Origin of the sequence: Micromonospora sp. NPDC047557, assembly GCF_043205095.1 — a bacterium.
Taxonomy (GTDB): domain Bacteria; phylum Actinomycetota; class Actinomycetes; order Mycobacteriales; family Micromonosporaceae; genus Micromonospora.
In genome coordinates this window covers 1-115,343 of record NZ_JBIDDK010000010.1, presented here as the reverse complement: position 1 = coordinate 115,343, position 115,343 = coordinate 1, and the positions used below count along the sequence as shown (strand labels likewise).

Below are 115,343 nucleotides of genomic sequence, written 5' to 3'. Positions count from 1 at the left end.
TACGGCGTCATCGGCGGCATCGGGCTGGGCATCGGCTACATCTCGCCCGTCTCCACGCTGATCAAGTGGTTCCCGGACCGGCCGGGTCTCGCCACCGGTTTGGCGATCATGGGGTTCGGCGGCGGCGCTCTGGTCGCCGGCCCGCTCGCGCGCCAACTGCTGTCGCTCTACGACGCCGGCTACAACCCCGCCAACCCCAAAGCGGTGGCCTCGGGGTCTGCGCTGGTGGGGCTCTTCGTCACGTTCGGCATCGGCTACTTCGTGATCATGATGTTCGGACCGTTCAACGTCCGGGTTCCTCCGCCGGACTGGCGACCCGCTGGGTTCGACCCCGCCCGCGTCGCCACCCGGTCGCTGGTGACGAGGGCGAGCGTGTCCGCGTCCAACGCCGTGCGGACCCGTTCGTTCTGGCTGCTGTGGATCGTGCTGTTCTGCAACGTCACGGCGGGTATCGGCATCCTGGAGCAGGCCAGCCCGATGATCCAGGACTTTTTCCGGGACAACGGTTCCACCGCGGTCTCGGTGTCGGCGGCGGCCGGCTTCGTGGGTGTGCTGTCGCTGTTCAACATGGCGGGCCGGTTCGTCTGGTCGACGACGTCGGACGTGATCGGTCGCAAGCCGATATACCTGGTCTACCTCGGCGTCGGCATGGTGCTCTACGCCCTGCTCGCCGTGGCCGGGCACGCCGCGACGGCGCTCTTCGTGCTGATCGCCGCCCTGATCATCTCCTTCTACGGCGGCGGCTTCGCCACCATGCCCGCGTACCTGCGGGATCTCTTCGGCACCTTCCAGGTCGGCGCCATCCACGGCCGGCTGCTGACGGCCTGGTCGGCGGCGGGCGTCGCCGGCCCGCTGATCGTCAACGGGATCCTCGACAGCCAGGGCAAGCCCGGAACGCTCACCGCGTCGGCGTACCGACCCGCGCTGTTCACCATGGTCGGCGTGCTCGCCATCGGCTTCGTGGCCAACCTGCTGGTCCGCGCCGTGCCCGACCGTTTCCACGAGCCCGACCGGGGTCCGACCTCGCCCGTGGCGAAGGCCAGCGTCACCGAGCCGGTCGCCCTCGGCCCGCAGAGCACGCCACCGGTGCCCGAGCACGTCGGCGGCCAGACCGGGCGGCTCTGGTTGTCCTGGCTGCTCGTCGCGGCGCTGCTCGGCTACGGCATCGTCGAGACCGTCATCACGGCCGCGAAGCTGTTCACCGGCTGAGGGTCGTGGCGGCCGAACGGGCAGTGCCCCCGAGGGCGCTGCCCGTCCGCGATGCGCTCATCGTCGGCCGTCGTCCACCGTCGGTCCGTGCTCGGCGAGGCGCTCCCGCTGGGGTATCACTGTGTACTTCGGATCGCGCGCCGACACCCTGCCCGCCTCGAAGATCCCGAACCGGGTGGCGACCGACGAGGCCACCAGGGCCACGCCGGAGAGCACCGACAGGGCCCGGCTGCGCCGGCTGAGCAGTGCCGCGGCGGTGCCCACGCTGAGCAGCACCCGGCCCGCCTTGACCAGCCGACCGCTGCGGCCGCGCACGTACGGCTCGCTGGTAAGTCCCAGTCGCTCCAGCCGATGACCGCTGATCACCTCGACGGTCGCGGCGGCGAGGGCGAGGCGCCGCAGCGGGGCAGTCTCCGCGGACGGCGCCGCGATCAGGCCGACCCCGGACGCGGCGGCGAGCGCGCTGCCGGCGAAGACGAACGGCAGGAAGGGGTACGCGTCGTGCCAGGCCGGTACGGCGGTGTCGGCGAGCAGGACGCCGGTGTACGTGGCCAGCGCCGGGCCGGTGGCCGCGGCGGCCAGGCCGGCGACGTCGCCGACGGTGGGCGCGAGCCGGCGGGCCAGGCCGAGCACGCCGTGCTGCGGGAGCCGGGGCGCGAGCTCGGCGACCGCCGCCACACCGGCGGCCGGCCCGAAGGCGGTGAGGATCCAGGTGCCCACCGACATCGGCGAGGTCAGCTTGGCGACCCGGAGCATGTGGTGGAAACGGTCCGGCCGACCGAGGTCGTGCACCAGCAGGTACGCGCTGGCGAGGGTGCCGCCAAGGGCCGTCCAGCGGCCCACGCGGCGCAGGGCGGGGCGTCCGGTCAGTTGCGCTCCCGCGCCGATCAGCGCGCCGCCGGCGGCGAGGCCACCGCTGAGCAGGTAGCCGGCGATGTCGTGCTTCCACACCGGCGGTTTGAGGATCGGCCGGCCGTAGTAGGAGCTGAAGTCGGCCGGCGGCACGGTGAGCTGCTCGCCGCCGTGGCCGCGACCCCGGCGCTGCCCGTCGGGCTGGTCGAGGTGGGCCGGGAACTCGCGGAACCGGGCGCCGACCGGCTCGTGCGGTGGCATCGCGTCGGTCATGGCCGCCTGCCCAGGAACGCCAGCGCCGTGGCGGCGGCCATCGTCAGCGCGGCGAGGCCGGCGCGTTTCCACATCGCCGGCAGATCCCGCGTGGTCACCACCGGATCCGGCGGCAACCCATACACCTCCGGCTCATCCAGCAGCAAGAAGAACGCCCCGTCACCACCCACACCGTCGTTCGGATCCTCCCCGTACAACCGCGCCTCGGGCACCCCGCGCTCGTGCAACGTCTGCACCCGCGCCGCCGCCCGCTCCCGCAACTCGTCCAGGGGCCCGTACTGAATCGACTCCGTCGGACACGCCTGCGCGCACGCGGGCGTCATCCCCGCACCCAACCGGTCATAACACAGCGTGCACTTCCACGCCCGACCATCACCCTTACGCTGATCGATCACCCCATACGGACACGCCGAAATGCAGTACCCACACCCATTACAGATGTCCTCCTGCACCACCACCGTCCCGAACTCCGTCCGGAACAACGAACCCGTCGGACACACATCCAAACAAGCCGCATGCGTGCAGTGCTTACACACATCCGACATCATCAACCACCGAAAATCCGACCGACCCTCCACACCAGTGCCCCGCCCCGGCGGCTGCCCACCCGGCATACCGAGGAACTCCGGACCGCCCGACATGCGGGCCGCCGCGACCGGCGAGCCGGTGGGCAGACCCGGGTCCGTGCCGGTGTCGGTGCTGGTCCGCGCGCTCACAGCCGCCGTCGCCGGGCTGACCGCCGGCCCGTCCGGATAGCCCTCGAACGCCGGCGTCTCCCGGCCGAACGGGCGTGGCTGCTCGATGAACGCGACGTGTCGCCACGAGTTCGCGGTCAACGCCCCGGTGTTGTCGTACGACATGCCCAGCAGATCCAGGCCACTTCCCGGAACGCCGTTCCACTCCTTGCAGGCCACCTCGCACGCCTTGCACCCGATACACACGCTCGTGTCGGTGAAGAACCCCATCCGCGGCGGCGCGTCCACATAGCCGGCGTCCGGCGCCGGATCGAGCGGCCCGTACAGGGCGTTGGCGTGGGGCATCGCTCAGTCCTCCTGGTCGCTGCTGCTGTCGGCGACGTCGGTCGTGATCAGCGGCGGGTAGCGGTGGCTCAGGTGCCCCGACCGTCGCCGGTAGTCGAAGACGAGGTTCAGCAGATCCTGGCCCCTCGGACGTCGGCCGGGCCGCACGTCGCACGTGCCGACCTTGCTCTCCTGGATGAGGACGTTGGGGTCGAGGGTGATGCCGAACAGGTCGTTGGCCGAGTCGCCGGTGACCAGACCCTCGTAACCGAAGTGGTACGGCAGCCAGACCTGGTGGATGATCCGGTCGTCCACCCGCAGCGGGGTGATCCGGTCGGTCACCAGGACCTTCGCCTCGACGGCCGCGCGGGCGGTGACCAGGTGCGCCCAGCCCAGGTGCGTCAGGCCGCGTTGGGCGGCCAGTTCCGGAGACACCTCCATGAACATCTCCGGCTGCAACTCGGCGAGCTGCGGCACGGTCCGGCTCATGCCGCCTGCGGTGTGATGCTCGGTGAGCCGGCTGACCGTGAAGATGCACGGGAAGACGTCGCTGTACGGCTCCGGCGGGCTGGGGTTGAGCGTGTTGATCGGATGCGTGTACACCTTGCGTGCCGGGTTGGCCTGCTGGCGGTAGAGCGGGTTGCGCACCGGTGACTCGATCGGCTCGTAGTGGGTGGGCAGCGGCCCGTCCAGGACGCCGGTGGGCGCGTACAGCCAGCCCTTGCCGTCGCCCTGCATGATGAACGGATCGTCGCCGGCGATCCCCGCCGGCCCGGACGCGTCGGCCGGCGGCCGGTACGACGGGGGTTTGGTCTTCTCGAAGTCCGGCACGTCGTAGCCGGTCCACTCGGCCTTCTCCGCGTCCCACCACACGTACTTCTTGCGCTCACTCCACGGCCTGCCCTCCGGGTCGGCCGAGGCGCGGTTGTAGAGGATCCGCCGGTTGGACGGCCACGCCCAACCCCATTCGAGTGCCACCGAGGACTGCTCCGAGCCGGGCTTGCGGCGCGCCGCCTGGTTGACGCCGTCGGCGTACACCCCTGTGTAGATCCAGCAGCCACCGGCGGTGGAGCCGTCGTCCTTCATCTCCGTGGAGCTCGACAGCGGTCGACCGCTGGCCACCTCGTACCCGTTGATCTCGCACAGCACCGACTCGGCGCTCGGTTCGGCGTGCGGACCGTGCGTGGGGTAGTTCCAGGTGAGGTCGAGCAGCGCCCGGTCACGCGGCAGCTTCGAGTCGGCCAGCCGTTCCCTGACGATGCGGCCGAGGTGGTAGAAGAACCACAGCTCGGAGCGGGCGTCGCCCGGCGGCTCGACAGCCTTCTCCCGCCACTGCAACAGGCGCTGCGTCTGGGTGAACGTCCCCTCCTTCTCCACGTGCGAGGCGGCCGGCAGGAAGAACACCTCGGTACGACACTCCCCCGGCACGATCTCGCCCGTCTCGATCTCCGGGGCATGCTGCCAGAACGTGGCGCTCTCGACCATGAACAGGTCCCGCACGACAAGCCAGTCGAGGTTGGCCATGCCGAGGCGCTGCGCCCGGGCGTGCGCCGAGCCGACCGCGGGGTTCTGCCCGAGCAGGAAGTACCCCTTGATCTTCCCGTCGATCATGTTGAGCACCTGCTGGTAGGTGCCGTGATCGCCGGTCATCCGGGGCAGGTAGCCGTAGCAGTAGTCGTTGTCGGCGGTGGCCGCGTCACCCCAGTACGCCTTGAGCAAGTTCACGCCGTAGGCGCGCGCGTCACCCCAGAAGCCCTTCTGGCCGGGGTGCCGGATGCTGTCCACCCACTCGTCGAGGGTCGGGTGGTCGGCGTGGTGCGGCATCGGCAGGTAGCCGGGCAGCAGATTGAACAGCGTCGGAACGTCGGTGGAGCCCTGGATGCTGGCGTGACCCCGCAGCGCCATGACGCCGCCACCGGGCCGGCCCATGTTGCCCAGCAGCAGCTGGATGATCGCCCCGGCGCGGATGTACTGCACGCCCACGCTGTGCTGCGTCCACCCCACCGAGTAGATCAGCATGCCCGTGCGGTCGCGGCCGGAGTTGGCCGTCCACGCCTGGGCCAGCTCGAGGAACTTCTCCTGCGGAATGCCGCAGACCCGCTCCACCATCTCCGGGGTGTAGCGGGAGAAGTGCCGCTTGAGGATCTGGTAGACGCAGCGCGGATGCTGCAACGTCTCGTCCCGCTGGGTGTCGCCGCCCACCGGCGCCCCGTGCGACTCGTGCTCCAGCCCGGCCGCCGTTTCCCGCTGCGTCTCGGTGTCCCGGGGAGGGATGTTCTCCTCGACGCCCTCGTACTGCCAACTGGTCTGGTCGTAGCTGGCGTTGTCCTTGGCGAAGCCGGAGAAGAGCCCGTGCAGGTCCTCGGTGTCCCGGTATTCCTCGGTCACGATGGTGGCGGCGTTGGTGTACGCCACGACGTACTCGCGGAAGTCCAGCTCGTTGTCGAGGATGTAGCGGATCACGCCGCCGAGCAGGGCGATGTCGGTGCCCGCCCGGATCGGCAGGTACGCATCCGCCACCGCGCTCGTCCGCGTGAACCGCGGGTCGACATGGAACACCTTCGCCCCACGGCGCTTGGCCTCCATCACCCACTGGAAACCCACCGGGTGCGCCTCGGCCATGTTCGAACCCTGGATGACGATGACGTCAGCGTTGGCGATGTCCTGCTGGAAATCCGTCGCACCGCCACGACCGAAACTGGCCCCCAGACCGGGGACGGTGGCGGAGTGTCAAATACGCGCCTGGTTCTCGATCTGCAACGCCCCCATCGCGGTGAACAACTTCTTGATGAGGTAGTTCTCCTCGTTGTCCAGCGTCGCCCCACCCAGACTGGAGATCCCCAACGTCCGGTTCAGCGGCCGGCCCTCGTCGTCACGGTCTTCCCAGGTCTCGTCCCGGGCAGCCAGGACCCGATCGGCGATCATGTGCATCGCCGTGTCGAGGTCGAGATCCTCCCACTCGGTGCCGTACGGCCGCCGGTAACGGACTGTCGTCTGCCGCAACGGACTGGTCACGAGGCTCTTGCTCGCCGAACCCTTCGGGCAGAGCCGGCCCCGCGAGATCGGACTGTCCGGGTCACCCTCGATCTGTGTGACCTGCCCGTCCTTGACGAACACCCGCTGGCCACAACCCACCGCGCAGTACGGACAGACCGACCGGGCGACCGAGTCGGCGGTGTCGGTACGGGCGGTCAGCGACAGTGACAGGGCCGACTTGGCCGCCGCGCCCCGCCCGAGCGGGTCGGTGCCGGTGAGCTGGCGGTAGAGCGGCCATCTCTCGACCCAGCGGCGCACCCCCATCGCTGCACCTTCCCGACGAAAGCCACTAAATGTGAACAGTCCGACAGTAGATGAGGTGCCGGCCCGGCCGCAGCGGGATCAGCAGAGCGGGCCATTTCGCGCTGGCCGCCGACGGCGCGGTGTAGGAGGGCCGCGATCAGTTCGACGGGTGCTGGACCGCCAGGCGATCACCGAAGGTCCGGTAGCGGTGCAGCTCCCAGAACAGCCAGCCGATGCTGACGATCGCCAGTACGACGAAGACCAGCGAACCCGAGAACGTGTCCCAGAGGGTGTGCAGGACGACGACGCCGAGGAAGGTGCCGAGGAACCCGAACAGCCGGCCGACGCTCGGGCTGGCCAGCAGCGCCCACAGCGCTCCGGCGGTGAGCCCGGTCCACGCGGTGTGCCCGGCGGGCGCGGTCAGACCACGGATGAACAGGGTCTGCTCCACCGCGCCGATGTTGCCCTGCGAGCTCAGCAGCGCGGTGAAGGCGTACCCCATCGTCTCCAACGCGGCGAAACCCATGCCGGCGGCCACACCGATGACCAGGCCGTCGGACGGCAGACGGCGACGGTGCTGCGCCAGGGCCGTGAACAGCAGCACCACGGGGACGATCAGCTTCGCCGACTCCTCGATCAGTGCCACGAACAGCATGGGCAGGGCGCCGAGGCCGCGCAGAGTGTCGTACTCCAGGGTGCCGGCGACCACCGTGCCGATCACCCCGCCGAAGAACGCCGATGTCACCAGCACCGACGCCGGCACCTGCCAACGCCCGGTACGGGCCTGGGCGAACGTGAGGAACGTCAGGGGAGCCAGGGTCGCGCCGAGCAGGATCAGTGCCGGCACGAAGTTCGGGTTCTGGGTGCGGACGAGGGTCCGCAGCACCGCCAGATACAGGATCAGCCCGATGACGAGCACTCCGACCCACGCCCACCGGCGAGAACGATCACCCATACCGGGGAGTCTCGCGGATCCAGGTTACGAAGACCAGCCACGATGCTGGGATCCCCACGACTACCCGGCGGATCTCGCCCGCGCACCGCTGGCCGAACTCGGGCAGCGGCGTTGACGAAGGGTCGTTACGATCTCCGCCCATGCGTCGCCTCGCCCCGTCCCTGGCATTCGTCCTCCTGCTCGGCCTGTCTGCCTGTACCTCGAAGCCCGCGGAGTCCACGACCGTCGCACTGACCGTCATCCTGGACACCGACGTCACGGCGGAACGGAAGAGCGCCGTGGAGCAGCGACTGAGGTCGATGCCCAGCGTCGAGGAGGTGACCTTCGAAACCCGCGAGCAAGCGTACGAGCACCAGAAGGAGACCTTGAAGGACAGTCCCGACCTGTTGGCGAAAGTCAAGCCGGAGTACGTGCCGGAACTGCTCCACGCCACGGTCACCGACGCACCGATCGCCGAGGCGGTCGAGCTGGTGATGGCCGACGTGGACGGCGTCGCGGATGTCGCACTCAAGGTCGCGGACGTCCATCCCATGCCCTCGCGGATCGGGATCGTCGTCCGCCTGAAGTCGGCCGCGACCGGCGAGCAGCGGACAGCCGTGGAGCAGGCCGTCCGGGCACTGCCGACCGCCCAGTCGGTCGACTTCGAGGACCGGGCCGCCGCGTACGAACGCCTGCGCACGCGCTGCCAGGGCAAGGGCGAGCTGGCCACGCAGCTCGAACCACAGATGGGACACGACTCCTGGCGGTTCGAGGTGCCCTTGGACAAGAAGGGCCCGGGGGTGTCCGAGCTGATGGAACTCGACGGGGTCGACGTCGTACGGCTGGTCCCGCTCGCGATGCTGTAGCCGCCACCCGGGCAGCTCAGAGCACGTGCAGCAGCCGGAAGCGCTTGGTCACCACCAGGGTGTCGTCGTCGACCGTGAAGTCGGGGTCACCCAATTCGGCGCGCACCTGCGCGCTGTGCCAGAACGACTCGTGCCCCGCCCGCCACTGCGCCACCGACTCGTCTCCCTCGCCCTCGGCCAGGGCGTGCTCCAGGTCCACGTCGGCGAGCCCGACCACCCGCACCTCGGTCAACTCGATCGCCGCCACCCGCCGCCCCTGCGAGTCCACCACCGCGGATCGCTGACCGACCTCCGGCAGCGGCTCGTTCGCGTGCTCGTAGCCGAGCAGCAGCGCGGACGTGGAGGTCTTCGCGCCGGCCAGGATCGCGGCCACGAGCGTGTCCCGCAGCGGCCCGGGGAACCCGAACTCCACCACCGGAAGATCATCCAAACCCATTCACGGAGGGTACGCTCGACGACCGGCGACGGGGGCCGGCCAGCATGGCATGGTCTCGTGCATGGCCACCTACGACGTCGCCCTCGTCCTTCTCGTCGACGCCTCCGGGTCGGTGCTGATGCAGCATCGCGACGAGCACGCGCCCGTCTCACCCAACCAGTGGAGCCTTCCCGGCGGTCACATCGAGCCCGGCGAGTCGCCCGAGCAGGCGGCCCGCCGCGAGCTGCTGGAGGAGACCGGCCTGACAGCCGGTGAGCTGCGCCTGCTGTGGAGCGGTCCGCGCCCGTACGAGGCGGGCTTCGGGCACACGGTGACGGTGCACGTCTTCCATGGCGTCACCACCGCGCGTCAGGAAGACGTCGTGCTCGGCGAGGGGCAGGCCATGGTGTTCGTCCCGCGCGACGAGGTGTTCGATCGGGAGCTGGCGGCCTCGACCGCGCTGGTCCTGTCCATGATCTAGGGTCCTTGCCCTTCGGCAGCCTCGCCGCCCGGGAGTCCTCGACAGCGGATGCGAAATGGGGTTGTTGGCGTGGCATCGCGGGCCTACCGTCATGGGGCACCTCCCGGTGCGCAGGCAACGGCTACTTCCGCTTCCAATCGGGGAGACGTGGGTTCGAATCCCACCGCCACTTCGGGTGGCGTCGACCAGCGGCCGAGGTCACCTTGGCCCGCGAGGGCCGGTCGCCGTCGCCGCTTCGATCTCGGGAGGTGCTCTCGCCGCACGCCCGGTGCGACGGATACGGTTACTTCCTGGTGAAGGCCCGGCAAGGGCCTGCGGTTCGAACCCGCAAACACCGTGTCCACTTCTGATCTCGGGCGTGCGGTGCGACCACACCGCATTCGATCACAAGATCACAAAACCCGTTGCCCGTCCCGCACCGCTGCCGCTACGGTCGTGACCGCACTTCCCGGTGCGTAGGCGACGGCTACATCTGGAGGGGTTTCGGCCCCGGTGAAGGACATCCGTCGCCAACCTCGATCTCGGGAAGCGCGACCACACGCACACCCGGTGCGCAGGCAACGGTTACTTCCCGGCTCCGCAGATGGGGGTTCGAATCCCCCCCGACCTTCGGGTCGGTGGTTCAACGGACAGAACGGCGGACTAGTCCGTGGCCGACTCTGATCTCGGGTGTGCGCTGTGGTGGCGCCTTCTCGGCCGACTGACGTGGGGGACGTCATGGCCAAGTTCAACGTCAAGCTGCGCACGAGCCGGCATCGGCCAGTGACCGGCGAGGGCGCACCCGGTTTCGTCCGTGAGCCGCGCCTGGAACTGTTCCTGCTCGGTGTCTCGAACATGGTGGGCGAGGCCAGCTTCTACGAGCGCGCCACCGACCGCGACGGCCGCTTCCGGAAGCTGGTCGCCACCGTCGCTGTCGCTGATCCCGACTGGTTCGCGCGCTTCGTACCGTGGCTCCGCACCGGAGCGATGATGCGCTCAGCGTCCGTGGTGGCGGCCCTTGAGGGTGCCCGCGCCCAGGTAGCGGCGGGAATTCCGGGCTCGCGCGCGGTCGTGGATGCGGCCTTGCAGCGTGCGGACGAGCCGGGCGAGGCGCTCGCGTACTGGCTGGCTCGTCATGGCCGGGCACTGCCCAAGCCGGTGAAGCGGGGCATCGCCGACGCGGCGGTCCGGCTCTACACCGAGCGGAGTCTGCTCAAGTACGACTCCATCGCCAGCCAGGTGCGCTTCGGTGACGTCATCGAGCTGACCCACCCCAGCGCCAGGGATGAGCGACAGGGCGACCTGTTCCGGCACGCGCTGGATCGGCGGCACCGGCGGGACAATCCCGTACCCCCGTCCCTGCGGATGCTCAGGGCGCGGGACGCGCTCATGGCGATGCCTGTCGAGCAGCGCAGGGAAATCACCGATCCGGCGACGCTGGGCGCTGCCGGTATGACGTGGGAGGCGCTGGCCGGCTGGCGACAGAGCGCGATGGACGCGGCGGCATGGGAGTCGGTCATCCCGACGATGGGCTACCTGGCGCTGCTGCGTAATCTGCGCAACTTCGACCGGGCCGGGGTCAGCGACACCGTCGCGGAGACCGTGGCGGCCACGCTCTCCGACCCCGCTCAGGTGGGGAGTTCGCGGGTGCTGCCGATGCGCTTCCTGTCGGCGTACAACGCGGCGCCGAGCCTGCGCTGGGCGTACCCGCTGGAGAAGGCGTTGCAGCACGCCCTGGCGAACGTGCCCGCCCTGGACGGGCGGACGCTGATCCTCATCGACACGTCCGGCTCGATGCGGAGCCCGTTCAGCAAGGACGGCACGCTGCTCTGCTGGGACGCCGCCGCGGTGTTCGGTCTCGCGCTGGCCGCCCGCGCGCAGTCGGCCACGGTGGTGTCGTTCTCCCACGACACCCGGGTGTTTCCCGAGGTGGCGGGCGAGTCGGTCCTCGCGGCGGTGCGGCGGTTCAGCGAGGGCGGCTACTTCCTCGGCACGGGAACCGACACCGAGAAGGCGGTCCGCGAGCACTACGACCGACACGACCGGCTGATCATCCTCACCGACGAGCAGGCCCAGTGGCACGGGTCGACGAATGTCGTCGCGGCGGTGCCGGCGGAGGTGCCCGTCTACACCTGGAACCTGGCCGGCTACCGGATCGGGCACACGCCGACCAGCACGAACCGGCACACCTTCGGCGGCCTGTCCGACGCCGCGTTCGCGATGATCCCGCTGATCGAGGCCGGGTCCGACGACCGGTGGCCCTTCTGATCCGCGCGCTGCGGGGCTGCGCCTGCCCCGCAGCGCGCGGATCAGGGTAGGAACTCGCCGGTCAGGGCGATGAGGGCGCGGGCGGCCGCGCCCACCGGTCGGTCCACCGGTGTGGCGAGCGACGCCGTCCAGTCGAGGTCGGCGTCGGTGACCGTCAGCGTGCGCACGCCCTCGGCATCGGCGACGGCGAAGCGGGGCAGCAGCGCGATGCCGAGGCCGTGCCGGACGTGGTCGGCGCCGGTGGCGATGTCGGGGATCTCGATCGTGACGCGCCGGGACAGGCCGGCCGCGGCGAAGGCCCGGTCGGTGACGGCGCGGTTGCCGTACCCGACCGGCGAGTCGATGAAGTTCAGCCCGGCGATTTCCCCGAGCGTCACCGCCTCGCGGGCGGCCAGCGGATGATCGTCCGGCACGACGAGATCGATCACCGAGCGGGCCAACTCCGTGAAGCGGACCTCGGCCGGCGGCGCGCCGGGCAGCGAGACGAACGCGAGGTCGAGCCGGCGCTCCGCGAGCGCGTCGATGAGCCCCTGGGAGCCGGACGGAGCGACGCTGGTGTGCAGCAGCACCCCGGGGTGCCGGCGGTGGAACTCGCCGAGCAGGGCCGGCAGGTGCAGGAGTCTGATCGAGGTCATCGTGCCGATGCGCAGGGTGCCACGGAGGCCGCCGTGCACCTCGGCGACCGCGTCGCGGGCGTCGCGGGCCGCGTCGAGGGCGATGCGGGCGCGGGGCAGCAGCGCGGTGCCGGCGTCGGTGAGGAGTACGCGTTTGGAGTTGCGGTCCAGCAGCGGCGCACCCAGTTCGCGTTCCAGGGTCTTGACCGCCGCCGAGACGGCGGACTGGACGACGTGCAGGCGGGCGGCGGCACGGGTGAAGTTCTGCTCCTCGGCCACGGCGACGAAGTACTCGAGTTGGCGGAGTTCCACGTCGTCAAGTATCACCCATACTGATCGTTGCTAGCGTCAACTTTCGTTGCAGGCGATGATCGGGTGGGGCGACAGTGGGGTCATGTCGTCGACGACCCTGTCATCCCGCCGGCCCGCCGCCACGTCCACCCGCACCGAAGGACCCTCTCGCCGCCATGGCCGGGGCTTCTGGGCGATCGCTCTGGCGTTCCTGACCGCGATGGCATTCGGCACCGTGCCGACCCCGCTGTACCCGCTGTACATGGCCCGGGACGACTTCTCCACGTTCATGGTCACGATCGTGTTCGCGGCGTACGCGGTGGGCGTGGTGATCAGCCTGCTGCTCGCCGGGCACGTCTCGGACTGGGTTGGCCGCAAGAAGATCCTCATTCCGGCGCTGGTGTTGGAGCTGGTCGCCGCCGCGCTGTTCCTGGGCGACGCGTCCCTGCCGGTGCTGCTGGTCGCCCGCCTGGTGAGCGGACTGGGCATCGGCATGATCACCGCGACCGCCACCGCCTACCTGCAGGAACTGCACGCGGCGCACCGGCCCGGCGCGTCGCGCCAGCGCTTCGAGGTGGTCTCCACCGCCGCCAACATCGGTGGCCTCGGCGTGGGCGCGTTGGTCGCGGGCGTCCTCGCCCAGTACGTCCACGCGCCGCTGCGCACTCCGTATCTGGTGTTCGCCGTGCTGCTGACCGCCAGCATCGTGGCGGTCGCGGCGACCCCGGAGACCGTCGAGGTGCGGCTGGTCAAGCCCACGTACCGGCCGCAACGGATCAGCGCCGACCACGGCGACCGGGCCGGGTACGTGGCTGCTGCCGGCGCCGGCTTCGCGTCGTTCGCCGTGTTCGCCCTGTTCACCTCCGTCGCCCCGGGCTTCGTCGCGGGCGCCCTGCACCTGCCGTCGCGAGGGCTGGCCGGCGCTGTCGTGTTCGCCGTGTTCGGCGGCGCCGCCGTGGCGCAGACCGTCACCAACCGGCTTCCCGCCCCGGCGAAGGTGCGGCTCGGGCTGCTGGCACAGGCGGTCGGCGTGCCCGTCGTGCTGGCGGGTATGCACACCGCCAGCCTGACCGCGTTCGTGGTCGGTGGTGTCGTCGCCGGTGTCGGGGCCGGCGTGCTGTTCAAGGCCGCCGTCGGCATGGTCGCGGCGATGGCCACGCCCGCCCGGCGCGGCGAGGCCCTGGCCGGGCTGTTCCTCATCGCCTACCTGGGGATGAGCCTGCCGGCCGTCGGCTTCGGGATCGCCACGCGAGCCGTCAGCACGATCACGGCAATGAACTGGTTCACCGGCCTGCTGCTCGTCATGCTCGCCGGCGTGACGGCGCTCTTCCGTCGCCGCCCCGCAGCCCGCTGAGCCCGCCGACCGGGGTCGGGCCGTGTCCGGCCCGACCCCAGCCCCGTGCGGTCAGCGCGGATCGGACCACCAGGGTTCGAGGACGACCGGGTCGGCGATGTAGGCCCGCACCTGCGTACGCTCCGGCTCGGTCAAGGTCAGCGCGCGGAGCTGGGCACCCCACTCGGGCACCCGATCGGTCTTTCCCAGCGCGATCGACAGCTCGATCAGGCCGGCCAGCGCGGTGGCCTGCTCGACAGTCGGAGCGTCCTCGGCGCGACGGCGCATCCCCGAGTCGAGCGCCCGGTAGGCGGCCCGGTCGTCCATCTTGAACTCGCGCAGGATCCGCGCGTTGTCGAGCACCCGGGCCAGGCCCTCAAGCTCCTTCGACCCGCCGTACTCCAGATCCTGCGGCTCGTCGCGTTGGATGAAGACGATGGTGTTGCCCGACGGGTCGACGACGCTGAAGCGTGACGCGCCGGCACGGTAGCGCGTCAATCGGGGCACGCCCTTGACCAGCACCTTGCCGTGGGCGCGGCGCATCGCGTCGGCGAACGCGGCGTGGTACGGCGCGACCGCGTCGACCATCACCAGGCAGCCGCCGGTCTGTTCCTTCGCCGGGTCGAGGTCCTTCGGCGCGGGCCCGTAGTGCAGGGCGAACCCGCTCCACTGAACGACCAGATACACGTACGGCCTCATCTGCTCGTAGGTCACCTCGAAGCCCAGGGCACGCCAGAAGGCCAGGGTCTCCTCCGGCGCCGGGCAGGGCAGCAGCGGCACTGTTGTCTCGTTCGGCTGGACGCGGTCCTCGTTGGTCGTCATGGTCACTCCCGGTCCGGTCGACAGGTCGGCCATTGTGCCAGCACCGGCGGTGGGCCGCCCGGATCGCGCCTCCTACCCAGGGAGGAGATGCGCTCCGACCCCGGGCCGCAACCGGGGCCCCCGGTCGGACGCGACCGACGGGAACGGCCACGAGCATCTACAGACATGACTACCGTTCTGCGTCGGGCGACACACTGGAACCGCCCCCTCATGCTTCTCGTCGGCGCGATGGCGGTGCTCGCCGTCGTCGCCACGGTCGGCATCCTCGTCGACCCGCGCGTCCTCACCGGGGCGCCGATCTGGCTCAAGCCGTTCAAGTTCGCGGTGTCCTTCGTGCTGTACGGCGCTACCCTCGCGTGGATGCTCTCCCTGCTGCCCCGGCGCAGCCGGATCGCCGAACGAGCGGTAGTCGTCATCGTCACCGTGGCGGTCCTGGAGAACGCGTGGATCGTCGGCCAGGTGATCCGCGGGCAGGCCAGCCACTTCAACGACACCACAGCCCTGAACACCGCGCTGTTCGCGGCGATGGGCGCGGCGATCATGGTGCTGTTCTTCGCGCACCTCGTCATCGGGGTCGTGGTGCTGATCCGGCGGATCCCCGATCGGGTCGCCGCGACCGCCGTCGGGTGGGGGCTCGGCCTGTCCCTGCTCGGCATGCTCGCGGCGGTGCCGATGGCGCTGCCGATGCAGGACCCGGGCATCGAGGGCATCTCCGGGGCGCACAGCGTCGGCGTGGCCGACGGTGGGCCGGGGCTGCCCGTGGTCGGTTGGAGCACCACCGGCGGCGACCTGCGGATCGGGCACTTCGTGGGGCTGCACGCCCTGCAGGCCCTGCCGATCCTGGCGATCCTGCTGACCCGTTTCGCGACCCGGCTCGACGCGCGCACCCGCGTCCGGCTGCTGGTCGTCGCGGGCAGCGCGTACGGCGTACTCACGATGCTGTTGACCTGGCAGGCCCTGCGCGGGCAGCCGCTGCTGCGCCCGGACGCCCTCACCCTGGCCGTCGTCGCGGCCCTGGTGGTCGCGACGGCGACCGCCAGCGGCCTGGTCCTGGCCCGCCGACGCCGCCTGGAACTGGCGCTCGCGGCATGACCGCGACCCTGTTCTCCCTGACGTTCGCGGTGGCCGCTCCGTTCTGGGCGCTGATGATCCTGTTGCCGCGCTGGTCCTGGACCGCCCGGATCATCAGCTCACCGCTGATCGTGCTGCCCGTCGTGGTGATCTACGCGCTGCTGGTGATCCCGGCGTTCGGCGAGGTGCTGCCCGCCGTCGCGTCGCCGACCCTGGCCGGGGTACGCGAACTGCTCGGCACGCCCGACGGCGCGGCGGCGGGCTGGGCGCACCTGATCGCGTTCGACCTGTTCGTGGGCCGCTGGGCGTGGCTGGACAGCCGGGAACGGGGGGTGCCGGCGCTGGTCATGGCTCCGGTGCTGGTGCTGACCATCCTGCTCGGACCACTCGGCCTGGCCGCCTACCTGGGCGTCCACACCCGGTGGCGGCGGTCGCTGCCACCGACCGTGAGCACCTAGGCTGGCGACCGTGGGAGGGCTGGGACGACTGTTCGACACGCGGGACGCGCGCGTGCGGATGATGCTGCTCGACCTCAGCGGGTTGGGCTACCTGCTCTTCGTGCCCCACTCCGGCCCCGCGCCAACGGTGACACAATGGATCCTCGCGGTGGCCGCGTTCGCCGGCGCGCTCGTGACGTATCGCCGGCCGGTGGTCAACCTGGTGCTCCAGACGGCGTTGCTGGCGGTCGCGGTCTGCCTCATCGACGACCTCACCATCAACCAGGTGGGGGCGAGCTGGGCGCTGCTCGAGGTCACCATGCTCTCGGCTCGCGCCCGCACCATCTGGCTGGCCGCCGGGCTGCTGGCCGTGGTCGACCTGACCGACTCGATCGGCGACCCGCCGCGCCGGGTCGCCTCCGGCGTCGTCGGACTGGCCCTGGAGGTCGGTGTCCCGGTGCTGCTCGGCCTGGTCATCCGCACCAACCGGGAGCTGGGTCGGCAGGCCGTGGAGCGGGCCCTGGCGGAGCAGCGGCGCCGCGAGTCGGAGAGCCGCGCGGCGCGCGCCGACGAGCGCAGCGCCATCGCCCGCGAACTGCACGACGTCGTCGCCCACCACGTGGCGTCGATGGTGCTGCGGGTCGGTGTGGCCCGGCACGTGCTGACCGACCTGGACCCGCGGGTGGACGAGGTGTTCGACGACGTGCACGGCACGGGCACCGCGGCGCTGTCGGAGCTGCGCCGGCTGGTCGCGGTGCTGCGCAACCCCGACGGGGTACGCGGTGACGCGGCGCTGACCGCGATCGAGCCCTCGGCGCTCCCCTCGGCGCTCGGCGCCGCCGTCGACCGGGCCCGCCAGGGCGGCATCACCGTGGAGGCCGACATCGACGCGGCGATCGGCTCCCTCGACGCGGTGCGTGGCCTGGCGGTGCTGCGGTTGACCCAGGAGGCGCTGACCAACGTGGCACGCCACGCCGGGCCGGCCGCGCGGGCGCACCTGGTGGTCGCTCTGCACGGCGGGGCCGTGCACTGGGAGGTCACCGACGACGGGGGTGGCGTCGACGGCGACAGCGCGCCGACGGTGCCGGCCGGCGGCGGCCACGGCATCACCGGCATGTCCGAACGCGTCGAGGTCCTCGGCGGCCGGCTGGAGGCGGGACCGACCGGCACGGGCTGGCGCGTGCGGACCGTCCTGCCGAACACGCTCCCCGAGACCGCCGCCGGGCCGGCGCCGCGGGCCCGTGAGGTACCGGCCGCATCAGCCGCCCCGGAGCCGGCGTGATCCGCGTCCTGCTGGTCGACGACCAGCACCTCATCCGCGCGGGCCTGCGCATGCTGTGCGACGCACAACCCGACATCGAGGTCGTCGGCGAGGCGGACAACGGCCGCGAGGCGGTCGTCCTCGCCGCGCGACTCATCCCCGACGTCGTCGTCATGGACCTGCGCATGCCCGGCGTCGACGGAATCACCGCGACGTCGCGGATCCTCGCCGAGCGTCCCGCCACCCGGGTGCTGGTGCTGACCACTTTCGGCGACGACGACCACCTCTACCCCGCGCTGAGCGCTGGGGCATGCGGCTTCCTGCTCAAGGACGCGCCCCCGACCGAGCTGCTGGACGGCATCCGCCGCGCCGCCGCGGGCGACAGCCCGTTCACCCCGGAGGTGCTGCACCGCCTCGTCCAACGAGCGGTGCGCGCCCGCGTCGAGCCGCCCCGATCCGTGCCGGGGCTGACCGCCCGCGAGCAGGACGTGCTGACCCTGGTCGCCGAGGGCCTGTCCAACAGCGAGATCGCCGAACGGCTCCACATCGGCGTCACCACCGTCAAGACCCACATCACGAGCCTCATGACCAAGACCGACAGCCCCAACCGCGTACGCCTGGCCCTGTTCGCGCGCGGCGCCTGAGCGTCAGCGACCGCAGGCGTAGCCCTGCATGCCCCTCGGGTTCGCGCCGGCGGCGAGCACGCCCGTGCCCGGGTCCCGGGTCACGGCGCAGAGCCGGCCCAGACTCCACGCGTCGGCGAGCCGCACCTCGTGCCCGTACGCCCGCAGGGCCCGCACCACGTCGGCGTCGAACCGGTCCTCCACAAGCAGGACGCCGGGCTCCGAGTCGCGGGGATAGAACGACGCCGGCAGGCTGACGGTGTGCCACGCGGGCGCGTCGATGGCCTCCTGCAGGTGCTGACCGCCGACGAGGTGGCGCAGCAGGAAGGGCACCTGCCACTGGTCCTGCTGGTCACCGCCGGGCGTGCCGCACGCCAGGACCGGTTCCCCGTCGCGGTACACCATCGTCGGGCTCAACGTGGTGCGCGGTCGGCGGCCCGGGGCGAGCGACGAGGGCAGCCCCTCCTCCAACCAGAACATCTGCAGCCGGCTGCCCAGCGGAAAGCCGAGTTCCGGGATCGTGGGCGAACTCTGCAACCAGCCACCACTCGGCGTCGCGGAGATCATGTTGCCCCAGCGGTCGACGACGTCCACGTGGCAGGTGTCGCCCCGGGTCACCCCGTCGGACCGCACCGTCGGCTCCCCCGTGGTCGGGTCCGACGCGTCGACGCGGCGGCCGGCGCCGGGTCGGACGTGGGCCGGCAGGCGCGGCTGCGCCCCGTCGGGACTCCCCGGTCGCAGCTCGGTCGACGCGCGGTCACCGATCAGGGCCGCCCGCTCCCGCGCGTACGCCGGGGAGAGCAGCGCCGTGGCGGGCACGTCGGCGCTGTCGCCGTACCACGCCTCGCGGTCGGCGAAGGCGAGCTTGAGGGCCTCGACCTGGGCGTGGATGCCGGCGGCGGTGGCCGTCTCGTACGCGCCGTCGTCGTCGAGCGCGTTGAGGACGGCCAGCGCCTGGAGCAGCACTGGGCCCTGGCCCCAGAAGCCGGTCTTCGCCACCGAGTAGCCCTGCCAGTCGAGGGTGGTCGGGGCCTCCCAGGTCGCCGAGTACGCGGCCAGGTCGTCGCCGGTGACCAGCCCGGCGTGCGCGCGTCCGCTGGAGTCACGGAACGGCTGCCGGCTGAACTCGTCGATCGCCTCGGCCACGAAGCCCGTACCCCAGGCTCGGCGCGCGGCCTCGATCTGCGCCTCCCGGTCGGTGCCGGCCGCCTGCCCGGCCTCGACGAGTCGGCGCAGAGTGCGCGCGTACGCCGGGTTGGCGAACTTCTCCCCCGCCGCCGGTGGCCGGCCGTCGCGCAGCCAGAGCTGGGCGGACGTCGGCCAGTGCTCCTCGAACAGCGACCGCACGGCCGCGACGGTCGCACCGACCCTGCCCAGCAGGGGGTGACCGGCGGCGGCGTAGCCGATCGCCGGCTCCAGCACGTCGGCGATCGAGAACGTGCCGTGCTCGCGCAGCAGCAGGAGCCACGCGTCCACCGCGCCGGGCACGGCGGCCGCGAGCGGGCCGGCCCCTGGGATGAGGTCCATGCCGAGGGACCGGAAGTGGGCGATGGTCGCGGCGGCCGGCGCCGGGCCCTGCCCGCACAGCACCTTCGGGCGTGGATCCTGGGCGGTCGCCACGATGGCCGGCACCTCGCCCCCCGGGCCGTTGAGGTGGGGTTCGACGACGTGCAGGACGAACCCGGCCGTCACCGCGGCGTCGAAGGCGTTGCCGCCGCGTTCCAGGACCCCCATCGCGGACTGGCTGGCGAGCCAGTGCGTCGACGACACCATGCCGAAGGTTCCCTGCAGGGTTGGTCTGGTGGTGAACGTCATGACAACACCTCACTCGGGCCCGATGGCGCTGGGAGGCGGCCCTTGGCGGCCGCCTCCCAGCGCGCAATGCTAGAGCGTGTTGTACGCCTGGGCGGTCACGGTGGCCTGGCGGGCCAGGCCCGACCGGGCCGGCCAGGAGATCCCCACCTGACGCGTCTCCCCCGGCAACAGCCAGAAGTAGTTGTCGTCGTAGCGGGCCGGGAGGATCCGCTCGCCCCTCTGGTCGCGTACGGCGAGCCGGATCATCGCGGCGACCGTACGGCCCTGGTTGCGGACCGTCGTGGTGACGGTGTTCCGGCCGTCCACGACGCGTACGGTGTTCGTCGACGTCGACAGTCGAGGGCTCGCCAGGTCGTTGAGCGCCCGCATCTGCTCGGGCTTGTCGTAGCGCCAGTAGGTGTTCTCCGCGAGCAGCCGGTCACGGCCGTCGCGCAACTCCAACCGGACCAGGTGCAGCCCACCGCCAGCCGGCGCGGCGACGGCGAACACGGGCGTCGTCGACGAGCGTGCCACGTCCGCCCGCTGGCGTTGGGCGGCACCCAGCGACCGGCCGAACAGGTCGTACCGGCGGGCGGTGACCGTCACGCCGGTGAGGGCCGTCGTCGTGTGGTTGACCACCCGTGCCTGCCAGGTGCCCGGGTCGGCCTGGACGTGCACCGGCTCGCACCCCTTGCGGGCGCCGTAGTAGGCGCCGTTGACATCGAGGTCGTAGTCGTAGGTCTGCCAGACCGTGCTGTGCCACGCCGGGTGCGACATCCACAGCAGCAGGCCGGTCGCGTCCTGCCACAGGTTGGCGTTCCACGCCTCGAACATGGCGCGGTGGCTCTCGTAGTTGACGAACTGCGCCCGGGCGGCGAACTCGTCGAGCGAGTCGGACGCACCGAGCCGCGCGTCGATCGCCGCCTGGTACGTGCCGACGCGCTGGTTACCGATGGTCGACCAGTCGTGGTAGTTCCACACCTCGCCGATCGGCCACTCCGGCGCGTCGCCGACCAGATTGCGCATGCTCTCGGCGACCGACACCACCGGCATGCCGATCTCGGTGTGGAAGCCGAACGAGTCGGCCTCGTAGATCGTCGCGTCGGTGTAGGTGGTCGGGTCGACCCAGCCGTACGGCCCGCGGCCGCTCACGATGCCGCTGGCGGAGTTGGGGATGTAGAGGATCTCCGGGTGTTCGGTGGCGACGGCCTGCTTGAGGCCGGCGTCGACGATCGGCGGCGGGTCTCCCTCGTTGGCGCCGCACCAGATGACGATGCTCGGGTGGTGGCGGAAACGCCGGATCGTGTCGGCGGCGATGTCGACGTAGCCGGGCGGGTTGGGCAGGAAGCCTCCGGCCTGCCAGAAGTCGTTCCACACCAGGATGCCCTGCTCGTCGCAGGCCCGGTACAGCTCCTCGCGGTTGCTGCTGCCCAGCCAGTTACGGATCATCGTGAAGTTCATGTCGCGGTGCATCTCGACGGTGTCGGCCAGCCGGTCGGGCAGCACCCGGCGCAGCAGCTCGTCCCAGCCCCAGTTGCCGCCCCGGGCGAACACCGGCACGCCGTTGACGCTGATCTTCAGCTCGGTGATCTTGTTGCTGACCGCCTTGACGTCGGTCCACCGCTGCCCGTCGTCGGACACCTGGATGACGAAGTCGCGGGCGTACGCCTGCTCCCAGACGATCGTCACCTGGTCGAAGGCGACCGGAGCACCGAGGTCGACAGCGATCCACTGGTTGTCCTCGAATGCCGACGACCACCGGGTACGCGGGTTGCCGTCGACGGCCCGCTCCGGGCCGTTGGAGTCGCCGTCGGACGACGACGCGGTGGCCGTCCCGTGCAGGGCCAGGTCGACGCCCGGCTCGGCCTGCCGCTGTACCGAGAGCGCCCACATGGACACGCCCCACGACGTCACCCGCGCGCCGGTCTGGATGCGCAGGTGCCGGGCCGTCCGGCTGTCGAATGTCTCGACCTGGGTGGCGCGGCTGCCCAGCGGGGTGTCGTTGCTGACGGCCTGCACGTCGGTCCACGTGCCGCCGTCTGCCGAGACCTGGACGCGGTAGTCGAGGGCGTACGCCTGCTCCCAGACGATGGTGACCCGGTCGAAGTCGGCGGCCGCGCCGAGGTCGACCTGGATCCACTGGTCGTCCTCGGCCCGCGAGGCCCAGCGGGTCGCGGGGTCACCGTCCACGGCCCTGGCGGGCACGTTGGTGTCGTTCTCCGACGACGACGCGGTCGCGTCGCGTCCCAGGGCGAGGTCCGGGCCGGCGCCGTCGGCCACCGACAGCGCGTACATCGAGATGCCCCAGCCGGTGGCGCGCTGGCCGGCCTGGATGCGCACGTGTCGGGCGTGCTGCCGATCGAAGGTGACGGTCTGCGTGGCGGCGCCGTCGACGAAGTCCAGCGGGGGCCGGCCGGGCGGGGAGATCACGATCGGCTGATGCCAGTCGTAGCCGAACTGGCGGATACCGAAGCGCAGCTCACGCCTGTCGCTGACCGCGCGCTTGACCGTGGCGGTGAGCGTCAGGTCGTACAGGTGGGGCTCGCCGTAGCCGTTCGGCCACCAGAGGCGGGGGCTGGTGAGGCGCAGGGCCCCGAAACGCTCCGGGGTGAAGGAGACCGTCGCGGACCCGTGGGCGGGAATGGTCACGGTGGACTCGACGCGTACCTTGTCGAACTCCGCGCGCACGGTGACGGTGGTCGCGGTGGCCGTGGCGTTGCGCACGGGCACCCGAATGGTGACCTCGGCCGTGCCAGTGTCCGGCAGTTTCGGCAGCGTGGTCTCGACGTGCGGGTCGCCGACGACCACGGCGCCGGTGCTGCGCAGCCGCACGTGGTCCCACAGGCCGGTGACCCGGTCGCGGACGGCGGGCATCCAGTCCCAACCGGACACCGCCAGGTAGGTCGGCGCGTCGAGGTAGTGGTGGGCCGACTGGAGGAAGGTGCGGCCGTCGGGGCCCTTGTCGCCGGGGGTGCCGGCGTGGGGCATCGGGGTGACCCGCACGGCCAGCACGTGGTCGCGGTGGCCCGCGAGAGCGTCGGTGATGTCGAAGGCGGCCCGCGCGAACGGGTGCTTGACGCTGCCGACCTGCACGCCGTTGACCCAGACGGTGGCCTCGTGGTTGATGCCGTCGAACTCCAGCCAGATCCGGCGGCCGGCGGAGGTGTCCAGGCCGCGCGGCAGCCGCAGCGCCCGCCGGTACCACCAGGTGTGCCGCGACAGCGCCTCCGGGATACGCAGGTTGTTGAAGCCGGCGACCGGGTCGGGCAGGTGTCCCTGCTCGACCAGGGTGCCCAGTACGGTGCCGGGCACGCTCGCCGGCAGCCAGGAGCTGACGTCGACCCCGGCGCGGGACAGCTCGGCGCCGTCGGTGGTGCCCGCGAAGTCGTCCATCGTCAGCGACCAGCCGGATTCCAGCGCGACGGTGCCGTCCGGGGCCACCGTGAGCTCGGGGGTCCGGCCGGTGTTGCCTCCCTCCCAGCTCGTCCAGCCCGCGGCCTTGGGGCGGGGGGACAGGGCGACACCGTAGACCTGGAAGCCGTTCAGGCCGACCGGGTTGCTGTTCGACCGCCCGGTGACCGTCATCCGGACCCAGCGCGCGGTGACCGGCTGCGGGAGCTTGATGGCCTGCACACCGCCCTGACCGTCGGTGGTCTCGTACACCGACCGCCAGTCGTGGCCGTCGGTGGAGACGTCGATGCGGTACGCCTTCGCGGCGCTGGAGAGGATCTCGTCACCGTCGGTGTCGGTGTAGTTGCCGTCGAACGGTCCGTCGGCGAGGGTCGCCTCGAAGACCAGGGTGACGGCCTCGACGCGGCACTGCGTCTGAAGGTCCACCGAGATCCACTGCGGATCGCCGTTCGCGGCGCGCCATCCGCTGCCCCGTACGCCGACCTGGGGCAGACCGTCCACGGCGAACGCCGCGGGCGTCGGCGCGTAGTCGGTCGACGAGACCGATACCGGGCGGTACCTGGCGAGATCGGTGGACGACGGGCCGCTGGCCGGCGGCGCGGCGGCGCTGGCGGCCGCGTCCGGCAGGACGGCGCTCACCCCGACCGACGCCAGCAGCGTCGCTCCGGCGGAGAGGAAGGTACGCCGCGAAACGGGCGATGGCTCGGACATTGCGCCTCCAGAGATGGCAACGTTGTCAAATGGTGGGGACGTCGGTGACAACGTTGTCAGATGGTGGCCTGATGTTTCCCGGGAGTCAAGAGCCCGCGGCCTATCCACTGGGGAGCGGGCGGCAGCTCGCCGCCCGCTCCCCGACCGGCATCACTCCGGGTACGACGGTCCCGGCTCGGTCCGCAGCATCCGCTTGAGCATGCGGTTCGCCTCCCGCATGTCGTCGGTGATCAGACGGGTCCGCACCGTTCCCTTACCGGTCAGCTTGCCGCCCACCTCGAACACCGCGCTCTCGCCCGGCAGCGGCACCGCCTGGCAGCCCGTGTACGTCTCGGCGGGCAGTCGGCCGTCCAGCAGGTAGGCGTAGACCGGGTCGTCCACGCACGGGGTGTAGTACGGGAAGACGCCGTGACTGCCCTCGTTGTCGACGCTGATCATCGACGCGCCCGGGAGTTTCTTCGACGCCGCGAGCGCCCCCTCGTACGCGGTCGCCACGTCGAGCTCGTCCTGCAGCATCAGCACCTTCGGGAAGGTCTTCTGGTCGAACTTCGGCATCCGGTTGCTGGTCGGCCAGTACGCGCAGGCCGGCGGGTTCTGCAGGTACGGGGCGACCAGCGGCGCGTCCCGGGTGAGGCGTCGACTGAACGCGTTCCAGTGCGCGATGCTGCCGTTCCACTGCCCGTCCTGGCAGCGGATCACCTCGAAGACGTAGTCGATGTCGTACGTGTACTCGTCCGTGGCCTGAGTCAGCAGGGACCGGTCACCCTGGGTCTTCAGCGCCGCCTGGGCCGTGACCCGCGACTGCTCGATGTACGCCCGGTCCTCGGCGGTGATGCCCGGCGCGGCGAGCAGCTTCGCGGTCGCCGCGGTGAGGATCTGCTCCGGCGTCCAGCCGTTCCACTCCTCGTAGTACTGGATCACGGTGTTCACCGCCGCCGCGGCGGTCGGATAGTTCTGTGTGTCGTAGAGTGCGCCGAGGATGAACCAGCCGAACATGAACGGTCCCATGCCGACACGGGTGCCGCCCGCGCGCTCGAACATCTCCCGGATCTTCATCGGGTCGGTGCCCCGGCCGTACAGGTCGTCGTGGCGTGCCATGTACGGCAGCAACTGCTCCTGGAACGCCCGGTCACGGGTGAACGGTTGCAGGTCCCAGGTCTCCTGGAGGGTCGGCGAGCCGACCGCGGCCACCGAGTCGAGGACGATCCGGCCCGTCCGGCTTCCAAACGTCGCCGCGTACCAGGTGCCCAGCCAGGTGCCGTACGAGTAGCCGAGGTAGTTGAGCTTGCGCTCCCCCAGCAGCACCCGGATGAAGTCCATGTCGTACGTGGTCTGCTCGGTGGTGATGTACTTCGTCAGCTCGGTGCTGCGGCACCCGCGCACATTGGCCTGGGTGATCAGGTCGTTGGTGTTGTCGGTGTCGCGGTAGGTGACCGTACACAGCAGCGGGGTGCTCTGCCCCACCCCGCGCGGGTCGAAGCCGATCACGTCGTACCGCTCGGCGAGGGCGGGCGCCGACCGCGCCACGTACGGCGCCAGCGACAGACCACTGCCGCCGGGGCCTCCCGGGTTGACCAGCAGGATTCCCGCACGGTCGCTGCCGGACGCGGCGGTACGACTGATCCGGACCTGGATCGTCCTGCCGTCGCGGGGGTTGTGCCAGTCGCGCGGCACGGTGACAGTCGCGCAGGACAGCCGAAGCTGCGCCTCGTCCTCCGGGCTGACGTCGGCAAGCCCGCACGACTCCCAGCTGAGCCGTTGGCTGACAAGGGACGCGGCCAGGGCTGCGGTGTCCGGCTCGGCGGCCTGAGCCGCGGCGGCCGGGGCGACGACAGTACCGCTGCTCAGGACCGCCGCGACCAGGGTCCCGGCGAGCAGAGCGGGCAGCCGACGCACGCGGGGTGGGCGGCGCGACCCGATCGGGAGATGAGGCATCGTCCCGTCCTCTCATGGAGCGATGATCGAATGGCCTTCACCCTGGCTCAGGAGTGTTTCGCCGCTGCGGTCCCGCGATGACGAAGACCGGCCATGGCAGGATCCGGCCAGTCACAGCCAGTCACAGCCAGCCGCGGCGAGTGGCCTGCACGCCGAGTTGGAACCGGCTGCGCGCGCCGAGCAACTCCTGCAGACGACTGACCCGGCGGTGCACCGTACGGTTGCTGATGCCGAGGTCACGGGCGATCGCCTCGTCGGTCAGGCCCGCGGTGAGCAGTGCGAGCAGCCGCTGGGTGGCGGCCGTCGGCTCGGCGTCCGGTTCGGCGGTGTCGGCGGTTGCGTGGATCGGGGCGCCGAGCCGCCAGAACACCTCGAACAGCTCGGACAGCCCGTCCAACAGTCGGGAGCGGTGCACCAGCATCGCGTCGGCCTCGTCCCCGCTGGCGCGCGGCAGGACGACCAGGCCACGGTCGGCGTCGACGAGCATCATCTTCAGTGGCAGTTCCGGGAAGACCCGCGCCAGCTCACCGGCGGCGACCGCGGCACGTACGGCAGCCAGCATCGCCTCGTCGTGCAACAGCTCACCCTCGTAGACGCAGCGGTAGCGCAGGCCGCGGCGCAGCGCGTCGTACTGCACCTCCTCCGGGATCCGGGTGGTGTCGCGCAGGTACGGCCCGCGTTCCAGTCCCCGTACCTCGGCGCGGGCACCGGCCTGCAACTGACGAAACAGCTCGCGGACGGCGCCTTTACCCTCGATGACCTCGACGAACGCGGCGCCGGTGCCGTGCACCGCGCTGTAGAGCCCGGACAGCGTCTCCGCCGCGGCGCGCGCACGGGCGGCCTCCATCTCCCGCTGCGCGGCCCAGTTCTCCAGGGCGGTGCGCGGCGGCCGGACGTGCAGCACGCCCGCGTCGTCGCGGTGCACCGCCCCGGTGTTCAGCAGTCCTTCGAGCGCCTGGGTGGCCCGCGGTGACGCGGTGGCCAGGAACTCCCGCTGCGCCACCGGCGCCACCCGCAGGAGAGCCCGGTAGACGTCCACGGCGTCCGCCGCGAGTGGGAGCGATTCCACGTCGAGGGCGGGCGACACGGCGAGGGGACCGGTCCGCATGCCGGCGATCGTAGAGCGCGTCGGTGTCGGGGCTCCACGCAGGCGGGAGCGCATGGATCGCGGTCAGTTCGGCTGGTTGCCCTCGCGCTGGCCACGCTCACGACTGTGGTACTCGGGTTGGAGGCGCACGCTCGCGAACGCCGACTTCACCGCCGCCGAGAGCGCGGTGATGTCGTACGCGCCGTGGTGGCGCCGGCCGTTGATGAAGAAGGTCGGGGTGCCGGTGACGCCGCTGAGGTCGGCCGAGTCGACGTCCTCGGCGATCCGGTCGACGCCCATCCGCTTCGCCATGTGCTCCCGGAACCCGTCGAGGTCCAGGTCAAGCTGCTCGGCATAACCGAGCAGCTCGGCGGGACCGAGCGCGTCCTGGTGCGCGAGAAGCAGATCGTGCATCCCCCAGAACGCGCCCTGCTCGCCCGCCGCCTCGGCGGCCTCGGCGGCGAGCTGCGCGTGCGGGTGGACGTCGGTGAGCGGCAGGTGCCGCCAGACGTACCGGACGTTGGCGAAGTCGGCCAGCAGTTCCCGGACCACCGGCTCGGCCTGCCCGCAGTAGGGGCACTCGAAGTCGCCGTACTCCACGACCGTCACCGGCGCGTCGAGCGAGCCGCGCATGTGGTCGCGCTCCGGATCGACAGGCAGTTTGAGGTCGACGATCCCCTCGGCGACGCCCAGCAGCCCACGCGCGCGCCGTGTCGGCGAGAGCCGGGCGGCAGAGCGGAACACCAGCCAGGTGACAACTGACGCACCCACCGTCGCGACGAGGATGCCGAGCTTCGCCTCATCCAGCGCGGGGCCGCTCAGGGCGTGGGTGGCGATCAGGAGCGCGACGGTGAACCCGATGCCGGACACCGTGCCGACCCCCGCGACGGCGAGCCAGCCGACCGGCGGCCGGAACCGGTTGCCGCTCAGCCGGCCCACCAGCCACGAGGTGGCCATGATCCCGGCCGGCTTGCCAACGACGTACGCGACCACGACCCCGAGCGTGACCGGGGAGGTAACGGCTCTGGTCAGCAGCTCGCCGTCGATCACGATCCCGGCGTTCGCCAGGGCGAAGAGCGGCACGATCACGTAGCTCGCCCACGGGTGGTAGAGCGTCTGCAGCCGCTCGTTCGGCGACAGCGCCGAGGTGAGCCCTGCCTGGGCCATGCGGGCGAGCTGCGGGGTGGGCTGTTCCCGGAAGAGGCGGAACTGGTCGCTCGCCCGCTGCAGGTCGCCGCGGCCGGGCGCGTAGGCGTAGGTCAGCAACCCCATCACCAGGCCCACCGCGACCGGGTCGACACCGGACTCCGAGACGGCGACCCAGGCCGCCACCCCCAGCAGCGCGTAGACCGGCCCGAACCGCACGCCGAAGCCCCGGACGAGCAGGACGACACCGAAGATCGCCGCCGCGACGAGCAGCGCCGTCGGCGAGGGGTGTTTCGGGTACGCGATCGCCAGCACCGCGATCGCCACCACGTCGTCGACGACAGCGACGGTCAGCAGGAAACCCCGCAGCCGATCCGAGAAGCGCGGTCCGAAGACGGCCAGCGCGCCGAGCGCGAGCGCCGTATCGGTGGCCATCACCGTGCCCCAACCCGCTGCGGTGGGGCGCCCGGCGTTGATCGCCAGATAGATCCCGATGGGCAGGAGCATGCCGCCGAACCCGGCCAGCATCGGCAACGCCAGGCGCCGCCGCTCGCGCAGCTCGCCGATGTCGAACTCGCGTCGCAACTCCAGCCCCGCGACCAGGAAGAAGAACGTCATGAGGCCGCTGTTGACCCAGGTACGCAGGTCGTGTGACACAGCCCAGTCGCCAAGTTGCACCGAGAGGGAGGTGCTCCAGAGCGACTCGTACGACGACACATCCAGGTTGGCCCACACCAGCGCCGCCACCACAGCGACGACCACCACCCGCGCACCGCCGGTCTCGGTGCGCAGGAACGCGCGCAGCGGAGCGTTGAACCGCCCCTCCCAGGCGGTCCGGCTGGTCCAACCCCGGAGCGGGTTGTCGCTCGTCACGGGGACAATCTTCGTTGACCGGATCGCAACGTGGTTCGGATTCGGGCACATGGCGATGGTCGGCGCGGCGTCCCTCCCATTCACGGGCATACACGGAGCGCCACCAGTTGATAACGTGCCGGTGATCCCGTCGGCTGCCGTCGGCGGTGGTCCCCTGGGGAGGGTCACCATGTGGGCGGACGAGGCTGCGCTCGACGCGGCCGGACGCCGGCTCGACGAGTGGGAGTCGTCGCTCGCCGAGCGGGCGGAACGGGCGAAGACGCTGTCGGCGAGGATGCAGGAGCTGACCGGCACCGCCCACAACACCGACCGGACCGTCGACGTCACCGTCGACGCGGCTGGCCTGTTGATCGACCTGCGGCTCGACGAACGCATCCGGCAACAGTCCGCGGCGCACACCGCCCGGCAGATCCTGGAGACCACCAGAGCCGCGCGCACCGACCTGCTCCGCCAGGTCCGTGAGGTAACTGTGGAGTTCCTCGGCGACGACGCGAGCGCCCGGGCCATCATCGACTCGTACCGCGCCCGGCTGGCCGGTGACCAGGGTTCGAGCGATGCCGACCGGTGACGGCATCCACGTCGACCCGGACGACCTGACCGCCCACGCCGCCCGCCTCGATCGCTGCGCCGGCAGCCTCGACACCGCCCAACAGGCAGGCCAGCACGTCCGGTTGGGCGCCGACGCGTACGGTCAGCTCTGCGCGCTGATGCCGACACTGCTCGACGGCCTCCAGCGGACCCTGGTCGACGGCATCGGCGCCGCCGCCGCGTCCGTGCGGGACACCGCCGGCAGGCTGCGGGCCGGGGCGGAGCACTACCGAAGCTCCGACGCCCGCGCCCAGCACCTGCTCGACGAGGTGCGGCAGCGCCCGTGACGTCCAACCCGCTCGTCGCCGCCGCAGCGGACACCCCGCCCAGCGCCTGGGCGGGTGTGTGGATCTGCGAGGACATCGAACTCCTCGCGCAGGGCGTCCGCAACGGCAATTGGATCGACGGCAGCCTCGGTGTGGTGAGCGCCGGCCTCGACGCCCTCGCCTTCGTCTCCGACCCGGTCGGCGCCCTGCTGCAATACGGAATCGCCTGGCTCATCGAGCACGTCAAGCCGCTCAGCGAGGCGCTCGACTGGCTCGCCGGCGACCCGGCGCAGATCACCGCTCATGCTCAGACCTGGCGCAACGTCGCCGCCTCGCTCCGCGAGGAAGCAGCCGAGCTGACCCGGGCCGTCCGCGACGACGTCGCCGGCTGGGGCGGCAGCGCCGGCCCCGCCTACCGCGCCTGGGCCGCCGAACAACAGCAGGCGATCACCGGCCTCGCCCAGGGTGCCGACACCATGGCCGCGATCACCGAAGGCGCCGCCGGCCTGGTGGCCGCCGTCCGGCTGCTGGTCCGCGACGCCATCGCCACCTGCGTGTCCCGCCTCATCACGTACGCGGGCGAACTCGTCGTCACCGCCGGCCTCGCCACGCCCCTGGTCGTGGAGCAGGTCACGACGCTGGTGGCGTCGTGGGGGGCGCGGATCGCGCGGCTGCTGCGGGCGCTGCTGGCCAGCCTGCGTCGGTTGATCCCGGAGGTACGCCGGCTCGGCGACCTGATCGAAAAACTCAAGCAGGCACTGGGTCGGCCGCAGCGTGCCGGGGCAGAGCCGGGCGACCTGAGTCGGGTTCGCGGTCGCGGAGCTGGTCCTCGAATGCCGATGAGGATGGAGGCGGTGACGACCCTCGCCGCCAAGTACGGGATTGATATTTCCGACATCCGACTCACCATCAACAACCGGGTTTCCGGTGTGTGCGGACTGACCAAGCCCGACGAGTCGGTCATGCTCTGTCGAGAAGCCTTCCGGAGTGAGGAGGACCTGGCCCGTACGCTCGAACATGAGCGGTTCCATGTCGCCGAACTCCGCCAGGGGCGCCCGTACCCGGCCACCCGTCATGAGATCGATGCATTCGAGGATCGAGCCTACGCCCATGAGGAACAGTGGTGGGCCACCCATTCGGTTAGGCCGGAAGGAGCGCACTGATGGCCACGTTCGATGAGTGGTTGACGGCATACGACGTCGTCTACCGCGCGCTGCCGGCGACGTCCGATCTTGCCTGCCCGAACTGCGATCACCGGACCCTACGGATCGTCTTCACGGCACGGCCCGCTGTCGAATACGGGTATGTCTCGTTCTGGTGCGACACCTGCCTGGAGGGGATCTACGTGTCCCGGGCACCTATTCCGGTAGGCGTCACCGCACGATCGGCAGACGAGCCGCCCGAGGAACGCAACCGTGGCATCCCGGACTACCGCCTCGTTCGGTAACGACTTTGCGTATGTCAAGCCAGGATCAGGCGGCCCTCCTGGTCGAAGCGGAGGCGACCGCTGGTCACGGCGACGTGCAGCCCGTACCGGAGTAGTTTGTCGATCTTCTCGGTGCGGCGGCGGTAGCCGAGCCGCTCCAGGCCGGCGCGCAGCAGCCGCTCCTCCTCCATGGCCGGCACGCCCTGTAGTACGTGCACGAAGGCGTTGGCCACCTCCTCGGGCGGCACCTCCTCGAACGCGCGGTCGTTACTCGCCTGCGTAACCCGATACGCGCGGTACGTCTGCGGGTCGGCGCCCTCGGGCCAGGCGTACCGGCTCACGGTCGGGTGTGTGTACAGGCGGCGGGAGTCCACGAGCGCGAGCACTGCGGTACGCCGGTCCTCCCGGGTCCGGAGGAAACCGAACCGCGCGAGGGCGAGGCGTGCGAGCCGGTGCTGCTCGATGGGCCCCTCAGCCTCGATGATCTCGCGGAGCGCGTTCCGCATCAGGTCACGTACCCGCCGGTCGGTGGCCAGAAGGTCGAGGTCGGCCTGGTCTCCGAGCGAGGTCGGGACGTACGGAACGAACGGGCTCACCGTGATGGTGTCCGCGCCTGAGGTCGCCGTGACCTGCGGTGCGGTGGTCGCGGCGGCCAGTGCGGTGACGGGTTCCGCCGAGGCGCCCATGAGGGGCTCCTCGTCCACCGCGAGGCGCGGCTGTGGCAACTCGGCGGCCGGTGTGGGGCGTGGCGGCCCCGCATCCGTTACGGAGCGCGGCTGCGGCAGTTCGATGGTTTCGGGTGCCGCTGCGACCGCAGACGACTCGGGCTCCGGCTCAGCGGTCGTGGGGGCCTCGGCCTGGGCGACCGCTTCGTCGACCCGGTCGAGCAGCGCCGACCGGTCGTGGATCCACGCCGGCAGCCAGAACCGCACGACCTCGGGCCAACCCATGATCGAGCGGAGGAGCGCGGGCGCCGAGTCCCGGTCGGCCACCGTCGGGCGTGCGCTCCAGTCCGGGCCGTCGAGCATGACGGCCACCTGCCACCGTGGTGAGCCTGGTCTGCGTACGGCGATGTCCACGGTGAAGTCGGAGAGGCCGTGCGAGGTGCGGACCTCGTGGCCGCGGTCGCGCAGCGCCGCGGCCACCTCCTCGCGGATCCGACTGCGCCGCTCGGTGCGGTCGGTGGCGAGGTCGCCCAAGCGCTCCGCGCCGGCGGCAGCCATCTCGCAGTACGCCCGCAGGTGCTGCGTGCCCAGCGCGGACGTGCGGGACAGGTCGATGTCGGACGGGTCAAAGGACGAATAGAGGACGACCTGACGGCGGGCGCGGGTGATGGCCACGTTGAGCCGCCGCTCGCCGCCGGCCTGGCTCAGCGGACCGAAGTTCAGCGGGAGCTGGCCGGTCTCCGGGTTGGTGGAGAAGGCCAGGGAGAACAGGACGACGTCCCGCTCGTCGCCCTGCACGTTCTCCAGGTTCTTGACGAAGATCGGCTCCGCGACCGCACCGGAGAGCTGCTCGCGGATGACCGGATCAGTGCTCTCCTCCAGCAGGTTGAGGATGAGGTCCCGCTGCTGGATGTTGAAGGTGACCACGCCGACGGACTGGGTGGCGGTCGCCGGGTCGTGCAACCGCCGGGTGATGTCCGCGAGGATCGCCCGGGCCTCGACCTCGTTGGTGCGGGAACCGCCCCGGTCGTACTGGCCCTCGACGCGCCGCCAGCTGACGCCGGCCGAGCTGGCGGCACCGGGCGACGGGAGGCTGGAGAGCTTGTTGTCGTAGTAGTAGCGGTTGGAGAAGGCGATGAGTGACTCGTCGTGACTGCGGTAGTGCCAGGAGAGCCACCGTTGCGGCAGTCCCGACTCGACGGTCTCGCTGAGAATGCTCTCCAGGTCTTCCGGCACGGGGCCGTTGCCCTCGTCGACCTCGTCGACGCTGTGGCTGGCCTGCATGATGCTGCTCGGCGGCATCTGCCGGGAGTCGCCGACCACCACCACGGCGCTGCCCCGACCCATCGCGCCGATCGCCTCCGCCACCCGGATCTGCGAGGCCTCGTCGAAGATGACCAGGTCGAATCGTTGGCTCCCCGGCGCCAGGAAGTTCGCCGCGGACGCGGGGCTGACCAGCACGCACGGGGTCAGTGCGAGCACCGCGTCCGGGTACTGCTCGAACAGCTCCCGGAAGGACCGCCCGCCCCGCTTACGGCGGAGCTCCGCCGCGAAGTCAGCGAAGCGGCCACGCCTGTCGGCCGGGCTGAAGGGGCGGCGACGGACCAGCACCGACGGCAGCTGCGTCGGCAGCGCGGACCGCAGCTCACCGGCGGCCGCCTCGAACTGGCTGATCTCGTCGTCGTGCAGTTCCGGGTCGAAGTACTGCAGGCCGCCGGCACGCACCCGCTCGGCGAGGGACGCCGTCGCGACTCCCCGCCGGTAGACCTCCTCGGCGAGATGCCCGGGCACCTCGGCGCGCAGCAGCTGGTCGCGGTAGTCGGTGAGGCCGGCCGAGGCCAGCACGTCGGCATGGGTGAGGACGGTCGCCCACCGGCGCAGCGGGAACAGCTCCTCGGCCCGTAGCTCCTGCAGCCAGACCGCGCCGTCGCGCTGCCAGGCGTCCACCCAGTGCGAACCGGCGGCCCACAGGGTCAGCTCCGGCCCGGCGGAACGCAACACCCCGCGCCAGGCCCGCCACCGTGAGGCAAACCGGTCGAGCAGGCCCGCGTCGACGTCGGTGAACCCGCTCTGGAACAGCTCCCAGGCCTGCGGGTGCTGGCTCAGCAGTGTCCGGCCAACCCGGGTCGCCTCAATGGCCTCCGTCAGCCGCTCCTGCGCGGTCGGGTCCGTGGGCAGCCACTGCGACAGCCGCAGCCCACCGAGCCCCTGCAGGTGTTGATGAAGCGCGGCGGCCTGCGCCTGGGCAGCGACCAGCCGGCCGGTGAGCACCTCCATCTGTTCCACGTCGAGCGTGGCACCGGCGACCACATGCACGGCCAACCGGTCTGCGATGGCCTGGCGGCGCTTGCGCTTGCCGAACAACCGCTTCGCCGCCTCCTGGGCCTCATCGTGCCAGGTGGTCAGCTCCGGTCGGGCGAACACGTCCGGCCGGAAGGTCGCGAGCTCACCGGCGAAGCCCTGCCGGAAGGCCGCCAGGTCCGCCTGGAGCCGGGCCACCGCCTCGTCCCACCGCCGGTCGCTGGCGTGCAGGGTGGTCGCCCGGTCCGGCAGCAGTCCGCGTACGGCGAGCCAGGCGCCCGCCTGTAGCTCGCTCACGCTCTCCGGGGCGGCCAGCGTCCGCAGCAGATCGACCAGGCGCGGATGCGCGGCGAGGTCGGCGCGGAGACGTTCCAGCTCACCGGCGATCTCGGTGACCGCGGCGCCGTGCAACCCGTCGAGGGAGCGACAGCCGCTGAGCGCCCACGGGTGCGCGGCCCGAAGACGGGCCGACCGGGCGGCCGCCGGGAACTCCCGCAGGGTCGTCTCGACCTGCGCGCGTGCCTCGGCCGGTGCGTGCAGGTAGGCCACCGGGATCGGGGCGACCGGCCCGTCCCCGTACGCCAGGGTCTGCTCGTAGGCCGACCAGAGCGACATGCCGACGGGGTTGGTGGTGTGCACCTGCGCCGGATACTCGGTCAGCGGGGCGAGTCGCGTCCGGTAGGCCGTCTCGATGGCCGTCCACGTGCCGTCGCCGCCCTGGTCGTACTGGTCGAGGGCGTCGCGCAGCTGTTGGCGGATCGCGTTGAGGGACTGCTTGCGCCCGTGCAGGTCGAGCGCGAACGGCCCGAGGCCGATCTGCTTGAGGCGGCGCTTGACCACCTCCAGTGCGGCCTGCTTCTCGGCGACGAACAGCACCGACCGACCGGCGCTGACCGCTCGGGCGATCATGTTGGTGATGGTCTGGGATTTGCCGGTGCCGGGCGGGCCCTCCAGGACGAAGGAGTGACCGCGCTCGGCGCGCACGATGGCCTGCATCTGCGAGCCGTCGGCGGGGATGGGCAGGTGCAGGTCCGCCTCGTCGACCATGACCTCGGCGTCGTCCGGGCGGGCCGGGTCGTCGAAGGTGGCGCCGGAGGACTCGACCAGGTGCCGGACGACCGGGTTCTCCATGAACCGGGGCCAGTGGTCGGTGAGGTCCCGCCACATCTGGAAGGTGGAGAACTGCAGCAGTCGAAGGCTGGCGGTCTCGTCGATGCGGTAGTTGAGCCGGTTGTCGAGCAACCCCGTGTTGATCGCGGCGAGGGTCTTGGCGATGTCGATGCCGTGCTCGTCGAGGACCGGCCGTTCCAGCTCCGGGATCCGCACGCTGTGCTTGACCCGCAACCACTCGATCAGGCAGTAGTTCGGGCTGGCGACCTCGGTGCCGTCGATGACCATCGCGTACGGGCGACGGCCGCTGCCGCCCTCGATGCGCACCGGTAGGAGGAACAGCGGCGCGTACGCCTCTCCCCCGGTCGTCTTGGTGTGCACCAGGGTGCCGATGGTCAGGTAGAGGTAGTTGCTGCCGGTCTCCTGCTCCATCGTGCGCGCTTCGCGCTGCAGCGCCCGCATTGCCGTCTTGTAGCGGGCGTCGGTGACCGCGCCGTAGACCCGGCGATCGGTGCGCAGCTCCCGGGTCAGGATCTCAGCGTCGAGGTCCTGCGCGCGGCGCGCCCCGGCCAGCTCGTGGACGTGGCTGATGTCGTCCTGCGGGATGACCTGCACCTGACGGCCGTCGTGGATGAGGTCGTCGAGCAGAGCGAGGGCACCGGCCGGCACGTGCAGGTCCAGGCCACGCCCGCGCTTGGGCAGGTTGAGCAGCGGGTTGCGCAGGCTCAGGTCGAGCAGCGACTTCTTCCACTGCTGGACGCGTGCCGGCGACCCGTCGGACTGCTGCGCCACCTCGTCGCCGTCGTCGGCGAGCTGGCGCAGCTTCGCGGCCGCGACGCCGGGCGGAAGGTCGAGGGACGCGGTTGTTTTCGGTGTTGCCTCGGCGTCGACCGCGGCGGGCGCGATCAGCTCGTCGGCCGACGGCAACGGGCGGATCCCCGAGCGATGGGCCAGGTGGACGTCGACGACGCCCTGCATGCGCTCGCCGTCGCCGCGGAAGTGCCCGAGCCCGACCCGTACCGCCTCGGTGAAGGTCGCCGACTGCGCGCCCGGCCCGATGCGGGTCAGCTCGACCGGCACCGCTCGGCCGGAGTCCACCATCGAGATCAGCAGGTTGGTCTCGGTCACCGCGGCCGAGCCCAGCCGCTCCTCCTCCAGCAGGAAGCCGCCGAAGGCATGTCCCGCGCTGATGAAGATGAGCGGGTGCAGCCCTGCCGCCTCCAGGCATGCGGCGTACGTGACGGACAGGTCGAGGCAGTTGCCGAGCCTGCCGTCGAGGACTGCCGCGGTGGTCCGTACCTTCTGGCCGGTGTTCTCGAACGACGCCGGCAGGGTCTGGTAGGTGATCTCCAGTTGGCGCAGCGCCTCGTACACGGCGCCGGCGATCAGCGCCGCCCGCTCCGAACCCTCCTGGTAGCCCTGCAGCGAGCCGGAGCCGGTCCGCGCGAGCAGGAGCTGGGCGGCTGCCCGCAGGACCGCCTCGACCGCCCGGGTGTTCGGCTGCACGAAGGCCGCCAGGCTGTCGTACAGGGCAGGGCTGTTGAACCATTCGTTGTGCGCCAACACCCTGGACGGGGCGACCAGCGTCAGAGTGTTGTCGGCTGTCTCGACGGTGAGGTGGTAGTCCACCGGGAACGCCTCGTCGGTGCGGTACAGCAGCTTGCGGTCGGGCGTGAAGTCACGGAAGTCGTCCCAGCTCGTGCTGGCCCCGGGCCGCAAGGGCGCAGCGAGGGTACGCGTCCACGGCTCGGTCAACGCGCCGTCCGGGCCTCGCAGCTCCAGCGTCAACGTGACATCGGTCAGCGGCACCGCGCCCCGGTTGACCAGCGTGAGGTGACGGACCAGCGGCACCCGGTTGTGCACCAGGGCGGCGTTGATCGCCGGCTGCACGAGCAGCCCGACTTCGAGCTGGTCGTCGTCGGCGGTGAACTGCGCGAAGACGCTGTCGGACATGGGCGTTTCTCCAGGTGGGGAGACCGGGGAGGGCCAGCCTAGCGGTCAACCACCTGGTGGAGAGGGCCCCGGCCGTACGACGATCTTGGAAGCCGTACGTCTGAGGCAGGATGTGCGCTCTGCCGACGCACCACCAGCACCTGGTCTACGGCCACGCCACCAATCACACGGCGAGTCGGATTCACGACATGGCGCGGAGGTGCTGGTCAGGGGCCTGCCCGGGCGCTCAGCAGCCTCGCCGGCGAGATGCGAGTCGGATTATCCTGGGTTGATCGCTGATCGCGCTTACCCCTGGACAGATCCTGACGAACTCAGGAATGCACGGCTGTGCTGATCCGCCCGCCCGAACGGCGACGTTCAGTCCAGCAGCTGCCCGAATGCCTCGATGAATACGAGGCGGAGTCGTCCTGCACACCAGAGAAGGGTTGCCGCCATGAACGAACGACAAGCGATCGAGTACGCCCAGCAGATTGGCGTGGCGCCTGGAGACCACATCTTTCTGCAGAGTGAGGGTCAGATCATGAACCCGCACCCGCACAGCCGCAACGACACCGGTCCGCACCACGTCGACGGGTGGCGCGTGGAGAACATCGGCGGTCAGTACCACGCTTCGAAGATCCACTCCGACGACCGCTGACAGCGGGGCCGGTTGCCGCGTTGCCGGGGACCGGCCCTCCGGCGTTCTCCGACACGGACGGCCCGATCCCCTGGAGCTGGCCCTTGCCCGGCACCGACACTGCGAAAGAGGCATCCTGGCACGAGTGCGTGCGGCCACGTTGTCGTGGAGTTCGCATAGCAGGCGTCGATCAGTGCGCCGCACACGCCAGTCCGGCCGCTGTCGCGTCCTTCGTCGAGGCCGTCCGAGCGGGCGCGCCGTGCGACATCCGCGGCACTCGGGTCGACCGACGCCTCCTCAGAGAACTTACTGCCGGCAGCAAGACGGTGTTCGGGCAGATCATTGCCACCGGCGCGATCTTTCTGGATGATGCCGAATTCTCGCACTGCAGGTTCACTGGTGAGGCGAACTTCGACGGAGCCGTCTTCCGATCATCCGTACGTTTCGACGCGGCGCTGTTCGACGGCCCGGCGCGGTTCACACGGACGCGATTCGACAAGCGGGCGGGATTCGACCAGTCAACCTTCACCGAGGATGCCCGCTTCACCGGCGCACGATTCCGCAGTGCAGCCAGCTTCGACCGGGTCGAGTTCCGGCAGGCCTCCTGGTTCGAGCGCGTCAGAGTGAACGGTAACCTTTCCATGGCAGGCACGACATTCCGCCGCCTCGCCTGGTTCAACTCCACCGTGATCGACGGGAGTTCCAGGATCGAGGGATCCTCGATCGAGCACGACTCGTCGTTCGAGGGGTGCAAGTTCAACGGTCGAGCCTCCTTCGCCGGCACCACCTTCGGTGGCGTGCTTTTGTTCACTGACGCCCTGTTCCGCGAGGATGCCTCCTTCGAACGCTGTTCCTTCGCCCGAGAGGCGAAGTTCAGCCGGGCGTCATTCGGCGCCGACGTCCACTTCGACCAGGCCACGTTCTCGGGCTCAATCTGGCTGGAAGGTCTCACCTGCACCGGTCGGGCAATGTTCGACAGCACGTCGTTCAAGGAGCAGTGCTACACCGAGGATGCGGTCTTCGCCGGCGGGATCTGGCTTACCGGGGCGGAGTTCTTTGCCTCGACGCACTTTGGTCCCATGGACGCCGGTCCGTCTCTCGTCCTCAACCGTGCCACGTTCGAGCGGCGCACTCGCGTGCACGTTTCGGCTGACCGCCTCGTGTCAGTCGGAGCGCGCTTCCTGGACGGTGTGGTGGTCTACGCCGCTCGTGCCGACATGGCTTTCGACGGGTCGATCTTCGCTGGACCCTCGACCCTGGCCGCGACAGCGGCAGCCAACGAGTCACGACAACGAGCCCGCGTGGTCTCGCTGAGGCGGGTGGATGTCGCGAACCTCACCATCCTGGATCTCGACGCCTCCGCTTGCCTCTTCGCCGGAGCCTACAACCTCGACAAGCTGAAGATCGAGAGTCCGAACGCCTTCAGCCTGTCGCCCGGTTCCCCGAGCATAGCCATCGGCTCGAAGACCCTGCCGGTCTTTCTGTTCTGGACCAGGAGGCGGGTGATCGCAGAGGAGTGTCGCTGGCGAGCGACCCGTGCTCGCACTCCGAAATTTCTGCGACGACGGTGGGCTGCCTCCGGCACGCAGCCTCCCCCATGGCTCGGTGAGCTGACGGACCAGGACCCCGAGATGCTCTCCACCGACCGGATATCGAGCGCGTACCGCTCCCTGCGCAAATCGTACGAGGATGCCAAGAACGAGCCGGGCGCTGCCGATTTCTACTACGGCGAGATGGAGATGAGGCGCAAGGATTCGACAGCATCTCGGGCAGACCGCTTCATTCTGACCTGCTACTGGCTCATCTCGGGGTACGGGATGCGAGCGTGGCGAGCGGTCCTCGCACTCCTGTTCGTGGTGGGCACCCATGGCGTGCTGTTCGCTCTCCACGGGTTCGCCGGACGCTCACCGAAGGCGAAACCCGACTACCTGAGAGGACAACTCTTCGCGCTCGACTCGTTGCTGTTCAACCCCGACCGAAACGTGCAACTGACGACCACCGGCATCACACTGCGGCTGACGATCAAGACGCTGGGACCAATCCTGCTGGGCCTCGCTGTGCTCGCGGTTCGCAACCGGGTGAAGCGCTAGGCTGAACGACTGGCGTCCACACCACCGGTGTGGACGGCGACGATGCGGCTTCCCTGGGGGAAAAACCCCTTCTGGGCAAGGTCGAACAACCCGTACATCATCTTGCCGGTGTAGACGAAGTCCAGGCTGATCCGGTGAGCTGCGCCGAATCTCTCGATGAAATCCAACAGCTCGGGGGTCCGCTTCGCGAAGCCACCGAAGTGGTAGTCGAGCATGACCGTCCAGTTCGCTTCGTCAGCCAGCCCGCACTCCGACAGCAATGAGCGGACCTCCCCCGTCAGGAAGGCGGCCCCCTTGAGCGAGCTGAAGCCAAGGGCATGCGCCCGGCCCGCCAACCCTGCGATCACCCCCGTCAGGGTGCCGCCGGTTCCCATCGGACAGCAGACGTAGTCGAAGGGCACGTCGATCTCGTCAACGATCTCCGCACATCCGCGAACGGCATGGCAGTTCGTCCCGCCCTCGGGTAGCAGGTAAAAGGCACCGTGGCGGTTTCGGAGGTCGGCCAGGACGTCGCCGTCGTACTTGCGTCGATACGTCCCGCGGTCGAGGTAGTCCAACTCCATGCCACATTGCACGGCATGCCGCAGCACGTCGTTGAGGGGAAGATGCTCCTCCCCCCGGATGACGCCAATCGTCTTGAACCCGAACAGCTTGCCTGCGGATGCAGTGGCGTAGATGTGATTCGAATAGGCCCCGCCGAAGGTGAGAATAGTGTCCGCGCCCGACTCGCGGGCAGCGTCAAGATTGTGTCTCAGCTTGCGCCACTTGTTGCCCGGAATCGACGGATGGACAAGGTCGTCGCGCTTCATCAAAAGGGTGACGCCAGCCGCGACGAGGACAGGATCCACTATCTCGTGCAGCGGCGTAGGCGTCTGCGGCTCCTGCATGGTCACGAGCGTAAAGCCTCGCGTAGTGAACGTACATGGCGATTGTTCGGTGCCTGCTCGCCAACAACCGGTACAGACCCCGGACCCGGCCGAGAGCCGCCTCGGCGTCGACTGCTCGGGCGAGCAGCACCGCTCGCACCGCTTCATCAGCCGCCGCCTCGACGTTTCCGCCCTGGCCCAGCACCTCGGCGAGGCCGGCGCGCAGGAAGGGCAACTCCCGGACGTCCTCTTGGGCCGCGGTCACCACCGCGGCCTGGAAGGCCGGCACAGCGAGATCCGGCATCACCAGCGAACGGAGGACCTCCGATTCCCAGGTTCTGACGAACCCCTCGTCGTGCTGCCACCAGACCCAGTCCGGCCGGGCACCCGTCGTCCGCCCCAGATCCAGCGCTTCACGGGCGACATCCAGCGCCTTTAGCGCGAGCGCCGCCCGGATCCGGTCGTGCTCGCCGCCATCTCGGGCGAGGGCTAGAGCGCGGTGCACCTCGAGACGGGCGCGTCCATAAGGGGGAAAGTCTCGCCGCATCGACCTTCCCCAAGGTGATAACCGCCCGCGTCGGCTGCTTCAACGAGAGAAACGTACGACTGACGCGAGTCAGCGCATGCGCCCGGAGGTCATGGTCACGCACGTCGCGTGCCAGCCGGGCCGCCTGTTTTCCCCAGTCGAGGCTCTGCCGATCGTCGCCGTTGTCGGAGTGGGCGTTCGCCGCCAGCCAGGCAACCTCCGAGGCCATCCGACCGACTTCGAGCCGGAAAGCAGGAGGCGCGACGGCGAATACGCGTACCAGCAGCTCCCCATGCGACTCCAGGGAAGGAATGAGGGGTTGAACGGTCTCGGTGGCACATACCCGCAGCCGCTGCGTCCGTTGGCGGAGGTCGTCGACAACCGCGGCATCGATCGAGTCAAGGTCCTGCGGAAAAACGGTCATCAGCCCGCCGCCCACCGTGAAGACCAGTCTCAGGAAGACCCGTCTCGCCACCATCCGGGCTCCATCGCTCTTCGGCCCTGTCGCCCCTCCCATGGGGATTCTACCTGCCCGCGTACCGCGCTCACGGTCGCAACGCATCGTCTGTCCTCAAAGGCTCGGCCGACGCGAGACATCGACAGCGGTCGCCTCATACGTCAGCCGCGGTCGCTGCCGACAGTCCGGCAGAGGCTGCCCGCCAGGCTGATTTGGTCATCACCATGCTGTCCGACGCGGCGGCGCTGCGAGAGGTGGTCGAGGGCCCGCAGGGCATCCTCGCCGGTGCTACCGCGTCGACGACGCTCGCTGAGATGTCCACGGTCGGGCCGCCCGCGGTGCGTCGGTTGGCCGCGATGCTGCCGGATGGTGTTGGCCTGCTCGATGCGCCGGTGCTGGGCAGCGTCTCGGAGGCCGAGTCGGGTTCGCTGCGGATCTTCGTCGGAGGGCCGGAGCAGCTTGCCCAACAGTGGATGCCGGTGTTGGGCGCGCTTGGCTCGCCGACGCATGTCGGACCGCTCGGTGCCGGCGCGGCGGCCAAACTCGTCGCCAATTCGACCCTCTTCGGAGTGCTCGCTGTTCTCGGTGAAGCGCTCGCCCTCGCGGATAGGCTTGGACTGCCGCGTGACACAGCGTTTGAGGTCTTGTCCGCGACTCCCGTCGGCTCGCAAGCGGATCGGCGGCGGCCAGCGATCGAGTCGGGTCAGTTCCCGCTCCGGTTCGCGCTGTCACTCGCCCGTAAGGACGCCGATCTGGTCGTGTCGGCCGCCGAGTCGGCAGGCGTCGAACTGCCGGTCGCGACGGCCGCACGGCAGTGGGTCGCGTCAGCCCAGGAGGCCGGCCTTGGCGACCAGGACTACTCGGCCGTAATTGCGCACATCACCGACACTGCCCGATCAGCCTGAGACCTGGCCGTCCGGCAGGCCCGTCAGGTTCAGCGTGGTCGACTCAGCCACTCCCAGGCGTGGCGGAGGCCCACCTGCACCGGGTCGTCACCCGCGGCCTCGGCCCTTCTGGCCGGCGTGTCCTCGCCCGGCTCGTGCATCTCGGCACCGGGTACCGACAGCACGACCCCCCGCTCGTACAGGTCGGCGATCTGCTCCCGGTGGGCGAAGCGGTGGGACTGGTCCGGCCTTGGCGGTGCCACGATGATGCCGTGGAAGATGTCCTTCGGTTCGTCGGTCAGCACGTGCTCGACCACGCCGACGGGTGCCGAGTCGACGTCGTAGACCGGGGTGCCGACGCGAAGCGCGAGGTACGAGACCTTCGCGCCGAGGTCCTCCACGACGTTCACCGTACCCACCGCCTGATCACCAGGGGCCCGATCACGATGGCGGGTCCGGACTGGGTTCCCCGGTGTCGGTCGCTCAGGCGGCGGCTGCTCGACCCATCCCGGCGAGGATCCCCGTGCCCTGGCCCAGCTCGATCAGATAGCCGTCCGGATCGCGCAGGTAGCACCGGATCTCGACGCCATGATCCTTGGGCTCGGTCAGGAACTCCCCACCCCGTGACCGCCACTGCTCGTAGACCGCCCGGACGTCGGTGACCCGGACGTTCATCGCGCTGCTGAGCGTGTTCGGATCCGGCGGCGCCTTCGCCTGCACACCCGGCTTGTCGTCGGTCGGACCACCCTCGTCGTTGATCACGATGTAGCTGTTGTGGAACCGCAGGATCGCCGGCTGGCGTTCCCGCACCACCGTCGCGCCCAGCACCCGCTGGTAGAACTCCCGGGAACGGTCCACGTCCCGCACGATCAGCAGGTGCGTGAGCACCAGCCCAGCCTCGGGCTGGAAGTAGTCGGGCGCCTCGCTCGCCATCACGCCTCCCCCGGGTTCGGGTCGGCAGGGCATACCCGCCTGCAGCACCGACATACCCTCACGATCAACGACGAGTCACCATGACGGGTGCCGGCTGTTACCGTCGGGCCCGTGCCCGCCGACGAAATCCGGCACCGGGTCGGGTCGGCCCGGGTGGCCCGGCTGACCACCGTCCGGGCGGATGGGCGTCCCCACCTGGTGCCCGTGTGCTTCGTCCTGCTCGACGATGTCGTCTACCACGCCGTGGACGAGAAGCCCAAGCGCCACCGGCGGCTGCGCCGGGTGGAGAACATCCAGGCGACGGGGCATGCCTGCCTGCTCATCGACGAGTACGACGAGGACTGGTCGCGGCTGTGGTGGGTCCGTCTGGACGGGCACGGTCGGCTGGTGGAGGACCGCGCGGAGGAGGCCGCGGCCCGCGCGGCGCTGGCCGACAAGTACCCGCAGTACGTCCAACAGCCACCAGCCGGGCCGGTGATCGCGATCGCGGTGACCGGGTGGTCGGCGTGGTCTGCGGCGGACGCGGCAGCCGACCCGGCCGGGTGAGCGCCGACCGGGGTGTCAGTGGGTCGGAGCGAGGGCGTCGAGCACCTCGTCGGCCCGGCGCAGCGACGCCTGCGCGTCGGCGCGGGGTGAGCCGATCTCCGGATCGAAGTTGAGATCGACGAACACTTCCGTGATGCCGGCTTCGGCGAGTCTGCCGAGATCCGACCGGATCTGCTCGAGCGTGCCGGTGAGCGGCTCGCGCCCGGGCGGGCTCGTCGGCCGTACGCGGACCGCGCCGCGGCAGACGAAGCGCAGTGCGCCGGGATCGCGGCCGGCCTCCGCGGCGGCGGCCTTGACGGTCGCGACCGCCTCGCCGATGCCTGTCAGGTCCGCCTGGCTGCCGCTGACCCAGCCGTCGGCGAGCCGGCCGGCCCGGCGCAGCGCGGCGGGCGCCTGGCCGCCGAGCAGGATCGGCGGGTGTGGCCGCTGCACGGGTTTTGGCTCCAGGCGCGTCGGCGGGATCTGGTAGAACTCGCCGCGATGCTCGGCAACGCCGTCTTGCCAGAGAGCGCGGAGAACGGCGAGGAACTCCTCGGCCCGATGGCCCCGCCGATGCTTGCTCACCCCCGCCGCCTGATACTCCTCGTCCGCCCAGCCGAGGCCGAGTCCCACGTCGAGCCGTCCGCCGGCGAGGATGTCGAGGGTCGCGGTCTGCTTGGCCAGCAGCACCGGAGAGACGAACGGCATGTTGAGCACCGCGACGCCGAGCCGGATCCGCGTGGTGTGGGCCGACAGGAACGCCAGCGTGGTCAGCGGGTCCTGGACGCTGTGGTAGGTCTCGCTCCACGCGAGGTCGGCGGGCACCAGGAGCCGCTGGAACGTCCAGAGCGAGTGGTACCCGAGCTGCTCGGCGCGGCGGGCGACATGGATCATGTTGTCCGGTGTGGCCCACGAGCCGGAGACGGGCGGGGCGAATCCAACCTCCACCCGCGCACCGTACCCGGATCGGGCCAGGAAATGGCTCGGGTTCAGGCCCCGACGCTGCGGCCCACCGGACGCAGCAGCCGCCGGAAGTCCTTCGGCAGTTCGGATTCCAGGTTCTCGAGATCGTCCGCGCTCACCGCCTCGCGCAGGGTCGCCAACACGGCGCGGACCCCCTCAGCGTTCCGCTCGTCCCTCCCACCACTGTCCCCTTCCGCCACGGTCGTCAGCGTGGCTCCGACGACGTTCGCCGCCTCCGACGCCGGCATTCGCGCCCGCTTCCCCACCGCTTCGAGAAATTCGGCGTAGTTCACCAGTGACCAGTTGGGGTGCGTCGCGGGGTCCGTGCGTGCTACCCGCGGCGCTGCCGGCCACCGGCGCCCACCGGCTCGGTCACCTGCCGGAACTCCTTCGGAAGCTGGGCCATCGCGTCCTCGAACTCGTCACGGGTAACAGCCTCACGGAGCGTGGTGAGCACCGCGCGGACCCCGGCACCGGCGAGCGCACGGTCGACGGCCGGGTGGTCCGCCACCCGCCGCACGAACTCGTCGAACCCGAATGGCTTGGCGTGTTCATCCCTTCTGTGCGGTGGCGGCTTGCGCAGGTTGTCGTCGAGCCCGTCGGGAAGCTGATAGGCAAGGTCCTCAGCCTGGCCGGCGCTGATCCGATCCGCCAATGTCTCCAACGTGGCGCTGGTGAGTGTCGCCGCCTGATCGGTCGACACCTTCAGCCGCGTGGCCACTGCGTTGATGAAATCCTCGTATTCCACCTGATTCTCCTCTCCGGCCCGATCGCCGTCGAACCGCCAGTTACGGGCCCCTGACCTCAATGGGCCGCTATCGCACACTTCACCTCTCGGGTGCCGAGCGAACTGGTACTTCGACAGCCTCCTGGGACAGGGGGTGACCCTGCCTCATCCCCATCGGGCGAATCCGGGTCAGCGGCGCAGGCGGCGGGCACAGGGGCCGAGCACCCGTAGCGGCGACAACGGCGGCGCCTGCGTCGAGGTCGCCGACAACCTCCCCGGCATCGTTGCCGTACGCGACTCGAAGGACCAGGCCGGAGCCGTGCTCACCTATACGTCCTCGGCTTGGTCGACGTTCGTCGCCGCGGCCGGCGCTCGCCCCACCGATGGGCCGACGACGGTCACCGCCTGACGGTTCTCGCGGCGAGGCCAGGAAGGGCAAGCCTAACGGCCACCCGACCGGTGGATCCTTCCCCGTCCGTAAGCCGATCTTGGAAGTCGTACCACTGCGGCAGGATGTCCTCCATGACGACGCACCACCCGAACACCCGGCGCCTGGTCTACGGCCACGCGCAGCTGCACGACTGTCTCGCCCTCGCCGACGCGACCACCGCCGCCGAGGAGGCCAAGGAGATCAAGGCGCTCGCAGCCGCCCGCACCTGGGGAGAAGCCCGCCAGGTCCAGATGACCCACTTGTGGAACCCCGCCGGCCCGGACTACTACGAGCCGGAGGACGGATACCCCGACGACCTGCCCTTCGAGATCAACGAGCTGGGTACGGTCGTGGAGGGCGACTGGCCTCCGATGGTCACCGAGCGCGCGTTCGAGCTGCTCCCCGAGGACCTCCAGGACCGGTTCGGCAAGCGCCACTTCACCGCGCACAACGGTGACTTCCTCGAGATCCCGATCGACCACGAGAGGGAGCTGGTGGCGGAGCTGCGCGAGCGCGGCTACGAGGTCACCCGCGATGACGAGCTCATCAACGTGCTCGACGGCCGCAGCTTCAGCCCGCTCGCCGGCTGACTTCCGCCGCTCTCGCCGCTGGCTCCGGCCGATGAGCCGGGGCCAGCGGCCGCTGCCGTCCGGGTTGCTCCGGTCCGGCTTCCGCAGGGCCTCGGTGACCCGCCGGCCGACGAGGTCGGAGGCGTTCAGGTTGACGACGACCTGGTCGGACAGCCAACTCAGCAGGCGAGCCAGAGCTTGCTGACTGTCGGGGATGCCGGAACTCGATGGCAGTCCCGGTGGATCCGCCTGCGCCGTTCACAGGGATAGGGTGTGGCGGTTCCGCCGGAGTCAGGAGCATACGTGGGCAGCAAGTCGCCGGAGATCGCCAGCGAGCAGACCTTCTTCGACGCGGCGGCCCGACATCGGGCCCGCCGGCGGGACGGGCTGGCCGAGGTGACCGCGGCGGCGGCGCACCCCGGTGCCGCCGTGCACCTGAAGCGGTACGCCGGGAAGGCCGCCGAAGCCCTCGGCGACAACGACGAGGCGGTGGCGTTCGGCCGGATCGACGACGAGTCGGACGATGTGCTCTACATCGGCCGGCACGTCGTGCTCGACGAGCGCAGCGAGGTGCTGATCGTGAACTGGCAGGCCCCGGCGGCCGCACCCTATTTCGAGGCGAGCCATGTCGACCCTCGGGGCCTGGTACGCAAGCGCAGTTACCAGTGCGCCGGCAACACGATCCAGGACTTCACCGACGTGCTCTTCGCCCAGCTCGCGGCCGCGATCGACGGGCCTGACCAGCGCCTGCTCGACGAACTGGCCAGGGCGCGTACCGGCGAGATGCGCGACATCGTGGCAACGATCCAGGCGGCCCAGTTCGAGCTGATCCGGGCGCCGATGGAGCAGGTGCTGGTGATCGAGGGCGGGCCGGGCACTGGCAAGACCGCAGTCGCCCTGCACCGCGTCTCCTGGCTGCTCTTCAACAACCCCGACCTCGCACCGGAGGACGTGCTGGTGGTCGGACCGAACCCGACCTTCATGCGCTACATCGGCCGGGTGCTGCCCGATCTGGGCGACGCCGAGGTGTTGATGCGTGACGTCGCCCGGCTGGCGCCCGACGTACGCCGCGGCCGGACCGAGCCGGCCGAGGTGAGCCGGCTCAAGGGCGAGGCACGGTTGGCCGGCCTGCTCTCCCGCGCACTGCGCAACCGGGTGGGTGTGCCCGAGCCTGCCGAACGGCTCCTGCTGGGCGGGCGGTTCGTCACCGTGCCCGGAACGGAGCTGGCCGAGGCGATGGCGGTGGCGAGCGCGGCGGAATTGCCGTACTCCGAGCAGCGCCGCCTGTTCTGGGACCGGGTGAACCACCTGGTCAGTGAACGCGCCGGCGTCGACGCGGCCGGGGTGCCGGCGGTGGCGAATCTCGTCGAGCGGCTGTGGCCGCAGCAGTCGGCGGCGGCGTTCCTGCGCGACCTGTTCGGCTCGCGGGCACGGCTGAGCGCCGCGGCCGGCACGGAGTTCACCGCTGAGGAGGTCCGCCAGTTGCACCGCCAGGGCGCGGACCGGCTCTCCGAGGAGGTCTGGTCCGCGGCGGACCTGCAGTTCCTCGACGAGCTGGAGCGGCTCATCGACGGTCCGGGACGCCAGTACGCGCACGTGGTGATCGACGAGGCACAGGACCTGTCGCCGATGCAGCTGCGGGCCGTCGGCCGCCGCTGCGCGGGCGGCTCGCTCACCCTGGTGGGGGATCTCGCTCAGTCAACCGGCTCGTGGGCCCGTGACGACTGGGCCGAGGTGACCGATCACCTGCCTGCGGTCCATCCTGTGGTGATCGCCCCGCTGCGGTACGGCTTCCGGGTACCCGCACAGGCGTACCGGTTCGCCGCCCGGCTGCTGCCGGTGGCCGCCGCCGGCGTGACGCCCCCGGAGGTGGTGCGGACGGGTCCGGCCGAGCCCGGAATCCACCGGGTTTCGCTGACCGAGCGGGCCGGGCGGGTGGTCGCCCTGGCCGCCGCTCACGCCGAGAAGGGCGCCTTCGTCGGGATCGTCTGCCCGGCACGGTGTCGCCGCGAGGTGGAGGCGGCGCTGGCTGACAACGGCGTCGGCTGGAGCAGCGCGCAGCGCGGTGAGCTCGGCGGCTCGGTCAACCTGGTGAGTCCGCAGGAGGCGAAAGGGCTGGAGTTCGACGCGGTGGTCGTGGTCGAGCCGGAACAGATCGTGGCCGAGGACGATCGCGGGCACCGGCTGCTCTACGTGGCCTTGACCCGTACCACGGCATATCTGGACATCGTCTGTGTCGCCGATCCGCTGCCGCTGACCGTGCCACCGCAGCGCAGGCCACCGGCCGCAGACGAGGGTGCTGCACCGTTCACCGACCGAGCGGTCCGCCGGCTCGCCGACCACCTCGCCGGCCAGCTACGCGGCGCGGCGCCGCGCGCGTCGTGGGATGCGGTCCTTGACGAGGTACGCCGAGTGCTGGACGCGACGGACTGAGCCGGCTCTGCGATCAGCCGCGGGCCGGCGCCGGCCTGCTGATCGCCGAGGAGTCGAGCCGCCGCCCGACCGTCCACTGCACGATGTCGCGCCGCACGTCGGCCTTGGTCGCCCGGCTCGGCACGGCGATGCCGAGGTTATTGGCGAGCGCCTTGAGCTGCGGCACGGTCAGCCGCAGGTCGTCGAGGTAGCGCCCGGCGGCCGCCCGGTCGTCGATCGCGGCCAGATCAGCGCGGACCTTCTCCGGTTCCACGGTAGGCGCCGGCGCGGCCTTCGCCGTACCCCTGCTCCTGGGCGCCACCGACGGCCGCGCCGGCCGGTCGGACGTCGCGGCGGTCGCGCCGGTCGCCGCGAGCTGCAGCCGGGCGGACCCGTCGGCCAGCGCGGCCAGTCGGTCCGCCGGAAGCGTACGGAGGAACTCCGCCACCCGCACAAGTACGGCGTGGCTGAGGTCGGCTGGGCTGGTCACGGGTGCTCCTAGTTCCGGATCCGGGCGAGAAACTCGCTGGCGAGCTGCTGCAGTTCGTACTGGACGGTGGGGTTCGCGTTCGGCAGGAGGACGGCGGGTATCCCGTGCTCGCCTGCGGGCGCGAACAGTGTCTTGTTGTCCCGGATCATCTGCCGGAACACCGGCAGCTCGACGCTGCTGGGCTGTTCGATGAAGTTGCGCTGGGCGATGATCGGCCCGGTGCCGGCGTACTGGATCATCGTAAGAACGACACCGAGAATGGTGGGATTGATCTGCGGAACGGCGCCCACGACCCGGTTGTAGTCCCGCACCAGTTCGGAGAGCTTCTTGCGGAGATAGTCGATGCCGAGCGTGGAGAGGTAATCCGCCTTGGCCGGGATCAGGATGTGATCGCTGGCGACGATCCCGGTGCGGGTGACCATCGTGAAGTTGGGCGGACAGTCGATCAGGATGGCGTCGTACGCCTGGAAGGCCTCTCCGTCGAGCGCGTCGGCCAGCGCTCGGTGCAGCGGCAGATAGCGCGGACTGCCGTGCTGAAACCGGGAGCCGCCCAATTGGTAGGCGAAATCCAGGTCGGCGTCGACCAGCATGAGGTGCGACGGGACCAGGTCGAGCCGGCCCGAGCCGCTGTGGGCGATCACGTCGTTCACGGCGGGCGGGGTCACCACGTACGGGTCGAGCGGCTGGGAGCCACCGTGGCCGAGCACGTCGCCGAACCACTGGAGGATGGTGCGCTCGTCGGCGAGTTCCTGCTCCCACTGGTGCGGCTGGTAGAAGGAGAACGTGAGGCTCGCCTGCGGGTCCAGGTCGATCAAGAGTACGGTGAGGCCGCGCGTCGCCAGCTCCGCCCCGATGTTCGCCGTCAACGTCGTCTTGCCCACGCCGCCCTTGTAGTTGATGACGGAGACCACGCTCCCGGGCTGACGCATGGCCAGCAGCATGCCACGTACGCCGCCACGATTCCCACCGGTGTGGTCGGGCTCTCGCACCGCTGCTCGCCTGCGATTACCTGTCCCACGTCCGCCGCGTCCTCGTCGATGGTGACCCGCCCGCTGCTTCCAGCTCTGCCTGTCGCCGGCCTCGCACCCCTCATCGACGCAGGCGGCGGGAGCAGTCGCCGTCGTGGCCGTCGCGCAGGAGGCAGCGCCGGCCGGCTGGCATCCGCAGGTCGCAGAAGACCCGGTGCCGGACGAGTTGATGGTCCTCTTCGGAGACGGTGGTCTCCCCCGGGTCAGCCATCGGCAGCACCAGCATCCACCGGCCGATGACCCGGGCCAGGCGATGCGCGGCGGGCAGATCGGTGGCAACGACGGGCAGGTGGATGACGTACCGCTGGCTCATCGGTCCTGGCCCCGCTCGTTGCGGGTGCCGGCCTGGTCGGCCTGCCGGCGACGCAGGCCGGCCTTGATCCGGGCCGTCTCGAGGCGGCTCTCGGCGAGAGCGGCGTAGACCGCGGCCATGTCGACGGCGACCCGGTCGAGGAAGGCGTACACGTCGTCGGGGTTCAAACCGCGACGTCCGAGCCCGGTCGGTGGAAAGCGGCGCTCGCGCACCTGCCACGGCAACAGACTGGTGTACGCGGTAGAGCGGTAGGTCGCACCACCACTCGCCGTCCCTGGTCGCTGGTTCTTGGCGTTCATGTTTGCCTGCCTTCCTGACGCGGAGGGGCGAGGGTGTTCGGGGAAGCACGGCGGCCGTTCGGGGGGACCGGACGGCCGCCGTGCTGTGATCAGCCTGCGACAGTCCGCAGTGGAAACGCAACGTTCTAAACCGCACTTTCGCCGTTGTGCATTGACTTTCTTTGCTGAAACCCGTAGGAGTTGCAGGAGCAGGTCACGCAGCGTTGCGCCATGGAACCAGGGAGTGTGCGGATGCCCGACGACATCGGATCGACCGTGCCGCGCCGGCAACTCGGCCGGCTGCTGCGACAGTTCCGCAACGAGGCCGGGGTGACACTCGACGCCGCCGCCGAAGCCCTCGAATACAGCCGGCAGAAGATTTGGCGCCTCGAATGCGGCCAAGGCTCGGTTCGGGTGCTCGACGTCAAGGCAATGTGCGAGCTGTACGGGGTGTCGCCCGAGATGACCGAGGCGATGCGTGGGCTGGCCGTGGAGACGAAGTCGAAGGGCTGGTGGCACGCGTACGGCGATGCGGTGCCGAGCTGGTTCGAGCTGTACGTCGGCCTGGAATCCGCGGCTTCGCGGCTCAGAGGCTTCGACGAGTCTCTGATCCCCGGCATCCTGCAGACCAAGGGCTACGCCGACGCGCTGATCCGGCGCGGCAGGATCCTCAGCGACGAGGAGAGGGAGCGCGCCGTCCAAGTAAGGCTTCAGCGGCAGGCGCTACTCGTCCGGCGGCTTCCTCCAGCGCCACGGCTGGAGTCGGTGTTGTCAGAGGCAGTGCTTCGGCGCACGGTCGGCGGCCCCAACGTCATGACCGCGCAATTCGACCACCTCCTCAGGGTGTCAGAGCTACCGAATGTGTCCGTCCGAGTGCTACCACTGGCTGCGGGGCCACACCCCGGCGCGGTCGCCGGTACCGTCATGATCCTCGACTTCCCGCCCACCAAGGGCGGCAGAGCAGCCCCGGAACCGTCGGTCGTCTACAGCGAGTCGCTGACCGGGGCGCTCTACCTCGACAAGCCTGACGAGTTAGCTGCGTACGAACGCGTCTGGGGAGGGCTGGATGCGATGGCCCTCGGCGAGGCAGAATCGAAAGACATGATCAAGAGGATCTCCGGGGAGATGCGGCATGACTGACCTGACCGGCGCCGTCTGGCGCAAGAGCACCCGCAGCGGCGACAACGGCGGCGCCTGCGTCGAGGTCGCTATGAATCTTCCCCGCGTCGTGGTCGTTCGGGACTCCAAGGACAACCTGGGTGCCGTCCTTACATTCAGTCCGCAGGCCTGGAACGCGTTCACCGATGCCGTGGATCGCAACGCACTTCGATAGACAAACAGAGCTCCGAGCGAGGCGGAGCCGCCAGGGTCGGCCCAACAAATGACCGACGTCGGCAGGCTTAGCAGTGTTGTGAGGCGTTTGTTTACGGCACAAGGGAGGCGGCGATCTTCCCGTTCTGGCACCACGGCCACACCGGCCGCCTCCCATCGCCGGTCAGCATCGGCGGAACACCTGGCCGAGACGACGGGAACGAGATCAGGTTTGCCGAGAGGTGGGCTTGACACGGCCGTCGCTGTAAGGCCCGGACCGCTTGCTGTCCTTGGAACCGGAAGAAGATCTTCTTCCCTCAAGCGGAGTCTCTGCACCAACGGTGGAGCCTCTTCTGGACGACCGGACCGTTACATTGGCAATCCCCTCCAGCAGGATCGGGGGACTCTGCGCATTCGGGTAGGACGGGGGACGAGCCGTGCCCGACGACGACCTTCGGTATGAGCCGCCGCAACACGGATATGACTGGTTGGCTCGACTGCAGCCGGCCTGCTGCCTCGTCGTTGGTCAGATACCCGACCATCATCGCGACATCGTCAGCACCATCGCGGGCGACGTCCGTGGATCCTCCGATGGTCCGCTCACAAGACTCCTTCACTGCGGCGCCTATGCCTTCAATCGAACCGGCTCCTGGCACGCGATGGTTGTGGCCACCGGTAGGGCACCAACGGATGCAGCGAGTGACCGAAGGCGATACGCCGAGGACGGCCATCTCGTGACGGCCGGGGCGGTCTACGACACGTTGTGGGTGGGTGCAGATCCATTCGCTGGCCGAGCGAAGTTCAACCGTGGGGACATGGTGCGTACCCGGGGTGGCGCCCGCAGCGTAGGGCGCGTGAAGGAGGTCCTACCAGCGGCCGGGAGCTACCAGTATCAGGTCGACATGCACGGCGACATCAAACGCTACAGCGAGGAGGCACTCGTCCTTGTCGAGGGCGACCCGCGTGATGCCGCCTTCTGGCTGTCCCAAGCTCCCGTCGGCGCGAAGGGTCTGTCGCTGACGCTGACCTGGACGAAGCTGCGCCACCCGCTCACCGACACCCTCTATTCGTTCGCATCCAGCAAGACAGTCTTCCGGCCGTACCAGTTTAAGCCGGTCTTGAAGGTTCTCACCGCATCCTCGGGACGCCTCCTGATCGCGGACGAGGTCGGTCTCGGTAAGACGATCGAAGCTGGTCTCATCTGGAGCGAGCTTGAACAGCGGTCCCGACTCGAGCGGGTCCTCGTCGTGTCCCCCGCTGTGCTGACGCTCAAGTGGAAGACCGAGATGGGACGCCGGTTCGATCGCCCTCTCGAGATACTTCGACCCCGCGACCTAGCGAACTTCGCGGACAGGCTCGCCGACGGTGACGAGCCAAACCTACAGGGCGTCGTTTCCCTCGAGTCGCTGCGCTCGGCCGACGCTGTTCTCGAGAAGCTCAACGATCTTCATCCGCGCTTCGACCTGGTTATCATCGATGAGGCGCACTATCTCCGGAACAGCGACAGCAAGTCACACGCTCTCGGGCGACTGCTGGCGGACTGGTCTGATTACCTGATCTTCCTCTCCGCCACGCCACTCAACCTTGGCAACAAGGATCTCTTCAATCTGATGAATCTCCTCGACGAGGGGCATTTCGGCGACCATGCGATCTTCGAGGCGCAGCTTGAGCCCAATCAGATTTTGAACGGGGTGGCACGGTCACTACTCACGGAAGGTAGGCGAACACCCCGGAAGCTGGTACGTCAACTCGCCGAGCTCGACGCTCTCCAATTCGGGTCGACCGTCACCGATCGCCCCAATTACCAATTACTCCGCGCTCTGTTCGATGTCGACAGGCCACTCACCCACGATGAGGTTGCCCGGGCTCGTCGGTTGCTCGCAGACCTGAACGTCCTCGGCAGCGTGTTGACCCGGACCCGGAAGGCGGACGTACCCGATCGGAAGGCCGTACGCGATCCTCGAAACATCGACGTGGAGTGGACAGTCGAGGAGCAGAACTATTATGACTCGGTCTACGCCTGGTACATGAGCCGGGCCTTGGAGATGAACACCCCGCCAGGCTTCGCCATGCAGATGCCGCTACGCCAGGCGGCGAGTTGCATCCCGGCCTCACAACAACTGATGCGGGAGCGCAGCCCGGAGCTCTTCCGGCAGGAGGTCGACGACGCCGAGGAGGAGATCGGCCCAGATCTGGCTGATCTGCTCGACCTACCGACGCTCGCGCGTCCGGTACCGGTGGACAGCAAGTACGAGCAGCTCCTGGCCGAACTGCTCAAGGTGCGCGCGGCGGAACTACGGCAGGTGATGATCTTCTCGTTCTTCCGGCGCACGCTCTCCTATCTGGCCGGCCGCCTCGGGAAGCACTTCAGCGTGCGGGTGATGCACGGCGGTGTGCCAATGGCAGACCGAGAAAAGATTATGCGGGAGTTTCGCGACGGCCGTTTCGAGATTCTCCTGCTCAGTGAGGTCGGCTCGGAGGGTCTCGACTTCGAGTTCTGCAATGTCCTAGTCAATTACGACCTGCCCTGGAACCCCATGCGCGTGGAACAGCGCATCGGCCGGCTCGACCGCTTCGGCCAGGAGCACGAGAAGATCTTCATCTACAACATGCACGTGCCCGGAACGATCGAGACGGACATCTTCCAGCGGCTCTACGACCGGATCGGCGTGTTCGAGAGTTCTATCGGCGAACTCGAACCCATCCTGCGTGACCAGCTCGGCGACATCACCAAACGGCTGCTCGACCCCAGACTCGACGCGGCGGGCCGTCGGCGCGAAGTCGACCGGATCGAGGTCGCAATTCAACAGCGCTCCCACGAGACCGACGAGCTGCGCGCTTCTCAGGCGCAGCTTTCCGGACTCGATGGTCTACTTGTCGAGGGCCTCACCGAGACCGGGCCCGGAAACGGACGCTTCATCGGCCCAGCGGAGATTCAGCGGATGCTCGATGAGCTCTTCGACCGGGTCGGAGGCCGCCGCCGCAAGCCGAACAAGAGTGGCATCTTCCACATCATTGGCTCCAGCCAGTTGGCCGAGCGATTGCGATCAAGCCGGGTAGGCGACGGCGGAAGCAAGCACAGCCGGTCGAAGCTCGCGGCTCTGCTGCAGAGCGAGACTCCGCTGGAGTGCACGTTCCAGCCGGAGGCAGCCAGCAAGTACGACGTCGAACTCCTCTCTGGCCGGCACCCGCTCGTCAAGCTCGCTCTTGAGGTGTTGAACGACGAGACGCTGGCGCTGCCACGGTTTGGATCGATGGCCGTACCGGCACTCCCAGCGGGTAAGAGGTATCTGGTCATGTTGGACCTTGCTGAAACGTCAGGGCTCCGGCCACTGCTCGAATTGTGGGCGACGGCGATCGACCTTGACACGCGCCGTCCAGACCACGAAGTTGGGGACCTTGTGCTCACCGCCCTGGCCGAAGGCAGACTCCGGGACGGCACGCCGACGCCGCCTGCCGAACTGTATGAGGTGTGGCACCAGGCGCAGGAGCACCTCGCCGTTCGGCATCGGGACACCGAGCGGACCCGGCGGCAGGAGAACGCCGCTCTTGTCGACGGACGAATCCTGGCCCGACAGGGGTCGCTGGACATTCAGATTCAGAAGGCCCACGAGCTGCTCGCGCGACTGCGTGTTGACGGACGCGGGCCGACCATCATCCGGCTCTACGAGGGGCGGCTCCGCAATCTTCGTGCTCGCCGCGCCGAGATCCATCACGAACTGGCGAGCCGTCAAGAGCTGGAGATCTCGCTGACCGCCGTCGCCATCGCCCTCATCGAATCGGCGGAGCCCACTCCTTCTCCATGTACCAGGGAGTAGGAGGCGTCGGTGCCGACTCCTCGGCACTGCGCAGCACCAGTTGTGCGTGGTCACGACCACGGATCACCGGCCATCGGTCGACCCGCATCTGAATCCTGCTGCCCGACCCGTGCTGGATGAGGATCCGCCCGTCGCAGTAGAGCTTGAAGATCATCCGGCGGCCAAAGTTCAGGCTCAACCCGTCCATGACCTGACCGTCGAACTTCAGGCCGAGCGGCTCGCCGCTGGTGGCGCGCACCCGCAGCCGACCAATGCCGTGCTGCGGACCTGGGAAGTCTCGGTCGCGACGTTCATATCCGAGATTGGACTGACCGCTAAGCACCTGCCATGGCTCGTAAAACGGGGTATACGCAGCGTATAAGGTCTCTTGCCGTACCTGACCGCCCTCTTCCCACTCGACGACGAAGTCAAACCCCGGGCGGTGCAGGTTCAGCCGCTCGTAGCTGGCGGTATCGGCCAGCCCTGCGACAATCGCCTCGTCGGGCTGCACTCCGGCGTTGTCGAATACCTGGGCGTTCGGGAACAGCGCGCCGATGCGCCGCTCGACGTACGGGATGCGACTCATCCCCCCGGCAAGCAGCACGTAGTCGATGTCGCCACTTAGCTCGGCCGGACCCATCGCGCGTAGCTCTGACGGCGACCGGCTGTCACGTTCAGTGAGCTGAGCGGCCCGCAGCGCGGCCCATACCAGTTGCTCCGCACTATCCATCTGCTCCCGAAATGCCTCTTCCAACTGCTCTCGGCTGTAGGTCAAAACCGGCAACTGCCCGATCTGGCGGGACGGCAGCACGATGCGGTGTTCAGGCAGGCGGGAAAGACTGACCTTGGCGTCGCGGGCGGCACGGAGGACAAGCGCTCGCAGCAACTCCGGGTGCGGCACGGCCTCCAGGTCGACGCCGCGTGCGCCCAGGTCCTCAAGGAGGTCCCGTGCCATCGCGTGGTCGAGCGCGTCGCCGGCGTAGGCGGTGCCGAGTGCCGTCAGCACCGAGATCTCGGGGTGAGCGCCGCCCACCACGTCGAGGACCGCGATGTCGAGGGTGCCGCCGCCCATGTCGAAAACTAGTAGGCGGCCCTCCGGTCGCTCGCCGTGCGCGAGGAATCGGTGGGTCACCCAGGCGATGCCGGCAGCGATCGGTTCGTCGACAAGAGCCGAGTCGTCTACCGGCAGGCCAGCCTTTGCGGCCAGGTCGAGCAGGCGGTGCCGCTGCGGCCCATCCCACATGGCCGGACAACCCAGCCGAAACTCGCGATCGGCGGTCAGTGGCTCGCCCGCCCTGGCGGACCGCTCACCGATCTCGGCGAGAAGGGCGATCATGACGTCATCGGCTGACACAGCTCGCAGCCCGTCCGGGCCGGGCAACGAGACCGTCTCCTGGTTGTCGGTGATCGCCCGCTTGATGGACCGGATCACCTGGTCGCTCGGAAGCGCGTCGGCGTCCTCCCCGACCAGCAGCGTTTCACCACGGTAGCCCGCCAGGGAGGGAAACCATCGGGTCGTACGGCCGAGCGGCGCGATCTCCACGGGGCGGCGACCCGCCCGCGTGGCCACTAAAGACGTGGACGTGCCAAAATCGACCCCGACGGCGTGGCCGTGGGCTCCCCCCATGAATGCTCCTAGGTCGTAGTCACCAGCGCCTTCTCGATGAGAATGTCCTCACCGGACGGGTGCCAGTGGTATCCAGGTCGGATGACCGTAACTGCGCTCCCAGCGGTGGGAACACCGACGATGGGTTCATGAACGGTCGGATCAAAGGTCAGTTTCTGTCCGGCCTGGCCAATCGGCTCGAGTGCCTGTGCCGAGACAAGCGCCCGTACGCGTTCGACCAGAGTCTCTGAGGCTGTCTGCTCGACCGCGAGCTCCTCCACTTCGGCGGCGAGGTCGGCCAAGGAACGGATCACGTCGATCTGAATTTGCCGGTCCTGCGCGGACCGGAGCGAAGAAGTCTGACGATGCTCCGCCCGCAGGGTCTCTTCCAGTTGCGCACACCGGTCCGCCAGAGCACTAGCTCGGCCCTCAGCCGCCTCGGCACGCTGGTCAGCTGTCGCTACGGCCGCCGCCGCCTGCTCGGCGGCGCGACGCAGCGTCTCCACCCGCTGCTCCTGCCCCAGCGCGCCTGTCCACCCAGCCACCACAGGGTCGCCTGCGGCGACCCTGTGAAAGGCGGCGACAACCGCGTCAGAGGGAAGTCCGGCGACGAACTCACCAGGTAGGCCGAGCAGGAAGGTCAAGCGTCGTCGGGACTCAGTGACAGCCAGCTCCCGCAGCACGAGCGGGTGAAGGTAGCGGGCGGCCACCTCCGGGAGTGACGTGACCGCGCCGAGGACGCCGGTGGCGCAGCCAGCAAGGTCATCCAGGGTGGCGCCCGCCCACCAGGCGTCGTGAAGAACGCTCTTGACCCGTACCTTGCCCACGGCGGCGATGAGGGCAGCACGTCCCCCGGCGCGGGTGAACGGAAGCCGCGCGACGAGCGGTGCGAGACGGTCGAGGTCGACGGCGTTGCGCTCGTCGCGCGACATCAACGGCAGAAGGCGGCCAAGCTTCAACGCAACACCGTCGATCACCGGCACGGCATCCTGGGAATGTTTGGCGGCAACGATTGACGCGAGGGTGATCAGCGGCGAGATTGCCCCCGTCGACACGTTATCGACCTTGCAGACCTGGCGTAGCAGTGCGGCAGCCGCGGTGATGACGTCTGGGTCTGGCTCTGAGTACACCTGAATTTCCGCGGCCGCCGAGGTCAGAAGCAGTGTCGTGCTTTCGTGGCTGAGAGCGGTGACACGACCAACCACGGCAGATTGCCGGGGCAAAGCAAGCAATAAAGCACCGGCGGCTGCGGCGTCCGGTTCTTCCAGGTCAGTGATGAGGTCTTCCAACTGCTGATCGTTCAGTCGTCCGAGCTGGGCACCGACCGCGAGGGGCTTCGAAAGGTAGTACGGCAAAGGCCAGGAGCTGTCCTCGCCGGTCGCTCCGGCCAGCCGACCAGGCAGGGACGCCGCCTTTGCCACGACGGTCTGCCGCTCATTCGTCGCCGGTAGAGTTTGGTCCTTTGAAGGGGATCCTGGGAACTCCGGCTGTTCCGGCGTTGGCGACTTATCCGAGGGCTGACTGATCTGCCGAGCATCGTGGACACCCTGCTCGACTGGGCCTTTCTCGACGGCGGGCGCCGGTATTGCCGTCGCACGATCCTGCTGGTCGGCCAGGGGCAAGGTGGGCACTACGTCCGACTGTCCGGGGAGCTCCGTGCGGCGCCTCTTGGGTGGCTTCCACTTGAAGGTCGCCGCCACCCCCGTACCGGTCATCTGCACATCGTCGCTGCTAGTAAGGAACCGATCGATAAGCCTCCAGCGGGCACCATCTCGGTCAAGGTCGAGGCCGAGCGCATCCAGCTTCTCCTTGATCTTGGTGCGGGTCAGCCCCGAGTCGTACTCCCGAAGGAGTCGTAGGACCATCGCGGTCGGGTCCTCCTCGAACATGGTCGTCGCCGATGCCCGGTCCAGGAGAAACTGGTGACGCAACGAGCCGCGAGGGGCGAATTGATTCCGGCCACCGATCTTGACCGTCTCCTCGGTGCCGTCGTCGTGCCAGCGGACCTGATAGTTCCCGCGGCTTCTTGACAACACCGCGCCGACCCGAACTGGTCCGCCAGGTCGGTCCGACTCCTGCACCACCACCATCTCCGCCTGATCCACGGGTGAGACTTTAGACGGGTCCACACCACTCGGGAGCGCCGGTGACGTCGTCACCTGGGCGGGCTGCCGGCGGCGGCGAAATCCAGGAACGGGCTGGGCGCTCCGCTCCATGACACCCATAGCGCCTCTCGCGCCCGCGTGCTGGCGACAAAGAGAAGGCAGCGCTCTCTGAGCATGTCGCTTTCGTGCTGCAACAAGTCCACCTCGGGCGGCGTGATCTCCTTCGCGAAAGGCACGGCCCGTGCCGTGGCGCCGACGACGGCGACTGCTCGGAACTCCAGACCCTTCATCGCATGCATGGTGGCCAGCCGCACCCCGTCGGCCTCCGCCCCGGGATGGTCCCGCACCCAGACCGACGGAATCCCAGCCGCCGCCAACTCGTCGCGCACCGTGCCCAGGGTCGTGTTGAAGCGTGCACAGACCGCGATCTCGCTCGGCTGCACGTCCTGCGCCAGCCACTCCCGCACCCGGGCCACGAGCCCGGCGACCTCGGCCTGGCTTGTCGGGTAGCCCTTCGCCTGCGGCCGCTTGCCGTGCAGCAGTGAGCGGTAGCCGGTGAGGCTGTCCTCGCCCTCACCGGCGAGGTCGTCGATTCGCGACCCGACCAGCACGCCGGTGGACCAGGAAAGAATCTCCTCGGTACTGCGGTAGTTGATACGCAGCCGGCTGCTGCGCCCCGTGACGGAGATGCCGAGAGCGCCGAGCGACACCCGGGAGTCGTAGATCCGTTGGTGCGGGTCACCGGTGATGAACAGGTCGTCGGGACCGGGCGCCACCGCGGCGCGCAGGACTCGCCACTGGGCGGGGTGCAGGTCCTGGGCCTCGTCGACCACCAGGTGGTCGAAGCCGCGGACGCCCAGGTCGGCCTCCCCGAGCAGTTGCGCGGCTCGCGCGCACACCTCCAGGTGGGTGATGGTGCCGGCCGCCGCCAGCTCGGCGGAGAACATCTCCACCGCGTCCCACACCCGGTCACGCTGTCGCGGGCCCAGCGCCGACCCTCTCCCCCGCCGGCTGACCTCGCGGTACTCCTCGCGGCTGCGCACGTCGTGGGCGAGGATGACGTGCCGGTACTCCTGGACGAGGAACTGCTCGGTCCAGGGCAGGGTCAGCCGCCGGCACACCCGGCGCCAGACCTGTCGCTCGTCCGCGTCCCCGATCGGGGTGGGCACTCGCCCGGCGAGAGTGCGCACCGTGCGGTTGGCGAGGGCGTTGACCGTGGTCACCTCCACCCGCGCCAGCTGCTTCTCGTCGCCGAGGAGCAGCGCCAGGTTCTCCCGCAGGGCGGCGGCCAGGGCATTGGTGTACGTGGTGAGCAGCACCCGACGGTCGGCCGAGCGGGACAGCAGGTGCTTGACCCGGTGCAGGGCGACCACCGTCTTGCCCGTTCCCGGACCACCCGTCACCTGCGCCGGCCCCTTGTGGGAGACCCGGTACGCCAGCCGTCGCTGCGATGGGTGAAGGAACACCCGCCAGGCGGCGAACGGCTTGTCGAGGATCTCGGCCAGCTCGTCGGGCCGGGTCACCAGCATGATGCGGCTGGTGGTGTTGGCGATCGCCGCCGCCAGGCTCTCGCTCGGCTCCGGCGTCGCGGCAGCCGGCCGGCGTTCGGCGACGAGGTCGCGGTAGACGTCATCCGGGGAGAAGCCCTCGGCGAGGTACTGCAAAACCTCGAACTGGTCCTCGGGGAGCAACGTGCCGAACGCTTCGAGCTGGGGCTTGTCGATGATCGTCCGGACGGCTCGCAGCACCTGGTCGTCGATGCCGAGGTGGCGCAGCACCGTGTCGGAATGGCGGGCGAACAGCAGCGTCGGCGCCTGCGCCGCTGCCTTCTCCAGCGCCGGTGTGAGCTGCTCGAGGGCGACGACGTTACGGACTTCCAGTGCCCGAGTCGCCGTGTTGACGGTGTAGAGGCGCTTCGCCGCCCACGTGTACGCGCCGTCGTGTGGGACGACGTTCAGCAGGAGAAACGTGTCGCTGCCGTCGTCAGGCGCCAGCACCACCCCACGCCAGAAGTCGTTGATCCGGATGGTCCGCATTCGCGGGTCGCGGGCGTTGTTCACCGACTCCAGGTGCAGGCCCTTGTCGGCGTGCAGTTCGGCAATGGTGAGCTGCTGGAACTTCGCCATCGCCTTGCGTACGCCGGCCTTGACCGGCTTCTCCAGGACGTCGAAGCTCTCCCAGAAGGTGTTGGCGAAGGCGAGCTGAGGCACGAGCAAACCTCCCGGGTGGGGGTCGACGGCGGCGGCACTGCGCGCCACGGCAGGCGAGCCGGTTGTACAGCGCCCCGGGCGGGGCGCTGTACAACCGTAAGTGTCGGTGCCGGAGCTTAGACCATGATCAGCTCGTCGGAGGCGGACGCCTGGGCCTGGTCGTAGAACCAGCGCAGGTGGTCGAGCAGGGCGTCCCGGGCGTCGGAGTCGGTGAGGACCGTCAGCGGGAACCCGGGCCGAAGCGCGATCTTGGCGGCGGCGATGTCCACCCCCGGCAACTGGTTCAGCCGCTGGCGCAGCTCCTCCTGCAGGGGCGACATTCCCGAACGGGGCCGGACGCTCAGGTGCTGGAACACGACCTCGAACTTTCCGCTCGGGTAGATCGTCGCCGGCCAGAGGTCACCGAGTTCGTGGTCAGGCTGGTCAGCCGCTGCTGGCCATCGACCACCAGAAACTCGGCGAGGCCCGCTGGACCGTTCGCGGGGCTGGGCGCGAGCACCAGCGAGCCGATGAAGTGCGTGGCTCCTGGGTTGTCCACCCGGTCCTCGGCGAGTTTGCGCACGTCCTCCCACAGTCGCGTCAACTGCGCCTTCGTCCACGAGTAGGTGCGCTGATACAGCGGCACTTGATACTGCTTCGTCCCCTCCAGCAGACCTTGAAGCGTGGTCTCCGCTGCCGCGACATCCTCGACCCCCTCTGTTTGGACCGGCACCCGAGCCGGCAAGGAAACAAATCAACGTCCGACAAAGCAACCGGCGTCAGCCGCAGCCCACGGAGTCAGAGACCGAAAACCTTCTGGGCGAGGTTCCGCCAGGCCGGGAAGTCCACCCCACCCCGATCGTCTGTCACGACCAACATGCCCTGGTCCCCGCCGCCATCCTCCGCCAGCCGGATTCCGTTGCGGGCGTACCAGTCCTTCTTGAGCGCCCACTTCGCGGCGTACCTTGGGTCGGAGAGCATCCCGAGGTGTTCCCAGATCACCTTCTCCCCCAGGTCCGTGTCGATGGTGAAGTCAGGTCGAACGGTCCTGCCGTCAGCGCCGGTGAACGGGGTTTCGTAGTCGTAGGACACGCCAAGCTCGTGCAGCAGATTGGCGATCAACAGCTCGCTCTTGCTGCGGACCAGTTCCCCACGATCAGTGCGGTGGACCAGACCACGGTCGACGACGGCCTCGCCGACCTGGATCGGTTCGGACGCAACGAAGAGGTTCGTCAGGCGACCTGCGGTGTCGGAGTAGACGGCTGAGCCCCGGTTGGCGACCTCGTCGAGGTCGGCCTCGTGCAGCAGGATCACCTTGCCCTTCTGTCGGGTCAGGGCGGTGTAGAGCAGTTCCCGACTCAGCCCAGCGGCCTCCGCAGGCAGCACAACAATGGTGATTCCGAATTCGCTGCCCTGCGACTTGTGGATGGTGATCGCCCAGGCGAGTTCGAGCATCGGCGCGCGAGCGTCGTCGGACCAGTCGTAGAAGTCGTACTTCACTTTCGGTCGGCCACCGAACTCGATCTCAGTCTTGTTCGGCGGCCAGGTGACCCACTTGGAGCGGGTCTGACCGACCACCACACCCAGCTCGCCGTTGGCGACGAAGCGTTCCGCGTCCTTGGGGTAGATCCGCGACTGCTTGAACTGGTGGTTGCGGATGTTGATCACCTTGTCGCCGACGACGATACGTTCCGGGCCGATCGGCTTGGCGTTCCACCGCTTCGGCCCGACCGCCTGCTCGATGGCGCCAGCGCCGAAGGCGTCCTTCAACGCGCGGTTGATCTCGATGGTGCCCCAGCCCCGGCTACGGACCGGTGACAGGATCTGCCACGCGTCGGCGCGGCCTCCCGCGCCGGGCGGAAAGTAGAGGTTTCCCTTGGCGGACACCATGCCGCCGTAGCTGCGGCCGAACGCCGTCGCCAGTTCCTCGTCGGACGCCGTCCTCATCTCCTCGACCTCCTCCCGTAGCACGGCGAGCAGGGTCGGGAACAGTTCGCCGCGGCCGTACCGGACGGCGCGCAACGTCGGCAGCTGCTCGCCCGCTCGCAGCCGCTCCCAGACCAGGTCGGCCGCCGGGGACAGCTCCCCGTCGGCAAACCAACTGGCCAGGACCAGATCATCGCGTTCCTGGCCGACCTGCCGGCGGGGAATGGTGAGTTCGGCGTAGCCGGGCCCGCATCGTGGCGTGCGGGTCGCGATGTCGTCGGGTGCGAGTCGACGCACGATGTCGACGAAGGGACGACCGGCCCCGATCGGCGGGAGTTGCCGCGGGTCACCGACCAGAACCAGCCGCTGCACCCCGGTGACCGCGTCGAGCAGTGCTGCGAGTTGCTCCTCGGTGAGCATGGAAGCCTCGTCGACCACGACGGTCTTGTAGTTCTTGGACCGGGTCTGCACGTCGCCGGTCACCAGGTAGCGCTCGGTCCATGGGTCGTACCGCTTGGTCGAGATCAGGAACTGCGCCAGAGTGACCGCCGGGGCCTCGACCCGCTGCGCCAGCTGCACCCGCGCCTTGCCGGTGGGGGCGACCAGGAGCACTCCCCCGGCGGCCACCGACTCGGTGTGCCGCAGCACCTGGAGCAGGGTGGTCTTTCCCGTTCCCGCCGAGCCGATGAGGACGCTGATCCGCGATGAGTAGAGCGTGTTGAGGGCTGCCACCTTCTCGGCCCGGGCACGCTCCTCGGCGTCCAGTTCGTCCTGTGGGAGGGTGTCGTCCATGGCACCCAGCAGCACGTCGAGGCGTACCGCGAAGTCGGGCGCGCCGGCGATGGGAGCGGCCTTGAGACGGCGCTCGGTCTGCTCGCGGATGACGTCCCCGACCCGGGTCAGGTCGGCGAGCTGCAGGGCCGGCGCACCGTTGGGCAGGGTCACCCCGGTCAGCGGCGCATCCGCAGGCAGGCTCGCCGCGGACAGGTAATGGGCGTCGAGGACGTCCGCCGTGACCGGGCAGGGCGCACTGAGCGTCCGTTCTCGGATGCTGTTGACCACGTCGACCTGAGGCTGGAGCGTGTGCCCGGCCGCCTTCGCTTGTTGCAGCTCGTCGATGACGAAAGCGCGTACCCGGCGCGCGTCGAGGCCGTCGTCCATGGCACTGGGCTTGGGCAGCGGGAACGCGGAAGCGAGGGCAGCGTCCGGGAAACACCCCCGGTCGATGACGTCCAGAGGTACGCCTTCGGGCTGGTCGCGATCGGCCTCATACAGCCGGTACGGGTTGGCGATGATGTCGTCGTCGTGGAGCGCGGGGTCACGTCGCTCGACCACGAAGAACCTCTCGGCCTGGTCCTTGGTCAGCGAGAAGCGGCTCAGCAGTTGCAGCAGTTGCCTCCGCTCGGGCCTGAGGGCCTTCCAGGTGGCGCGCAGGCTGGGCGTCAGGTGTGTCTTCGCGGTCAGGCCGAGCCGGTCGGGGTTCGCCATCGCCGCCTCGAGCGTCTGCCAGGGATCGGTACCGGAGGCGGTCCCCGCGGCCACCATGTGGGCGAACGTCACGTACTGCGGGACGCCGAGGGCGGCCAGGACGCTGGCGAGGCCGGGACGCGGCCCACGCAGCTTCCACAGCCGGTTGAGCTGCTCTTCCAGCCAGTCGAAGCCGAGCACGCCCGCCTCGTCCCCGAGGATCCGTCGAGCGGCGCGTCCCGCCGCCATCAACGCGAGCAGCCCGTCGATGGCGAGGTCGTGACTGACGTGCTCGGTGACGTAAGAGAACGCCTCCCAGCCGCCCTCCGGCGCGAAGGCCAGGGCGTCGCTGATGTCGATGCCCTTCCGGTCGCGAATCTCGAGCAGCGCCTGATACGGCATGAGGAACCCGCGCTGCTGGTCGGGGCGCAGCGAGTGCCCGATCGTGGTCTCCCACATCTGTGCCGGGAAGGGCTCTCCACCGCTGCTGCGGTAGGCCCCGGTCGGCGTGACAGCGGTGACCATCGCTGCACCGACGAGCAGCCGGCGGGAGTCGTCGGTGAGCGGACTGTGCTTGGCGTAGAAGAAGACGATGCTGCCCTCCGGCTGCACGGAGCTGAAGAAAGCGTCCAGGATCGCCCGCTGGTTGTCGCCGTGCATCGTCCATGTGGTGTTTCCCCAGCCGGTGATGGTGTCCACCCGCTCCTCCAGCTCGGGCAGCAGACCGAGCCGGCGCTCCTCGTTCACCGCCTTGGCTCCCTCGCGGGACATCCAGCGAAAGGGCACCGCCTGGGCGGAGTACGGCGGCATCGTCTGCGCAGTGGGCTGGAACGTCGCGAAGGCCGGCGACTTCTGCGTGAAGGGGTGCGCGCGCTGGAACGGGATCACCCGGGGCGACATGAAGGTGGCCCGTTCCGCCACGCAGGGCGGAGCGTCGGCGAGCGGCAGGTCGGCGATGTCCCGCCCGGCGCTGCGCTGCTCGTGGTCGTCACGGCGGTTCTGGCCGATGTTCTTGAGCAGCACGCAGGTGCCGTTGCCGTGCGGGTCGGCGCAGATCGTTCCCCTCCAGCCACTGTCGTGCCAGGGCACGCGAATGGAGATGTGCTCGATCTGTGCCGCGGTCTCACCCATGACGCTCTCCTCAGTCGACGCCGCCCCCGGCGGCGGTCACGTGAACGGTTCGGTGCTGCGGTGCGGTCCGCCGATCGGCGGTGTGTTCATCGGGAGTCGGGCCGGCGTAGCCCGGATAGCAGGTCGGCAATCTCCCGAGCGCTGGGATGGGTGGCGTTGTGCAGCCGGGTCAGGTCCGCCAGGAGGCGGGTCAGGGTCTGCTCGGCGGCGTGCCGCTGACCAGCCCCGAGCTGGAGCAGGCCGATCTGGCGGCGCAGCTCCAACGTGCGTGAGTCGTCCGCGCCGAACGCCTCGGTCTCGTCCCGCACGAGTGCATCGAGCTGCCGCAACGCCTCGCTGGTCTCACCGAGGAGCGCGCGGCAGGTGGCGCCCCTCAGCCGACAGTGCAGCGCGAGATCAACACGCGTGCCCTGCTCCTGGGCGACGTCCTGGGCGAGCTTCTCGTACGCCGGCCCAGCCCGCCGGTAGTCGCCTTCTTCGAAGAGCGCGTCAGCCAGTTCGAGCCGGGCACGCACCACGTCCTCGTCGGCCCCGCCGAGGGCGGTGATCGCCGGCGCAACCGCAGCGGCGAGGACTTCCGCGGCCTGGCCGTAGCGGGACGAGCCAACCAGTCGACTGGCTTCCGCCCGGGCACGCCGCAGATCCGAACGCCCGACCCCCGACGTCTCGTCTGGCCGCCGCTGGGGCGGTGTCGGCGGCTTGACCGGCTCAGTGGCGGGCGCTGACGGCAGGATCGGCCCGGCGGGCGGGGTCGCGGGGGCCGAGGTGAACACCCGCCCCAGCATCGAGCCGTACATCCGGGTGGGGCTCACCGTCGATACTCCATCGAGGATCCCCGGGATCGGACCGAGATTGGTGGCGAAGGGAAGCAGACGGTCGTAGACGACCTGGGCGCTCTCCGGCCGGTCGTCGGGCTTCTTCTGCAGCAGATGCAGCAGCAGTTCCTCCAGACCGGCGGGTACGTCGTCCCGTACGCCGCGCACCGGCAGCGGCTTGTGGCTGACCTGCTTGCTCCATACGTCGTAGGAGGTGGACCCGGTGAAGAGCCGCTCCCCGGTCAACATCTCGTGCAGCGTGCAGCCCAGGGCGTAGAGGTCGGTGCCGGGGCCGCTGATGTTGGTCTCGATCTGCTCGGGTGCCATGTAGGCCGGCGTGCCGGGCGGCAACCCGGTGGCGGTGATCTTCGAGAAGTCCGCGAGGGTGGGCGCCGCGGCGAGTCCGAAATCGAGCACCTTGACCGCACCGTCGGGCTGGAGCATGAGGTTGCTCGGCTTGAGGTCACGGTGCACGAGCGAGGCTTGATGCGCGGCGGTGAGGACCGCACAGACCTGGGCGGCGATCCCGGCCGCCCAGCCGATGGGCAGCGCACCCTGCTCGGCGACCAGGTCGGCGACGCTGATCCCCTGGATGCGTTGCATAACGAGGTAGGGGCGGCCCTCGTGCGACCCGACGTCGTACACGGCCGGGACACCGGGGTGCTCCAGTCGGGCGGTGATCCGCGACTCGCGGACGAACCGGCGGATGTAGTCCTTGTCCTGCTCACCGTTCGGAAAACGGATGAACTTCACCGCCACGTGCCGGTCCAGTTTGGTGTCGTGTCCCAGCCACACCTCACCCATGCCGCCACGGCCGATGGGCAGGTCGTCCAGCTCGTACCGGCCATTGATCAGCATCCCCACCGCGACAGCCCTTCCCGTTCTCGATCCACCAGCATGCGCACGCTAGTCCGCCACCGTCGGGCGCAGGGTCCCGTCGCTGAGACCGACGAACCCCCGCTCAACGAGCTGCTCGCCCAGAGCCACCGCCTCCCGCAACTGCGTCTCGAACGCCATCAACCGACGAAACGCCGCTCCGATTCGACGCTGCTCCGACAGGGGCAGCCAGGGTATGCGGGTCCGCCGGATGTCGATGCGGCCCGCGAGGGACGAGCCGCCGGAACCCGCGCCACGCTGCGTGGTCCGCAGTAAGCCGGCCAGGAAGTACGGGTCCATCTGCTCTGGGTCGACCCGGAGCAGGTACAGCCGCGGGCCGAGCAGCGGGCCTTCGTCGGTGACGACATGGACGGCAGGCGCACGCGGCGCAAGCGGGGTCACCACGTCGCCTGTCCGGAGGGTGACCGCACCGGGCAGGGGCACGGCTGTCCCGGATGCGGGGCGCCCGAGCCGGACGTCCCGAGCGGTGAGCACCGGCGTGGGTCCGTCCTCGTCCGTGCCCATCTTCATCGGTGCCTGCCGGATGGTGACCGCGCCCGTTCTGACCAACTCGCCGACGGTGGTCATCACCGGGACGTCAGGCGACGGAATGTCGGTCAGGTCCGGCAGTGCCGGCACGAGGGCATCGACCGCCTTGCTCAGCGCCGCCAGCACAGGTGGAAACGCGGACGGTCGCGTGCCGGCGGCAGCGAGGTGCCGTGCCGGAGAGACGTCGACATCGTCGTCCAACAGATCGATGATCGGCACCGCTCGGCTACCGGCCGGCAGCTCGGAGCCGGCGCAGAAGGCAGCCCATGCCTCTACGGCACCTGCCGGTTCGGAGCACGCGTCGGCCATCAGCACCTCGTCGGGACGCGGCATTCCGTCGGGGCGCTGCATCAACCACACATCCGGTGCCACCGTCCCGGCCGGTCCGGTCGCCGGCAGACAGATCACCGCGCGCAGCGTCCCGGCACGGAGCAGATTCCCCCGAATGCGTCGGCCCGAACGCCTGCCGGCGGCAGCACCCGGCATGAGGATCGCGACCCGCCCTCCCGGCTTGACGTGCCGAAGGCAGTGCTGCGCCCAGGCGAGTTCCGGTTCGCCCCGGGGCGGCAGGCCGTACTCCCAGCGTGCGTCGCCGGCCAGTTCGTCCTGGCCCCAGGACCGGTCGGCGAACGGCGGGTTGCACACCACCGCGTCGAACAGGTCCCCGGCGTACGCATCGGATCGCAGCGAGTCGGACGCGGCGACTCGGGCATCCCCGGCCTGCAGCAGGAGGCGGGCGGCGGCGATGCGGGCTGCCGTCCGGTTCACCTCCTGGCCGCGGAACTCCTGAGCCCGGCGCCCAGCAGCGGCGAGCAGCAGGGTGCCGATCCCGCAGGCCGGGTCGAGAATCGTCTCCGCCTCCGACGCGGCAAGAGCGACCATGAGGAAGGCGAACGCCGCGGGCGTGACAGTGTGGCGGCGGGAGTGCACCTCAAGATAGCGCTGGCAGAGGAAGTCGAAGACGGCCCGGGAGCCCTCATGGTCGGCCGCCTCGGCGGCCAGGCGCACGATGATCGCCGCATCCCGGTCCGGCAGGTCGGTGATGAGGTGCCCGAACTCCGGGACGGCCGTGCGCATGGCCTCGACCAGCCGATCCACCACCACGGCGTCGGGCTGGTCGGCAAGTGCCTTCCAGCCGGCCGGATCCCGCTCGAGGAAGACCAGGAAGCCACCGAGGTAGCCGATTCGATCGCCCAGCTCCAAGTCGGCAGCGGAGCCTCGCAGCCACTGCCAGACCCGGTCGACGGGGGTGAGTCGGAACGGCTTGTCGTGTGTGCTCAGCCAGGCCTCGACCTCCACCAGCGCGAACAGAGGGCTCGCGGAGCTGCCGCCGACGGGCTGCGGAAAGTCGGGGAAGCGCCGCCGCCAGTTGCTGACCGCCGCCCGCCCGACGCCCGCCAGGCGCGCGATGTCCCCTGTGGCGAGGGTGGGGCCGTCCGAATGCGGCATGGTCACCACCCCTGCCCGGACGTCTGGAGCCTGGCCAGGACCCCGCGGCTCTGAAGCTCCGCGATGTGCTCCGCCGCCCGCTGGGGGGCCGTGCCCCCGCGCACCAGCAGCCCCGCCTCAATGTTGCGGTTGACGCCGGACTGGGTCAGGTTGGCGCTGGACACCAGCAGCACCCGGCGGTCCGCGACGGCGATCTTCGCGTGCATCTTGGCGTGGTCCTCGGTCCGCCGCTCGACGGGCCAGTGCCACAACCGGACGCCGGGCAGGTTCGCGAAGGCAGCGGCGGGTTCCGTGCCGTTCAACGCTCCACCGGCTCCGGCCAGTGTCTCGACCACGACGGTCACGGTCACACCGCGTGCGACCGCCGCCGCCAGAGCCGTCAGCAGCGGCGGGTAGGGCTTGGCGGAGTACGTCATCAGCAGCAGCTCGGCGTGGGCCTCGGCGACCAGGTCGACCAGCACCCGAGCGGTGGCGCGGACGGGCACCGGGTGGGTGCTCGGCCCGCTCCACACCGACTCGATCCGCACCGCAGCCGACCGCTGCGCATGCCCGGCGGCCAGTCCTCGCAGGTAGGCCGCCGCCTCCCCACCCGACAACCCGGACGTCCGCTGGGCGGCCAGCACCGCGCCGGCCGCCTCGGCGAAGCCGGGCACCGGAACGGCGTGCAGCACTGCCTGCTCCGGCGAGCCGTCGCCGAGGCGGTCAGCAAGCACCCGCAGGTGTCCCGGGCCGAGCCGGTGCACCGCGGCTTCGGCTGCCGCCTCGAACGCCGGATGCCAGGTCACGGCAGCTCGGGGAAGAGCGCCAGGTCCGGCTTGTCGATCGGTACGACGAACCGCCGGTCCAGGAAGCGGTTGCCGCGTTCGCAGGTCGTCTCGGAGACGAAGAGGCAGACGTGGCAGGCGGCGCCGTGCAGGAAGTCCGCCGGGTCCTGGGGTAGCCGCTCTGCGCAGAGCGGGTCCGACGAGCAGTGCATGGCGTCGGACAGCGCTCGGCGGGTGAGCCGGACCAGCGAGTCGTGCTCGGCCAACGACACCAGTCCGCCGAGGGTCCCCTCGGCGTCCGGCACCGCGGTGTAGATGAGGATACCGGCGCGCTGCGGGTCGACCTCCGTGCCGGAGTAGATCCGTTCGGAGAGACTCGCCGAGCTGTACCCACACTCCAGGGCGATGGTGCGGATCAGGAGGTGCGACAGGGTGTGCAGGGCGATGTAACGCTCCCCCGGCCAGAGGTGCATCGGGTCGAACGGTCCGGCGATGCGACCGGAGTAGCGGTTCTTGCGGAACCGGGCGTACGCGTCCCGGTGTTCCTGCATGACCTCGGTGTACTCGATCCGCTGCTCCCACGCGGCGAGCAGGTCTTCCGGCAGGCGCAGGAAGACGCCCTCGCCGCGTACCTCGCTGGCCGGCACCCAGGTCGCCGTCGCCTTGGACAGCGACGCGCGGGTGACGAGGTCGGGGTCCTCCGGGTCGGGCGAATCCAATCGGGTGAAGCCGACCAGCGCGCGGACCTCCCGCAGCCGTTCGGCCTGGATGACGTCGGCGTAGACGTTCTTCAGCTCGCCGGGGACGCCGTCGGGGTCGCGGCGGAGGGTGAAGTCGTCCGTGGCCGGCGGCAGCTGCCCGGCGGAGAAGATCTCCCATTCCGGTGTCCGCAGGTCGGGGTAGCCCTTCTCCTCCTCGCCACCCTTGGCACCGGTGCGGTGTCGCTCGATCGCCGTCCAGATCTCCTGGTCGCTCCACTTTTCCAGCTCTCGGAACGCCGGCACGACCGTCCGCAGGTACGGCAGCATGTCCACGTTGGGAACGCCCTCCAGGGCGGCCCAGTGCTGTTCCACCTTGGCCTGGAGTTCGCTGGCACCGGTGCGCGGCACGGCCAGGGCGGAGAGGGTCTGCGCGAACCACTGGTTGGACGCGCCGACAACCAGGAGCTTCAGCTCGACAGCTTTGCAACCCTTCGGGTCGAAGTCGCCCAGGTGCGGCCGACGCCCACGACAACGGGGCAGCTTGTCTGCGCCGCGCGGCCCGAGGACCTCCTTCATATTGCGGCGGGCACCGCAGGGGGCGCACTTGATCTCGACGTTGGCGCCCAGGTTGCCGCCGCGGTCATCCATCTTCAGCTTGGGATGGCTGGCGTTCGGGCAAGCGCCGCCCTGGTGGACGAAGTGGGCGTACGGGAAATCGTCCAGGTGGCCGGCGGTGCAGGCGAGCACGAACCGGGCACCCACCGCCATCGGTTTGCGCCCCGACTTCTTGCGGCTGCATACGGTGTGGAAGAAGCGGGCCTCGTGTGGCTTGCGCGGCTTGGAGTTCTCGAAGCCGAAGACGTTCGAGTCGATCGGCGCCAGGTCGTCGCAGGCGGTGCAGCGCAGCCACCCGGGAAACGGCGTGATCGGCACCCCGACGCGGCCGGCCGGGCCGGCCGGCTCCCGGTCGGTGCCGTCTAGCCACGGCGCCGGGCGCAGCTCCTTGACCGAACGCTCCCCCAACGCCCGCACGGCGGCGAGCAGCCGGGGCTCCACGATCTCCTCCCAGTCGGGCACGACGGAGTAGTTCCAGTCGTCGAGCCCTCGGACCAGGACGGAGAAGTTGGGCAGGTCGACGATCGCGCCGACCCCGGTGGTGAACATCAGATGGCTGGGGCGGACGGCACCGACCCGCCGGAAGTAGTTGGCGGCCATCAGTTGCCCTTCCCGGTCAGCGTCGATTCGCCCAGCTCATCCCCGTCGGGCAGGTCCTCATCCCGTTTGCTGTCGCTGGCTGGGCCGAAGGACCACTCCGGCGTCCCGTACTGCGGGTTGAAGATCTCCCCGCCGGCGGGCAGCACCAGGTTGATCTCGTTCTCGGTCTCCCGCATGGACTGCCCGACCGTCAGGCCGGTCCACCGCCCGCCACCGGCCACGGTCAGCAGGCCATCCAGCTTCTGTTGTTTGAACGTCCCCTCGGAGTAGCCGAGACGAGACGAGCCGGTCTTCTTCTTGTTCCATTCGTCGCGGAGCCGAATGATCCGCTCCTCGAGGTAGTCGCGCCCGCGCGTCCCGCCGATCGCCTCGGCGCGGGCCAGCAGCCGGTCGATGACCCGCCGCACCTCCGGACCGTCGAGCGGCACGTCCTGGGCGTCGGTGTTGCGGGAGAAGCTGTCCTCGCCGTTGCGCACGGCCGCGACGAGAGTCGCGGTGGTGCCCCGGTCCAGCGCCCGCCGGGTGTACGGGGTGACTGAGAGCGCCTCCACCTGACGGTAGAAGGTCGCGTGGTAGTACTCGAAGTCCTCGTAGTGCGCCAGATCCCGCGGCCTGGTCCAGTTGTAGAGCGTCACCACCAAGCCGGGCCGCTTCGCGTCACGGCCGACCCGCGAGGACGCCTGGATGTACTCGGCGGTGTTCTTCGGCTGCCCGGTGACGACCATCAGGCCGAAGCGGGACACGTCCACACCGACCTGGAGCATCGAGGTGGCGAGCACCGCGTCGACCGGCACCCGGTTTTCGTCCTGCCGACGGTAGAAGCTCTGGGTGACGGGGTGCAGCGACAGCTTCGGGTTCGACGCGGTCTTGGCCTTGAACGCGTCCCGCATGTCCTCCAGCACGGCCCGCCGTCGGGCAGTGGTGTCGAGCTCCGAGTCAAAGCCGTTCTCCAGCCGCTTGAGCACCTCGCTGATGTCGGCGGAGGAGACGCGGGAGGTGAGTTCCTGCACGTTGAGCATCTGCGTGCCGGCGATCCGGTCGGAGAGGCCCTTGCGCCGGCCGTGGCTGCGGACGCGGGTGGTGACCTGATCGTCGAGGAGACGACGCATGCCGGCGAGTTCGCGGGTGGCGCTGAAGTAACCGACGGTGGTCATGTACGGGTCGGCTGGCTGCCCGTACGTGTCGAAGAGAGTCTGCCCGGCGATGAGCAGGATCTCCGAGAGGCGGATCTCGGCGGACTTCATCCGGACGCCGTGTGCGCAGACGCCCAGGTACCGACGGCCGGGGTTCTGCACGGTGACCGGTACCTGCCGGCTGAAGAACGTGTCGGTGATGTCGATGACCGGCGGCGGGAAGACGGCGAGCTGCCGGCCGAAGACGCCGAGCACCTGCTCCCGGGCCCGCTTGGTGGTCGCCGTGGACGCCACGATCTTCGGCCCGGCCTCGCCGCCGCCCGGCAGCGACCAGGTGCAGAGCTGGTCGACGGCCGCCTCGAACAGGCCGACGATGGTGCCGAGCGCACCGGAGATGAGGTGCAGCTCGTCCTGGATGATCAGGTCCGGCGGGCGCAGCCGGACGACTGGCTCACTGGTGACGGCCGGCAGCTTGCCCTTCTTGTTGTGCCGGGCCCCGCAGCCGGTCTTCGCATCGAGGTCGTCGTGCCGGTAGCCGTGCCGGGGGCAACGCTCCCGGACCCGGCCGAAGAGCATCCCGGCGAAGCCCCGCCAGGGCAGCTGGGCTAGCTTGTCGACGGTGGCGATGACCAGGCTGGGGGCGTACCGGTAAATCTCCTCGTCGATGGTGAGGATCGGCAGGCCCTCGGTGGAGCGGGTCCGGGAGAACGGGCAGGCGTCCGCGCCTTCGGCCTCGGGGCAGAAGACCAGGACCCGCCGCTCGTCCTCGCGGACGGTCAGGTCACGCTCGGCGCGCAGCTTCGAGCCGCACCACGGGCAGCTCAACGTCTGCAGGACGTTGGTGAACTTGCCGCTCCCGGCCTCCCGCGCCTCGGCGATCTGCTCGGACGCTTCGGTGAACCAGTTCGGCGACACCCCGCCACCGACCCAGAGCCCGATCCGGAACGGCTCCGCACCCCAGGTGCCTTCCGCCCGGCGACGCAGCACCTCGGCGGCGCAGACCAGGGCAGCGGCCCGCTGGAACTGCTGTGCGGTGAGCAGCCGCAGCGTATAGCGCATGAGCACGGCCACACCGCCCGCCCCGCTGCGGGCGTCCGCACCGGTACCGACCACTCCCTGGAGACGACGGATCGCGAAGGTGAAGGCGGTCAGCCCGAGGTATGCCTCCGTCTTGCCACCGCCGGTGGGGAAGAAGAGCAGATCGACGGTCGCGTCCCGGTCGGCGGCCCGCTCCGGATGCGCCGGGTTGGTGATCGACGGCAGATTTAGCAGTACGAACGCGAGCTGGAATGGGCGCCAGGAGGCAGCCGCGGCACCGCGCGCGTCGATGGCAGACTTGGCCGCGGCGTACGACAGGCCCTGCTCCTCGCGGAGCCGGGCAACCTCGCTGTGTCGACGTTGCAATGCCATCGCCTCGTTGGCGAAACGGAACGCGGCGATGGCGTCGGCGTGCTTCTCGGTTTCCGGATCGGTGAGCAGCGCGATGCCGGCCCGGATCCGCTTGGCGGCCTGGCGGGCGTTGAAGACGGCGGTCACGGCGGCCGGGCGCAGCGGCTCCGGCAGGCGAGGAATCTTTGCTTCCTCGTCGTCCAGCCAGTCCTCGTACCCGTCGGCCAGTGGCGCGAGCCGGGTGCGCAGCCGGTCGATGTCGGCGGTGGCGAGGGCGTCCATGGACAGTTCCACGCCCGCCAGGCCGCTGTCCGCGCCGACCTGGGCGACGGTGGCCGGAACGTTGTGGGTGGGCAGCCAGGTGGTGGCGAGCTGGTACGCACAGCGCTCGTCCTCACGCACCGACGGGTGGACGGCGACGTTGCGGCCGGAAGCGTAGCGGCGCTGCGACCGGTAGAGCAGCCGCAGGTGCGTCTCCTCCAGATCGTCACCGATGCCCTGCACCCCGTCCAGCGGATCGTCGATGGGCAGGAAGACAGCGGCGTTGCCGTCCAGCGCCGTCACGGTGAGGGCGGCCTGGAACAGCCAGGCCGTGTCACCGTTGCTGGTCGCCTCCATCTGGGTGTTGATCAGGGCGAGCTGCACCACGCGACTGCCGTCGCGCGGGCGGACCTCGACTGCGAGGTGCACGCCCGGATCGTCCTCGTCCGACACCGTCAGCGGCATCCGGTAGGACGACTCACTGTCAAGGCGTACCTCTTTGCGGTACGACACCGGCTCGCGGTACCAGACCCGACGCTTCTTACCTTTCTCGTCCTCGGACTCGCGCAGGTCGTAGCGGCCCCAGTCGGCGGTCACGGTTAGTACGTCGACATCGCCGGGGACGGCGAACGACAGGCCCATGGACGAGGCCCACATTTTGCCCAGGTTCTGTGGGGTGACGACCTCGGGCAGTTCGGCCTCCGCGCCGTCGCCCTGGACGGCGGAGTCCACGTCCGCCACCTCTGCCACCTCGCGGCGGTCGGAGCGGGGGCGCTGCTTCGGGCCGAGCATGCCGACGAGGTAGCGCTCGCGCGGGCCCATCGCACCGGGGCGGAACTCCTCGCGCTCGCCGTCCCACGGCCCGAGCAGGTCCCGCCCGATCAGCTCCTCCAGCTCATCGCGGACCTGGTAGGAGGTCGCCTCGGGAAAAGTCTGCGGTACGTCGAGCGGCGGGACGAGCGCTTCCTGTTCGGCGTCGCCCTTGCCGGAAAGGGACAGCGCCTGCTGCTCGCCGCGCGGATGCGGGAAGAGACCATCCTGTACGTCTACCATCAGAACAGCGTCCCTTCGGCGGCCTTCGCCTTCCGGCCGGTCTTCTTGTCGTGCAGGCCACTGGCGACTTCTTCGGCGTAGCGCCGGTGGTTCAACTCCATCAGCCGGTCCAGGATCTCGCGCTGGAAAGCAGGGCCTATGGTGTAGCGCGGAGAGGCACCGGCCCTATGGAAGCCGTGGTCGAGCCCATGCGTTACCAGGTCGTCCCAGCCATAGGCCCGGCATACCGCCTCGTCGACCGCCCGGTGGATGCGCCGCAACTCTGCGATGTCCTCATCCTGGCAGCCCGGATCGAATACCAAGTTGTACGTCCCGGTTAGCCCGGCATGTCGGCTCAACATCACGTCGCGCCGGTACCCATCCAGCCGATCCCCTAGGTCCCGCATCTCGGACGTCAACTTGGGTAGTGGCAGTGTCTCGAACACGTCAGACGGCGAGTAGTTGGGCGCATCCCCAATACCCCTCGTCGAGGTTCTAGCAATCGTCCAAAAATAATGTGGACTGCTTGATAGGACCGACAACATCGCCGGGTCCTCAGTGCTGAACACGCAGAGCTTATGTGAGAACACCTGGCCGGTTGGCACCATGACTGGCATCACTGTCTTGCTAACCAATGTGATCACGATTACTCGCCTCAGGCCAGCGATGGCCGCGTACAGGTCGGAGACGGGCCGTTTAAAGCGCCACCAAAGCCTGCGAAGGCGCTGGTCGTTGCTGTTCTCACGCTCTGGTTTAACTAAACGCTCAACCTGCTCGTAACAGTCCGCGTACTCTTTAGCCTCATCAACCGTCGATTCACGGAAGTTAATAACATACCGACTTGCCGAACAATCCCAACGGGAGTTGAGATCATTCCCATTGAGGTAGGGAAAGAGGACATCCTGGTTTCTTGGGTCCTTCTCCATCAACTCAAAAGCCCGATCGAGGTCCACCGTAAAACCCATCCCGAGAACATATGAGCCGTGGTAAGAGAGACCCTGGCTTGCCAAGAGACGATTAGGCTTTCCCGCCACTCGCGATGCCGGATCGAGCGAAGGCAGAATTCCTGATACACGGACTCCGTCGGCAAGACGCTCGGCATTTTCGAGAAGTGGCGAACGACTAGACCATACCGCACAGTACTCCAACAACGCGGACCTAGACGGCCACGGCCTGCTCTTAACGGCTCGCCGGAGCGTCGCACCTTGGCTGATGACCCGGTCAAGGCCAACCTCGCGAGTATCGCCCTGTGCAAGGGTATTCGTTGCGATTAGGCCGGTCTGGCCTTCCCGGTTGAGCAGGCCATGCGCGCGCAAAAGGAAGTACGCAATGAGGTCCGCATTGCCCCGGACCCCCCGCCCAACAACATTGACGAGGAACTCACGGTAGGAAGTGCCCATCGCTCCTGTGATCTTGGATCCACCAAGGAAGGGCGGATTGCCGATAATGGCGTGGAAGCCGCCCCGCTCGAAAACCTCAGGAAAGACCAGCGGCCAATGCAGGGGGTTCCGGTCGAAGGACCCAGGCGCATAGTCTGTGGCTAGCCATGTCCTCCGCCGTTCCTGGACCGGCTGCTCCCCTCGACCGGACGCTACATCGTTGGCGAGCTTGGCTGCCGCTACCGAGCCCGCGTTCAGGCCGCGTTCGCCCTTACTGGCGTTGGCGAGGGCGGCGCCGACCGTCAGGTCAGCGAAGAGGCGAAGCTGCTCAGACTTGGACTCTGCAATGCGGAGCAATTTCCGCTTCTTTGCCACGGCGGCCACCGGGTCGGCACCAGAGGTGACCTGGCCGATCTGCCGGCGATCCTCGGCCACCTCGGCAACCAGCGATCGGGCACCCGAGGTCCAGTCGAAGAGACCGTCCTTGTGAACGGCTCGGCCCTTCTTCGGGTCCATATGCATGTACTCAAGCTCGTCGAGCGAGGTGATGCCGAGCAGAGAGTCCCCTGCGACGAGACGGTCGTCGAGGAAAGTGAAGGGGCGCTGGGGGTCCATAGACACAAGCCAGAGCGACAGCTTCGCCATCTCCACGGCCATCGGGTTGATGTCCACCCCGTACAGGCAGTGCTCGATGACCTGCCGCCGCGCCTCCACCACCAGCGGGTCCTCATCGACGTCCACCGGCCGGTCGACTCCACGCTGCTGGTAGGCGAGCGCCCGCTCGTCGCCCTCGCGCGACCAAGCCTCGATCAGGTGACCGGCGAGATAGCGGGCGGCGGCGACGAGGAACGCCGCCGACCCCATGGCGATGTCGGCAACCTTGAGCGACAGGATTTCCTTGCTCGACTTCGGCTTCCACTGCGACTTATCCGCCGTCTGCAACGGCCCCGGCTCGTAGACCAGCGGCTCCAGCGCCCCCTCGACCACCTCCTCGGCAAGGAAGCGCGGCGTGTAGTGGGTGCCGGTGTTGCGGCGCAGCGCGGATTCGGTGACGAAGAGCGCGCCGGGCAGGATCACCACGGGCAGGCCCCGCAGGTCCGCACGAATGATCCCGACGAAGGGCAGCAGTCGCTCGGAGAGCGGGTAGTCGCCGCCGGTCACCGCGAGCAACCTCTTGCGGGCCTCCTCGCGCTCCACCCCGTCCAGCGGGGCCAGCCGCTTGGTCAACGCCGCGACGGACCCGATCTTCGAGTCCTTGTACTTCTCAACGAGCGCCTTGGCCAACGCGGGCACGTCGGACGCCCGCTCACTCAGAGGTTCCAGGTCGGCGAGCGCGACCTCCTCCTCCAGCCCTTCCTTGCCAATCAGCCCGACCGTCACGTCCTCGGCGCGGAAGCCTTCGAAGGAGAGCAGGCCCTCGTAGACGTACCCGATCTGTTCGACGTCGAGGGCGCGGAAGCTGAGCGTGCGGCGCTCCCGGGACCGTCCGGTGCCGATCTCGACGTACTGCACGGCGCGCAGCATGTGCAGCACAGTCCGGTCGTCGATGGTCAGCGGCAGCCACGGCGCGCCGTCCGGGTCGAAGAGCGACCCGTCGTGGCCGTGCATGGTGAGTCGGGGGTGATCGACGCCCCGGTAGACCGCGTTGAAGAGGGCAAGCAGCCGGTGCCAGGCGGCGGAGCTGTGCTCCAGGTCCTCCTCGCTGCCCTCGATGACCCGCTGTTCCAGTTCGGCGCAGAGCCGCCCGGCCGAGTATGCCTTCACATACAGCTCGTTGTCGGCGGGCAGCAGCTTGCGCTCCTCGGCGAAGAGCAGGAAGACGATCCGCATCATCACCGAGACAGCGCCCCGGTAGACATCGTGCGCGTCGACGTCTTGGAGGCCACGCCCGCCGAGTTCGCGGTCCCGGACGTCGGTGCGACCCATCGCGGCCACCAGCAGTTCGACGGCCTGGCGGACCTGGACGCCGAGCGCCTCGGTGATCTCCTCCTGGCTGCCGAGGCTGGCCCGCAGCAGCGGCACCAGCCGCTCGGCGTCGGGGACGCCGAAGAACCTGTGCCGGGACAGCAGCGAGACAAACGCGCGAACCACGTCGCGTTCGGCCGCCTCGGGCCACGCCACGGCGTCGAAGACGGCCGTGGTGGTGACGCCGCCGCGCGGTGCCCAGACCAGCGTCCACCAGCGGCCGTCGGTGACCAGACCCAGCTCGATGTTGTGGTGCCGGCACAGGTGGGCGAGCCGGTCGACCGGGGTCGCCGCCCACGCCGAATCACGGATCCGGGCGGTCGGCTGGCTGCCGGCCGGACAGATCAACCCCAGCATTCGTACGCTGTCGGGCTTGATCTCCTCACCCGGCTCGACGAGCGCGAACGACGGGCGCAGCTCGGTGTCGTGCTCGGCGACGGTGTGCGCGAGCGTGTCGAGGCCGTCGACATGCAGGGTGTCGCCCCAGCCGAGCAGCTCACCCAGCACGTACCCGATCCAGGGCTGCTGGCCCGCGGCGGTGTCGGCCTGCCAGGTGGCGTGTTCCTGGCGCAGCCGCTCGCGGGTCTTCTTGTCGAGCGCGTCCAGGGTCGGCCAGGTGGCGCGGAGCACCGGCAGGCTCAGGAACGGCCCGCTGACCTCGACCAGGCTCAGCCAGTTGCGGTGCTGCTCGGCGCCGTCAGGCGCGGGACGTCGGAAGGTACGGCTCATCGGGTGGCCTCCCGCTTCGGCACGACGAAGACCACGGCCACCGGGAACCGGTGCGGCTTCGGGTCTCGGTAGCGGGCCGCGACGGCCGAGAGTTCGCGGTCGCGCTCGACTTCCAGGGCCGACAAGCGTTCCTCCCAGGATTGGCGATCCTTGCGGTACTGCGCGAGCTCCTCCTTGCTCTTCGCGGCGACGGCGACGCTGAACAGCGCGTCCTCGGCGTCGTCGTCGGCGAGCGCACCGCGCAGGGTGGTGGCGAACTGGTCGAGGTTGTCGACGATGCGCTGCTGCTCGGCGGCCTGCCGCTGGTCGAGCTTGCGCTTCAGGGACTCGTGGCGGGTGGCGGTGCGCCAGTCGATGGCGGCGAGCAGGCCATCGGCAACGCGGGGCCAGCGCTCGGCGAGCCGGGCCTCGACCAGGCCGGAGGCCGCGCTGCCGGTGGTGATCGCCCGGTCGAGGATGCCGCCCAGGGTGCCGAGATTGTCCAGCCGGCGGAACCGGCCGTGCTCGGGTGCCCAGCCGCCTGCGTAGAGCACCTCCTCGTGCAGCCGCACGCCGTCGGCGCCGACCAACACAAACCGGGAGTACGCACCTACCAGCACGTCCTCCAGCGCCGGGTCATCGCTGACCACGGCGGTGACCCGGTGCAGCCCGATGTCCGGGTTGGAGACGGCGGCGCGCAGCAGCCGGGTCGACATGGCTACCAGTGGGTGGTTCAGGTGTGCGAGGACGATCTCGTCCTGCCCCGTGGCTACCGCCGGCTCGAAGGTGACCGGCAGTTGTCGGGGTGGCTCGTCGTCGCGCTGGAGTTTCGCGGTCAGCCCGGCGGCGGCCCGCTGCCAGGACCCGGTCAGCGGCGGGACGGTGTACAGGCCGTCGACCAGGTGCCGGTCGTCGACGTGTCGCTTCAGCGGCTGCTGACGGGCCAACTCCAGCGCAGTGTCGACGACCCGCTTGACGGCCGGCGGGGTGATGCCGAGTTCCTCGACGGTCTTGTCCAGCTCCGCCCGGAGCTTGACGACCTGCTCGCGCAGGTTTGCCTCGGTGGGCAGGCTACGGGTGCTCTTGGTCTTGCCCGCCTTGTCGATGTCCACGTCGACCTGCTGGCCGAGCATCCGGCGCTGCACGGCGTCGGCGAGCACGGCGTTGACCGAACCGAGGTCGGCCTCCATCCGCGCCACCTTGGTGGCGATCCGGGACAGGAACTCCAGGTCCGCCTCGTAGGAGTCGACGGACTTGCCGAAGCCGCTGCCCACGAAGTGCTTGATCTCGGGGGCGGTCGTCTGGCCGTACCGGTCGACCCGGCCGATCCGCTGCTCCAGCTTGTTGGGGTTGAACGGGATGTCGTAGTTGACCAGTCGGTGGCAGTACTTCTGCAGGTCGATGCCCTCGCTGGCGGCGTCGGTGGCGAGCAGGATGCGCACCGGCTGCTTCGTCGGGTCGGCCTGGAAAGCCAGCCGCAGCTGCTCGCGCTCGTCGGCGGGCGTACCGCCGTGCAGCAGCACGAGCTCCTGCCCGGCCAGGCCCTCCTGGCGGAGAAGCTCGGCCAGCCAGATCTGGGTGTCGCGGTATTCGGTGAAGACCACGACGCGCTCGTTGGTCCAGTGTCGGCCATCCGGCTTGCAGACCGCGCTCAGATAGGTGATCAGCTCCCGGGCCTTGGCGTCCGGCAGCGCCTCCTTCGCCTCGGCCCACTGGTACATCTTCTCCAGCAGGGCCATCTCGTCGGCGGTGGCGTCGGGCTGCATGGCCCGGGTCCGGCCGAGCGCGTCGTCCTCGGCCTCGGCAAGCTGGTCGTCGGCGTAGGTGGCGACGTCGTCGAAGAAGTCCTCCATCCACTCCGGCACGTCGTCGTCGGCCGGCAGGACGGCGGGCGCCTTGCGGCTGCGCAGGGTTTCCAGGTAGACGCCGACGGTGTGCGCGAAGGCGGCGGGGCTGGAGAAAAGCCGCTTCTTGAGCAGCAGCGTCACCAGGTCGGTCGCCTTGCGTCCACGCTGGGAATGCAGCCGCTTACGTCGCAACTCGGCGAACTCGGTTAGCAGAGCATGGATCTGCCGCTCGCTCTCCGGGTAGGTGACCGGGATCGCGGTGGCAATCCGCTCCACGAAGCGGGGTTTTCCGTCGGCGTCCGTGACGTCGCGCTTGAGCCGCCGGACGACCGTGTCCCGCACCGCGGACTGGTCCGGCTCGACACCCCGGGCGAACCGTTGGTTGTCGAGGATCTCCAGCAGCGCGGTGAACGACGCCTGGTAGCCGTTGTGCGGGGTGGCCGACAGGAAGAGCCGGTGCGTGAAGTGCGGTGCCAACCGACGGATCAGCTTGGTCTGCTGCGAGTCGACCGCGTAGACCTGTTTGGGGGCCGCCGGGGCGACATGGTGCGCCTCGTCGAGGATCAGCAGGTCGAAAGTACGCGGGTAGGTGGGGCCGTCGGCGGGAAGCACCTCGTCGAGCAGGCGCTGCGCCTTCTGCCCGCGCAGCCACGGCAGGCTGATGATGCTCAGTGGGTAGACCTCGAACGGGTTTGCCGCCGAGCCGTGGGTCCGACGGACCGTGGCGCAGCGTTCGGCGTCGATGATGGTGAAGTCCAGGCCGAACTTCTCCGCCATCTCGTCGCGCCACTTGAGGGTAAGACCGGCCGGGCAGACGATCATGATGCGCCGGGCCCGCTGACGCAGCAGCAGCTCCTGGGCGACCAGGCCGGCCTCGATGGTCTTGCCCAGGCCGACGTCGTCGGCGAGCAGCAGGTTGACCCGGGGCGCGTCGACGGCGCGGGCGACCGGTTCGAGCTGGTAGTCCTCGATCGCGACACCGGAGCGGAACGGCGACTGCAACGTCTTCACGTCAGCCGAGGTGACCGCCGACCAGCGGACGGCGTCAAGGAAGGCTGCCAGCCGCTGCGGCGAGTCGAACTTGCCCTCGGTGACGTCGGGCAGCGAGCCGCTCGGCAGCACCTGGCGCCCCGGCTCGACCTCCCAGATGACGTCGAGGGTGTGGCCGTAGCGGCCGTCCTCGACGCTCTGCAGGCTGACCAGGCTGCTGTGCTCGCCCTCCTGCACGTCACTGACCACCCAGCGCTGGCCGCGTACCGCGACCAGGTCACCGATTGCCGGCTTTGCCGTCGTCACGCTCGGCATTCATCCCCCATTGTTGGTTCGCCCCACTCGATCCGACCCGCACCGTACGCCCGGTACTCGTGAGGTCACAGTCCGCCGAAAGGCTTGTTTGTTCACTTCACAGGACAGCGAGGGACGGCCAAACGATCATCCCCTGAACGTCCCGTGGACGGGACCGCCTAGCTCGTCAGATGCACGACATCGATAGGTCAGGTCACCCGGGTTGCCCGGAAAAGCAGCAGCTCCACCAGCTCGGGCGTCCACCGCTCTCCCGACTCCGACAGTTGCACGGTCGCCCGACAGATGAAGGCCCGGTAAATCTGATAGCGGCGGGTCGACCAGCGGGGACCTTGCCAGAGCCAGCGGGCCGAGCGGCCGTTGACCGCGTACGGCTTGTCGGCCCGCCGTTGCCAGAAACCCCGCATCTGCCTCGCCAGCCGCGCATCCAGGATCAGAGCTGGACACTGCCCACTGACCGTCCTGCTGGCGAAGTAGAGAAACTTCGTGAAGAAGGCCGGCCCAAATCCGGAGATCCTGCCGGCATCGAGTAGCAACTGATAGGCGGCGCCAGCGCCTCGCTGGTCGAGGATGTTGACTGCGGTGGCCAGCCGCTTCTGAATCTCACTCGTCGGCAGTCCCGGCAAGCCTGCCTTGCCATCCACGACCCAGCGCAGCCGGGTAGGGCCAAACCCACGGTTCCCCCAGCCCCAGGCAAAGGACGTCACCAGCAGCGGCAGCCACAGTTCGCGCTCACGGCACTGTCGCGCCACCTCTGTCACGTCGCCTCGACTCAGCGATAGAGAGGACGAAGCATCGCTATCGAAGGACGGCCATTGATCGAACTTCGCCCACCGCGCCGGCACTACGTCGATCGAGTGACTGCTGACCAGTTCCTCCGGGCTGCGGCGCCCACCGCCAGACCGGGCTTCCCACTCACGGCGCTGCTGCCTGAGCCAATCCTGCTCTTCAGCTGTGAGGCCGCCCTCCACCACGCTTTTGTCGTAGGTCGATGCGTCGTTCGGTAGCAAAATCCGGTAGTCGCAGGTCCGCGCCGCGGGATTGTTCGGGTCTGCGGTCACTTCGTACCGTCCCCGGAGCGAAGGGTGCCGGCGGCGAGTCCGTCCGCGGTGAGTCGCACCAGCTCGGCGCTGAGCGAGCTCACCTCCGCGACAGCAGACTCGAACGCGAGGAGACGCTGGAATGCCTCTCCTTGCGCCCGTTGCTCATCCAACGGCAGCCGCCGGATCTGTGCCCGGCGGACGTCGACCCGTGAACCAGACAGGCTCGTCGTTTGCTTGTCGTTGGCCGAGTTGCGCAACTGCCCGGCCATAAACCACGGATCGAGCGCGGCCGGGTTAGGGCGCAGCAGATAGAGGTTGGCACCGAGGAGCACCCCATCTGATGTGATCACCCGTGAGATCAGTTGCCGTGCCGCCACCGGCACCACAACATCCCCCACCTTCAGCGGAACGCGGTCGAGGAGCGCGCCGTCGTCCCGCCGGGATGCGTCGACACCTGCGACAACGTCCCTGCCGTTGAGGACGAGCTGCCCCTGGCCGTGATCTGCCGCGTCACTCTCCCCCCTGCCGGACGCAGCACGGATGGGGCCGATCAGCTGCAGGGCGCCAGTGCGTGCCAGCTCGGCGACGGACAGGGTGCCGGACTCTGGCGCGTCTGCGGCGCCAGTGAACTGCGGAAGCAGCGCCGGCAGCTCGCCGACGATGGCGGCCAGCCGTTCTCTGGTGCGTACCAGATGCTCTCCGGAAGCCTCGCCCACGACGGCGGGTTGCCGGCGTGCGGGGGTGAGGTCGACGTCCTCGTCGAGCAGCTCGATGACCGGGACCGCACGGGCGAACCCGGCCTCCTCCACGTCACCATCCGAGGCAGCGGCGAAGGCCCGCCACGCGGCCAGCACGCGCGGCGCGGTGTCGGCCAGGTCGCCGCTGCCGGCGTCGATCAGCAGCGCCCGCGCCGGAGGCGGCGCGTCGGTCGCAGCGCGTCGCAGCACCCACAGGTGCAGGGGTACGCCGTGCGGAGCGGCCACGCCCGGCGGAAGCGCGATGACGGCACGTAGGTGACCTCGGCGTAGCAGCTCGCCGCGGATGCGTTTGCCGGCGCGGCGGCTGGCGACCGTGGGTGGCATCAGCAAAACGGCGTGTCCGCCGACCCGCAGGTGGGCGAGGGCGTGCTGCACCCAGGCCAGCTCGGGTTCGGTACGGGGTGTGGTGCCGACGATCCAGCGGGGGTCGTGGCCGAGTTCGTCGTCGCCCCAGTTTGTCGCGCCGAAGGGTGGGTGGCAGACGACGGCGTCGACGGCGCGGCCGGCGAAGGCGTCGGCGCGCAGCGAGTCACCGGTGCTGACCTCCCCGGGTACGTCGTGCAGGGCCAGCCACAGGCCCGCAAGCCGAGCCAGGTCGCCGTCGAGTTCCTGCCCGTAGACGGAGGTGCTGCCGGCGCGGACGGCGGCTCGCAGGATGGCGCCGGAGCCGGCGGCCGGGTCGAGCACCGAGCCGCCGCCGACGTTGGCGAGCCCGATCATCAGGTCGGCGAGGTCGTCGGGGGTGGCGAAGGGGCGGCCGGGGCCGGGTGCGGAGAACCGCTGCCACAGCTCGTCGAACGCGCCCTGCGGGCCTAGTTCGTCGGCGAGGGCGTCGACGTCGGGCAACAGCGGCGCGAGTTGCGCGTCGATGCTGGCGCTGCGGGAGCCGCGCTGGCGGGCCAGGAGGAGGGCGCCGACGGAGGCGAGGCCGGCGGCCGGGGAGTCGCTGGCCGCGGCGAGGTGTCGCCAGAGCCGGTCGGCGGTGGCGAGCTCGGGGAGCTTGCCCTGGGTGCGTAACCACTGCTCGACCTGGATCAGGTCGAACTCCGGGCTCGCCGTCGTCCCGCCCACCGGGGCGGGGAAGTCGGGATGCCGTTTACGCCAGTTGCTGACCGCAGCGCGACCGACGCCGGCGAGCCGGGCGATCTCCGCTGCCGTGATGGTCGGGTTCTCCTGCACCCCGAAAGTCTCGCACGCCTGTCAAGCATGAGATTGTGTGTTGACACCGTTCTCGGACGATGCTCTTATTGACGCCGCAACGTTCACATCAGGAGGACAACGATGCGCAAGACCACCACTCTCGCTCTGATCGCCACCGGCCTCGTCGCCTTGGGCTGCGGCTCCGGTGCCACCGACGACGCCACCACCAGCAAGGCGGACGCCGGGAGCGCCAAGGGCGAGGACAAGCCGGCGAAGACCGCGAAGATCGGCCAGGCGGCCCGGGACGGGAAGTTCGAGTTCACGGTCAAGTCGTCCAAGTGCGGCGTCGCGAAGGTCGGCACCTCGATGCTCGGCGACAAGGCCCAGGGCCAGTTCTGCCTGGTCACGATCAACGTCAAGAACATCGGCAAGGAGCCGCAGACCCTCGACGGCAGCAGCCAGAAGGCTTACGCCGCCGACGGCACCGAGTACTCGTCCGACACCGAGGCCGGCCTCTACGCCAACAAGGAGCAGAGCACCTTCTTCGAGGAGATCAACCCCGGCAACCAGGTGACGGGCGTGTTCGTCTTCGACATCCCGAAGAACGTGAAGCTCACCAAGCTCGAACTCCACGACTCGATGTTCTCCGGCGGCATCGACGTCGCCCTCAGCTGACCTCTCCCCCTCCGCACCGGGGCGGGCACCGATCCGCCCGCCCCGGCATCCCCGGCTGTTCACACCGCCACCTGTTCACAGAGGAGTCCTGCCGTGACCGACCCGACCACCCCGATGCCGGCCGGCGTGCCCGCCGACCCCTCGCAGCCTTCGGTCCAGCCCACCGCCGACCCGACGTCCGCCACCCCTGCGGGCGGCATGCTGCTCGGCGCCCCTGTGCCGGCCACGCCTGGCAAGAGGGCCCACGTCCGGGCGTGGGCGGCGGGTGGTATCGCCCTGGTCATCGCCCTCTGCTGCGGCGGTGCGGTCATCGGGGCGGTGAGTAGCGATGATGGGAAGCCCTCGACCGGCGCGAGCGGCCAGGGCTCCAGCAGCCCCACCCCCGCTGCCACGACGGCGTCGCCGACCACCGCGTCGCCGACCACCGCGGCCCCGACGACGGCGGCTCCGACCACGACCCCGCCGGCGCCCAAGCCCAAGGTGATCAAGGGGCGGGGTGATGACGTGGTGCGGATTTCCGAGCTAACCGATCTGGCCGTCGTGAAGTTCACCTGTCGATGCAGCAGCAACACCGTCCTGCGCAGCGACGGGCCCGAGGGCCTGCTGGTCAACGAGATCGGCTCGTACAGCGGCAAGCGCTGGATCAACCTTGAGGACGGCGCGCTCACCACTCAGTTCGAGGTCGAGGCGACGGGCAGTTGGACCCTGACCATCGGATCGGTCGACCAGATGGCCACCAAGGCCCCCTCGGGAAAGGCGTCGGGGAAGGGCGACAACGTCATCGTCCTCGGCGGAGACGCCAGCGCGGTGAAGATCACCCACTCCCGGGGCAGCTCCAACTTCGTGGTCCACGCCTACTCGCTGGAAACCGGCGAGGGCGGCCTGCTGGTCAACGAGATCGGTGGTTACTCGGGAGTCCGTCCGCTGACGGCGCCCGCGCTCGTGCAGGTGACGGCGGACGGCAGCTGGACCATCGCGCCCGCCTGATTCGTCTACGCCATCAGCTCTGTAGCGCGCAACAAGCCCTTCCTCCCCCAAGACGTCAGGAGGCGTCGTGCGTCCCGATGAGTTCCTCCGCGCCCTGGCCCTGCTCCCTCCTCCCCTGCACGACCGCGCCCTCACCCTGCGCGCCTTCACCCGCCCCACCCGCTGCGACGACTGCCAGCGCATCGGCGACGCCGTCCGCCTGGCACTCACCGCCGCCCACTACGACGAGCTGACCTCCACCGGTGAGCTGCTCGACACCGCCGAGCGGCTGGCCGCCGGCCACGGCATCCACCGCCGGTCCGGCGACGACCCGAAGCGTGGCCGCGGCCGGGTGGTCCGCTGGGCGACGGCGTCCGCGCCGCTGGTCGCCGCGACCGACGCCAGCTGGAAGGGCCGCGTCGGCGGCATCGGGTACGTCGTCAGCGACGGCCACTACGGCCTGCTCGGCCGGGGCACCGGCCGGCTCGACCCGACCGGCGTCTCCCGGGTGCTGATCAACGAGCTGCGCGCGGTCGACTACCTGCTGACCGGGTACGACGATGCGCCGCTAGGTATGACGGTGCTGCTGGACTGCCTCGCCGCCCTGCGCTACCTGCACCGCTGGCAGGCCGGCGAAACCGGCGCGATGCCGGCCGGCTACAGCCTGCGAGAGCGCCGCTGGTCGGACCAGCCCACCCTGGTCCGGCTCGCCGAGCGGGTGGCCCGCCGTCCCGACCTGACGTTCGCGCACGTCAAGGGGCACAGCGGCCACGCCCTCAACGAGGCCGCCGACGGCCTGTCGCACATGGCCCGTCGTAGGCGGGAAGAGTCCTTCGACCTGCGTCCTCGGGCGCACGCCCTGGTCGACGCGTTCCTGCGCGACTGGCACGCGAACGCCACGCTCTGACCGCTCGCCGGGGTGCCCGGAGCGAAGGCGACCGACGTTGAACTGCTGATTCGTTCGCGACATCAGCTCCACAGCGTCCGACGGCCACCAACCTCCCCGACTCCGCTACTTGCCGCAGCCCGGCCGTCAGCGCACTCCCCACATCCACCGCTCACCCGGGCGGGCCGACGAGTCGTCGGCCCGCGGACACCACACGCCTGGAGACGACCATGACCCAGCCGCCGCAGCCCACCACGCCCCTGATCGAGCTGATCTTCGACCGGCTCGCCGCCGCTGACGTACCGACCGAGACCGCCGAGCTGGTCCTCGCCGCCCTCACCACCGAGGACGACCTGACCGCCGCCCTCGCCGGCACCCCTACCCGGCTCGACCCCCGTTCCCCTACCGGCGACGGTCCGGCGGAGCGGATCTGGCTGAAGTCGGTGACCGTCGCCGGCTTCCGCGGCGTCGGCCCGGAGCGGACCCTCCAGGTCGACCCCGGCCCGGGCCTCACTCTGGTCGTGGGACGCAACGGCTCCGGCAAGTCCAGCTTCGCGGAGGCCGTCGAGCTCGCCCTGACCGGTGACAGCGCCCGGTGGGCCGACAAGACCAGCGTCTGGCGTACCGGGTGGCGCAACCTGCACAGCCCGGACCCGTGCTGGGTCGACGTCGAGCTTCGGGTCGACGGGGTGCCCACGCCGACGCGGGTGAACCGTTCCTGGCCGGTCGGGGCCGAGCTGGCCGACGCCGAGGTGACAGTCACCAGCGCCCAGGGTCGGCACGCCGGCCTCTCCGAGCTGGGTCTGGCCCGCCCGCTGGAGCTGTACCGGCCGTTCCTCACCGCCGCCGAGCTGGGCAAGCTCGCCGCTGGCACGCAGAGCCAGCTCTTCGACGCGCTCTTCGCGATCCTCGGCCTGGACGCGCTCACCGACGCCGACCAGCGTCTGCTGCGCGCCGCGCGGCCGCACGACGCCACCATCAAGGAGGTACGCGCACAGCGCACCGCCCTGGCCGACGCGCTTGCGAGGATCGCCGACGACCGGGCTCGGCGGACCGCCGCTCTGCTGCGTGGCCGGGGCTCGGTCGACCTCGGCGCGGTGACGGCGATCCTCGACGAGCCGGACGAGGCGACTGCCGACCGGGAGGTGCTGCTCTGCCGGGAACTCGCCGACCTCGCCCCGCCGCCGGTCGACGAGGTGACCCGGCTGGCCGGCCAGCTGCGGGAAACGGCGGCGGAGGCGCTGCGCTACGACGGTGGCCGGTCCCGGGCCGCGCTGCGTAGCGCCGAGCTGCTCCGCCTCGCCCTCGAACACCACGACGACGAGGGCGACGGGTCGTGCCCGGTGTGCGCCACCGGCACCCTGGACGGCGGGTGGCGTGCCGCCGCCGCGCAGTCGCTTACCGACCTGCGGCAGCGCAGCGTCGCCGCCCAGACGGCGACGACCCGGCTGACGGCTCTGCTGCGGCAGGCGCACCACCTGATCGACGACCTCGCGGTGCCCGAGGGCCGCGGGTCGGAGCCGACGATCGGGGCGCTGCGGGACGCCGTGGCCGCGCTGCGGCGCGTACCCGGGGAGCCGGCCGACCTGGCCGACCACCTGGCGGCGCGGTACCCGGCGGTGGTGACGGCGGCGGACGCGGCGCGCGCGTACGCCGAGGGGTTCCTGCGGCAGCGCGACACCGGTTGGCGGGCGGCGGCGGCCGACGTGCGCGAGCGGGTGGCCGCCGCCGACGGGCTGCCGGCGCGGGAGGCGACCCTGACCCGGTTGAAGGCCGCGCGCGCCTGGCTGAAGGACGCCGGTACGCAGATCCGCAACGAGCGGGTCGCGCCGTTCGCGGAGCACTCTCAGCAGATCTGGGCGCAGCTGCGGCAGGAAAGCAACGTCGAGTTGGGTGCGATGACGCTGGAAGGCGCGAACACCCGACGGCGGGTGGTCTTCCCGGTCAGCGTGGACGGCGCCGACAACGGCACGGCCCTCGGGGTGATGAGCCAGGGTGAGATGCAGGCCCTCGGGTTGGCGACCTTCCTGCCGCGTAGCTGCGCCCCGGAGAGCCCGTTCCGGTTCATCGTGGTCGACGACCCGGTGCAGAGCATGGATCCGTCGAAGGTGGACGGGCTCGCCCGGGTGCTCGCCGCGCTGGCCGAGCAGCGGCAGGTGGTCGTCTTCACCCACGACACGCGCTTGCCGGACGCGGTGCGCCGGCTCGACATGGGCAAGGCGCGAATCATCGAGGTGACCCGGGCGGAGAAGTCGGTGGTGACGCTGCGGCCCGGCTCCGACCCGGTGACCCGCTACCTCGACGACGCATCGGCGCTGGCCCGCAACGAGGACATCCCCGCCGAGGTGCGCGGGCCGGTGGTCGCCGAGCTGTGCCGCTCGGCGGTGGAAGCGGCCTGCCACCGAGTGGTCTGGCGGGTACGGGTGGGCCGAGGTGTGCCCCACGCCAACATCGAGGCGGCCATCGAGGCGGCGTCGCGTCGGCTGGCCACCATCGTCGCGATGGCGGCGTTCGACGATGCCGAGAAGGGCGGCGAGGTGCTCGGCTGGCTCGGCCGCCGGCACGGAAGGCGTGCGGTGAACGCGTACCAGGCGTGCCGGGAGGGCGTGCACGGCGCGTACCTGGCGGACCTGCCCGGCCTGGTCGCGGACGCCCGCCTCCTCGCGGCGGCGCTGTCGTGACCGCGCCGACGCCACAGCGCTGCCTGGCGGCGGCCGACCAGTTATTGCGTGGGTCCGGTCTGCTCGGTGCCGCGGCGGTGAGCGCCGGTTGGTGGCCGCGGGCCTGTGCCTGCCTGATCCGGCTCGCCCTGGAGGGCGGCATCGACGGCTACTGGCAGCGGGTCAAGCCGGCCGTGGCGGTATGCCGGCAGGGCCGCGCGAAGCAGTTGATGCTGCGTGGCCGGCTCGGGCCGGGCACTGAAACCGCCCGCCGGGTGGCGTTCGCCTGGGCGGCGCTCTCCACCGCCACGCACCACCACTGCTATGAGCTGGCCCCGACGGCGGCGGAGCTGCGACGCCTGCACACCGAGGTGAGCACCCTCCTGGCGCGACTTGAGCCCCGACCGCACCACGAACTGGCCCCGACAGCTGACGACCATGAGGGATACCCCTTGTCCTACCAGCCTGGATACGGCCCGACCCGCCCACGGAGCCGCGGCACCCAGACGCGCTCGCACCGTGCGCTCGGTCTGTTCAGACACTCCCGTCTGGACGCTACGCGGGATGAGGTGCCTCTCCGGCTGAGCCGGGGTGACCACATTGACACCTACTGTGATGCTCCCGATGTCGATCATGAAGGAAGTGAGATGGCGCCTGAGGCCGAGGGATCCGAGAACGAGCTCGCCCTACCCATTGACGACGACGCCCTCGACGAGCCGGTTCCGGAGGCAGCCGAACGTGGGCAGCGAATTCTCGACCTCCTGGACAAGGCAATCGCCCTCCAGAACCCGCTGGTGCAGAAGAACATCGCCCGCGCGCGCCAGCGGAACCCAGAGGCGACACCAGCAGAGGTGATCCGCGGTCTGGAGCGAATGTACGTCAGCGCCTTGACCGGAACGGGCGCTGCGGTGGGAGGAGCTGCGGCGGCACCCGGCGTCGGTACAGGCATCGCACTGGCACTGTCCGCCGGCGAGGCCCTCTCATCCCTGGAGATGAGCGCCCTGTTCGCGCTCTCGATCGCCGAAGTCCACGGAGTCCGCATCGACGAGATTGAGCGTCGTCGAACGATCGTGATGGGAATCATGCTCGGCGGGTCCGGCTCCGCCACCATCACCAAGGTCGCCGAGCGTACGGGGCAACACTGGGGACGTCAGATTGTCGCCAAGGTACCGGTGGAAACGCTGCGTCAGATCAACAAGATCCTGGGGCGGAACTTCGTCGTAAAGTACGGAACCAAGCAGGGCATCATCGTTCTCGGTCGCGTGGCGCCGTTCGGTATCGGCATGGTGATCGGTGGTGGCGCCAACGCCGCCCTCGCCACTCTGGCCGTGCGGGCCGGTCGCCGCGCATTCGGCCCACCTCCCCCGTCCTGGCCGTGACCGACGCGCAGCACACAGTCCCTGATCATCTAGGGACGTCTGGGCGAGCAGGTCAGCGCGACACCTCCGGTGGCTTATGGTGAGAAACCGGGCACCCGGTGGGCGGGTGTCCGGTCGGGGCCGTGGGATTCACGCTGCTCAGCCGGAGGGTGGACCGATGACCGAGAACGCCCGCGACGTCGACGACTGCTGAGATGGACTGGGCCGGATGGGCGTTGTTCGGGTTGGTCGCCACCGCGGCGCTTACCGCGGCGATGATCACCGCTCAACTGGCCGGCCTGACTCGGCTCGACCTTCCCCTGGTGCTCGGGGCCTTCGTCGCCGGGGACCCCGATCAGGCGCGGGTCGTCGGGTTCTTCCTCCACCTCTGCGCCGGTCAGGGTTTCGCTCTCGGTTACGCGGCCGCGTTCGCCCTGCTGCACCGTGCCACCTGGTGGATTGGGGCGCTGTTCGGGATCGTGCACGTCGGGATCGCGCTGACGGTGATTCTGCCGCTGCTTCCTGGCGTCCACCCGCGCATGGCCTCGCAGCGAGCGGGGCCGGCCAGCACGGCGGTGTTGGAGCCGCCCGGTCTGTTCGCCGTCAACTACGGCATCCAGACCCCGCTGGTCACGGCTGTCGTCCACGTCGTCTACGGGGCTTTCCTCGGGCTGCTCCTGCAAGCCAGGTGACCCGCTGTCCGCCAGCGCGGCTCGTCAAGGAGCGATCTCCATGACTGGTTCGCCACGGATCAGCGACTACGGCCTGCTGGGCGACACCCGTACCGCCGCCCTGGTCGCGAGTGACGGCGGCATGGACTGGCTCTGCGTGCCACGCTTCGACGGCGATCCCCTGTTCGGCAGGCTGGTCGGGGGCCCGGACGCCGGAACGTTCCGGGTCGGCCCGGCCGGGCCGGCCACGGTCGTCGAGCGGCGTTACCGGCAGCACACCGCCACCCTGGAGACCACCTGGGCGGTGGGCGGCGGCCGGCTCCGCCTCACGGAGGCGATGGTGGCCGAGGTCAGCGGTCGCCTGCTGCCCACGACACTGATCGTGCGACGGCTGTCGGCCGAGCAGGCAGCCCTCGACGCGGTGGTGGAGTTCGATCCCCGCCTTGGCGCACGGCGCCGCCGGCCCCGGGTCCACCACCGACGCCAGGCCCTCGTGTGTGAGTGGGGGCCGCTCGCGGTCGCGCTGGACAGCACGCCCAGGTTCCGAATCGAACCGGGTCGGCCCACCTCGATCACGGTCCGGCCCGGCCGGCCGGTCACCCTCGTGCTGGCGGTGGCGCACCGCGAACCGGTGATCCACGTCGAGCCGACGGCCGCCTGGGACCTCCTCATCGAGGACGAGGCCCGGTGGCGGGCCTGGACCGCGGAGATCGACGAGCGGCTGCCTTTCCGGGAACACGTCGCACGAAGCCTGCTCACCTTGCGGCTGTTGACCTACTCGCCCTCGGGAGCGCCGGTGGCCGCGCCCACCACGTCACTGCCCGAGGACCCTGGTGGGGTACGGAACTGGGACTACCGCTACGTCTGGCCCCGTGACGCCAGCATCGGTGTCAGCGCCTTCCTCAGCGTCGGCAAGACCGACGAGGCCCAGGGTTTCCTCGCGTGGCTGTTGCACGCCAGTCGGTTGCAACGGCCACGTCTGCCGGCGCTGCTCACCCTGCACGGCCGACACGTGCCAGCGGAACGAGAACTGGGCGGTTGGCCCGGCTACCTCGACAGCCGTCCGGTGCGGATCGGCAACGGCGCCGCCGGCCAACACCAGCTCGACGGCTACGGCTGGGTGATCGACGCGGCCTGGGCGTTCGCTCAGGCCGGACACCGCCTCTACGCCGAGACGTGGCGGGCGGTGCGCGGTTTCGCCGACGTGGTAGCCGGTTGTTGGCAGGAGCCGGACGCCGGCATCTGGGAGGTACGCGAGCCCGCGCAACACGTCCATTCCAAGCTCATGGGCTGGCTCGCCCTGGACCGCGCCCTGGCCATCGCCGACACGCACCCCCTGCCCGACCGCCAACGTCGACGCTGGCAGAAAGCCCGGGATGCCATCGCCGCCGAGGTCCGGACGCGCGGCTTCGACCCGACGGCAGCCAGCTACGTCCGCAGCTACGGATCCCAGGATCTCGACGCGGCTCTGCTCGTGCTGCCGTTGCTCGGCCTGGACCGGACCGAGTCGCCCCGGGTACGGGGCACCATCGACGCCATCCAGGGCCGGCTCTCCGCCGGCGGTCCACTGCTCTACCGCTACCCGCCCGGACGTGACGGCCTCCCCGGCACCGAGGGCGCGTTCCTGCCCTGCTCGTTCTGGCTCGCTCAGGGACTTGCCCGCACCGGGCGTCGCCGCGCGGCCGTCGACCTGTTCCAGGCCACTGTCGAGTACGCCAGCCCACTCGGCCTCTACCCCGAGGAGGTGAACCCCGCGACGGGCGCCCACCTCGGCAACTACCCCCAGACGCTGACCCACGCCGCGCTCATCCAGGCCGCACTCGCCATCCGAGACGCACCGGTAGGGTCCCCAGCATGACGATTCCGCACCTGACAGCCGCCGACGGCACCACGCTGCCGGCGATCGGGCTCGGCACGTACCGGCTGAACGGCTCGGCGGGTGTCGACGCGATCGGGCAGGCGATCCGGGCAGGTTACCGGTTGCTCGACTCGGCAGTGAACTACGAGAACGAGGGCGCGGTGGGTCGGGCCACTCGTGCGGCGGGCGACGTCCGCGGCGAGCTGGTCGTCACCTCGAAGCTGCCTGGTCGGCACCACGCCTACGACGAGGCGCTGACCACAGTCGAGGAGAGCGTCTTCCGCACCGGCCTCGACCGGATCGACCTGTACCTGATCCACTGGCCGAACCCGAAGGTCGGCAGGTACGTGCAGGCGTGGCGCGCGCTCATCGAGGCACGCGAGCGCGGGCTGGTGAAACACATCGGTCTCTCCAACTTCCTGCCGGAGCACATCGACCGGCTGGTGGCCGAGACCGGGGTCGCCCCGGTGGTCAACCAGATCGAGGTGCATCCGTACTTCCCGCAGCAGGAGGCGCTCGACTACCACCGGGAGCACGGAATCCTCGTGCAGGGTTGGAGCCCGCTCGGGCACGGCAACGACCTGCAACAGCATCCCGTCATCACCGAGATCGCGAACGCCCACGGCGTCACCCCGGCGCAGACCATCCTCGCCTGGCACGTGGCCCGCCAGGTGATCCCGCTGCCCAAGGCCGCGTCGCCGCAGCGGCAGATCGAGAACCTGGACGTCTTCGACATCAAGCTCACCGACGCGCAGGTCGAGGCCATCACCGCGCTGGGCCGCCCGGACGGGCGGCTCGCGGACCAGGACCCGGCGGTGTACGAGGAGTTCTGAGCGTCCAGGCGCGGGGTGCCACGGAGCGTGGCGTCAGCGGGGTCGGATGTGGCGGGAAGCGGTATGACTCAGAGTCATAAATATTCCGGTGAGTCATACCGCTCAACGGAGGATCCGCCCTGCCGAGCGGCACCCGGACCAACAGGTCCGGGTGCCGCGGCGTCGTTTAGACCAACCCGCCGAGGGCCGGGTCGCTGATGCTGTCCTTGCCGTTCTCGACGTGACCGGCGTAGCGGTACGCGAAGCCGGCGTCGCCCGCGACGGTGAGAGTCAGGTCGTACCAGCCGTGCGTGCGGGCGAGCGCCCACGTCGCCCGCTCCGCCTCGCCGGGCCGCAGCGCCAGCGTCACCGGACGGGAGTGGTACCCGTCCCGGACGGTCACCTCGACCCGCTTCGCGCCCCGGTTGCCCAGCGTGAGGACGACCTTGTGGTCGTGCTCGTCGTACGAGGCGGTGACGTCGAGCTGCGAACGGCCGCCCGCGAACCGGCGGTGGAAGCCGTTCGGCCCGTGCACCGACAGGTCGTACGAGGACTCGATCGCCCAGGTGTCCGTGAGGCGCTTGCCCGGCTCGACGGTGTAGCTGCGCGGCGCCGCCGTGCTGCCCGCCTGGCGGACCTGGAAGACCGCGCCGGCGCCGCCGGTGTTGCGGAAGTCGATCCGGAACGCGCCGTCGGCGGCGTGGCCGTCGGCCTGCAGGGTGTACGGGATCGCCCGCGCCGGCCGTACGCCGCGCTCCTGCTTCGGCAACCGCCCCTCGGCCGGGGGCACCGGCACCTCGTCGGGGTGCCGGACCAGGTCGTCGGGCTTGAAGTCGTCCGTGTCCGGCAGCGTGACCTCACGCGACCGGTTCGGGTGCCGGAAGTCGAAGGCCGTGGTCAGGTCACCGACGAGGGCCCGACGCCACGGGGTGATGTTCTTCTCGACCAGGTCCGGCCGGCCGTGCCCGAACCGCGTCTCCAGGAACTTGATCAGCGAGGTGTGGTCGAAGACCTGGGAGTTGACGTAGCCGCCGCGGGTCCACGGCGACACGATGATCATCGGTACGCGGATGCCGAGACCGTACGGGCCCGCCGGGTGGTCGGCGTCGCCGGGGAAGATCTCGTTGGTGGTCGGCACTGTCGACTGCCCGTGCTCGCGGGTCTGCGGAGGCGTCGGCGGGACCACGTGGTCGAAGAAGCCACCCTCCTCGTCGTACGTGATGAAGAGCGCCATCTTGCTCCACACCTCGGGGTTCGACGCGAGGATGTCGATGACCTGCGAGATGTACCAGGCGCCGAACGCCGGCCCCCAGTTCGGGTGCTCGGTGTACGCCTCGGGAGCGGTGATCCAGGAGACCTGCGGCAGGCGTCCCGCCTCGACGTCGGCCCGGAAGTCGGCGAGCAGCGCCTCGGGGTCGCGGCCCTGGGTGCGGATCTCCGTGCCGGTCTTGGCCTTGTCCGCGAGGGGCGTTCCGGGCTGCGCGTTCTGGTACTGGTGGAAGTAGAGCAGCGAGTTGTCGCCGTAGTTGCCGATGTACGGGTCGTTCGTCCAGCCCCAGGAGCCGGCGGCGTTGAGGCCGGTGCCGACGTCCTGGTAGATCTTCCAGGAGATGCCGTTGCGCTCCAGCCGCTCCGGGTACGTCGACCAGTCGTAGCCGGCCTCCGCGTTGGTGATGACCGGGCCGCCGCCCTTGCCGTCGTTGCCGACCCAGCCGCTCCACATGTGGTAGCGGTTCGGATCGGTCGGGCCCATCAGTGAGCAGTGGTAGCTGTCGCAGACGGTGAAGGCGTCCGCGAGCGCGTGGTGGTAGGGCAGGTCCTGGCGGGTGTGGTACGTCATCGCCGTGACGCCCTTGTTGGGCACCCACCCGTCGAACCGGCCGTCGTTCCAGGCGGCGTGCCCGTCGTTCCAGCCGTGCGGCGGGTCCGGCAGGAAGGTCTGGCCGAGGTCCTTCACCTCGGGGCGGAAGGGCAGCAGCTCGTCGGCGCCATTGGGCTGGTGCCACACGTCCTTGCCGGACGGCAGTGTCGCCGGATGCGGGTCGCCGAAGCCGCGTACGCCGCGCAGGGTGCCGAAGTAGTGGTCGAAGGACCGGTTCTCCTGCATCAGGATGATCACGTGCTCGACGTCGTTGATCGAGCCGGTCCGGTTGTTCGCCGGGATGGCGAGCGCCTTGCTGAGGTCCAGCGGGAGCGCCGCGCCGATCGCGGGAACACCCATTGCCTTGAGGAACGTACGGCGATCCACCGTGCCCATAACTCCGCCTTTGTGCGATCTGGTCGAGAAACTGGCGACCGGACGCTATCGAGGGCTGGTTGACGGCAGATGGCCATAATTCGGCCGGGCGGAAGCAGGCCGACGTACCGTGAGGTCGTGCCGACGAGAGACGTACTCACCAAGGCTGACCTCGCCGAACTCCGCCGTTCGGCGCTCGGGGCGGCCGACCCGCTCGGTGTCGCCGCCGACATCGCCGAGGCGGCCCGGCAGGGCCGCCTGGAGGATCCGGACGACGCCGGGGACGCGCTGACCCTGGCCGCCGAGATCGCCCAGGTCCGGGCCAGGCCCGACGCCGCACTGCGGTACGCGGACGAGGCGCTCGCGGCGTACCCGTCCGCCGACGATCCCCGGGCCGGCGTCGTGCGCGCGCTGCGGGCCCGGGCGATGTTCCAGGCCGGAGGTCGGGACGACGAGGCGATGGCGGAGCTGACCGCGCTGCGGCCGTTGCTGCTCACGCAGCCCGACGCGCCCGCCTACATCAGCGCGGCGCTGGACGCGGCCGGCCGTTCGGCGATCGCCGAGACCTGGCTCAGCGAGGCGGTCGACACCCTGTTGGGTGAGCGGGCCGGGGCGGCGGCCGACCCGGAGGTCGGCCCGCCGGACGACCCCGGTGTGCTCTTTTTCCTGCTGCAACAGCGCCATCGGGTACGCCGGAATCTCAACCTGCCGCACGACCGGCAGGACGATCTGGCCGACCGCCTGGAGAACCAGCTCGTCCGCCGGGCCGCAGAGCGTCAGGGCGCTGAGTCCGATCTGCTCCTGTGGCCCCGGGCCGAGTTCGACCGTCTGCTCGCCGAGCACCCCGAGCTGACCGACGTGTACGGGCCGGACTGGGACGCGCACCGGGCCCGACTGGAGAAGGAGCTGGTACGGCTGACGAGTGCCGGCCGGACCGGGCTGGGCGTGTTCAGAGCGACAGTGGCCGGCCTGGACGCGTTCGCCGGTCGACGCGACGGCGACCCGACCGACGCGGCGATCCGGGCCGGCTACGCGGTCGAGGTGTCGGCGCGACCCAGCTCGCGGATTCCCTGGCCACCGGAGCGTAACGACCCGTGTTGGTGCGGCTCGGGTCTGAAGTACAAGAAGGACTGCCTGCCGCGCTCGCGCAGTTGAGGCGAGCCCGAGGGCTGACATGTCCAGGCGCGACCGATAACGTCCTTCTCGGACGATCGACGTCCACCCCGTTCGGAGGAGACGCCGATGTTCGAGGAGTTCATGGGTATCCCCGCCCACCCTCTCGTGCTGCACGCAGCGGTCGTGTTCGTGCCGCTGCTGGCCCTCCTGACGGTCGCGTACGCGCTCGTCGCGCCGATCCGGCCGCACACACGCTGGGTGCTGGGCCTGCTCGCGGTGGGCGCGCCGGTCGCCGCCCTGTTGGCGAAGCTCACCGGCGACGCGTTCTTCGCGCGTATGCGCTCCGCCAACCGTGTCACGCCCGAGTTCGTCCCGAAGCTGGAGGCGCACCAGGATTTCGGTGACCTCACCCTCTACGCCGCGATCGGGCTGGGGGTCGTGGCGCTGGCGCTGGTCTGGTTCGTCGCGCCGCGCGGCGCCGAGGGCGCGCGCTCCGGTCGGGCGCTGACGCTGGTGTTGCAGGTGCTGTCGGTGGTGGCCGCCGCCATCGCCGTGTACTACGTGGTCCGTACCGGCGACTCCGGCGCGAAGGCGGTCTGGGAGGGCCAGTGACGAGCGCGGGGCGCGGCCCGGCCGGAGCCGGACCGCGCCCGCGCGGTGACCGTCAGCCGGCGTGGTACGCCCGGATGATGGTCTGGTCGATGCCGCTACCGCCGTTGGCGGCGGCCTTGACCCGCAGCGAGACGGCCTGCCCCGAGGCGACAGTCGGCAGGTCGACGCGGTAGCTGTCGCCGCTGCCGGTGACCCGGGCCGCCTTCCAGGTGGCGCCGTCGTCGGTCGAGGTCCACACCTGCATCGACGTCACCTTCTGCGCCCGCACACCGTGCGCCTGGCGGACGGTCAGCTCGGCCGTTGCGCCGACCGGGTGGTTGTCGTGATCCATCGGCAGGGCGTAGTCGACCGCGAGCAGCGGGAGTGGCACGCTCCCGGTCCCGTCCGGCCCGGCGGACCGGAACGTCCACGAGGTGGTGGCCTTCGTGGAGATCGGCAGGATCAGGCTCGTGTCGACGTCGAGGGTCACCCGGTAGTCGGCCATCGCCTGCGGCACCGTGAAGTCGCCGAACGGGCCCTGCCGCTGCTCGACCAGCTTGCCGTCGCGGTACAGCGACAGCGTGCGCTTGACACCGATCGCCTCGCCCCGCAGGCAGTCGGCCCGCTGGTGCTGATCGGTCAACGACACGAGGTCGAGGTGCAAGTTGCCCCGCGTCCGCGCGGGTGCGGTGGCGCAGCTGGAATCGGCGCCCGCCGGGTCGTCGTACCAGTCGGAGTGCAGCGGCTGCCGCGCCCAGACCTTGCTCTGTCGACTGCCCGGCTGGTAGCTGCGGGGCGCCTCCTGGGCCGGCAACCCACCGTAGACACCCTCGTCGGCCCAGACGATCTCCGGTGACAGGTAGTCGGTGCGCGTCGGCGGCAGCGGCCCCTCGTAGGTCTGGGTCACCGGCACCCCGTCGACGGTGGCGCCGGTACGGACCAGCTGGGTGTACATCTCCGGTGAGTCCGTCTGGTGGAACCGCTCGTCGATGCGGGCCAGCCTGGCCTGCTCCGCCCTGGTCACTCGGTACGCCGGGTCGGCCGGTACGCCGCCCGCGTACTCGTGCACCAGGTTGTAGCGGTACGGCTCGGCCGTGCCGGCGGGCGAGTCCAGGTTGACGGCCGCCCAGGTCCGCCGCGACCCGATCGAGGGCTGCGGCAGCGCGGTGCTGCGGACCGTCGTCAGCTTGCCGAACCCGCTGATCTGGTGCCACCAGGACAGGCCGTTCGCCGCGGTCTGGAAATTGGTGACGTCGACCCGGGTGGGCGTGGTGGGAACCCCGTCTACGGCGGCCGTCACCGGCCTGGCCTTCGCCGGGTCGAGCGTGACGGTCCGGGCGGCGCGTACGTCCAGGTCGGCCTCGGCGGTGAGGGTCGTCTCCAGCACGTCATTGTCGACGTAGTAGGCGACGGAGGCGCCGAGCACCGAGTACCGGCCGGCCGGAACCCGCAGCGTGAAGGTCTCCCCGGGAGCGCCGGACCCGCCGCCGTAGTAGATCTGGGGGTCGGTGAGGTTGGCGACCATGAGGTTGATCCAGGTCTCCGCGCCGTCCCGCAGGTCGGGCAGCGGCTTCGTGTTGATCGTCAGGTCGTAGCTGGGAGGCTCGACGTAGAAGCTCACCGGGGTGACCGAGGCGACCGTGCGCCCGGTGTGGGCGGTGACGGTGGCCAGGTAGAAGCCCGGCCGGCTGGCCAGCGCCGCGCGGTTGATCCGCAGCGTCGCTCCCGCCGTGGCGCCGCGCCCCAGCATCACCCGGGTCGTCGACAGCGACGCCGCGCCGCGCGGCACGGGCTGGACGTCGTGGTTGACGACGGACACGTCGAGGTCGAGGACCGTCGTGGCCGGGGTGGAGCCGCCGGTCCAGCTCAGCGTCGTGTCGCTGCTGCCGGACTGCGGGTACGCGAAGGTGCCGAGGTTGACCACCGGCTGGTCGCTGGTCGGGCCGCCGAGGGCCCGGGCCGCGTTGAGCCGGCCGGCCCCGACGGCGTACGCGTCGACACCGCTGAGCGGGTCGGCGGCACCGACGAGCGCCGCCTTGAGCTTCGCGCCCGTCCAGTCGGGGTGCCGCTGGGCGAGCAGCGCGGCGGCGCCGGCGACGTGCGGCGTGGCCATCGAGGTGCCGCTGAGGCCCTCGTAGTACCTGTCGATCGGGTCCTGAAGGTTGGTGCCGGCGGCACGGGCGGCGACGATGTCGACGCCGGGCGCGACCAGCTCCGGCTTGGCCGCGTGGTTGTTCACCAGCGGTCCGCGGCTGGAGAAGTCGGCGAGCTTGTCGTCGCGGTCGACGGCGCCGACGGTGAGCGCGCTGGCGGCGGACCCGGGCGAGGAGATCTGCGCGCCGTTGTTGCCGGCAGCGATGACGAAGAGGACGCCGGTGGACGTGCTGAGCCGGTCCACGGCCAGCGAGAGCGGGTCGCTGCCGTCGTCCGCCTCGCTGCCGCCGAGGCTCATGTTGATGACGTCGGCCCGGGTGGAGGCCCACTCCATGGCGGCGATGATGCCGGAGTCGGCACCCGAGCCGTGGTCGTCGAGGACCTTGCCGATCACCAGCCTGGCGTCCGGTGCCACGCCGCGACGCTGGCCGTGGGCGGCCGCGCCGGTGCCGGCGATGGTCGACGCGACGTGCGTACCGTGGCCGTTGTGGTCGACGGCGTCACCGCCCTCGGCGGTGAAGTCGGCGCGTTCGACGACCCGGCCGGCGAGGTCGGGGTGGGTGAAGTCGGCGCCGGTGTCGAGGACCGCGACCCGCACGCCCTTGCCGGTGTAGCCGGCCTTCCATGCCTGGGGCGCGTCGATCTGGTCGAGGTTGCGGTCCAATCCGGCGGGCTTCCCGCCGTCGGCCAGGGCAGTGGCGTGGACCTTGCGGTCGAGCCAGACCTTCTTCGCGCCGGCGAGCAGCGAGTTGGTCGCGAGCTTCGCGGAGGCCGGGCTCTTCTTGGGTACGTGACCGGCTACCGCGCCGATGCTGGGCAGGGACCGCACGTCGCCGAGCGCGGCCACCCGCGCCGAGGTGGTGGCGGGCTGCACGATGACGGGCAGCGTGGAGGTGGTCTCGTCGTCGTACCCGTCGGCGATCAGCGCGGTGACGTCGAACAGGTCGGGGTCGAGGGTCGAGCCGATCTGGGACTCGACGCGAGCGGGCAGGACGTGCAGGTGGCCGTCCGGGCCGCAGGTCTGGCGGATCACGCTGTTCGCGTCGACGGGCCGGATCGTGGCCTGCGGGCACCCCGAGCCGGTGCTCTGGACCCTCACCACGTCCCCGGTGAGCAGGGTGACGGTGTGGGTCTTCGGGTTGGCGGAGGCGCCGGGTGTGCCCGGCAGGACTCCCCCGCTGGGACCGGCTGTGGCGGTGCCGCCCGGCACGGCGGTCAGCGCCGTGGCCGTGAGGGCGACGGCCAGCAGCCAGCGTGTTCTTTTGAGCATTTCGCTCCCTGTCTCATGTGGACAAATGCGCCTCTTGGGCGACTTGCTGCAAGATCATAGGTCTCGGTACGCGACCTTCGGCAGCCTGCGACGAAACTGTTTTTCTCCCGATGGGACAAGGGTTTCCGCCGTGTGTCGGCACGGTGCCCAATTCGATGTCGGTTCGATTGCCGACCGTTTTCCGGGCCCGGAAAACGGTCGGCGGTGATCATTTGAGGGGATCGACGTGACGCCCACTCGCACCTAGCATGGCGACGAATGGATCTTCGAGATTGGTCCGTGCCGAGACCCGGCAGCCAGCCCGACCGAAGGGAGACGCGCATGCGTCGACCCCGCCATCTCGCACTTCTCAGCGTCGGCGTGTCCGGCGCCCTGGTGCTGAGCGCAGCCCCGACCGCGGCGGCCGCTCCGCCCTCGCCTTCCGCGCCCACCGGCATCGTGGTCGCTGACGGCATGACCCAGCCGGTGTTCTCGCTCGCGGACGCCATCGAGGAGCGGGTGTTCGTCCAGACCCCGGTGGACACCGACCACGACGGCCGTCCCGACCGGGTGGCGATCGACATCTCCCGGCCCCGGGAGACCGCCACCCAGGGCTTCAAGGTGCCGGTCATCTTCGAGCACAGCCCGTACCGCAAGGGCACCTGGGGTGACGTGCCGTACCCGAGCGTGCTGGTCGATGACCTGCCGCAGAACGGCCGGACCGACCGCTCCGGGCGGCGGGCGGTCGAGGTGGAGGCCCAGCGGGCGCAGGCGAAGGCCAACCTGCCCGGCTCGCTGGACGACTACTACGTGCCGCGTGGGTACGCGGTGGTGCTGGGCCAGAGTGTCGGCACCGGCGACTCGGACGGCTGCCCGACCAGCGGCGACCAGGCCGAGACGCTCGGCACCAAGGCGGTCATCGACTGGCTCAACGGGCGGGCCAAGGCGTACGACGCGAATGGCGCACCGGTCACCGCCGGGTGGACCACCGGCGCGGTCGGCATGACCGGCGTCTCCTACAACGGGACGCTGCCCAACCAGGTGGCCACCACCGGGGTCAAGGGCCTGAAGACCATCGTGCCGGTCTCCGCGATCAGCAGCTGGTACGACTACTACCGGGCCAACGGCCTGGTAGTGGCGCCGGGCACGTTCCAGGGCGAGGACCTCGACATCCTGGCCCAGTACACGGCCGGGCAGGCGCGCGCCGAGGGACCCTGCGCCGACGAGCTGGCGCAGATCACCCAGGAGCAGGACCGGGTCACCGGTGACTACTCCACGTTCTGGCAGGACCGCGACTACCTGGACGCGCGTGACGTCAAGGCGAGCGTCTTCGTCGTGCACGGCCTCAACGACTGGAACGTGAAGACCGAACACTTCGCCGGCTGGTGGGACGAGCTCGCGAAGCGCGACGTGCCGCGCAAGATCTGGCTGCACCAGGGTGGGCACGGCGGTCCGGGCAGCAGCGCCTCGGTGACGCTGCCGGACGGCCACACCTGGACCTACAAGCAGACCGAGAACCGCTGGTTCGACTTCTGGCTGTGGAACGTGCGCAACGGCATCATGGACGAGCCGACTGCGGTGCTCCAGCGCGAGGACCGGGCCTACACCACGTACGCCAACTGGCCCGACCCCGCCGCGCGTGAGGTCGGGTTGCGGTTCGCGGCGACCGACGCCACCGCGCCGGGCGCCCTGACCACGGGCAAGCCGCCGAAGGCCAAGATCGAGCAGAGCTTCGTCGACGAGGGCCGGACCATCCACCCGGACACCCTGGTGGCCGATCCGGACACGGCCAGCCCCAACCGGCTCGCGTACCGCTCCCCCACGCTCACGCAGAACGTGCGCATCTCGGGGCGCCCGGAGATGCGGCTGCGGATGGCGATCGACAACAAGCCGGACGCGAACCTCACCGCGTACCTGGTGGACTACGGCCCGGCCGGGTCGACCGCCGCGCCGACCGTGGTGACCCGCGGCTGGATGGACCCGCAGAACCGCAAGAGCGCCGCGCGCACCGAGCCGGTCAAGCAGGGCAAGCTGTACGACTACCGGTGGACCATGGAGCCGAAGGACTACATCTTCCCGGCGGGCCACCGGATCGGGGTGGTCGTCTTCTCCAGCGATCAGGAGTACACGCTGCTGCCGTTGGGCGGCACCGAGTTGCGGGTCGCGCCGAACGACAGTGAGGTGCGGCTGCCCGTGGTCGGCGGGCGGGCCGTACTCGGTTTCTGATCAGCTCTTCGAACGGGTGGGGCGGTCCGACGACGCGTCGGGCCGCCCCGCCGGTGTGTGATCTGCGGTGGTCCCGGTGTGTGCGAGGGCGGCAAGGAGCCGCAGTTTCTCGTCGCTGTCGCTGTCCTTGTCGGGGTAGTAGACGACGAGGATGACGTCACCGATGGGGAGTTTGTCCCGGTGCAGGCGTAGGTCGCCGACGACGGGGTGGTGGACCGTTGTCGTACCTCCGTCGAGACTGCGGACGTCGTGCCGGGCCCACAGCGTACGGAACCGCTGACTGGACAGTGCGAGTTCGCCGACCAGCTCGACGAACCGGGGGTTGTCGATGTCGTCGCCGATGGTGGTGCGAAGGGTGGCGATGAAGTCGGCGGTGGCTTTCGTCCAGTCCTGGTGGAAGGCTTGTTCCTCGGGATCCAGGAGAAGCGAACGGAGCCGGTTCTGACCGGGCCGCAGGCGCGGGGAGAGCGCCAGCGCCATGGGGTTGGAGGCCAGCACATCGAACGCGCGTCCTTCGACGAACGCGGGGATCTGAAGGTGGGCGAGCAGCTCGTACACTCGCGCCGGTACGTGCTCGGACCGCTTTCGGCGCGGTGCCCTGGGGCGCGCTGCCGCGAGGTCGAGCAGATACGCCCGTTCGATGTCGTCGAGCTGTAGGACGCGCGCGAGTGATTCGAGGACCTGCGGTGAGGGGTTCTTGTCGCGGCCCCGTTCCAGGCGCAGGTAGTAGTCGGGGCTGATTCCGGCGAGCAGGGCGACCTCCTCACGTCGAAGGCCCGGCACGCGGCGCCTGCCGCCGGTAGGAAGTCCTACCTGAGCCGGTGAGACCAGCTCGCGTCGGGCACGAAGGTAGTTGCCGAGCCGGTGGCCGTCGTCCGATTCCTCATCCCCCATGGTGACACCGTAATGCGGCGTGCGTGCCGCAGAGGGGCCCTGGTAGGACCTGGGAAAACGGGGGCCTGCCACATCCAGCGGATTCCGTCGAGACTTGCGGTTGCCCTGTTGAAGGACAGCGAGCATCACTGTTTGCGCCGCGAGTCGAACGCGTCGGCGGCGCACTCCGCACAGAAGGGAAGATCTCGTGGATCTCTCCAACCGCACTGTTCTCATCGTCGGCGGAACCTCGGGTATCGGGCGGGAGCTGGCGCGGCGGTTCGCCGCCGCGGGCAGCACCGTGGCCGTCGGCGGCCGCAGCCCCGAGGCGCTGTCGGAGCTCGCCGGGGAGGGTTTCGGCACGTTCAGCATCGACGTCAGGGACGGCGCCTCTGTCGCCTCTGTCCGGGACGCCGTGCTCGCCCGTTACCCCGAGCTGGACACGGTGGTGACGATGTCCGGTGTCATGCTCCTGGAGGACCTGCGCGACCCTGCGCAACTCGGGGTGGCAGAGGTGACGATCGACACCAACCTGGTCGGCACCATCCGGGTCATCGACGCCTTCACCCCGCACCTGGTCCGTCGGGGTGCCGGCACCTTCATCACGGTCACCTCCGGCATCGCCTTCCTGCCGTTCCCGCCCATGCCCAGCTACGCCGCCTCGAAGGCCGCGGTACACGCCTACTCCGAGGCCCTGCGTGCGCAGCTCGACGGCACCGGTGTCGGCGTCGTCGAGCTCGTCCCCCCGGCCGTCGCCACAGCGGGCCAGGAGAAGGTGAACCCGCACGCGCTGCCGCTCGACGACTTCGCCACCGAGGTCATGCACCTGCTCTCGACGGACCCCACCCCGCACGAGATCCTCGTGAAGGGCGTCCTCATGCACCGTTGGGCCGAGCGCGACGGCACCTACGGCGACCTCGTCGCACAGCGCTCGAAGGCCCTGGCCATGCTCCCCGGCCGCGAAGGCTGAGAGGCCGGCCTGACTTCCCACCAAGTGCGGGACGTATTGACAAGTTTCGACATCTGGCACAGGCTGAAGCGGTGAGAGCGCTCTCTCGCACCGGTTCACGGGCCACCACCCCGTTCGGCCAGGACACCCTCCGACGTCTTTCGGCGGCGGCGTTGGAGCTGTCCCTGACCCGTCCCCGACAGGAGTAAGAGATGGACAGGGCCGCACCCCTCTCCCACGTCCCCCGCCGGCTACGCATCGCTACGGCGATCGGCGCCCTGCTGACGCTCCTCGGCACGTACCTGGCCTGGACCACCGACCGGGCCGACGCCGCCCCGGTCGCCAACGTCATCCGGGTCGCCGAGTTCCCCGCCGACTGCGCGTACAGCCACCGGCTGCCCGACGACCCGATCGTCTTTCCCGGGCTGCCCGGGGCCTCACACATGCACAGCTTCTTCGGCAGCAGGGTGACGAACGGCAACACCACACTTCCCGACCTGGTGAAATCCACGACCACCTGCAACCCGGCGGTGGACGTCTCGTCGTACTGGGTGCCCACCCTCTACCGGGACAACGTCGCGGTGGAGCCGGCCATCGCCACGTTCTACTACCTCGGTGAAGGGGTCCGCGCCGACGTCGTCGCCAACACCCAACCGATCCCGCAGGGCCTGCGACTCGTCGCGGGCAACGCGAAGGCCACCGGGCCGAACGACAGCATCGCCCGCTGGTCCTGCCTGCACGCCGGGCAGGTGCCGCCGTCGAAGGACTTCGTCAACTGCCCGGCCGGCACCATGCTGGAGTCGTACCTGGACTTCCCGCAGTGCTGGAACGGTCGGGACCTGGACTCCCCGGACCACAAGAGCCACCTGGCGTACCCGGTGAACCAGGCCTGCCCGAGCACCCACCCGGTGCACGTGCCGAAGCTGCGGCAGGTGCTGCGGTACCCGGTCAACGGCGACCCGTCGCACTTCCGGCTGGCCTCCGGGCCGGGCTACACCATGCACGGCGACTTCTTCAACGCCTGGCCGGCCGCGGAGATGGCCCGCCGGGTCCAGGACTGCATCCGTCCGGTCATCAAGTGCGGGCACGACGGCCGGCCGATCTGAGCCGACACCGTCGTACGCAGGGGCGGGTCCGGTCACGCCGGGCCCGCCCGCCGCGGGCGAAAGGAGGCCGCATGCGCGCTCGCGCCGCTCTGCTCACGGCGGCGGTGCTCGTCGCCGGCTGTGCCGGCGGGTCTCCCGGCGCCGCGGACAGCGCCGGGCCACCCACTGTCGCGCCGGCCGCGTCCACACCGTCGACCGTCGGATCGGCAGGCTCCTTCAGCCCCACCGACATCGCCTGGCTGCAACTGACGGCGGCGTTGACGGACCGGCTGCTCCCGGTGCTGGACCTGGTGCCAACCCGGACCACCGACCCCGCCTGGCGGCGGCTGGCAACAGAGGTGCGGGCCAGCAACCGTGCCGACCTGACCCGGTCCCGCCAACTGCTCAGCGAGGCGGGAGCGCCGACGACCAACCCGCACGAGGGCCACGACATGCCGGGCATGGTCACCGCCGACGAGCTGGCCGCGCTGCGGTCGGCCACCGGAAAGACCTTCCACCGCCTGCTGGCCGCGCACCTGCGCGCGTACCTCACGCAGACGGTCCGGGTCGCCACCGCCGAGCGCAAGGGCGGCGTCCACCCGGCCACCACCACACTGGCCACCACAGTGATCCGGTCCAACACCACCCACCAAACAAACCTGAACAACCTAACCCCCACCCCCTCCTCCCCCACCTCCCCCGCCCCGCCTCGGTGATCAAGAGGTTTGCGTCATCCCCACCGGCGTGTCGTGACGCGAACCTCTTGATCACCGGTGGATCGGTGGGCGTGCGGTGAGGGTGAGCTGTCGGCCCCGCCAGTGGGAGCGGAGTCGGCGGTCGTGGCTGGCCACGACGATCGCGCCCGGTCCCGTTCCCAGTGCCTCCTCCAGCTCGTCGCAGAGCCGCGGGGAGAGATGGTTGGTCGGCTCGTCCAGCAGGAGCAGATCCGGCGGATCGGCGACGAGCACCGCGAGTCCGAGCCGACGGCGTTGACCGACCGACAGCTCGTTGACCGGCCGGTCCAGATCCGCCGGTGCGAGCAGTCCGAGCGACGACAGCGGCACGGTCTCGGCCCGCTGCGCCCCGACGCTCCCCGCGTAGATCTCCCGAGCCGTCCGCTGCGGAGAGTCGAAGACGGTGTCCTGGGTGAGCAGACCCACGCGCAGATCCGGCCGTCGCCACACCGTTCCATCGCCACCTGGCCGGCCGGCGAGGACGGCGAGCAGCGTCGACTTGCCCGCGCCGTTGGGACCACTCACCAGCAGCCGGTCGGTGGCGGTCAGCACGAGTCGCTCCACCCGCAGCCGGCCGGGGACCTCCACCTGGCACATCGTGACAACGGGTTCGTCGCCGACGTCGCCGGCGTCGGCAGCGAGCGCGGGCGCGTGGAAACGCAACGGCTCCGGCGGTGCGGGGACCTGCTCCCGTTCCAGTTGCTCCAGCCGTCGAGCGGCGTCGCGGACCCGACGAGAGATCTGGTTCTGCACCCGGCCGGCGGTGTGGCCGTACCCCATCTTCTCGCTGTCGCGGGGCCCACGGCCGTGCGCGACCCGGTGTCCGGTCACGGCGGCGGCCTCCCGCAGGTCCGCGAGCTGCGCCTGCTCCTCCTCGTGGCGGCGGCGCCACCGCCGCGCTTCGGCGCGCTTCGCCGCCAGGTACGCGGAGTAGCCGCCACCGAAGCGGACCGGGCCCTCGACCGCCGGGTCCAGATCGACAAGGTCGGTGCACACCGCGTCGAGAAATGCCCGATCGTGACTCGCCACCACGACCACGCCCGGGATGGCGCGCAGCTGATCCTCACAGAACACCGCCGCTGCGTCGTCCAGATGGTTGGTGGGCTCGTCGAGCAGCAGCGCGTCCGGCCGGCGGATCAGCAGGGCGGCGAGCGCCAGGCGGCCACGCTGCCCGCCGGACAGCGCGCCGAGCCTCCGGTCGTGACCGATCCCGCCGAGGCCGAGGCCGTCGAGCACCGCGAGCGCGCGCCGGTCGGCGTCCCAGGCGTCGCGGTCCTGTGCACGCTCCAGAACCTCGCCGTACGCGGTCAGCAGCCCGCCGTGTCGCTCGGAGCCCTCCGGCGTGTCGGCCAGGGCGGCACCCAGTCGATCCAGCTCGGCGAGGTCCTCGTGGGCCTCGCGCAGCGCGTCGTCGAGGACGGCGGCGACGGTCGCGGACGGGGTGTGGGGCAGTTCCTGGTGCAGAAAGCCGAGGCGTGGCGGGCGCGCGACGGTGCCGGAGTCGGGTTCGTCGACACCGGCGAGGACCCGCAGCAGGGTCGTCTTGCCGGTGCCGTTCTCACCGATCAGGCCGATCCGTTGGCCGGGGGCGGCGGTCAGGGAGGCGCCGTCGAGCACGCGGCGCTCGCCTCGGACGCGCACCAGGTCATGGGCGATGAGCGGGGGTTGAACAGACACGGTGACCTCGGAGAAAGACGATCCGGGTGCACACGGGTGACCCGGGAGCAGGGCATGACGACTAAGGCCGCGGCGACGGAGGCGCGATCACGCGCCGGTCGGCGGCCGGTCCGGGATCTCACCCGGAGATGTCGTCGTCACCTGCCATGCCTGCTCCGATCTCCGGTTACTCGGGCGACAGAGTAACTCGCCGGCCGCGGCCGCCGCCCAGCAGCGCTGCCCTCGTTGCCATCGACATCCTCGACCTGCGCGACCGGCAGCCGGGCGATCGTCGCATTCTCCGTCAGGTGCGGGAAAGGCTGTCGGTAGCACGGTCTCCACCCGCCCGCAGGGAGTCGATGGTGAGGTCGAGGGCGGCCTCGAGGTGGTCGATCCTGCCGGTGGAGAGCAGCAGCAGTACGCCGCCCTGGATGCCGGCCAGCAACGCCGCCGAGGCGCGGTCGGCGTCCACGTCCGGGGCGATGTCACCGCTCGACTGCATGTGCCGGATGCCCACGGCGATCGCCTCCTGCCACCGCCACATGAGCCCGGTCACGATGGCCTGCGCGCCCGGCGCCCGTCGGCCGGTCTGGCCGAGCAGGCCGTTGAGCGGGCACTTCACGCCCTGCGCGAGGTAACGCTCGATGAGCCGGTCGCGCCACGCCTGCCAGGCCGGCCAGGACGTCAGGTTGCTGAGCATCGGCTCCTGGTCGGTGAGCACCTGGTCGGCCTCGTGCTGGGCCACCGCGAGCAGCAGCTCCTCCTTGCCGTTCGGGAAGTAGTGGAAGAGCTGGCCCTTGCTGGTGCCGGTGTGGGCCATCACGTCCTCGAGGCGTACCTCGTCGACGCCGCGCTCGCGGATCTCGGCGGCGGCGCCGGCGACGATCCGCGCCCGGGTCGCCGCACCCTTGCGGGTCAACGCGCGTGTCATGGCCCAACCGTAGCCCAAGTTCTGGACTTGCAGGTCCATTTTTGGCGAGCAAAGGTCAGGGACGCGCGGTCCGCTCCGCGCCCCCATCATGATCGAGAGGGCACCACGATGAACCACTACTACCTGCTCGGACGTTCGGGTCTGCGGGTGAGCCGGCTGGCGCTGGGCACCATGAACTTCGGCGTCGACGGGTTCCACGCCGCGTACGGCAAGACCGAGGAGGAGGCAGAGCCGATCTTCCGGCAGTACCTGGAGGCCGGCGGGAACCTCATCGACACGGCGGACTTCTACACCGCCGGGAAGAGCGAGACGATCCTCGGCCGCCTCATCGACCGGGCCGGCGTCCGCGAACGACTCGTGCTCACCAGCAAGGCCACCAACACCGTCGACCCGACCGACCCGAACGCCAGCGGCAACGGCCGCAAGCACGTCATGCGGGCCGTGGAGGCGTCGCTGAGCCGGCTCGGCACCGACTACATCGACCTGTACCTGCTGCACACCTGGGACCGGATCACCCCGGTCGAGGAGGTCGTGCACACGCTCGACGACCTGGTGCGCGCCGGAAAGATCCGGTACGCGGGCCTCTCCGACGTGCCGGCCTGGTACGCGGCCCGCGCGCAGAGCTACGCTGAGGCGCACGGGCTCGCCCCGATGATCAACCTGCAGCTGCCGTACTCCCTGGTCACCCGGGACATCGAGGCGGAGTTCGTGTCGATGTCCCAGACCCTGGGCATGGGCATCACCGCCTTCAGCCCGATCGGCGGCGGCCTGCTCAGCGGCAAGTACCGTCGGACCAGCGAGGGCCTGAGCGGAGCCGGGCGGTTGACCACCCCCAACGCAGCAGGTCGGGAGATCAGCCCCAACGACTGGACGGTCATCGACGCGCTGGAGAGCGTGGCCGCCGACCTGGGTCGCAGCATGGCGCAGGTCGCGATCAACTGGGTCGTCACGCAGCCCGCCGTCGGCTCGGTGATCATCGGAGCGAGCAGCCCGGAGCAGGTCGCCGGCAACTTCGGCGCGCTCGACTTCGAGATCCCGGCCGACGCCCGTCGCCGACTCGACGAGGCCAGCGCCCCGAACCTCGGACTGCCCTACCGCATGTTCACCCCGCAGTACCAGTCCTGGGTGGTGAGCCCGGGTCTCTCCATCGGCGACAAGCCCGCCGGCTACGCGCCGCGGGTCGTCAACGCCGCCGGCGACGCGGCACGGTAGGGCTGGTGAGGCGGTGTGCCGCGCCGGAACAGCGGCGCGCCGCCCCGCAGTTGTCAGCCGCCGACGATGGCGATGTCGGAGGTCCCGGAGGTTGGCGCCGGATCACCCTCGTAGAGGTCGGCGTACCGCCGGAGCACGTCGGCGGCCTCGTCGCCGAGCGCGGCGAGGTCGAGGGTGTTGTGGCGGACGCCCAGCGACCCGGGCAGGGTCCAGACGCGCAGGTCGATGCCGTTCGCCCGCGCGATGCGACGCGGCACCCGCACCGCCGCGGCGGCGTCCACCACCGCGTCGAGCGGGCTGATCGCCACGGCTGCGCTCAGCAGACCGGTCCGTCGGGGTCGACGCGGCAGCGACCGCAGGATCATCAGGTACCGCGTGACGGCCACGAGTGAGTAGCCACGCGCGGTGACCCGGTCGCGCAGGACGCGCCGCCCGTACAGCGTGATGAGGGGCCGGACCGCGAACGCCGGGGCCTGCCGAGGGCCGAAGAACGGCGACAGGACCAGCAGCCGTCGCACGACGTCGCCACGGACCTGGGCCAGCCAGGTGGCCAGCACCGCGCCGCCGGAGATGCCCACGACACCCACCTCGTCCCCGAGGGCCGCCGCGACCGTCACGGCCTGGGCGGCGTACGTCGTCAGGTCGCCGGCCTCGATCCGGTGGTGGGCCCGCCGGTCGACGGTGCCGTGGTGCGGAGCCCTCGGTACCCACACGTTGTAGCCACGGGCGAAGAACACCTCGGCCAACGCGTCGTACTGCTCCGGCGCGACGGTGTATCCGTGTAGCAGCAGGACGGCCCGGTGGGTACGCGAGCCGTGGCTCAGCAGGCGGCTACGAGACTCCGGCCGGACCTGGGGGTCGGCATCGTCCGCCGCCATGACGGACTCGGCCACAGCGGTGGCGGCGTCGAAGTCGAGCGGCGGCACCGATAGGAGCCGCAGGTCACGGCGACTCAACGGCCAGAGGTAGAGCCCGGCGACCACGGCCGCGACCAGCGCGGTTGCGCCGCCGACGAGGGCGATGATCTCCGGCATGGCCACAGATCCTGACAGGAGGGGAGGCCATTACCGCTGCCGGGGGGGGGGGGGGGGGGGGGGGGGGGGGGGGGGGGGCCGCGGCCCGCGCCCCCCCCCCCCCCCCCCCCCCCCCCGCGCGCCGCCGCCCCCCCCCCCCGCCGCCGCGCCCCG

82 protein-coding genes and 1 pseudogene (1 of these 83 running past the window's edge) are annotated in these 115,343 nt (G+C 70.1%); 39 read left to right on the top strand and 44 right to left on the bottom strand.

From position 1 onward, the window contains the following. Positions 1-1,209: the 3' portion of an OFA family MFS transporter gene (locus ACGGAQ_RS22520; protein WP_393052191.1), read on the top strand. The gene continues 348 nt to the left of window position 1, outside the view; 1,209 of the gene's 1,557 nt are visible here — the last part of the coding sequence; its start codon lies beyond the left edge, outside the window; the stop codon is at positions 1,207-1,209. A 57-nt stretch (positions 1,210-1,266) separates the two neighbouring features. On the opposite strand, the gene nrfD is transcribed toward ACGGAQ_RS22520, so the two are convergent. From nrfD to ACGGAQ_RS22500, 4 genes are all read right to left on the bottom strand, one after another. After that, positions 1,267-2,334: an NrfD/PsrC family molybdoenzyme membrane anchor subunit gene (nrfD, locus tag ACGGAQ_RS22515; protein ID WP_393052189.1), complete on the bottom strand. Its 1,068-nt coding sequence runs from the start codon at positions 2,332-2,334 to the stop codon at positions 1,267-1,269. Beyond that, complete coding sequence (locus ACGGAQ_RS22510; protein ID WP_393052187.1) at positions 2,331-3,374, bottom strand: 4Fe-4S dicluster domain-containing protein; 1,044 nt, start codon at positions 3,372-3,374, stop codon at positions 2,331-2,333. The genes nrfD and ACGGAQ_RS22510 overlap by 4 nt, the downstream gene beginning before the upstream one ends. Before the next feature lie 3 nt (positions 3,375-3,377). After that, positions 3,378-6,653, bottom strand: a complete 3,276-nt coding sequence (gene fdh, locus ACGGAQ_RS22505) for a formate dehydrogenase (protein WP_393052185.1) — start codon at positions 6,651-6,653, stop codon at positions 3,378-3,380. Between the two features lie 136 nt (positions 6,654-6,789). Further along, positions 6,790-7,587: a PrsW family intramembrane metalloprotease gene (locus tag ACGGAQ_RS22500; protein ID WP_354856811.1), complete on the bottom strand. Its 798-nt coding sequence runs from the start codon at positions 7,585-7,587 to the stop codon at positions 6,790-6,792. 140 nt (positions 7,588-7,727) lie between these two features. On the opposite strand from ACGGAQ_RS22500, the gene ACGGAQ_RS22495 reads away from it, so the two are divergent. Continuing rightward, a complete protein-coding gene (locus ACGGAQ_RS22495; protein ID WP_393052183.1) occupies positions 7,728-8,432 on the top strand; it encodes a permease-like cell division protein FtsX in 705 nt (234 codons plus the stop codon). A gap of 16 nt (positions 8,433-8,448) precedes the next feature. Here the strand turns inward: ACGGAQ_RS22495 and ACGGAQ_RS22490 are convergent, their stop codons facing one another. Further along, the gene (locus ACGGAQ_RS22490) at positions 8,449-8,868 is read right to left on the bottom strand and encodes an ASCH domain-containing protein (RefSeq protein WP_393052181.1); all 420 of its coding nucleotides are present in this window, start codon (positions 8,866-8,868) and stop codon (positions 8,449-8,451) included. Positions 8,869-8,929: 61 nt separating this feature from the next. Here ACGGAQ_RS22490 and ACGGAQ_RS22485 point away from each other — a divergent pair, with 61 nt between their 5' ends. Both ACGGAQ_RS22485 and ACGGAQ_RS22480 read left to right on the top strand, forming a co-directional pair. Beyond that, positions 8,930-9,328 carry an NUDIX domain-containing protein gene (locus ACGGAQ_RS22485; RefSeq protein ID WP_393052179.1) on the top strand — a complete coding sequence of 133 codons (399 nt, stop codon included), beginning with the start codon at positions 8,930-8,932 and terminating at the stop codon, positions 9,326-9,328. 717 nt (positions 9,329-10,045) lie between these two features. Then, positions 10,046-11,575 (top strand): TROVE domain-containing protein, encoded by a 1,530-nt coding sequence (locus ACGGAQ_RS22480; protein WP_393052177.1) that lies wholly within the window; start codon positions 10,046-10,048, stop codon positions 11,573-11,575. 41 nt (positions 11,576-11,616) lie between these two features. Here ACGGAQ_RS22480 and ACGGAQ_RS22475 read toward each other — a convergent pair whose 3' ends face one another. Continuing rightward, on the bottom strand, positions 11,617-12,516 hold the full coding sequence (locus ACGGAQ_RS22475; protein ID WP_393052175.1) for a LysR family transcriptional regulator: 900 nt from the start codon (positions 12,514-12,516) through the stop codon (positions 11,617-11,619). Positions 12,517-12,556: 40 nt separating this feature from the next. On the opposite strand from ACGGAQ_RS22475, the gene ACGGAQ_RS22470 reads away from it, so the two are divergent. Further along, positions 12,557-13,834 (top strand): MFS transporter, encoded by a 1,278-nt coding sequence (locus tag ACGGAQ_RS22470; protein WP_393052401.1) that lies wholly within the window; start codon positions 12,557-12,559, stop codon positions 13,832-13,834. A gap of 51 nt (positions 13,835-13,885) precedes the next feature. On the opposite strand, the gene ACGGAQ_RS22465 is transcribed toward ACGGAQ_RS22470, so the two are convergent. After that, positions 13,886-14,635, bottom strand: coding sequence for a glyoxalase (locus ACGGAQ_RS22465; RefSeq protein ID WP_393052173.1), 750 nt, complete (start codon positions 14,633-14,635; stop codon positions 13,886-13,888). Positions 14,636-14,800: 165 nt separating this feature from the next. Here ACGGAQ_RS22465 and ACGGAQ_RS22460 point away from each other — a divergent pair, with 165 nt between their 5' ends. Genes ACGGAQ_RS22460 through ACGGAQ_RS22445 form a run of 4 tightly spaced genes read left to right on the top strand, consistent with a single transcriptional unit; the run spans position 14,801 to position 18,048 of the window. Next, on the top strand, positions 14,801-15,727 hold the full coding sequence (locus tag ACGGAQ_RS22460; RefSeq protein ID WP_393052172.1) for a hypothetical protein: 927 nt from the start codon (positions 14,801-14,803) through the stop codon (positions 15,725-15,727). After that, positions 15,724-16,164 carry an ABA4-like family protein gene (locus tag ACGGAQ_RS22455; RefSeq protein ID WP_393052170.1) on the top strand — a complete coding sequence of 147 codons (441 nt, stop codon included), beginning with the start codon at positions 15,724-15,726 and terminating at the stop codon, positions 16,162-16,164. Before ACGGAQ_RS22460 ends, ACGGAQ_RS22455 begins: the two co-directional genes overlap by 4 nt. A gap of 10 nt (positions 16,165-16,174) precedes the next feature. Then, the gene (locus ACGGAQ_RS22450; RefSeq protein WP_393052168.1) at positions 16,175-17,425 is read left to right on the top strand and encodes a sensor histidine kinase; all 1,251 of its coding nucleotides are present in this window, start codon (positions 16,175-16,177) and stop codon (positions 17,423-17,425) included. Then, positions 17,422-18,048: a response regulator gene (locus ACGGAQ_RS22445; RefSeq protein ID WP_393052166.1), complete on the top strand. Its 627-nt coding sequence runs from the start codon at positions 17,422-17,424 to the stop codon at positions 18,046-18,048. Before ACGGAQ_RS22450 ends, ACGGAQ_RS22445 begins: the two co-directional genes overlap by 4 nt. A gap of 3 nt (positions 18,049-18,051) precedes the next feature. Here the strand turns inward: ACGGAQ_RS22445 and ACGGAQ_RS22440 are convergent, their stop codons facing one another. The 5 genes from ACGGAQ_RS22440 to ACGGAQ_RS22420 all read right to left on the bottom strand — a co-directional run bounded on the left by ACGGAQ_RS22440 (position 18,052) and on the right by ACGGAQ_RS22420 (position 28,984). After that, the gene (locus ACGGAQ_RS22440; protein ID WP_393052164.1) at positions 18,052-19,842 is read right to left on the bottom strand and encodes a gamma-glutamyltransferase family protein; all 1,791 of its coding nucleotides are present in this window, start codon (positions 19,840-19,842) and stop codon (positions 18,052-18,054) included. A 69-nt stretch (positions 19,843-19,911) separates the two neighbouring features. Continuing rightward, on the bottom strand, positions 19,912-23,943 hold the full coding sequence (locus tag ACGGAQ_RS22435) for a discoidin domain-containing protein (RefSeq protein ID WP_393052162.1): 4,032 nt from the start codon (positions 23,941-23,943) through the stop codon (positions 19,912-19,914). 150 nt (positions 23,944-24,093) lie between these two features. Beyond that, a complete protein-coding gene (locus tag ACGGAQ_RS22430; RefSeq protein ID WP_393052160.1) occupies positions 24,094-25,878 on the bottom strand; it encodes an alpha/beta hydrolase in 1,785 nt (594 codons plus the stop codon). Between the two features lie 121 nt (positions 25,879-25,999). Beyond that, positions 26,000-26,986, bottom strand: coding sequence for a LuxR C-terminal-related transcriptional regulator (locus ACGGAQ_RS22425; protein ID WP_393052158.1), 987 nt, complete (start codon positions 26,984-26,986; stop codon positions 26,000-26,002). Positions 26,987-27,049: 63 nt separating this feature from the next. Further along, entirely contained in the window at positions 27,050-28,984 is a 1,935-nt protein-coding gene (locus ACGGAQ_RS22420) for a Na+/H+ antiporter NhaA (RefSeq protein ID WP_393052156.1), read from the bottom strand. 169 nt (positions 28,985-29,153) lie between these two features. Here ACGGAQ_RS22420 and ACGGAQ_RS22415 point away from each other — a divergent pair, with 169 nt between their 5' ends. Genes ACGGAQ_RS22415 through ACGGAQ_RS22400 form a run of 4 tightly spaced genes read left to right on the top strand, consistent with a single transcriptional unit; the run spans position 29,154 to position 31,285 of the window. Beyond that, a complete protein-coding gene (locus tag ACGGAQ_RS22415; protein ID WP_393052155.1) occupies positions 29,154-29,552 on the top strand; it encodes a YbaB/EbfC family nucleoid-associated protein in 399 nt (132 codons plus the stop codon). After that, positions 29,539-29,859 carry a type VII secretion target gene (locus tag ACGGAQ_RS22410; RefSeq protein WP_393052154.1) on the top strand — a complete coding sequence of 107 codons (321 nt, stop codon included), beginning with the start codon at positions 29,539-29,541 and terminating at the stop codon, positions 29,857-29,859. The genes ACGGAQ_RS22415 and ACGGAQ_RS22410 overlap by 14 nt, the downstream gene beginning before the upstream one ends. Further along, positions 29,856-31,001, top strand: a complete 1,146-nt coding sequence (locus tag ACGGAQ_RS22405; protein WP_393052152.1) for a WXG100 family type VII secretion target — start codon at positions 29,856-29,858, stop codon at positions 30,999-31,001. Before ACGGAQ_RS22410 ends, ACGGAQ_RS22405 begins: the two co-directional genes overlap by 4 nt. Then, positions 31,001-31,285 (top strand): hypothetical protein, encoded by a 285-nt coding sequence (locus ACGGAQ_RS22400; protein ID WP_393052150.1) that lies wholly within the window; start codon positions 31,001-31,003, stop codon positions 31,283-31,285. The genes ACGGAQ_RS22405 and ACGGAQ_RS22400 overlap by 1 nt, the downstream gene beginning before the upstream one ends. Before the next feature lie 14 nt (positions 31,286-31,299). Here the strand turns inward: ACGGAQ_RS22400 and ACGGAQ_RS22395 are convergent, their stop codons facing one another. Then, positions 31,300-37,293 carry a DUF4011 domain-containing protein gene (locus tag ACGGAQ_RS22395; RefSeq protein WP_393052149.1) on the bottom strand — a complete coding sequence of 1,998 codons (5,994 nt, stop codon included), beginning with the start codon at positions 37,291-37,293 and terminating at the stop codon, positions 31,300-31,302. 433 nt (positions 37,294-37,726) lie between these two features. On the opposite strand from ACGGAQ_RS22395, the gene ACGGAQ_RS22390 reads away from it, so the two are divergent. Further along, positions 37,727-37,930, top strand: a complete 204-nt coding sequence (locus ACGGAQ_RS22390) for a hypothetical protein (protein WP_393052147.1) — start codon at positions 37,727-37,729, stop codon at positions 37,928-37,930. Between the two features lie 305 nt (positions 37,931-38,235). Then, on the top strand, positions 38,236-39,999 hold the full coding sequence (locus ACGGAQ_RS22385; RefSeq protein ID WP_393052145.1) for a pentapeptide repeat-containing protein: 1,764 nt from the start codon (positions 38,236-38,238) through the stop codon (positions 39,997-39,999). On the opposite strand, the gene ACGGAQ_RS22380 is transcribed toward ACGGAQ_RS22385, so the two are convergent. Further along, positions 39,996-40,886, bottom strand: coding sequence for a 1-aminocyclopropane-1-carboxylate deaminase/D-cysteine desulfhydrase (locus tag ACGGAQ_RS22380; protein WP_393052143.1), 891 nt, complete (start codon positions 40,884-40,886; stop codon positions 39,996-39,998). The two genes, ACGGAQ_RS22385 and ACGGAQ_RS22380, sit on opposite strands and share 4 nt — an antisense overlap. 25 nt (positions 40,887-40,911) lie before the next feature. Here ACGGAQ_RS22380 and ACGGAQ_RS22375 point away from each other — a divergent pair, with 25 nt between their 5' ends. Both ACGGAQ_RS22375 and ACGGAQ_RS22370 read left to right on the top strand, forming a co-directional pair. Beyond that, the gene (locus ACGGAQ_RS22375) at positions 40,912-41,304 is read left to right on the top strand and encodes a hypothetical protein (RefSeq protein WP_393052141.1); all 393 of its coding nucleotides are present in this window, start codon (positions 40,912-40,914) and stop codon (positions 41,302-41,304) included. A 588-nt stretch (positions 41,305-41,892) separates the two neighbouring features. Beyond that, on the top strand, positions 41,893-42,753 hold the full coding sequence (locus ACGGAQ_RS22370) for an NAD(P)-dependent oxidoreductase (protein ID WP_393052399.1): 861 nt from the start codon (positions 41,893-41,895) through the stop codon (positions 42,751-42,753). Positions 42,754-42,782: 29 nt separating this feature from the next. Here the strand turns inward: ACGGAQ_RS22370 and ACGGAQ_RS22365 are convergent, their stop codons facing one another. Beyond that, positions 42,783-43,142 carry a hypothetical protein gene (locus tag ACGGAQ_RS22365; RefSeq protein WP_393052140.1) on the bottom strand — a complete coding sequence of 120 codons (360 nt, stop codon included), beginning with the start codon at positions 43,140-43,142 and terminating at the stop codon, positions 42,783-42,785. A 73-nt stretch (positions 43,143-43,215) separates the two neighbouring features. Beyond that, complete coding sequence (locus tag ACGGAQ_RS22360; protein ID WP_363935736.1) at positions 43,216-43,665, bottom strand: VOC family protein; 450 nt, start codon at positions 43,663-43,665, stop codon at positions 43,216-43,218. A 111-nt stretch (positions 43,666-43,776) separates the two neighbouring features. Between ACGGAQ_RS22360 and ACGGAQ_RS22355 the strand changes: the two genes are divergently transcribed. After that, on the top strand, positions 43,777-44,211 hold the full coding sequence (locus ACGGAQ_RS22355; protein ID WP_393052138.1) for a TIGR03668 family PPOX class F420-dependent oxidoreductase: 435 nt from the start codon (positions 43,777-43,779) through the stop codon (positions 44,209-44,211). 15 nt (positions 44,212-44,226) lie between these two features. Here ACGGAQ_RS22355 and ACGGAQ_RS22350 read toward each other — a convergent pair whose 3' ends face one another. The 3 genes from ACGGAQ_RS22350 to ACGGAQ_RS22340 are packed head-to-tail and all read right to left on the bottom strand — an operon-like array spanning position 44,227 to position 45,901. Continuing rightward, positions 44,227-45,138: a TIGR03619 family F420-dependent LLM class oxidoreductase gene (locus ACGGAQ_RS22350; protein WP_393052136.1), complete on the bottom strand. Its 912-nt coding sequence runs from the start codon at positions 45,136-45,138 to the stop codon at positions 44,227-44,229. A 41-nt stretch (positions 45,139-45,179) separates the two neighbouring features. Further along, positions 45,180-45,446 carry a DUF2267 domain-containing protein gene (locus ACGGAQ_RS22345; RefSeq protein WP_393052134.1) on the bottom strand — a complete coding sequence of 89 codons (267 nt, stop codon included), beginning with the start codon at positions 45,444-45,446 and terminating at the stop codon, positions 45,180-45,182. 38 nt (positions 45,447-45,484) lie between these two features. Beyond that, positions 45,485-45,901, bottom strand: a complete 417-nt coding sequence (locus ACGGAQ_RS22340) for a DUF2267 domain-containing protein (protein WP_393052132.1) — start codon at positions 45,899-45,901, stop codon at positions 45,485-45,487. A gap of 199 nt (positions 45,902-46,100) precedes the next feature. Here ACGGAQ_RS22340 and ACGGAQ_RS22335 point away from each other — a divergent pair. From ACGGAQ_RS22335 to ACGGAQ_RS22325, 3 genes and pseudogenes are all read left to right on the top strand, one after another. Beyond that, positions 46,101-46,289: pseudogene (locus tag ACGGAQ_RS22335) on the top strand (DUF397 domain-containing protein); the annotation flags it as partial. Between the two features lie 113 nt (positions 46,290-46,402). After that, positions 46,403-46,900 carry a hypothetical protein gene (locus ACGGAQ_RS22330; protein ID WP_393052131.1) on the top strand — a complete coding sequence of 166 codons (498 nt, stop codon included), beginning with the start codon at positions 46,403-46,405 and terminating at the stop codon, positions 46,898-46,900. A 282-nt stretch (positions 46,901-47,182) separates the two neighbouring features. Continuing rightward, entirely contained in the window at positions 47,183-49,312 is a 2,130-nt protein-coding gene (locus ACGGAQ_RS22325; RefSeq protein ID WP_393052129.1) for a HelD family protein, read from the top strand. 13 nt (positions 49,313-49,325) lie between these two features. Here ACGGAQ_RS22325 and ACGGAQ_RS22320 read toward each other — a convergent pair whose 3' ends face one another. From ACGGAQ_RS22320 to ACGGAQ_RS22305, 4 genes are all read right to left on the bottom strand, one after another. Next, positions 49,326-49,781 carry a hypothetical protein gene (locus tag ACGGAQ_RS22320; RefSeq protein WP_393052127.1) on the bottom strand — a complete coding sequence of 152 codons (456 nt, stop codon included), beginning with the start codon at positions 49,779-49,781 and terminating at the stop codon, positions 49,326-49,328. 8 nt (positions 49,782-49,789) lie between these two features. Further along, complete coding sequence (locus ACGGAQ_RS22315; RefSeq protein ID WP_393052125.1) at positions 49,790-50,710, bottom strand: ParA family protein; 921 nt, start codon at positions 50,708-50,710, stop codon at positions 49,790-49,792. 160 nt (positions 50,711-50,870) lie between these two features. Further along, positions 50,871-51,122 (bottom strand): hypothetical protein, encoded by a 252-nt coding sequence (locus tag ACGGAQ_RS22310; protein ID WP_393052123.1) that lies wholly within the window; start codon positions 51,120-51,122, stop codon positions 50,871-50,873. Further along, positions 51,119-51,421, bottom strand: coding sequence for a DivIVA domain-containing protein (locus ACGGAQ_RS22305; RefSeq protein WP_393052121.1), 303 nt, complete (start codon positions 51,419-51,421; stop codon positions 51,119-51,121). The genes ACGGAQ_RS22310 and ACGGAQ_RS22305 overlap by 4 nt, the downstream gene beginning before the upstream one ends. A 231-nt stretch (positions 51,422-51,652) precedes the next feature. Between ACGGAQ_RS22305 and ACGGAQ_RS22300 the strand changes: the two genes are divergently transcribed. The 3 genes from ACGGAQ_RS22300 to ACGGAQ_RS22290 all read left to right on the top strand — a co-directional run bounded on the left by ACGGAQ_RS22300 (position 51,653) and on the right by ACGGAQ_RS22290 (position 56,529). Then, complete coding sequence (locus ACGGAQ_RS22300) at positions 51,653-52,540, top strand: helix-turn-helix domain-containing protein (protein ID WP_393052119.1); 888 nt, start codon at positions 51,653-51,655, stop codon at positions 52,538-52,540. Then, positions 52,533-52,733, top strand: a complete 201-nt coding sequence (locus tag ACGGAQ_RS22295) for a DUF397 domain-containing protein (protein WP_387261684.1) — start codon at positions 52,533-52,535, stop codon at positions 52,731-52,733. The genes ACGGAQ_RS22300 and ACGGAQ_RS22295 overlap by 8 nt, the downstream gene beginning before the upstream one ends. A 415-nt stretch (positions 52,734-53,148) precedes the next feature. Then, positions 53,149-56,529: a DEAD/DEAH box helicase gene (locus ACGGAQ_RS22290; RefSeq protein ID WP_393052117.1), complete on the top strand. Its 3,381-nt coding sequence runs from the start codon at positions 53,149-53,151 to the stop codon at positions 56,527-56,529. Here ACGGAQ_RS22290 and ACGGAQ_RS22285 read toward each other — a convergent pair. From ACGGAQ_RS22285 to ACGGAQ_RS22215, 15 genes are all read right to left on the bottom strand, one after another. Next, positions 56,483-58,051 carry an Hsp70 family protein gene (locus ACGGAQ_RS22285; protein ID WP_393052115.1) on the bottom strand — a complete coding sequence of 523 codons (1,569 nt, stop codon included), beginning with the start codon at positions 58,049-58,051 and terminating at the stop codon, positions 56,483-56,485. The genes ACGGAQ_RS22290 and ACGGAQ_RS22285 overlap by 47 nt on opposite strands. 92 nt (positions 58,052-58,143) lie before the next feature. Further along, positions 58,144-60,219 (bottom strand): hypothetical protein, encoded by a 2,076-nt coding sequence (locus ACGGAQ_RS22280; protein WP_393052113.1) that lies wholly within the window; start codon positions 60,217-60,219, stop codon positions 58,144-58,146. 50 nt (positions 60,220-60,269) lie between these two features. Then, complete coding sequence (locus tag ACGGAQ_RS22275) at positions 60,270-62,429, bottom strand: UvrD-helicase domain-containing protein (protein ID WP_393052111.1); 2,160 nt, start codon at positions 62,427-62,429, stop codon at positions 60,270-60,272. 116 nt (positions 62,430-62,545) lie between these two features. Beyond that, entirely contained in the window at positions 62,546-62,749 is a 204-nt protein-coding gene (locus ACGGAQ_RS22270) for a hypothetical protein (protein WP_393052109.1), read from the bottom strand. A gap of 20 nt (positions 62,750-62,769) precedes the next feature. Further along, positions 62,770-63,054, bottom strand: coding sequence for a DUF262 domain-containing protein (locus ACGGAQ_RS22265; protein ID WP_393052107.1), 285 nt, complete (start codon positions 63,052-63,054; stop codon positions 62,770-62,772). Between the two features lie 152 nt (positions 63,055-63,206). Further along, positions 63,207-66,932 carry an AAA family ATPase gene (locus tag ACGGAQ_RS22260; RefSeq protein ID WP_393052105.1) on the bottom strand — a complete coding sequence of 1,242 codons (3,726 nt, stop codon included), beginning with the start codon at positions 66,930-66,932 and terminating at the stop codon, positions 63,207-63,209. Positions 66,933-67,018: 86 nt separating this feature from the next. After that, the gene (locus tag ACGGAQ_RS22255; RefSeq protein WP_393052397.1) at positions 67,019-68,605 is read right to left on the bottom strand and encodes a protein kinase; all 1,587 of its coding nucleotides are present in this window, start codon (positions 68,603-68,605) and stop codon (positions 67,019-67,021) included. A gap of 48 nt (positions 68,606-68,653) precedes the next feature. Beyond that, positions 68,654-70,621, bottom strand: coding sequence for an N-6 DNA methylase (locus tag ACGGAQ_RS22250; RefSeq protein WP_393052103.1), 1,968 nt, complete (start codon positions 70,619-70,621; stop codon positions 68,654-68,656). Between the two features lie 2 nt (positions 70,622-70,623). Continuing rightward, entirely contained in the window at positions 70,624-71,406 is a 783-nt protein-coding gene (gene drmC, locus ACGGAQ_RS22245) for a DISARM system phospholipase D-like protein DrmC (RefSeq protein ID WP_393052101.1), read from the bottom strand. Continuing rightward, positions 71,403-73,301: a DrmB family protein gene (gene drmB / locus ACGGAQ_RS22240; protein ID WP_393052100.1), complete on the bottom strand. Its 1,899-nt coding sequence runs from the start codon at positions 73,299-73,301 to the stop codon at positions 71,403-71,405. The genes drmC and drmB overlap by 4 nt, the downstream gene beginning before the upstream one ends. Beyond that, a complete protein-coding gene (gene drmA, locus ACGGAQ_RS22235) occupies positions 73,301-77,137 on the bottom strand; it encodes a DISARM system helicase DrmA (protein WP_393052099.1) in 3,837 nt (1,278 codons plus the stop codon). Before drmA ends, drmB begins: the two co-directional genes overlap by 1 nt. Next, positions 77,137-81,189: an Eco57I restriction-modification methylase domain-containing protein gene (locus ACGGAQ_RS22230; protein ID WP_393052097.1), complete on the bottom strand. Its 4,053-nt coding sequence runs from the start codon at positions 81,187-81,189 to the stop codon at positions 77,137-77,139. The genes drmA and ACGGAQ_RS22230 overlap by 1 nt, the downstream gene beginning before the upstream one ends. Next, entirely contained in the window at positions 81,186-84,311 is a 3,126-nt protein-coding gene (drmD, locus tag ACGGAQ_RS22225; RefSeq protein ID WP_393052095.1) for a DISARM system SNF2-like helicase DrmD, read from the bottom strand. The genes ACGGAQ_RS22230 and drmD overlap by 4 nt, the downstream gene beginning before the upstream one ends. A gap of 197 nt (positions 84,312-84,508) precedes the next feature. Then, positions 84,509-85,378 (bottom strand): hypothetical protein, encoded by an 870-nt coding sequence (locus ACGGAQ_RS22220; protein ID WP_393052093.1) that lies wholly within the window; start codon positions 85,376-85,378, stop codon positions 84,509-84,511. Then, entirely contained in the window at positions 85,375-87,297 is a 1,923-nt protein-coding gene (locus tag ACGGAQ_RS22215) for an N-6 DNA methylase (RefSeq protein WP_393052091.1), read from the bottom strand. The genes ACGGAQ_RS22220 and ACGGAQ_RS22215 overlap by 4 nt, the downstream gene beginning before the upstream one ends. A gap of 102 nt (positions 87,298-87,399) precedes the next feature. Between ACGGAQ_RS22215 and ACGGAQ_RS22210 the strand changes: the two genes are divergently transcribed. From ACGGAQ_RS22210 to ACGGAQ_RS22175, 8 genes are all read left to right on the top strand, one after another. Then, positions 87,400-87,933, top strand: coding sequence for a DUF4352 domain-containing protein (locus ACGGAQ_RS22210; protein WP_393052089.1), 534 nt, complete (start codon positions 87,400-87,402; stop codon positions 87,931-87,933). A 93-nt stretch (positions 87,934-88,026) separates the two neighbouring features. Beyond that, positions 88,027-88,920 (top strand): hypothetical protein, encoded by an 894-nt coding sequence (locus ACGGAQ_RS22205; RefSeq protein ID WP_393052088.1) that lies wholly within the window; start codon positions 88,027-88,029, stop codon positions 88,918-88,920. Between the two features lie 67 nt (positions 88,921-88,987). Then, positions 88,988-89,806: a ribonuclease HI gene (locus ACGGAQ_RS22200; RefSeq protein ID WP_393052086.1), complete on the top strand. Its 819-nt coding sequence runs from the start codon at positions 88,988-88,990 to the stop codon at positions 89,804-89,806. Between the two features lie 209 nt (positions 89,807-90,015). Then, positions 90,016-92,466 (top strand): AAA family ATPase, encoded by a 2,451-nt coding sequence (locus tag ACGGAQ_RS22195; protein WP_393052085.1) that lies wholly within the window; start codon positions 90,016-90,018, stop codon positions 92,464-92,466. Further along, positions 92,463-93,824 (top strand): hypothetical protein, encoded by a 1,362-nt coding sequence (locus ACGGAQ_RS22190; protein WP_393052083.1) that lies wholly within the window; start codon positions 92,463-92,465, stop codon positions 93,822-93,824. The genes ACGGAQ_RS22195 and ACGGAQ_RS22190 overlap by 4 nt, the downstream gene beginning before the upstream one ends. Before the next feature lie 194 nt (positions 93,825-94,018). After that, positions 94,019-94,495, top strand: a complete 477-nt coding sequence (locus ACGGAQ_RS22185; RefSeq protein WP_393052081.1) for a hypothetical protein — start codon at positions 94,019-94,021, stop codon at positions 94,493-94,495. A gap of 40 nt (positions 94,496-94,535) precedes the next feature. After that, the gene (locus ACGGAQ_RS22180) at positions 94,536-96,332 is read left to right on the top strand and encodes a glycoside hydrolase family 15 protein (RefSeq protein WP_393052079.1); all 1,797 of its coding nucleotides are present in this window, start codon (positions 94,536-94,538) and stop codon (positions 96,330-96,332) included. After that, on the top strand, positions 96,329-97,165 hold the full coding sequence (locus ACGGAQ_RS22175; protein WP_393052077.1) for an aldo/keto reductase: 837 nt from the start codon (positions 96,329-96,331) through the stop codon (positions 97,163-97,165). Before ACGGAQ_RS22180 ends, ACGGAQ_RS22175 begins: the two co-directional genes overlap by 4 nt. Positions 97,166-97,331: 166 nt before the next feature. Here ACGGAQ_RS22175 and ACGGAQ_RS22170 read toward each other — a convergent pair whose 3' ends face one another. After that, entirely contained in the window at positions 97,332-99,401 is a 2,070-nt protein-coding gene (locus tag ACGGAQ_RS22170) for a phosphocholine-specific phospholipase C (protein ID WP_393052076.1), read from the bottom strand. 117 nt (positions 99,402-99,518) lie between these two features. Between ACGGAQ_RS22170 and ACGGAQ_RS22165 the strand changes: the two genes are divergently transcribed. Together ACGGAQ_RS22165 and ACGGAQ_RS22160 are read left to right on the top strand one after the other, a co-directional pair. Next, a complete protein-coding gene (locus tag ACGGAQ_RS22165; protein ID WP_393052074.1) occupies positions 99,519-100,535 on the top strand; it encodes an SEC-C metal-binding domain-containing protein in 1,017 nt (338 codons plus the stop codon). An 87-nt stretch (positions 100,536-100,622) separates the two neighbouring features. Next, positions 100,623-101,108, top strand: coding sequence for a DUF2231 domain-containing protein (locus ACGGAQ_RS22160; protein WP_393052072.1), 486 nt, complete (start codon positions 100,623-100,625; stop codon positions 101,106-101,108). A 52-nt stretch (positions 101,109-101,160) separates the two neighbouring features. Here the strand turns inward: ACGGAQ_RS22160 and ACGGAQ_RS22155 are convergent, their stop codons facing one another. Continuing rightward, complete coding sequence (locus ACGGAQ_RS22155; protein ID WP_393052070.1) at positions 101,161-104,511, bottom strand: S8 family peptidase; 3,351 nt, start codon at positions 104,509-104,511, stop codon at positions 101,161-101,163. A gap of 321 nt (positions 104,512-104,832) precedes the next feature. On the opposite strand from ACGGAQ_RS22155, the gene ACGGAQ_RS22150 reads away from it, so the two are divergent. Then, on the top strand, positions 104,833-106,716 hold the full coding sequence (locus ACGGAQ_RS22150) for a Xaa-Pro dipeptidyl-peptidase (protein ID WP_393052068.1): 1,884 nt from the start codon (positions 104,833-104,835) through the stop codon (positions 106,714-106,716). On the opposite strand, the gene ACGGAQ_RS22145 is transcribed toward ACGGAQ_RS22150, so the two are convergent. Continuing rightward, positions 106,717-107,610, bottom strand: coding sequence for a helix-turn-helix transcriptional regulator (locus ACGGAQ_RS22145; protein WP_393052067.1), 894 nt, complete (start codon positions 107,608-107,610; stop codon positions 106,717-106,719). A 187-nt stretch (positions 107,611-107,797) separates the two neighbouring features. On the opposite strand from ACGGAQ_RS22145, the gene ACGGAQ_RS22140 reads away from it, so the two are divergent. From ACGGAQ_RS22140 to ACGGAQ_RS22130, 3 genes are all read left to right on the top strand, one after another. Further along, on the top strand, positions 107,798-108,559 hold the full coding sequence (locus ACGGAQ_RS22140) for an SDR family oxidoreductase (RefSeq protein ID WP_393052065.1): 762 nt from the start codon (positions 107,798-107,800) through the stop codon (positions 108,557-108,559). Positions 108,560-108,750: 191 nt separating this feature from the next. Continuing rightward, entirely contained in the window at positions 108,751-109,644 is an 894-nt protein-coding gene (locus ACGGAQ_RS22135) for a DUF1996 domain-containing protein (protein WP_393052063.1), read from the top strand. Positions 109,645-109,715: 71 nt separating this feature from the next. Continuing rightward, a complete protein-coding gene (locus ACGGAQ_RS22130) occupies positions 109,716-110,339 on the top strand; it encodes a DUF305 domain-containing protein (protein ID WP_393052061.1) in 624 nt (207 codons plus the stop codon). Positions 110,340-110,390: 51 nt separating this feature from the next. On the opposite strand, the gene ACGGAQ_RS22125 is transcribed toward ACGGAQ_RS22130, so the two are convergent. Together ACGGAQ_RS22125 and ACGGAQ_RS22120 are read right to left on the bottom strand one after the other, a co-directional pair. Continuing rightward, complete coding sequence (locus tag ACGGAQ_RS22125; RefSeq protein ID WP_393052059.1) at positions 110,391-112,034, bottom strand: ABC-F family ATP-binding cassette domain-containing protein; 1,644 nt, start codon at positions 112,032-112,034, stop codon at positions 110,391-110,393. A gap of 283 nt (positions 112,035-112,317) precedes the next feature. Next, complete coding sequence (locus ACGGAQ_RS22120) at positions 112,318-112,944, bottom strand: TetR/AcrR family transcriptional regulator (RefSeq protein WP_393052057.1); 627 nt, start codon at positions 112,942-112,944, stop codon at positions 112,318-112,320. Positions 112,945-113,052: 108 nt separating this feature from the next. Here ACGGAQ_RS22120 and ACGGAQ_RS22115 point away from each other — a divergent pair, with 108 nt between their 5' ends. Then, on the top strand, positions 113,053-114,156 hold the full coding sequence (locus ACGGAQ_RS22115) for an aldo/keto reductase (RefSeq protein WP_393052055.1): 1,104 nt from the start codon (positions 113,053-113,055) through the stop codon (positions 114,154-114,156). Positions 114,157-114,209: 53 nt separating this feature from the next. On the opposite strand, the gene ACGGAQ_RS22110 is transcribed toward ACGGAQ_RS22115, so the two are convergent. Further along, complete coding sequence (locus ACGGAQ_RS22110) at positions 114,210-115,190, bottom strand: serine aminopeptidase domain-containing protein (protein ID WP_393052054.1); 981 nt, start codon at positions 115,188-115,190, stop codon at positions 114,210-114,212. Positions 115,191-115,343 lie beyond the last annotated feature (153 nt).

Excerpts from the sequence above, each read along its gene's own strand:
- nrfD (WP_393052189.1), bottom strand. The coding sequence starts at position 2,334 with ATGACCGACGCGATGCCACCGCACGAGCCGGTCGGCGCCCGGTTCCGC.
- ACGGAQ_RS22510 (WP_393052187.1), bottom strand. The coding sequence starts at position 3,374 with ATGCCCCACGCCAACGCCCTGTACGGGCCGCTCGATCCGGCGCCGGAC.
- ACGGAQ_RS22500 (WP_354856811.1), bottom strand. The coding sequence starts at position 7,587 with ATGGGTGATCGTTCTCGCCGGTGGGCGTGGGTCGGAGTGCTCGTCATC.
- ACGGAQ_RS22495 (WP_393052183.1), top strand. The coding sequence starts at position 7,728 with ATGCGTCGCCTCGCCCCGTCCCTGGCATTCGTCCTCCTGCTCGGCCTG.
- ACGGAQ_RS22490 (WP_393052181.1), bottom strand. The coding sequence starts at position 8,868 with ATGGGTTTGGATGATCTTCCGGTGGTGGAGTTCGGGTTCCCCGGGCCG.
- ACGGAQ_RS22485 (WP_393052179.1), top strand. The coding sequence starts at position 8,930 with ATGGCCACCTACGACGTCGCCCTCGTCCTTCTCGTCGACGCCTCCGGG.
- ACGGAQ_RS22480 (WP_393052177.1), top strand. The coding sequence starts at position 10,046 with ATGGCCAAGTTCAACGTCAAGCTGCGCACGAGCCGGCATCGGCCAGTG.
- ACGGAQ_RS22470 (WP_393052401.1), top strand. The coding sequence starts at position 12,557 with ATGATCGGGTGGGGCGACAGTGGGGTCATGTCGTCGACGACCCTGTCA.
- ACGGAQ_RS22465 (WP_393052173.1), bottom strand. The coding sequence starts at position 14,635 with ATGACGACCAACGAGGACCGCGTCCAGCCGAACGAGACAACAGTGCCG.
- ACGGAQ_RS22460 (WP_393052172.1), top strand. The coding sequence starts at position 14,801 with ATGACTACCGTTCTGCGTCGGGCGACACACTGGAACCGCCCCCTCATG.
- ACGGAQ_RS22455 (WP_393052170.1), top strand. The coding sequence starts at position 15,724 with ATGACCGCGACCCTGTTCTCCCTGACGTTCGCGGTGGCCGCTCCGTTC.
- ACGGAQ_RS22440 (WP_393052164.1), bottom strand. The coding sequence starts at position 19,842 with ATGACGTTCACCACCAGACCAACCCTGCAGGGAACCTTCGGCATGGTG.
- ACGGAQ_RS22435 (WP_393052162.1), bottom strand. The coding sequence starts at position 23,943 with ATGTCCGAGCCATCGCCCGTTTCGCGGCGTACCTTCCTCTCCGCCGGA.
- ACGGAQ_RS22430 (WP_393052160.1), bottom strand. The coding sequence starts at position 25,878 with ATGCCTCATCTCCCGATCGGGTCGCGCCGCCCACCCCGCGTGCGTCGG.
- ACGGAQ_RS22425 (WP_393052158.1), bottom strand. The coding sequence starts at position 26,986 with ATGCGGACCGGTCCCCTCGCCGTGTCGCCCGCCCTCGACGTGGAATCG.
- ACGGAQ_RS22415 (WP_393052155.1), top strand. The coding sequence starts at position 29,154 with ATGTGGGCGGACGAGGCTGCGCTCGACGCGGCCGGACGCCGGCTCGAC.
- ACGGAQ_RS22410 (WP_393052154.1), top strand. The coding sequence starts at position 29,539 with ATGCCGACCGGTGACGGCATCCACGTCGACCCGGACGACCTGACCGCC.
- ACGGAQ_RS22400 (WP_393052150.1), top strand. The coding sequence starts at position 31,001 with ATGGCCACGTTCGATGAGTGGTTGACGGCATACGACGTCGTCTACCGC.
- ACGGAQ_RS22395 (WP_393052149.1), bottom strand. The coding sequence starts at position 37,293 with ATGTCCGACAGCGTCTTCGCGCAGTTCACCGCCGACGACGACCAGCTC.
- ACGGAQ_RS22390 (WP_393052147.1), top strand. The coding sequence starts at position 37,727 with ATGAACGAACGACAAGCGATCGAGTACGCCCAGCAGATTGGCGTGGCG.
- ACGGAQ_RS22380 (WP_393052143.1), bottom strand. The coding sequence starts at position 40,886 with ATGCAGGAGCCGCAGACGCCTACGCCGCTGCACGAGATAGTGGATCCT.
- ACGGAQ_RS22360 (WP_363935736.1), bottom strand. The coding sequence starts at position 43,665 with ATGGCGAGCGAGGCGCCCGACTACTTCCAGCCCGAGGCTGGGCTGGTG.
- ACGGAQ_RS22330 (WP_393052131.1), top strand. The coding sequence starts at position 46,403 with ATGACGACGCACCACCCGAACACCCGGCGCCTGGTCTACGGCCACGCG.
- ACGGAQ_RS22315 (WP_393052125.1), bottom strand. The coding sequence starts at position 50,710 with ATGCGTCAGCCCGGGAGCGTGGTCTCCGTCATCAACTACAAGGGCGGC.
- ACGGAQ_RS22310 (WP_393052123.1), bottom strand. The coding sequence starts at position 51,122 with ATGAGCCAGCGGTACGTCATCCACCTGCCCGTCGTTGCCACCGATCTG.
- ACGGAQ_RS22305 (WP_393052121.1), bottom strand. The coding sequence starts at position 51,421 with ATGAACGCCAAGAACCAGCGACCAGGGACGGCGAGTGGTGGTGCGACC.
- ACGGAQ_RS22300 (WP_393052119.1), top strand. The coding sequence starts at position 51,653 with ATGCCCGACGACATCGGATCGACCGTGCCGCGCCGGCAACTCGGCCGG.
- ACGGAQ_RS22295 (WP_387261684.1), top strand. The coding sequence starts at position 52,533 with ATGACTGACCTGACCGGCGCCGTCTGGCGCAAGAGCACCCGCAGCGGC.
- ACGGAQ_RS22270 (WP_393052109.1), bottom strand. The coding sequence starts at position 62,749 with ATGTCGCCCCTGCAGGAGGAGCTGCGCCAGCGGCTGAACCAGTTGCCG.
- ACGGAQ_RS22260 (WP_393052105.1), bottom strand. The coding sequence starts at position 66,932 with ATGGGTGAGACCGCGGCACAGATCGAGCACATCTCCATTCGCGTGCCC.
- ACGGAQ_RS22255 (WP_393052397.1), bottom strand. The coding sequence starts at position 68,605 with ATGCTGATCAATGGCCGGTACGAGCTGGACGACCTGCCCATCGGCCGT.
- ACGGAQ_RS22250 (WP_393052103.1), bottom strand. The coding sequence starts at position 70,621 with ATGCCGCATTCGGACGGCCCCACCCTCGCCACAGGGGACATCGCGCGC.
- drmB (WP_393052100.1), bottom strand. The coding sequence starts at position 73,301 with ATGGCCGCCAACTACTTCCGGCGGGTCGGTGCCGTCCGCCCCAGCCAT.
- drmA (WP_393052099.1), bottom strand. The coding sequence starts at position 77,137 with ATGGTAGACGTACAGGATGGTCTCTTCCCGCATCCGCGCGGCGAGCAG.
- ACGGAQ_RS22230 (WP_393052097.1), bottom strand. The coding sequence starts at position 81,189 with ATGAGCCGTACCTTCCGACGTCCCGCGCCTGACGGCGCCGAGCAGCAC.
- ACGGAQ_RS22210 (WP_393052089.1), top strand. The coding sequence starts at position 87,400 with ATGCGCAAGACCACCACTCTCGCTCTGATCGCCACCGGCCTCGTCGCC.
- ACGGAQ_RS22195 (WP_393052085.1), top strand. The coding sequence starts at position 90,016 with ATGACCCAGCCGCCGCAGCCCACCACGCCCCTGATCGAGCTGATCTTC.
- ACGGAQ_RS22185 (WP_393052081.1), top strand. The coding sequence starts at position 94,019 with ATGGACTGGGCCGGATGGGCGTTGTTCGGGTTGGTCGCCACCGCGGCG.
- ACGGAQ_RS22180 (WP_393052079.1), top strand. The coding sequence starts at position 94,536 with ATGACTGGTTCGCCACGGATCAGCGACTACGGCCTGCTGGGCGACACC.
- ACGGAQ_RS22175 (WP_393052077.1), top strand. The coding sequence starts at position 96,329 with ATGACGATTCCGCACCTGACAGCCGCCGACGGCACCACGCTGCCGGCG.
- ACGGAQ_RS22170 (WP_393052076.1), bottom strand. The coding sequence starts at position 99,401 with ATGGGCACGGTGGATCGCCGTACGTTCCTCAAGGCAATGGGTGTTCCC.
- ACGGAQ_RS22160 (WP_393052072.1), top strand. The coding sequence starts at position 100,623 with ATGTTCGAGGAGTTCATGGGTATCCCCGCCCACCCTCTCGTGCTGCAC.
- ACGGAQ_RS22155 (WP_393052070.1), bottom strand. The coding sequence starts at position 104,511 with ATGCTCAAAAGAACACGCTGGCTGCTGGCCGTCGCCCTCACGGCCACG.
- ACGGAQ_RS22150 (WP_393052068.1), top strand. The coding sequence starts at position 104,833 with ATGCGTCGACCCCGCCATCTCGCACTTCTCAGCGTCGGCGTGTCCGGC.
- ACGGAQ_RS22145 (WP_393052067.1), bottom strand. The coding sequence starts at position 107,610 with ATGGGGGATGAGGAATCGGACGACGGCCACCGGCTCGGCAACTACCTT.
- ACGGAQ_RS22135 (WP_393052063.1), top strand. The coding sequence starts at position 108,751 with ATGGACAGGGCCGCACCCCTCTCCCACGTCCCCCGCCGGCTACGCATC.
- ACGGAQ_RS22130 (WP_393052061.1), top strand. The coding sequence starts at position 109,716 with ATGCGCGCTCGCGCCGCTCTGCTCACGGCGGCGGTGCTCGTCGCCGGC.
- ACGGAQ_RS22120 (WP_393052057.1), bottom strand. The coding sequence starts at position 112,944 with ATGACACGCGCGTTGACCCGCAAGGGTGCGGCGACCCGGGCGCGGATC.
- ACGGAQ_RS22115 (WP_393052055.1), top strand. The coding sequence starts at position 113,053 with ATGAACCACTACTACCTGCTCGGACGTTCGGGTCTGCGGGTGAGCCGG.
- ACGGAQ_RS22110 (WP_393052054.1), bottom strand. The coding sequence starts at position 115,190 with ATGCCGGAGATCATCGCCCTCGTCGGCGGCGCAACCGCGCTGGTCGCG.